The organism is Allobosea sp. 2KB_26 (assembly GCF_052115715.1).
Lineage (GTDB): Bacteria > Pseudomonadota > Alphaproteobacteria > Rhizobiales > Beijerinckiaceae > Allobosea.
Map to the genome: position 1 here is coordinate 952,883 of NZ_JBFRHE010000001.1, position 115,343 is coordinate 1,068,225.

Annotated in this window: 93 protein-coding genes, 1 tRNA gene and 1 pseudogene (2 of these 95 running past the window's edge); 41 read left to right on the plus strand and 54 right to left on the minus strand. The window is 64.9% G+C overall.

Annotated features, from left to right (window positions below; translation table 11 throughout):
- Nucleotides 1-561: the 3' portion of a rhomboid family intramembrane serine protease gene (locus tag AB4099_RS04685; RefSeq protein WP_441477195.1), read on the plus strand. Its footprint begins 162 nt before the window's first position; the window shows 561 of its 723 coding nt (coding positions 163-723); the start codon falls outside the window, past its left edge; it ends in the stop codon at nt 559-561.
- 327 nt (nt 562-888) lie between these two features.
- Here the strand turns inward: AB4099_RS04685 and AB4099_RS04690 are convergent, their stop codons facing one another.
- Nucleotides 889-1,824 carry an alpha/beta fold hydrolase gene (locus tag AB4099_RS04690; RefSeq protein ID WP_441477196.1) on the minus strand — a complete coding sequence of 312 codons (936 nt, stop codon included), beginning with the start codon at nt 1,822-1,824 and terminating at the stop codon, nt 889-891.
- A gap of 398 nt (nt 1,825-2,222) precedes the next feature.
- On the opposite strand from AB4099_RS04690, the gene AB4099_RS04695 reads away from it, so the two are divergent.
- The 4 genes from AB4099_RS04695 (at nt 2,223) to AB4099_RS04710 (ending at nt 7,077) form a co-directional block, all read left to right on the plus strand.
- A complete protein-coding gene (locus tag AB4099_RS04695) occupies nt 2,223-3,599 on the plus strand; it encodes a serine hydrolase domain-containing protein (protein WP_441477197.1) in 1,377 nt (458 codons plus the stop codon).
- A 651-nt stretch (nt 3,600-4,250) separates the two neighbouring features.
- The gene (locus tag AB4099_RS04700) at nt 4,251-5,054 is read left to right on the plus strand and encodes a hypothetical protein (RefSeq protein ID WP_441477198.1); all 804 of its coding nucleotides are present in this window, start codon (nt 4,251-4,253) and stop codon (nt 5,052-5,054) included.
- 102 nt (nt 5,055-5,156) lie between these two features.
- Nucleotides 5,157-6,692, plus strand: coding sequence for a serine hydrolase (locus tag AB4099_RS04705; protein WP_441477199.1), 1,536 nt, complete (start codon nt 5,157-5,159; stop codon nt 6,690-6,692).
- A gap of 37 nt (nt 6,693-6,729) precedes the next feature.
- On the plus strand, nt 6,730-7,077 hold the full coding sequence (locus AB4099_RS04710) for a hypothetical protein (protein WP_113513055.1): 348 nt from the start codon (nt 6,730-6,732) through the stop codon (nt 7,075-7,077).
- 338 nt (nt 7,078-7,415) lie between these two features.
- Here the strand turns inward: AB4099_RS04710 and AB4099_RS04715 are convergent, their stop codons facing one another.
- From AB4099_RS04715 to AB4099_RS04735, 5 genes are all read right to left on the minus strand, one after another.
- The gene (locus AB4099_RS04715; RefSeq protein ID WP_441477200.1) at nt 7,416-10,292 is read right to left on the minus strand and encodes a hypothetical protein; all 2,877 of its coding nucleotides are present in this window, start codon (nt 10,290-10,292) and stop codon (nt 7,416-7,418) included.
- 229 nt (nt 10,293-10,521) lie between these two features.
- The gene (locus AB4099_RS04720; RefSeq protein ID WP_441477201.1) at nt 10,522-12,150 is read right to left on the minus strand and encodes a GMC oxidoreductase; all 1,629 of its coding nucleotides are present in this window, start codon (nt 12,148-12,150) and stop codon (nt 10,522-10,524) included.
- Complete coding sequence (locus AB4099_RS04725) at nt 12,137-12,505, minus strand: hypothetical protein (RefSeq protein ID WP_441477202.1); 369 nt, start codon at nt 12,503-12,505, stop codon at nt 12,137-12,139. Before AB4099_RS04725 ends, AB4099_RS04720 begins: the two co-directional genes overlap by 14 nt.
- The gene (locus tag AB4099_RS04730) at nt 12,502-13,875 is read right to left on the minus strand and encodes a sugar porter family MFS transporter (RefSeq protein ID WP_113513051.1); all 1,374 of its coding nucleotides are present in this window, start codon (nt 13,873-13,875) and stop codon (nt 12,502-12,504) included. Before AB4099_RS04730 ends, AB4099_RS04725 begins: the two co-directional genes overlap by 4 nt.
- A gap of 34 nt (nt 13,876-13,909) precedes the next feature.
- The gene (locus AB4099_RS04735; RefSeq protein ID WP_441477203.1) at nt 13,910-15,247 is read right to left on the minus strand and encodes a DegT/DnrJ/EryC1/StrS family aminotransferase; all 1,338 of its coding nucleotides are present in this window, start codon (nt 15,245-15,247) and stop codon (nt 13,910-13,912) included.
- A gap of 192 nt (nt 15,248-15,439) precedes the next feature.
- Between AB4099_RS04735 and AB4099_RS04740 the strand changes: the two genes are divergently transcribed.
- The gene (locus AB4099_RS04740) at nt 15,440-16,741 is read left to right on the plus strand and encodes a sugar porter family MFS transporter (RefSeq protein WP_113513050.1); all 1,302 of its coding nucleotides are present in this window, start codon (nt 15,440-15,442) and stop codon (nt 16,739-16,741) included.
- A 216-nt stretch (nt 16,742-16,957) separates the two neighbouring features.
- On the opposite strand, the gene AB4099_RS04745 is transcribed toward AB4099_RS04740, so the two are convergent.
- Both AB4099_RS04745 and AB4099_RS04750 read right to left on the minus strand, forming a co-directional pair.
- Nucleotides 16,958-17,395, minus strand: a complete 438-nt coding sequence (locus AB4099_RS04745; RefSeq protein WP_113513048.1) for a universal stress protein — start codon at nt 17,393-17,395, stop codon at nt 16,958-16,960.
- A 95-nt stretch (nt 17,396-17,490) separates the two neighbouring features.
- Nucleotides 17,491-20,277: a UPF0182 family membrane protein gene (locus AB4099_RS04750; RefSeq protein WP_441477204.1), complete on the minus strand. Its 2,787-nt coding sequence runs from the start codon at nt 20,275-20,277 to the stop codon at nt 17,491-17,493.
- Nucleotides 20,278-20,575: 298 nt separating this feature from the next.
- Between AB4099_RS04750 and AB4099_RS04755 the strand changes: the two genes are divergently transcribed.
- Nucleotides 20,576-21,976 (plus strand): NfeD family protein, encoded by a 1,401-nt coding sequence (locus AB4099_RS04755; RefSeq protein WP_441477668.1) that lies wholly within the window; start codon nt 20,576-20,578, stop codon nt 21,974-21,976.
- Entirely contained in the window at nt 21,973-22,737 is a 765-nt protein-coding gene (locus tag AB4099_RS04760) for a slipin family protein (RefSeq protein ID WP_113513044.1), read from the plus strand. The genes AB4099_RS04755 and AB4099_RS04760 overlap by 4 nt, the downstream gene beginning before the upstream one ends.
- A gap of 598 nt (nt 22,738-23,335) precedes the next feature.
- Here the strand turns inward: AB4099_RS04760 and AB4099_RS04765 are convergent.
- From AB4099_RS04765 to AB4099_RS04780, 4 genes are all read right to left on the minus strand, one after another.
- Nucleotides 23,336-24,046 (minus strand): 2'-5' RNA ligase family protein, encoded by a 711-nt coding sequence (locus AB4099_RS04765; protein WP_441477205.1) that lies wholly within the window; start codon nt 24,044-24,046, stop codon nt 23,336-23,338.
- Nucleotides 24,047-24,091: 45 nt separating this feature from the next.
- Nucleotides 24,092-24,526 (minus strand): GCG_CRPN prefix-to-repeats domain-containing protein, encoded by a 435-nt coding sequence (locus AB4099_RS04770; RefSeq protein ID WP_441477206.1) that lies wholly within the window; start codon nt 24,524-24,526, stop codon nt 24,092-24,094.
- 142 nt (nt 24,527-24,668) lie between these two features.
- Complete coding sequence (locus AB4099_RS04775; protein ID WP_441477207.1) at nt 24,669-27,053, minus strand: arylsulfatase; 2,385 nt, start codon at nt 27,051-27,053, stop codon at nt 24,669-24,671.
- Nucleotides 27,054-28,101: 1,048 nt separating this feature from the next.
- The gene (locus AB4099_RS04780) at nt 28,102-29,124 is read right to left on the minus strand and encodes a helix-turn-helix domain-containing protein (protein ID WP_162768033.1); all 1,023 of its coding nucleotides are present in this window, start codon (nt 29,122-29,124) and stop codon (nt 28,102-28,104) included.
- 510 nt (nt 29,125-29,634) lie between these two features.
- Here AB4099_RS04780 and AB4099_RS04785 point away from each other — a divergent pair.
- A pseudogene (locus tag AB4099_RS04785) lies at nt 29,635-29,802 on the plus strand (tyrosine-type recombinase/integrase); the annotation flags it as partial.
- A 74-nt stretch (nt 29,803-29,876) separates the two neighbouring features.
- On the opposite strand, the gene AB4099_RS04790 reads toward AB4099_RS04785, so the two are convergent.
- Both AB4099_RS04790 and AB4099_RS04795 read right to left on the minus strand, forming a co-directional pair.
- A tRNA-Glu gene (locus tag AB4099_RS04790) sits at nt 29,877-29,952 on the minus strand.
- A 135-nt stretch (nt 29,953-30,087) separates the two neighbouring features.
- Entirely contained in the window at nt 30,088-31,197 is a 1,110-nt protein-coding gene (locus AB4099_RS04795) for an alkene reductase (RefSeq protein ID WP_441477208.1), read from the minus strand.
- A 194-nt stretch (nt 31,198-31,391) separates the two neighbouring features.
- Here AB4099_RS04795 and AB4099_RS04800 point away from each other — a divergent pair, with 194 nt between their 5' ends.
- From AB4099_RS04800 to AB4099_RS04825, 6 genes are all read left to right on the plus strand, one after another.
- Nucleotides 31,392-32,201: a ComF family protein gene (locus tag AB4099_RS04800; RefSeq protein ID WP_441477209.1), complete on the plus strand. Its 810-nt coding sequence runs from the start codon at nt 31,392-31,394 to the stop codon at nt 32,199-32,201.
- A 62-nt stretch (nt 32,202-32,263) separates the two neighbouring features.
- Complete coding sequence (grxC, locus tag AB4099_RS04805) at nt 32,264-32,521, plus strand: glutaredoxin 3 (RefSeq protein WP_113512981.1); 258 nt, start codon at nt 32,264-32,266, stop codon at nt 32,519-32,521.
- A 101-nt stretch (nt 32,522-32,622) separates the two neighbouring features.
- Nucleotides 32,623-33,102: a DUF1178 family protein gene (locus AB4099_RS04810; RefSeq protein WP_441477210.1), complete on the plus strand. Its 480-nt coding sequence runs from the start codon at nt 32,623-32,625 to the stop codon at nt 33,100-33,102.
- 229 nt (nt 33,103-33,331) lie between these two features.
- Entirely contained in the window at nt 33,332-33,682 is a 351-nt protein-coding gene (locus AB4099_RS04815) for a MarR family winged helix-turn-helix transcriptional regulator (RefSeq protein ID WP_441477211.1), read from the plus strand.
- 45 nt (nt 33,683-33,727) lie between these two features.
- Nucleotides 33,728-35,047, plus strand: coding sequence for an MFS transporter (locus AB4099_RS04820; RefSeq protein WP_441477212.1), 1,320 nt, complete (start codon nt 33,728-33,730; stop codon nt 35,045-35,047).
- A gap of 72 nt (nt 35,048-35,119) precedes the next feature.
- Entirely contained in the window at nt 35,120-35,347 is a 228-nt protein-coding gene (locus tag AB4099_RS04825; protein ID WP_441477213.1) for a hypothetical protein, read from the plus strand.
- 3 nt (nt 35,348-35,350) lie between these two features.
- Here the strand turns inward: AB4099_RS04825 and AB4099_RS04830 are convergent, their stop codons facing one another.
- Both AB4099_RS04830 and AB4099_RS04835 read right to left on the minus strand, forming a co-directional pair.
- Nucleotides 35,351-36,064 carry an RraA family protein gene (locus AB4099_RS04830; RefSeq protein ID WP_441477214.1) on the minus strand — a complete coding sequence of 238 codons (714 nt, stop codon included), beginning with the start codon at nt 36,062-36,064 and terminating at the stop codon, nt 35,351-35,353.
- Nucleotides 36,065-36,188: 124 nt separating this feature from the next.
- A complete protein-coding gene (locus AB4099_RS04835) occupies nt 36,189-37,430 on the minus strand; it encodes an aminotransferase-like domain-containing protein (RefSeq protein WP_441477215.1) in 1,242 nt (413 codons plus the stop codon).
- 155 nt (nt 37,431-37,585) lie between these two features.
- Between AB4099_RS04835 and AB4099_RS04840 the strand changes: the two genes are divergently transcribed.
- The gene (locus AB4099_RS04840; RefSeq protein WP_441477216.1) at nt 37,586-38,110 is read left to right on the plus strand and encodes an Lrp/AsnC family transcriptional regulator; all 525 of its coding nucleotides are present in this window, start codon (nt 37,586-37,588) and stop codon (nt 38,108-38,110) included.
- Nucleotides 38,111-38,223: 113 nt separating this feature from the next.
- Complete coding sequence (locus AB4099_RS04845; RefSeq protein ID WP_113512970.1) at nt 38,224-40,215, plus strand: methylmalonyl-CoA mutase family protein; 1,992 nt, start codon at nt 38,224-38,226, stop codon at nt 40,213-40,215.
- Nucleotides 40,216-40,352: 137 nt separating this feature from the next.
- Here AB4099_RS04845 and AB4099_RS04850 read toward each other — a convergent pair whose 3' ends face one another.
- Together AB4099_RS04850 and AB4099_RS04855 are read right to left on the minus strand one after the other, a co-directional pair.
- Nucleotides 40,353-40,973 (minus strand): DnaJ domain-containing protein, encoded by a 621-nt coding sequence (locus tag AB4099_RS04850; protein ID WP_113512968.1) that lies wholly within the window; start codon nt 40,971-40,973, stop codon nt 40,353-40,355.
- Nucleotides 40,974-41,149: 176 nt separating this feature from the next.
- Nucleotides 41,150-42,787: a M14 family metallopeptidase gene (locus AB4099_RS04855; RefSeq protein WP_441477217.1), complete on the minus strand. Its 1,638-nt coding sequence runs from the start codon at nt 42,785-42,787 to the stop codon at nt 41,150-41,152.
- A gap of 116 nt (nt 42,788-42,903) precedes the next feature.
- Between AB4099_RS04855 and AB4099_RS04860 the strand changes: the two genes are divergently transcribed.
- Nucleotides 42,904-43,176, plus strand: coding sequence for a BolA family protein (locus tag AB4099_RS04860; protein ID WP_069879266.1), 273 nt, complete (start codon nt 42,904-42,906; stop codon nt 43,174-43,176).
- 5 nt (nt 43,177-43,181) lie between these two features.
- Here AB4099_RS04860 and AB4099_RS04865 read toward each other — a convergent pair whose 3' ends face one another.
- The 7 genes from AB4099_RS04865 to AB4099_RS04895 all read right to left on the minus strand — a co-directional run bounded on the left by AB4099_RS04865 (nt 43,182) and on the right by AB4099_RS04895 (nt 48,525).
- Nucleotides 43,182-44,378, minus strand: coding sequence for an MFS transporter (locus tag AB4099_RS04865; protein ID WP_441477218.1), 1,197 nt, complete (start codon nt 44,376-44,378; stop codon nt 43,182-43,184).
- A 9-nt stretch (nt 44,379-44,387) separates the two neighbouring features.
- The gene (locus AB4099_RS04870) at nt 44,388-45,557 is read right to left on the minus strand and encodes an acetyl-CoA acetyltransferase (protein WP_441477219.1); all 1,170 of its coding nucleotides are present in this window, start codon (nt 45,555-45,557) and stop codon (nt 44,388-44,390) included.
- A gap of 273 nt (nt 45,558-45,830) precedes the next feature.
- Nucleotides 45,831-46,346 carry a DUF1801 domain-containing protein gene (locus tag AB4099_RS04875; RefSeq protein ID WP_441477220.1) on the minus strand — a complete coding sequence of 172 codons (516 nt, stop codon included), beginning with the start codon at nt 46,344-46,346 and terminating at the stop codon, nt 45,831-45,833.
- 5 nt (nt 46,347-46,351) lie between these two features.
- A complete protein-coding gene (locus AB4099_RS04880; RefSeq protein ID WP_069879263.1) occupies nt 46,352-46,582 on the minus strand; it encodes a hypothetical protein in 231 nt (76 codons plus the stop codon).
- Between the two features lie 48 nt (nt 46,583-46,630).
- A complete protein-coding gene (locus tag AB4099_RS04885) occupies nt 46,631-47,041 on the minus strand; it encodes an SRPBCC family protein (RefSeq protein ID WP_441477221.1) in 411 nt (136 codons plus the stop codon).
- Nucleotides 47,038-47,361 (minus strand): ArsR/SmtB family transcription factor, encoded by a 324-nt coding sequence (locus AB4099_RS04890; RefSeq protein ID WP_113512955.1) that lies wholly within the window; start codon nt 47,359-47,361, stop codon nt 47,038-47,040. Before AB4099_RS04890 ends, AB4099_RS04885 begins: the two co-directional genes overlap by 4 nt.
- A gap of 261 nt (nt 47,362-47,622) precedes the next feature.
- On the minus strand, nt 47,623-48,525 hold the full coding sequence (locus tag AB4099_RS04895; RefSeq protein WP_441477222.1) for an EamA family transporter: 903 nt from the start codon (nt 48,523-48,525) through the stop codon (nt 47,623-47,625).
- 187 nt (nt 48,526-48,712) lie between these two features.
- Between AB4099_RS04895 and AB4099_RS04900 the strand changes: the two genes are divergently transcribed.
- Genes AB4099_RS04900 through AB4099_RS04910 form a run of 3 tightly spaced genes read left to right on the plus strand, consistent with a single transcriptional unit; the run spans nt 48,713 to nt 52,348 of the window.
- A complete protein-coding gene (locus AB4099_RS04900; protein ID WP_162768327.1) occupies nt 48,713-50,296 on the plus strand; it encodes a D-alanyl-D-alanine carboxypeptidase family protein in 1,584 nt (527 codons plus the stop codon).
- Nucleotides 50,297-50,306: 10 nt separating this feature from the next.
- The gene (locus AB4099_RS04905; RefSeq protein WP_441477223.1) at nt 50,307-51,224 is read left to right on the plus strand and encodes a DMT family transporter; all 918 of its coding nucleotides are present in this window, start codon (nt 50,307-50,309) and stop codon (nt 51,222-51,224) included.
- Nucleotides 51,224-52,348: a CobW family GTP-binding protein gene (locus tag AB4099_RS04910; RefSeq protein ID WP_441477224.1), complete on the plus strand. Its 1,125-nt coding sequence runs from the start codon at nt 51,224-51,226 to the stop codon at nt 52,346-52,348. Before AB4099_RS04905 ends, AB4099_RS04910 begins: the two co-directional genes overlap by 1 nt.
- Here AB4099_RS04910 and AB4099_RS04915 read toward each other — a convergent pair.
- The 5 genes from AB4099_RS04915 to AB4099_RS04935 all read right to left on the minus strand — a co-directional run bounded on the left by AB4099_RS04915 (nt 52,317) and on the right by AB4099_RS04935 (nt 57,338).
- Nucleotides 52,317-53,933: an acyl-CoA synthetase gene (locus AB4099_RS04915; protein ID WP_441477225.1), complete on the minus strand. Its 1,617-nt coding sequence runs from the start codon at nt 53,931-53,933 to the stop codon at nt 52,317-52,319. The two genes, AB4099_RS04910 and AB4099_RS04915, sit on opposite strands and share 32 nt — an antisense overlap.
- A 95-nt stretch (nt 53,934-54,028) precedes the next feature.
- Nucleotides 54,029-54,799: an ABC transporter permease gene (locus AB4099_RS04920; protein WP_441477226.1), complete on the minus strand. Its 771-nt coding sequence runs from the start codon at nt 54,797-54,799 to the stop codon at nt 54,029-54,031.
- A complete protein-coding gene (locus AB4099_RS04925) occupies nt 54,796-55,584 on the minus strand; it encodes an ABC transporter ATP-binding protein (RefSeq protein WP_441477669.1) in 789 nt (262 codons plus the stop codon). Before AB4099_RS04925 ends, AB4099_RS04920 begins: the two co-directional genes overlap by 4 nt.
- Before the next feature lie 25 nt (nt 55,585-55,609).
- Entirely contained in the window at nt 55,610-56,668 is a 1,059-nt protein-coding gene (locus AB4099_RS04930) for an ABC transporter substrate-binding protein (protein WP_441477227.1), read from the minus strand.
- A 193-nt stretch (nt 56,669-56,861) separates the two neighbouring features.
- Nucleotides 56,862-57,338: an Lrp/AsnC ligand binding domain-containing protein gene (locus AB4099_RS04935; protein WP_113517365.1), complete on the minus strand. Its 477-nt coding sequence runs from the start codon at nt 57,336-57,338 to the stop codon at nt 56,862-56,864.
- Nucleotides 57,339-57,445: 107 nt separating this feature from the next.
- On the opposite strand from AB4099_RS04935, the gene putA reads away from it, so the two are divergent.
- Together putA and AB4099_RS04945 are read left to right on the plus strand one after the other, a co-directional pair.
- Nucleotides 57,446-60,565 (plus strand): bifunctional proline dehydrogenase/L-glutamate gamma-semialdehyde dehydrogenase PutA, encoded by a 3,120-nt coding sequence (gene putA, locus AB4099_RS04940; protein ID WP_441477228.1) that lies wholly within the window; start codon nt 57,446-57,448, stop codon nt 60,563-60,565.
- A gap of 14 nt (nt 60,566-60,579) precedes the next feature.
- Entirely contained in the window at nt 60,580-61,077 is a 498-nt protein-coding gene (locus AB4099_RS04945) for an RNA pyrophosphohydrolase (protein ID WP_441477229.1), read from the plus strand.
- 83 nt (nt 61,078-61,160) lie between these two features.
- Here AB4099_RS04945 and AB4099_RS04950 read toward each other — a convergent pair whose 3' ends face one another.
- The 6 genes from AB4099_RS04950 to AB4099_RS04975 form a co-directional block, all read right to left on the minus strand.
- Nucleotides 61,161-61,574 (minus strand): F0F1 ATP synthase subunit epsilon, encoded by a 414-nt coding sequence (locus AB4099_RS04950; RefSeq protein WP_113517307.1) that lies wholly within the window; start codon nt 61,572-61,574, stop codon nt 61,161-61,163.
- A gap of 143 nt (nt 61,575-61,717) precedes the next feature.
- Nucleotides 61,718-63,187, minus strand: a complete 1,470-nt coding sequence (gene atpD / locus AB4099_RS04955) for a F0F1 ATP synthase subunit beta (protein ID WP_113517308.1) — start codon at nt 63,185-63,187, stop codon at nt 61,718-61,720.
- A 73-nt stretch (nt 63,188-63,260) separates the two neighbouring features.
- Nucleotides 63,261-64,130, minus strand: coding sequence for a F0F1 ATP synthase subunit gamma (locus tag AB4099_RS04960; protein ID WP_441477230.1), 870 nt, complete (start codon nt 64,128-64,130; stop codon nt 63,261-63,263).
- A gap of 43 nt (nt 64,131-64,173) precedes the next feature.
- A complete protein-coding gene (gene atpA / locus AB4099_RS04965) occupies nt 64,174-65,703 on the minus strand; it encodes a F0F1 ATP synthase subunit alpha (protein WP_113517310.1) in 1,530 nt (509 codons plus the stop codon).
- Complete coding sequence (locus AB4099_RS04970) at nt 65,703-66,275, minus strand: F0F1 ATP synthase subunit delta (protein WP_113517311.1); 573 nt, start codon at nt 66,273-66,275, stop codon at nt 65,703-65,705. Before AB4099_RS04970 ends, atpA begins: the two co-directional genes overlap by 1 nt.
- Before the next feature lie 211 nt (nt 66,276-66,486).
- Nucleotides 66,487-68,673: a primosomal protein N' gene (locus AB4099_RS04975; protein ID WP_441477231.1), complete on the minus strand. Its 2,187-nt coding sequence runs from the start codon at nt 68,671-68,673 to the stop codon at nt 66,487-66,489.
- 77 nt (nt 68,674-68,750) lie between these two features.
- Between AB4099_RS04975 and AB4099_RS04980 the strand changes: the two genes are divergently transcribed.
- Entirely contained in the window at nt 68,751-69,677 is a 927-nt protein-coding gene (locus tag AB4099_RS04980) for a tyrosine recombinase XerC (protein ID WP_113517313.1), read from the plus strand.
- 79 nt (nt 69,678-69,756) lie between these two features.
- A complete protein-coding gene (locus AB4099_RS04985) occupies nt 69,757-70,332 on the plus strand; it encodes a DUF4337 domain-containing protein (RefSeq protein WP_441477232.1) in 576 nt (191 codons plus the stop codon).
- 4 nt (nt 70,333-70,336) lie between these two features.
- Here the strand turns inward: AB4099_RS04985 and AB4099_RS04990 are convergent, their stop codons facing one another.
- The 5 genes from AB4099_RS04990 to AB4099_RS05010 form a co-directional block, all read right to left on the minus strand.
- A complete protein-coding gene (locus tag AB4099_RS04990) occupies nt 70,337-71,731 on the minus strand; it encodes an amidase (RefSeq protein ID WP_441477233.1) in 1,395 nt (464 codons plus the stop codon).
- 20 nt (nt 71,732-71,751) lie between these two features.
- Nucleotides 71,752-72,612, minus strand: coding sequence for an ABC transporter permease (locus tag AB4099_RS04995; protein ID WP_441477234.1), 861 nt, complete (start codon nt 72,610-72,612; stop codon nt 71,752-71,754).
- Nucleotides 72,609-73,556, minus strand: coding sequence for an ABC transporter permease (locus AB4099_RS05000; protein WP_113517316.1), 948 nt, complete (start codon nt 73,554-73,556; stop codon nt 72,609-72,611). Before AB4099_RS05000 ends, AB4099_RS04995 begins: the two co-directional genes overlap by 4 nt.
- A 3-nt stretch (nt 73,557-73,559) precedes the next feature.
- Nucleotides 73,560-75,050 (minus strand): ABC transporter substrate-binding protein, encoded by a 1,491-nt coding sequence (locus tag AB4099_RS05005; RefSeq protein ID WP_441477235.1) that lies wholly within the window; start codon nt 75,048-75,050, stop codon nt 73,560-73,562.
- Nucleotides 75,051-75,147: 97 nt separating this feature from the next.
- Nucleotides 75,148-75,888 (minus strand): GntR family transcriptional regulator, encoded by a 741-nt coding sequence (locus AB4099_RS05010; RefSeq protein ID WP_113517317.1) that lies wholly within the window; start codon nt 75,886-75,888, stop codon nt 75,148-75,150.
- Nucleotides 75,889-76,054: 166 nt separating this feature from the next.
- Between AB4099_RS05010 and uxaC the strand changes: the two genes are divergently transcribed.
- The 9 genes from uxaC (at nt 76,055) to AB4099_RS05055 (ending at nt 84,900) form a co-directional block, all read left to right on the plus strand.
- On the plus strand, nt 76,055-77,458 hold the full coding sequence (gene uxaC, locus AB4099_RS05015) for a glucuronate isomerase (RefSeq protein ID WP_441477236.1): 1,404 nt from the start codon (nt 76,055-76,057) through the stop codon (nt 77,456-77,458).
- On the plus strand, nt 77,455-78,306 hold the full coding sequence (kduI, locus tag AB4099_RS05020; RefSeq protein ID WP_441477237.1) for a 5-dehydro-4-deoxy-D-glucuronate isomerase: 852 nt from the start codon (nt 77,455-77,457) through the stop codon (nt 78,304-78,306). The genes uxaC and kduI overlap by 4 nt, the downstream gene beginning before the upstream one ends.
- Nucleotides 78,306-79,070, plus strand: a complete 765-nt coding sequence (kduD, locus tag AB4099_RS05025; RefSeq protein ID WP_113517319.1) for a 2-dehydro-3-deoxy-D-gluconate 5-dehydrogenase KduD — start codon at nt 78,306-78,308, stop codon at nt 79,068-79,070. Before kduI ends, kduD begins: the two co-directional genes overlap by 1 nt.
- A complete protein-coding gene (locus AB4099_RS05030) occupies nt 79,067-79,408 on the plus strand; it encodes a cupin domain-containing protein (protein WP_113517320.1) in 342 nt (113 codons plus the stop codon). Before kduD ends, AB4099_RS05030 begins: the two co-directional genes overlap by 4 nt.
- A gap of 95 nt (nt 79,409-79,503) precedes the next feature.
- On the plus strand, nt 79,504-80,487 hold the full coding sequence (locus AB4099_RS05035; protein ID WP_113517321.1) for a TRAP transporter substrate-binding protein: 984 nt from the start codon (nt 79,504-79,506) through the stop codon (nt 80,485-80,487).
- Nucleotides 80,488-80,660: 173 nt separating this feature from the next.
- Nucleotides 80,661-81,194 carry a TRAP transporter small permease gene (locus AB4099_RS05040; RefSeq protein ID WP_113517322.1) on the plus strand — a complete coding sequence of 178 codons (534 nt, stop codon included), beginning with the start codon at nt 80,661-80,663 and terminating at the stop codon, nt 81,192-81,194.
- Between the two features lie 3 nt (nt 81,195-81,197).
- On the plus strand, nt 81,198-82,478 hold the full coding sequence (locus AB4099_RS05045; protein ID WP_113517323.1) for a TRAP transporter large permease: 1,281 nt from the start codon (nt 81,198-81,200) through the stop codon (nt 82,476-82,478).
- Nucleotides 82,475-83,947 carry a mannitol dehydrogenase family protein gene (locus tag AB4099_RS05050; protein ID WP_441477238.1) on the plus strand — a complete coding sequence of 491 codons (1,473 nt, stop codon included), beginning with the start codon at nt 82,475-82,477 and terminating at the stop codon, nt 83,945-83,947. The genes AB4099_RS05045 and AB4099_RS05050 overlap by 4 nt, the downstream gene beginning before the upstream one ends.
- Nucleotides 83,948-84,063: 116 nt before the next feature.
- Nucleotides 84,064-84,900 (plus strand): transporter substrate-binding domain-containing protein, encoded by an 837-nt coding sequence (locus AB4099_RS05055; protein WP_441477239.1) that lies wholly within the window; start codon nt 84,064-84,066, stop codon nt 84,898-84,900.
- Nucleotides 84,901-85,023: 123 nt separating this feature from the next.
- On the opposite strand, the gene AB4099_RS05060 is transcribed toward AB4099_RS05055, so the two are convergent.
- On the minus strand, nt 85,024-86,196 hold the full coding sequence (locus tag AB4099_RS05060) for an amidohydrolase (protein WP_113517326.1): 1,173 nt from the start codon (nt 86,194-86,196) through the stop codon (nt 85,024-85,026).
- 208 nt (nt 86,197-86,404) lie between these two features.
- On the opposite strand from AB4099_RS05060, the gene AB4099_RS05065 reads away from it, so the two are divergent.
- On the plus strand, nt 86,405-88,111 hold the full coding sequence (locus tag AB4099_RS05065; RefSeq protein ID WP_441477240.1) for a lysine--tRNA ligase: 1,707 nt from the start codon (nt 86,405-86,407) through the stop codon (nt 88,109-88,111).
- Nucleotides 88,108-88,803, plus strand: coding sequence for a nitroreductase (locus AB4099_RS05070; protein WP_113517328.1), 696 nt, complete (start codon nt 88,108-88,110; stop codon nt 88,801-88,803). Before AB4099_RS05065 ends, AB4099_RS05070 begins: the two co-directional genes overlap by 4 nt.
- A 9-nt stretch (nt 88,804-88,812) precedes the next feature.
- On the opposite strand, the gene AB4099_RS05075 is transcribed toward AB4099_RS05070, so the two are convergent.
- From AB4099_RS05075 to AB4099_RS05100, 6 genes are all read right to left on the minus strand, one after another.
- Entirely contained in the window at nt 88,813-89,868 is a 1,056-nt protein-coding gene (locus AB4099_RS05075) for a DUF808 domain-containing protein (protein WP_441477241.1), read from the minus strand.
- An 89-nt stretch (nt 89,869-89,957) separates the two neighbouring features.
- On the minus strand, nt 89,958-91,112 hold the full coding sequence (locus tag AB4099_RS05080) for an acyl-CoA dehydrogenase family protein (RefSeq protein WP_441477242.1): 1,155 nt from the start codon (nt 91,110-91,112) through the stop codon (nt 89,958-89,960).
- 133 nt (nt 91,113-91,245) lie between these two features.
- Nucleotides 91,246-92,445 (minus strand): acyl-CoA dehydrogenase family protein, encoded by a 1,200-nt coding sequence (locus AB4099_RS05085; protein WP_441477243.1) that lies wholly within the window; start codon nt 92,443-92,445, stop codon nt 91,246-91,248.
- A gap of 5 nt (nt 92,446-92,450) precedes the next feature.
- Nucleotides 92,451-93,638 (minus strand): acetyl-CoA C-acyltransferase, encoded by a 1,188-nt coding sequence (locus tag AB4099_RS05090; protein WP_441477244.1) that lies wholly within the window; start codon nt 93,636-93,638, stop codon nt 92,451-92,453.
- Between the two features lie 15 nt (nt 93,639-93,653).
- On the minus strand, nt 93,654-95,339 hold the full coding sequence (locus AB4099_RS05095) for an AMP-binding protein (RefSeq protein WP_441477245.1): 1,686 nt from the start codon (nt 95,337-95,339) through the stop codon (nt 93,654-93,656).
- Nucleotides 95,336-97,417: a 3-hydroxyacyl-CoA dehydrogenase NAD-binding domain-containing protein gene (locus AB4099_RS05100; RefSeq protein WP_441477246.1), complete on the minus strand. Its 2,082-nt coding sequence runs from the start codon at nt 97,415-97,417 to the stop codon at nt 95,336-95,338. Before AB4099_RS05100 ends, AB4099_RS05095 begins: the two co-directional genes overlap by 4 nt.
- Nucleotides 97,418-97,718: 301 nt before the next feature.
- Between AB4099_RS05100 and AB4099_RS05105 the strand changes: the two genes are divergently transcribed.
- The 3 genes from AB4099_RS05105 to AB4099_RS05115 are packed head-to-tail and all read left to right on the plus strand — an operon-like array spanning nt 97,719 to nt 100,481.
- Nucleotides 97,719-98,465, plus strand: a complete 747-nt coding sequence (locus AB4099_RS05105; protein ID WP_441477247.1) for an enoyl-CoA hydratase-related protein — start codon at nt 97,719-97,721, stop codon at nt 98,463-98,465.
- Nucleotides 98,466-98,469: 4 nt separating this feature from the next.
- Nucleotides 98,470-99,282, plus strand: coding sequence for an IclR family transcriptional regulator (locus AB4099_RS05110; RefSeq protein ID WP_441477248.1), 813 nt, complete (start codon nt 98,470-98,472; stop codon nt 99,280-99,282).
- Nucleotides 99,279-100,481, plus strand: coding sequence for a CaiB/BaiF CoA transferase family protein (locus AB4099_RS05115; protein ID WP_113517336.1), 1,203 nt, complete (start codon nt 99,279-99,281; stop codon nt 100,479-100,481). Before AB4099_RS05110 ends, AB4099_RS05115 begins: the two co-directional genes overlap by 4 nt.
- 18 nt (nt 100,482-100,499) lie before the next feature.
- On the opposite strand, the gene AB4099_RS05120 is transcribed toward AB4099_RS05115, so the two are convergent.
- The 5 genes from AB4099_RS05120 to AB4099_RS05140 form a co-directional block, all read right to left on the minus strand.
- Entirely contained in the window at nt 100,500-102,002 is a 1,503-nt protein-coding gene (locus AB4099_RS05120; RefSeq protein ID WP_113517337.1) for a tripartite tricarboxylate transporter permease, read from the minus strand.
- A 4-nt stretch (nt 102,003-102,006) separates the two neighbouring features.
- Nucleotides 102,007-102,498: a tripartite tricarboxylate transporter TctB family protein gene (locus AB4099_RS05125; protein WP_441477249.1), complete on the minus strand. Its 492-nt coding sequence runs from the start codon at nt 102,496-102,498 to the stop codon at nt 102,007-102,009.
- A 141-nt stretch (nt 102,499-102,639) separates the two neighbouring features.
- The gene (locus tag AB4099_RS05130) at nt 102,640-103,635 is read right to left on the minus strand and encodes a tripartite tricarboxylate transporter substrate binding protein (RefSeq protein WP_113517339.1); all 996 of its coding nucleotides are present in this window, start codon (nt 103,633-103,635) and stop codon (nt 102,640-102,642) included.
- Between the two features lie 129 nt (nt 103,636-103,764).
- Nucleotides 103,765-105,216 (minus strand): trypsin-like peptidase domain-containing protein, encoded by a 1,452-nt coding sequence (locus AB4099_RS05135; protein ID WP_441477250.1) that lies wholly within the window; start codon nt 105,214-105,216, stop codon nt 103,765-103,767.
- Nucleotides 105,217-105,253: 37 nt separating this feature from the next.
- A complete protein-coding gene (locus AB4099_RS05140; RefSeq protein WP_113517341.1) occupies nt 105,254-106,285 on the minus strand; it encodes an LLM class flavin-dependent oxidoreductase in 1,032 nt (343 codons plus the stop codon).
- Nucleotides 106,286-106,582: 297 nt separating this feature from the next.
- On the opposite strand from AB4099_RS05140, the gene AB4099_RS05145 reads away from it, so the two are divergent.
- Nucleotides 106,583-111,829, plus strand: coding sequence for an alpha-2-macroglobulin (locus AB4099_RS05145; RefSeq protein WP_441477670.1), 5,247 nt, complete (start codon nt 106,583-106,585; stop codon nt 111,827-111,829).
- A gap of 131 nt (nt 111,830-111,960) precedes the next feature.
- Nucleotides 111,961-113,991, plus strand: coding sequence for a penicillin-binding protein 1C (gene pbpC, locus AB4099_RS05150; protein ID WP_441477671.1), 2,031 nt, complete (start codon nt 111,961-111,963; stop codon nt 113,989-113,991).
- A gap of 75 nt (nt 113,992-114,066) precedes the next feature.
- Here the strand turns inward: pbpC and AB4099_RS05155 are convergent, their stop codons facing one another.
- On the minus strand, nt 114,067-115,343 hold the final stretch of the coding sequence (locus tag AB4099_RS05155; protein ID WP_441477251.1) for an efflux RND transporter permease subunit. Its footprint extends 1,807 nt past the window's final position; 1,277 of the gene's 3,084 nt are visible here — the last part of the coding sequence; the start codon falls outside the window, past its right edge — the gene reads right to left on this strand; it ends in the stop codon at nt 114,067-114,069.

Below are 115,343 nucleotides of genomic sequence, written 5' to 3' on the forward strand. Positions count from 1 at the left end.
CCTTGGCGCCATGTGCATACCTTGGTCACCGCCAGCCTTTTGCACGGCGATATGTTCCACCTGGCGGGCAATTGTCTGTTTCTGTGGGTGTTTGGCAGATCACTGGAGCGCTTGTTCGGTTGGTGGCGTTTCGCCCTGGTATTCCCGTTTTTGGGTGTCATGGGATTTGTCGTGCATTGGTTATTGTCGCCAGCCTCTCGCGTTCCCGTCATTGGGGCTTCGGGCGCGGTCTCGGCCTTGTTGGGCGCCTATCTCGTGCTTTTCCCGTATGCGCGGATGCGCACGATCATTGTCTACCTGCCGTTCTGGAAGCGGATCGCCGTGCCGGCCTGGGCTTTTCTGGGCTACTGGGCCGGGCTGCAGGTTGCGTCCCTGGCACTAGGCATGGGCGAGGATGACGGCACAGCCTATGCCGTGCATGTTGGCGCACTCGCCCTCGGCATGATGATCGCCGCGATTTGGAAGACATCCTACCCGGCAGCAGAAGAAGAGCTTGAAGCCTTCGTGGATACGTCTTTCGCGGCGGCCCCGCCCCCTGCTCGGACGTCCCGACTTTGCTGATGGGCGACGTCGAAACCTTACGGACGCAGGACCGCGTCGCCGACCGCAGCGCGTCAAGCGCGGGGGATGCAGATATCTCTGAGGACGCTGGATGCCCAGGAGGCAGTGGAAGCGTTTGACACGCTGATGCTCTCCTCGCAGCGCGGGGCTTCCAACACGATGCCTATCTTCTCCTCCGCCGAGAACGGTCGACGCTTCGCGCGTCGGCGACAGACAGTATCCAAGCAACCACGATGCTCCAGACATGGTTTCCGACAGGCTGGCCGGGCCGACCAGTTAGCCAGGACGCATCGCATAGACGCCCCGCCGGAGACCGAGCGGCTGGTGTTACGGCAACATGCTGGCCCTGCCGTCACGCGCGGCGGCGACAACGTCGCGGATGGCATCGATCACGAGTTGCGGCCGGTCCTTGTGGATCTCGTGGCCGCTGTCGGTGTTCGTGACATGCCTGGCGCCCGGCACGAGTGCAGCGAGCCTTGCCTGCGCCTGCTTTTGCGCCCTGTCGGTGACGTAGCCGAAATCCCAAGGAATGCCGGCGGGCAGTCGGCCATCGGCGATAAGCCCCGGGACGAGTGGTCCCCAGGGGTGATCCGCGCTCAGCACGGTCAAAGGCATCCGCCGGAGCGGCGCTGCAGCGAGCAGCTGATCGAAGCTGAGATTCGCATCGGCACGCTCGATCGCCGGATAGACTTTGAGGGCTTCAGTCAGGTCGCCATCGAGCAGCACGCGTTGGATCGCCCATTCACGAGGGGCCTGCGCTGCCCGAAGCCCCTCTGACAAGGCATCGACGAGCACCATCCCATTCACCTCGTCGGGATAGGTCATCGCATAGAGCCGGCTGACGAGGCCGCCATAGGAATGCCCGACGACCACGAAAGGCGTCGCGATGCCGGCAGCGGTCACCAGCGCATGCAGATCGGCGACCGCCGCCCGCGCGGTGACCGGCTGCGAGACCGGGTCGGTGCGGCTCGGCGCTTCGCCGACCGGAGTTCCCGGCCGGTCGTAGGCGCAGACCCGCGTGGACCCCGCCACTGCGGAAAAGACGTTCACCTTGCCTGGCTCGGACTGGGTCCAATCAGCGGCGGAGGCTCCCGCGCCTGCCACGATGACGACGGCAGGAGCCCCCATGCCACGACATTCGAGGTACATATTGCGACTGCCGTCGATGTTGACCACGCCTGAGACATCGCCGCTCTCCGCAAGCGCTGAGACTGATGAGGCGACCAGACCAAGCACGAGGATCAGGGAGCACTGAGGCGACATTGGGTGGGCTCTCCGGCGCGGCATTCGGCATCCCCGACTGGATCAGCGAGCTCACGCGGCGAATGCCCGGCCACGAGGTTAGGCAGCGACGGCTTGCGACGCAAACGATGGCCTTGCTAAGCAGAACGTCGGCTTCGCCTCACTGGCTGCATTCCAGGCAGCCTCGCCGAGCGTGTCGAGATCGACCTCGACATGCACGCAGGCCGGCCGATTTGGCCGGTGCGCCGAGGACGTTTCAAGAGGCAGATCAGGTCGGCTTCGTGCAGTCAGAGCCCATCCCAACTCTCGGCACCTCCACCGGATCGGTCTGGTTCCGATCGCTGCAGGGGCAAGGCCGCTCGGGCGCAGGAACAGGCGGCGATCCCGGACGCGCGGTCATCAAGTTGGGATGTACGGTCATGGTGCCCGGCAACGATTTCCCCTTAGTTTCAATCGAAGTTTCCCCTTGTCCCACGCCCGTAGCGACTGCGGCATGCCCCAAAGCTCGCCATCGTCAGCTCCGCGATATCCATTCGGCGATGATCCTGGCGACGTCCTCCTCGCGACCATTGTCTTCGCAACTCTCAGCTTTGGGGCGCCAAATGTTCTTTGCAGCCAGGCTCGCTGTCATATTCATGGGCTGCGTCGGCGCATCATGGCCAAGCGCGCAGGCACAGGAACTCGACCTGGGGCGCCTGGAAGAGATCCGCTCAATCGCTTCTGAGCAGTTCGAAAAGCACCACCTGAATTCGCTTCTCTTGCAGGTGCGCATCGACGGTAAGGACGTGACGAGCCTCGCGCTCGGCGAGGCGATGACCGGCGTGCCGGCGAAGATAGATGGGCGTTTCCGCAACGGGGCCGTGGCCCTCACATATATTGCGGCGCTTGCCTTGAGACTCGCGGAGGAAGGTATCGTCGATCTCGACATGCCCATCTCGCGCTGGCTTCCTGATCTGCCCGCCTCAGGCCAGGCGACCATCCGCATGCTGGCGAACATGACGGCCGGCTATCCCGATCATGTCGCCAATGACGAAAAATTCGTGAAGCCTTTCATCGCGGATCCCTTCAGGACGTGGACGCCGCAGGATCTCATCGCGGTAAGCCTGTCCAAGTCGAGGCGCTTTGCCCCCGGAGAAAACTGGGACTATTCCCATAGCGGGTATGTCATTCTCGGGCAGGTTCTCGAGGTCGCCACGGGCAAGCCGATGCATCGCCTGATGGACGAGTACATCCTGACACCACTCAAACTTGGCGGCACCTTCGGATTCGACAACGCGACGATCCCAGAACCCGCCATCCACGCCTTCACGGCAGAGCGCGGCGTGTGGGAGGACGCGACCTACTGGAATCCGTCATGGACGTTGCCTGCCGGTGCGATCCAGGTCACGACGATTGACGACATGGCCCGCAGCTTCGACACGATCGTCGGAAGCGTTGGCTTTCTCTCCGCGCAATCGCTGAAGCAGATGATAGAGCCACGCTTGGTCGGCTTTGGCGTACCGCTCGAAGGCTGCCCAACCTGCCATAGCCTGACAAAGCGCTTCAACTATGGGCTCGGCGCCATGCTGCGCGGCGACTGGGTGTTTCAAACCCCACTTTTCGGTGGCTACGCTTCTGCCGTCGGCACTTTACCGCAGGAACGCTCGAAAATCGGGCGCATAACCATCGCCGTGGCGGCCACCTTCACCCGCGACTCCGTCGCGGATTGGAATGAACGCGCTCCCAATCTTGCCGATGCGACGGTCTCTCTCATCGCCGCCAAACTGGCTCCCGAACACCCTGTTCCATTTCTCTAGGTTCCGACTGCGCTGAAAGCGTGGGCTGAAGCCACAAGGGGAGTGGATGTCCTGAAGGCCGCATCGCCGTGCCCGCGGGATGGCCGTCATCCTCCAAGCCATATTGGCTCGCCCCCGACCAATCAGTCCGCTCCGATCATTGTAGACGGCAAGTTCGAGCGGGAGCGAGGGCGGTCGGCGGCCTTGGACGGATGGTCATCAAGTTGAGATGCACGGTCATGGTGCTCGCCCGCGATTTCAACTTAGCTTCACTCATAGATCCACCGTTTCCAAGGACCGCGGCGGCCGGGCTCCTAACGGGCAGCGCACAGGCGTCGCCTTCTTAGAGCTTGGTCGCCAGTTTCGGCCTGTCGTCCAGAGCAACCGTTGGGGAGCGCGGTGAAGCAATTCAGACTGGATGGCAGCGCGACACGGCCGGCGGACATGGATCGCCAGCCACCGATTGTCTCAGCCTCGCGTCACCTCGCCCTGAAGCTGAGGCTGACGTCACTGGCGCTTGGCTGCTCGACCCACAAGGAACTCTGCGCGCGCTTTGCGGCCAGCAATCGGACGACGCTGTTCGTGCCCCAGAACGCCTATAAATGGCTCAGCGGCAAGGCCGTGCCCCGCGCATCCAGCGTTTATGAGGATTGGGCGCGGGTGCTCGGCGGCATGCTGACCGCTCCGTTCCTCGCCTCGTCCTCCTTCGATGAGTTTCAGGACGCGATCAGCACCCACTTCGCCGTGCCGGAAACCGCGCTCTCGGCGCTGCGGAGCGAGGCAGGCCTACGGTCGGGCTCGCCCCCCGCCCCGACCGTAGTCGAATCGTCGGTAGCCGGGCGACGTGGGCTGCACCCCGGCGAGCATTGGCTGGAGGGCGTCTATCTCGCGATCTCACCGGCCTGGTCTCGCGTCGAGGCGGGCCGGCTGATCATCGGGACAGTGGCAATCCACGCGGATACCATGCAGCGCCTGCAGATCAGCTACAGCGAAAACCTGTTCAACCGTCAGGTCCGCATGAGCGGGCAATTGCTGAGCGATGGCCGTACCGCACAGAGTGCCCTCGCCTGCTCCTACACGCAGCGGCTGTTCCTTCTGGCGCTGAACCTGCCCACCCTGCCGGCCAATCTCATCGGCGGCATTCTCAGCGGCGCGGCAGTGCATGATCCCGACGCTCGTGCCGCCGCCTGCCGCATCCTGCTTCTGAGGGCGCATGGCGGCCAGGCCGAGGATCTGGTCGCACGCACGGGCTATCTCGATGCGGACGGGGCACTGGTCGAGAGTGAATTGGCCGCGCTCGGCTATCGCCGCGATGCCGCAACGGTCGCACTAGGTTCCGGCATCGTTGATTTCCTGAATGCGCCTTCGTCCTCCGGCCTTTGTGAAGCGAAACTTAAAGATTTGGCACCACTTGAGCGGATCATTGATCGAATACCATCCTCTGAATTCTTACAAAAATCAGCATCATGGCATTAGATTCAAACCACCAAATCGCTGCATCTCAGCCCCCCGTGGCATTTATGCCAAATATTGACGCCAAATGCCGTGTCAATGCACTTTGCTCGAAAGTGGATAACCATGAAACACTGCGGTAGTCTTGTCGCTGCGGCGCTCTTCACGCTCGCTGCCGTTCATCCTTCCAAGGCGGAAATCACAGGCGAAAGGCTTCAGGCGCTCCTGCCCGGCCTCGAGAAACAGGCTGCTACCGGGATGAAGGAGTTCTCGGTTCCTGGCATGGCCATCGGCATCGTCTTCGACGACCGGCTCATCTACAGCAAGGGCTTCGGCGTCAAGACGATCGACAAGGCCGACCGCGTCACGCCCGACACCATTTTCCAGATCGGCTCGACGACCAAGGCGTTCCTCACGACGTCGCTCGCCCAGGCGGTGGATGCCGGCCGGCTGAAATGGGCCGATCCCGTCATCGATCATATACCCACCTTCCAACTGGCCGATCCATGGATCTCGCGCGATTTCCGTATCCTCGACCTCGCCGCGCAGCGCTCCGGCCTCACCCCTTACGTCAATGACGACCTGACCCTTCTCGGCTTTGACAAGCAGACGCTGATCCAGTCTCTGCGCGTAGCGCCGCAGACGGGCATCTTCCGCTCGCAGTTCGGCTATCTCAACATCCCGCACATGGTCGCCGGCGAGGTGCTGGCGAAGGTGAACGGCTCGCCAAGCTGGTACGAATCGGTGAAGCGGACGCTGCTTGATCCGCTTGGCATGTCATCGACGACGGCCACCCTGGAAGCCATCACGCAAACCGCCGACCATGCCACCGGCCACAGATTTGCCGAGCGCCCGGTCGCAATCCCGTTCCACGCTGCCTTCCCCTATGCGTACGGCCCCGCTGGCGCCTTCAACTCCAATGTCAAGGATATGGCCCAATGGCTGCGCCTGCAGCTCGGGCGTGGGCATTTCGGAGAGAAGGCCCTGGTCTCCGAGGAGAACCTCGATGTCACCTGGACACCCCGCGTCGCGATGAGCGAGCGCGTCAGCTATGCCGTCGGCTGGGTCGTCAACGCCACGCCAAACGGGCGCGTGATTTGGCATAATGGCGGAACCCCGGGCTTCGGCGCCCATGCCGGCTTCCTGCCAGATGGCAGGACCGGCATCGTGATCCTGACCAATCTCGGCAATGCGGCCATGGCGGATGCGCTCGCGCAATGGTTTTACGACCGGGTTCTCGGCAATCCTGAGGTCGACAACATCGCACTCGCCGCCGCCGCCATGCGGACAAACCGTGAGCTGCAGCGCAAACAGGCGGCCGCCTTCATCCCAGGGCCGCTTGCTCCCTCTGCCGGCGCACTTGTCGGGAGCTATGTTTCTCCGGTTCTCGGCACGGCGACGGTCGCCGCCGTCGACGGAAAACTGCAGATGACTCTCGAAAAGACCGAGGCGGTCGCTCTGCTCGTGTCCAGCAAGGATGACCCGAACCTGTTTTCCGCGCGCCTCATGGCGACGGCTGGCTATGAGCCGATCGTGGCCATCGCAGGCGATATTCCCTTCACCCAGATCCGGTTCGAGCGCGACAGTTCCGGCAGCATCGCCGAACTCCGCTGGCTGTCTCCGGAACTGCCGCATGTCTTCACACGCCAGCCTGGCCAATAGGCCTGAACCCTTCCGCGCCATTCCAAGGACGAGCCCCATGAGCCCCCTCTCCCACAAGCTGGCCCGGACTTCATTGGTCCTTGCCCTGAGCATGGCTGCCGCTGCGGCTTACGCGGCCCCGCTCACTGCTCCCTCTCAGGCCATGAGCGAGCAGCGGCATATCGTGCCAGCCGGCGACATGTTTCGCGGGATCATCGATTTCCTGGGCGATCAGGACAATTACGTTCACGACGATCACTACGACTGGCAGCGTTACCGGGACACGACGTCCCGGAAGGAGCGCATCCGCGATTACTATCAAATGCAGCAGGAGGCGCAGAAGGACTACTGGCGTCACCAGAAGGAGGCGCAAAAGCAGATGATCAAGCAGCAGCGTGGCTGGTAAGACCTGACGACCGCTCCATCATCCGGGGAGCGGCATTGAGCTTACGCCGCCTCGCGTTGGACCGATCCCGCGCGAGGCGGCGATGATGCCGAACCAGGGCCGTGGTTCCAGGGCAGGCCGGACGCCTGAGCCCATCGACAGTCCAACCCGCCGCGCCGGAAGCCTTGGTCTTGAAGTGCGAAGACGTTCGGCTTCGTGCCGCGTGCCCCCCCAGAACCCGACGTCCGGGTTTGCGGACAGCAAAGTCAACTGTGCCATTCTCGCCCTGACCGATAGTGGGGTAACCAACTCCGCGGCGAGAGACCCCGCTGGCGCACGCCGCAGCCGATCCGCTTCATTCAATCTTGCCGCTGAGCACCGCCCGCAATGGTAACGGCCCCTGTCGTCACCGTGCGTAGCTTCCAGCCCTCGGATCGGGACCCCGCGAGGTTGAGACGCCCGGCCATGAAATGCAGCCGCTTCGTATCCTCGCTCTTCGAGGTGCAGAAGCGGTCCTGAAGATAGAACGGCGGCATCGCCTGGTAGAAGAGCGTCGCCTCGATGGCAGCTGGCTTACCGTCGATCTCCGGCAGGGCGATGCGATAGAGCGTCGCGTCGCCGCCACCCTCCCGATAGTCGGGATCGTCACCGACCTGCACAGATCCGGCCTCGTCAGCCAGTTCCGGGCCGGCGCCGAGGGAGGCCGCGAGCTTCACCCGGTCATCGCGCCCGAGATAGCCCCTCGGCAGCAGGCGATTGTCCTTCACATTCGAGCAGATCGACAGAAAGCTCGTGGTCAACTGCCCCGCGGGCTGGGAGCCGATGCCACACTGGGCCGGCCCGGACAGCGGGGGGCTCGAAACCAGCTCCTGATAGATCTGGACCTGATCTTGCCGGGTGATCACCTCCCGATGCGGCTGATGCGCGAGCGGATCGAGTCTGGCCGAGCAATCGGCATTCCACCAGACTTCGCCGACGACGGGCGCGCCCATCCCGTCGGTGATGACGCCGAGTGCGTCAGTGCGCCCCGAAGCCCAGATCGCCTTGCCGCCGGCGTCGAGCACCTTGAACGCGATGAAGGCGCGCCGGAAGCCGACGCCGCTCGGGAATTTGTGCCCAGTTTTGTTGGTGACACGTACCGACGCCTCCAGCGCCGATTCAGTCATCCTGATGCTTTCGACGGCGATCGCGGCGGTGCGTTCCGCAGCCTGATGGTCGATCGCCTTCTCGGTGAAGAGCAGTGGATCGACGCCTTTCTTCGTCAGCATCGGATCCTGCGTCCGGATTCCCATCAGCTCCGGGAACTGCTGCGCCATCTTGATCAGGAACGAGTTCAAACCGACCAGCACATGGCTGGCGAAGCCGGAGCGCACCGGCAGGTCGATCTCCTCGGGCGGCAAATTATGCTCCGCCTGCGGGAAGTTTGAATATTCCTGGATGCTGGCGATCTTGCTGCGATAGGGGTGCCCGTCCGCATCGCGGCTGGGCATGTGGCAGCCCTGGCAGGTTTCGGGGCTTTTGCCGGCGCCGAATGGCAGCGCCCCGTCGGGCGAGTGGCCGGTGCGGAAGTCGCTGAACGCCCATTCCGCATAGGTCGTCTGCTCGTAGGTGTGTCCGATGACCTTGCCCTTGTCGAGCACAGGCAGGTGAACGGTGTGGCAGCTGCCACAAACCTCTGAGCTCTTGATGGCGGGGTTTTGCACCGGCGTCATGCCGAGTGCATTCTCCATCGGCTTCGCCTTGGGGCCCTCGAATGGCCCCTTCATCTCCGTCATCGCGCCCATCAGGAAGCTGCCGGTGAAGGTCCTGGCGAAGCCGGTATTCTCGGGATTGAGCCGTTCCTGGCGCTCCTCGACGCAACTGTTCTGCGGCTGCGCCTTGACCCGGCTCCGTTCGGCCTCGCTCAGCGCCATGGCGTGACAGGTTGTGCAGGAGACGCCGTCGCGGGCGAGCGCACCGTGCCGGGCCTCCAGGCCGGAATGACCGGCGGGCCAGGGCGTGGCGGCGACGGCGGCACGCGAGAACGAGGAGCAGCCCTTGCCCCTTGCTCTCTCGTCGATCTTAAACTGTCGCTGCCCCATCACACCGTGGCAGCCGAGGCAGGTGTCCTGCACCAGCTCGGCGGCTTCGGGATGGAAGGTCTCCGTCTCGCTTGCGAGCTGGGCGAAGAAGACCGGGTCGCGTCCAGCCAGGCCCATGGGCGACGAGCTCCAGGTGCCATAGGGCGAAAGATTGAGGAAGCGGCCGTCCGGCCCCGGCAGCGTCATGTCGAAATGCAACCCGGTCGACCCGGCATCGTGGCAGCCGAGGCACTGGTCCGAGGTCAGGAACTGCTGCTGGGCCTCGCGCCGGTTCGCACTGGCCCAGACCACGTCATAGGTCTGGGATGGCATCCGCATCACCTTGTCTGCGGTCGGATGCGCAAACGGGATGCCATAGAAAGTGGTGAACTCGGGCGCAGGGCTTTCGCGGGCCGGAGCGCCGAGCAGCGTGATGTCGTCGGATTCCTGCACGATGCGCAGGTGGTTGAGCATCGCGGACAAATCGTCATGAGCTTGGGCGGAACGGTCGGTGAAGGCATTCTGGCTCAGGAAGACCAGCGGGCGCCCGGGCTCGCCCTTGATGTTCTTCAGGTCCGCGAAGGTCGAATTGGCCTTGGCGCTGGCATGGCAGTTCACGCAGTACTGACCGAAACCCATGTTCGGGTAGCCGTTGCCGGGCCCCGCCGGCCAATCGGGCTTCCAGTCGCTCCATCCGAACCAGCCCCAGAACCAGCCGTCATGTGAGGCCTTCGCGTCGCGCACCATCACGGCCGCACCGCTCGTCGGCAGCAGCCGCAGCGGATCGACATCGCGGCACAAAGCAGCAGGCGCCGGGAACATCTCCTTGATCATCATCGCCCCGTCAGGCACGGGGGGCTCCGCTGTCCCCTCATGGGCCTGCGTCCGGTTGGCCTTCAGCCAGCCGAACATTTCCGGCGAGTACCAGATGACCACCGGTGCATGGGTGCCATGGTAATTGCCACTGGTCTTGTCGTTGCGCAGGGTCGCGGTGAACGGCCCGGTATCGCGAACCATCTTGTCGACGCGCCAGCCGACGGCGAGGTTGCGGTGGCAGAAGGCGCCGAGATAGCGGCCGAGCTTTTCCTGGTAGACATCGAGAGGAAAGGCGCCGGGCCTTCGGATATCCCGGTCGAGCGCGGCGCAAAGGGCAGCGTCGGCCGGCACAAGCGGCATCGGGCGTTCAGCGGGACACTGGGACGCGAACGCAAGTCCTGGCACCAGGGCCAGCAAGACAAATAGCGCGATCGTGCGGAGCATGAATCAACCCGGGCGACATTCCGTTTGAGGCTGCGCACAAGATGAGCAGAGCGCAAGCGCATCCCTCCTACTCACCGCGCAGCCTCATTCTGATCGGAGGAGCAGCGGCTCCTGTCCCCGATTTCTCTCGCCACGACCTCGCGCGTCACGCCGCGACCGATTGCTGCTTCGCGACCTCTACGAGATGGCCGGCCAGCCTGTCGGCCAGCGCCATGATCGTCAGCGTCAAGTGTTTGTCGGGGAGTTCAGGAATGACCCCGCCATCGCAGATATAGAGGTTGTCGATGTCATGGCTCTTCAGGTCGGCATCGACAACGCCGTGTCGCGGATCCTGCGCAATCGCCGTGGTGCCGGCATAATGGATGCCGGTGCCACTGTTGTCGCGGCTGGCGTAGATCATCGTGGCGGAGGCCCGCCGCAGCACGCGCCTGCCCCAGACCGTCATTGCGTCCATCATCTGATGGCTCGCCGCGGGAATCGTGAAATCGACCTCGACCTGCCGGACGCCATAGGCATCGACGCTCCGGCCCGGACGCACCCGGTTTCCGGTCGTCGCCTCGCCCTGGCAGAACAGGCCGAGCGTGACGTAGCTGTGGAACATCATCCGCGCGAGCCGTTCCTTCAGGAAGGGCGGAAAGCCGCGCATCGCGGTCAGATAATGCGGCACGTCAGGCGCGCTGTGGATGGCATGGCCGATGAAGGGGAAAGGCACGCCATTCGCAAGCTTGCCTTGCGACAGCAGGATCAGCAGATCGCCATAGCCAAGGTCGTAATCGCGGCGCTTGCCCCAGAGCTTCAGCAGGGAGGTGGAAAGCACGACCTTGGGATTGTCCTGCAGTCCTGCCCCGACCCGCCCATGCCGGTTACCGAGGCCGGCGGGATCGGCGTCGTCGGCCGAATTGAACAGGATGCGCGGCGTCTCGAGCGCTCCGGCGGCCAACACGACGATGCCGGCACGCAGAAGCCGCCGCTTGCCGGTCGCCAGGTCGAGATACTCGACCCCCTCGATCCGCCGGCTGCTGTCGTCGCGGAGCAAGCGAACCACTTTTGCCTGGGTCCGCAGCTCGTAGTTCGGCAGGTCGATGATCTGAGGCAGCAGCCGCGTCGAGAATTTATAGACCGCGCCGACAGGGCAGCCCGAGGTACACATCCCCGTCGAAATGCAGGATGTCGGGGTTCCAGCCCGGGTGTTGATCGCCTTGCGGTTCGGGATGGCATGGGAATGCGCGTCGTTCAGCGACTTGACCGCGTCGACGACCAGCCGGTCGGCAGGGCGCAGCGGCTTTGGTGGCAGATAGTCGCCATCCGGCAGATCCGGCAGCCCCTCCTTCGTGCCGCAGACGGCGATCAGGCGCTCGACGGCGCCATAATGCGGGGCGAGATCGGCATAGGAGAACGGCCAGGATTTGAAGTCGTCCGCCGAAAACCGGACGCTGACACCGTTCCAGAGATTCTGTAGCCCGTTGACGGCCAGGACCTGGAAGTGCCGAAACCCCTCCTTCGGCCGTGCCGTCGAACCAATCTTGCCATCGGCGAAGAGCGGGTGGACGAAGAGGCTGTCATGCGGATCGCTGGGCCAGGTCGTGCTCGGATCGATGCCGAAATCCTTGGTCACGCCAGGTGGAAGTGTCGTCCTGAAATGGTCCTCCGGCAGCATTGCGCCATGCTCGAGCGAGATGGTGCGCAAGCCGGATTTGGCGAGCTTGTGGGCGAGAATACCGCCGCCGGCCCCGGTGCCGACCACCACGATATCGCAGAATTCAGCCTCGGTCACGCAGGCCTCCCACGGGCCATTCCCCGACTGAGCGCAAGAAATCCGGCGAGGCGAAGCGGATATACTCGAGGAAGCCGAAGAGCGCGGTCCGGTCAGGACCGAGATCGGCGCGGCGCAAGCGCCCTGTCTGCGCGAAATCGGCGCGCTGCTCGACCGCCGCGAGCGCCGTGCCGATCTGCCGATTGGCTCGCGCAATCCGCGTGATGTCGGTCAGGAGCGGAAGCAGGACCGCGCGATACGGACTGAGCCCGATCAGTGCGGCTACCAACCGCTCCGCATCTTGGGAGGCAGCCTCCCCGGCAGCATCAGCGTGCTCCGACGGCTGCCTGTCGAGAATCGGCGGCATGAGGCTCATGCCGTCACGGTCCGAACCGGGGTCGCATCGAGCGTCCGGAACGGCCGCCCCGATTCCAGATGCCGTTCGATCTCTTCAAGCGAGACACCATTGGTCTCCGGGACCAGCAGATAGGTGAAGACCAACCCGGCCGCGCAAACCAGCGCATAGACTGCGAAAACCCCGCCGAGGCCGAAGCTGCTGACGAGCATGGGGAAGGAGAACACGACGAGAAAGTTGAAGGCCCAGTTGGCGAGCGAGGCCACGCTCATGCCGAGGCTGCGCACCTTGAGCGGGAAGATCTCGGACATCATGACCCAGGGCAGCGGACCGATGCTGGCTGCGAAGGCCGCGACATAGAGCACGAGGCCGATCGTCGCGAGGATATCCAGCGCCTCCGCGTCGGTCGCCGCCGCGATGGCGATCATGCCGAGGCTGAGGGCCGTTCCGGCAAAGCCGATGAAAAGCAGCCGACGCCGTCCGATCCGGTCGATCAGATACATTCCGACAAAGGTCATCGCGACATTGACGATGCCGATCCCGACCGTCGCCAGGATCTGGGTCGAGGTCGAGTTGAAACCCGACTCCTTGAAGACCGTCGGCGCATAATAGATCACGGCATTGATGCCGCTGAGCTGCTGCAGAAAGAACAATCCCATCCCGACCACGAGCGCCGGGCGAACCGAGGGGCTGAGCAAATCCGCCCAGGTGCCGGGCCTGGTCCGCTGCTGCACCGCCTGCCGGATGCTCGCCAGTTCGGCATCGACCGCGTGATCCTGCGGCGCAAGGTCGCGAATCCGCGCGATCGCCAGACGAGCCTCTTCGGTGCGGCCCTTGAGGGCGAGCCAGCGCGGCGTGTCGCCCATGCGATACATGCCGATCAGCAGAGCGAGCGCAGGCAGGACCCCCATCAGGAACATCAGCCGCCAGGACTCCGCGAATGCGAAGTCGACGACATAGGCACCGAGAATGCCCAGCGTGATCGCCAGCTGATAGATCGAGACGAGCATGCCGCGCTTCTCGGCGGGCGCGCTCTCGGAGATGTAGAGCGGCGCCACCATCGCGGCGATACCGACCGCCAGACCGAGCAGCAGACGCGACGCAGTCAGCATCCAGACCGCGCCAGCCGCGGCTGAGAAGAGCGCCCCCGCAGCAAACAGCACCGCGGCGACCAGCAGCAGGGCACGGCGGCCGTAGGTTTCGGTAGTGCGCCCCGCCAGCAACGCCCCGCCCAGTGCCCCGAGCGGGACGGCGGCCGTCATCAGCCCCTCGTCGAACGGACTGATCGCGAATTCGCCGCGCAGAAGATGCAGCGCGCCGGCGATGACACCCTCGTCGAAGCCGAACAGGAATCCGGCAATGCCTGCGATGGCGGCTATGAAATAGATCATCGTCTCGGCCTTGGTTGATCTGGGTTGGAGCACATCAAGCCAGCAGGCCGTTCGCCACCTTGCGGAATGCGGTGACGATGTCGCTTTCGTCGGCTTCGGTCAGCGTCGAACCGATGGCGAGCAAGGCGCCGCGTGCATGGAAATCGTCGCATCGCGGCAACGCCCCAACGCCATAATCATAGGCTTCGCCGAAGGCATTGGCTGGATGTGTCCAAGGGAAGCCATCCCGGCTATTGGACCGGCGCTGGACCAGGCTCGGAATGTTGAAATACCAGTGCATGCCCCATTCCTGCATGGTGATGCAGGCAAGGCTGCCGGGCGGCCCGGCGATGCCTTCGGCGCGCAGCGCATCGACGAAGCGTCGCGCCAGGTCGGCATCGGGCAGCAGCATCAGCAGGAACGGACCGGTATCTCCGGCGGGGTCCGGGATATGGCGGAAGCTGATGCCACGCAGATCCGCCAGCTGTTGGCGAATGCGCCATTTCGAGGACCGCATCGCGCCGGTGATGCGCGACAATTTGCGCATCTGCGCCAGCGCCATCGCGCCCGCGAGCTCCGACATGCGTGCGCCCATGCCCCAGAGCTGGCAGGCCTCGTCGGAGGCGTCGAGCCGACCCTTCTCGTTTCGGGGATAGCCGAGGTCGTGCAGTGCCGCGATACGCCGGAACAGCGCATCATCCTCGGCGACGATCATCCCGCCATCGCCAGAGGTCATGTTCTTGTTTAGCTGGAAGCTGAAGATGCCGATATCGCCGAAACGTCCGACTGCACGTCCGCCGACATGCGCGCCGGCCGCCTGGGCGCAATCCTCGACCAGACCCAGGCCATGTGCGCGGCAGATCTCCGCGATCTCAGTGATGCGGCCGGGCGCCCCGCTCATATGCACGCACAGCACGGCCCGGCTATGAGGCCCGATCTTGCGCCGGAGATCCTCGGGATCGATGCAGAAGGTCTCGTCGATATCGACCAGGCGGGGAATGGCGCCGACCCGCACCACAGCCGAAAGGCAGCTCACCCAGAGATAGCCCGGCACGAAGACCTCGTCGCCCGGACCGACCCCGAGCGCCGACAGTGCAATCGTCAGCGCGGCCGTCCCCGACGAGACCCCGAGCGCATGACGATGTCCGAAGGCTTCACACCATTCACGTTCCAGCGTCTCGACCATATGCTGCGGGTCGGGCCCGTAGAAGCGGAATGGGCTGCGCGCACGCACAACACGATCGACCAGTTCGCGCTCTTCTTCACCGATCCAGTGCACCCCCGGCAGCTCCCAGGGCAGCGGCTCGCGCCGGACCGGAACACCACCGTCAATGGCGAGCCGATTGGCCCGCTCCTGACCAATCCGCGATCCTGTCTCGGCCAGATCGGTCATGCGTATCTCCTGTCAGCGGCTCGTCGGCTTGGGGCGGCCAGATCATCAAATCCGGGAAGATGTTGATCTAGCCAACGTACCGCTTGTAGCATGAAACAGAAGAGCAAATCCGGCCCCTAATTCTGGAAATAATTCGAAATGATTAGAAATATTTGGATTTACAGATTACGAGATCCAATATTTTTGATTTTGATGCTCATCTTTGCCAGCGGAACTGCCTTCGGTTTCGGAATAGCATCTGTTTCTGGCGTTCTGGATCTTATAAAGATAGAATTTGAACTTTCCGAACGTGGGGAACAACTCGTCGTGGGGATCCTGGTACTCGGCTGCTTTGTCGGCGCCGCCATGGCTGGCCCCATCTCGGCCCGCTGGGGCAGAAGACGGACGCTCATGCTGGCAGCTGCGCTCGGCGGGCTTGGCTATACGCTGATCCTGGCCAGGTTCGGGCTCGGCGGATTGCTGGCCGGGCGCAGCCTTGCCGGGCTGTGCATCGGCCTGCTTTCAATGGTGGTCCCGATGTACGCGGCCGAGACGACGCCGGCGCACCGGCGCGGCGCGGTGGTCTCGATGTTCCAGCTCGCGATCACGCTTGGCATTCTCAGTGCCTATGGCGTCACGCTCGCCTTCGCGGCAAGCGTGCCCTGGGCGATCCTGCTCGGCGCCGGCATCCTCCCCATTGGCCTTTGCCTGTTGGCGATCCTTCTGCTGCCCGAAAGCCCGCGCTGGCTGGCGGCGCGGGGCAACCACGCAGCGGTGCTGAAGGCGGCGCGAACGCTCGGCCTCGCCGATGAATGGCAGGAGACGCGGCCGACCCTCTCCCATGCCGGCGCGAGCAGCGGCGCCCTGCTCCGGCGCGGCAGCACTGTCGCTGTGCTTCTGCTGTGCAGCGCACTCTTCGTGCTGCAGAACCTGAGCGGCATCGACGGCATCCTCTACTACGCCCCGCGCATCTTCCAGGAACTCGGCTTCTCAGCCGGAACCGCCGCACTGGCCGCGACCTTCGGCCTCGGCCTGGTCAATGTCCTCGCCACGATCGCGGCCATCGCCATGGTCGATCGCCTGGGCCGCAGGCCGCTGCTGATCTTCGGCTCGGGTGCGATGGCGATCGGGCTCGCCGCGGTCATCGTCGCCTCCCAGCTCGACTGGCCCTGGGTCGGCCTCGCGGGGCTCGCAGTCTTCATCGGGGCCTTCGCGCTGAGCCTCGGCCCGCTGCCCTATGTGCTGATGTCGGAGCTGTTTCCGACAGCCATCCGCGAATCTGGCATCGCCATGGCCTCGGCGACGAGCTGGCTCTTCAACGCCTTGATCGCCTTCACCTTCCTGTCGCTTGTGGCAGCGATCGGCCTCTCTGGCGCGATCGCGCTGTTCCTCGTGGTCTGCCTGCTCTCGCTCGGTTTCTGCCTGGCCTTCACCCCGGAGACGCGCGGTATCCGGCTCGAAGAGATCGAAGCGGCCGTGCTGGCTGGACGCCCCTTGCGGCGCATCGGTGGCTGAGGCGGCGGCGAACCGATCAAGCACGCCCTGCGCATCCATACGCTCGGACGAATGCACGCCCGCAATTCGCGGGTGACAGCCCCACCTACCATAACCGGCCCCATCCTTCTGACAGGGCCCGCCACTTACCCCCGCTGTCCGAGTGCGATGACGACGCTCGCTAAGACAAGCAGTTGAGAGGAGACCCGACGCGGTTCTCGACGGCGATCCGAGCGCTCAGCGATAAACCAGGACGGGAATCTTGGAATGCGTCAGAACCTTTACCGTCTCGCTGCCGAGCACAATCGCAGCGATGCCGCGGCGGCCGTGCGATGCCATGGCGATCAGGTCGCAGCCTCGCGCAACGGCGGTGTCGATAATCGCCTGATAGGGGTGCTCGCTCTCGACCTGAATGGCGTCGCAATGAATGTCCGCGGCCGCAGCCTTCTCTTGGGCGGCAGTGAGATACTGCTGCGCACGCGCTTCGGTGAGCTCTTGGTAGTCCTCCAGCGTCGCAATCACCATGCCGGGTTCAGAGGCGAAGATGTGAAAGGGCTCCGTTACAGCGAGCAATGTCAGTCGGGCCCCAAGGGACTTGGCAAGCTGCGTGGCCTGTTCGACGGCCGCGGCGGACAAGGGTGAACCGTCAGTGGGAACCAGAATGTGTTGATACATGGCGTCCTCCCCCCAGCAGCTAGGTGCGCGGCCTCCACGTTCGCAATGTCCACGTCTCCGGGCCGAAGGCCACGCAAAACAGCGAATTCGAGGCTCTAATGGCCGGCGGGATCTCGGTTCATTTCCTCCAAGAGCTCGCGCATTGCATCGAACTGGGTACCGAAGCCTTTCCAATCTCCGGACTTCAATCGCTCCATTGCTTGATTGTAGCGATCAAGCGCCTCGCGTGCTTGACTCGCCGCTGGCCTTGTCCCGGGCATCCCCTCTGTCGCGCTTGAAGCTGCCGCCGCAGCACCGGGCTCTATGAACAGCGCTGACAAAGCCTCGGCGAGCGTTTCCTTCATCACCACATGTTCACCGTAGGCCGCGATCACACGTTTCAGCTCCGGCAGATGTCCGTGCTCCGCTCGCAAATAAAGCGGCGATACATAAAGGATCGAGTTCTCGATCGGGATTACGAGCAAGTTCGCACCGCGGATCACCCGCGAACCCATCTGGTTCCACAACGTGATTTGTTGGGAGATCTCGGTACTCTGATTGATCCGCGCTTCGATCTGGAACGGCCCGTAGACAAGCTTCTCCTTGGGAAATTCGTAAACGATCAGCTTGCCATAGCCGGGACCATCGCAGCGCGCCGCGAGCCACGCGATCATGTTGTCGCGGCGGCTGGGCACCATCGGGAGCATGAGGAAAAACTCAGCATGCGTTTCTCCAGGCAGCCGCATGATGATGTAATAGGGCGTCATCATTGCAGTGCCGCCGCCCCCCGGTTGCAGGGGGAATTGCCAAAGATCTTCCCGGTTATAGAAAACGTCGGCCGCCTCCATGTGGTAGGTTTGATAGAGCCGCGCCTGAACCAGGAACAGGTCCTCCGGATATCGAATATGCTTCTGCAGGTCTGAAGGCATGGCCGCGAACGGTTTGAACAGGCCCGGAAAGATGCGTTGGTAGGTTGCGGCGATGGGATCGCCGGGATCCATAAGGTAGAAGTCGACGGTCCCGTTATAAGCATCGACGACAGCCTTCACCGAATTGCGGATGTAATTGAGATCGCTATCTTGCGAGGGCTGCGCATAGGGAAAATAGGAGCTCGTCGTGTAGGCATCCTGCATCCAGAGCATCCGCCCATTGCTGATGACCAGATAGGGGTCATGATCGAGCCGGAGAAACGGAGCAATCGTTCGCACCCGTTCCTGGATATTGCGGCGGATCATGATCCGGCTGTCGGCAGTGATATAGCTTGAGAGAAGCAGGTTCGGGTCGTTGAAGTAATAGGCGAACAGCATTCTACTCGCCATCGCTCCGATCGGAACGCCACCGGTGCCGTCATAGGCCGCATAGACATTGTCTTTGCCCTTCGGATAATCGAACTCAGGTGTGCTTCCCTTGACAATGACGTAGCTGTCGCTCTCTTCGCCGTAGTAGATGCGCGGTTCAAGGATTTTGGGACCCCCATCTGCGACGGGTGGGATATCCCGCAAATAGAGGACGGGTAGTCCTTCGGAACTCTTTCGGGTGACCGGGCTCATCACCGCGCCATTGCCGTGAGTAAACAGCACGTGGCGGTTGACCCATGTCTGGGCATTCGGCGGCAGCAAGGAGGGCCGTAGCTCGCGAGCCGAGAGCATTACGCTTTGATAGGAACCATCGAGCCAGTAGCGATCGACGTCAGGATCATGGAATTTGTAGTAGGTGCGAATCTCCTGCAACTGCGCGTAGGTATCCGACAAGGGCAGCTGGTCCCACAGCCTGATATTTTCGATTGTCGCCTTGTTGGCCGCTAGCGTGTCGAGAGAAAGCATCTGTTCGGCGGCAAACGGCTTGGCTGCGATCTGATCCAGATTGTAGGCCTGCCGGGTGAGCGCGATGTTGCGTTCGATATACGGTTTCTCCAGCTGCAACTCGCTTGGTCTGACGAAGTACTGCTGGAACAGCACAGGAGCTGCACCCGACAGCACGAAAGAGCCCATGGCGACGAGTATGAACGCTGCGGCAGGAAGCCGGTAAGTCCGCACCCAGAGGTTTGCCCACGCGGCGAACGCCGCAATGATCGAAAGCCCGATCAATAGCCACAGACCCGGTAGCCCCACATGGACATCGGTGTAACTGGCGCCGACGACCACGCCGTTATCGCCATAGAGCAGCAGATAGCGGTCGAGACCATAGGACCAAGCCTTCACCGCGAAGAGAAGACCGAGCACCGCCGAGCCGTGAGCAATCACTGTCGGCGATATTGACCGGTGCTGCACGTCGTATTCGATGTCGCCGTGCACCCAGTAGATCGTTCCGGCGAAAAGCGCGCTCAAAACAAGCGTGAGCAACATCCAGTTCTTGATGAGGAAATAGGCAGGCAGTGAGAAGAGATAGAAGCCGATGTCCTTGTTGTAGAGCGGGTCGTCTGCGCCATATGGCACCTGATAGAGAAACCGCAGGAAAATGCCCCAATTGCCGGCTTCCGCCGCGGCGACGAGCAGCGCGAGCAAACCAGCACCGCCTGCAACAACCCGGGGCCAGGACAGTCGATTGCGCGCGAGCGCGAGCAGATCGGGCAGCAGCACGGTGCCCGGGGATTGCCACGTGAGGCCGGCGACAGCCTGTATCCGCGGTGGCCGGGCAAAACGCACGGCCAGCCATCCGTTGAGCCAAAGAACGATGGTAGTCGCCGTCCAGACAGAAAAAAAGACGACAGCTTCAGCTTCGATTGTTGTCCAAAAGACCTGCAGATAACCGATCGAGGAAAACCACAGCCAATCGACCAGCCAGTCACTCGCGAGCCCGAGCAGGACTAGGCAAACCCCGACGGCGACCGCCGCAATGATGAGCCTGACCACGGCGTTCTGCCGTGGCGCCTTCCGTCCGGGTCCGGCGATCCCGATCGTCATGGTCCAATTATAGCGGAAATGACGGACGCCTGCCGCTTGCTTCGTGATCGGGATCGCGCGTCAAGGCGACGCGACGCCGATGCTCAAAACTCTGTCGCCGGGACCGCGGAACGAGTGAAGCTGTTTCGAACTCTTGGGGGCAGACCGGATCAGCCGATCGCGTCCTCGCGACGCCGCCTGTCATCTCCAGCGGCTCTCGCGTCCGCTATCGGCCGGCGAACTGCGGATTGGCAATCGCGATCATATTGAGGTCGCCGGGGATATCCCCCATATCATTTTGATTGAGGGAGTCCTTGCTGTGCAGACGGTACAGGCGACCCTTGTCGCGGCGATTGCAGCCGCCGCTTTGGCCTTCTCTCCCCTTTCCGCCGCGACGGGGGAGAACAGCAGAGCTGCATTGATCATTTCCGTCGACGGCGCGATCGGACCGGCGACGGCCGGTTACGTCAAGGACGCTCTGGCCAAGGCAAGCGAGCGACGCGCCGAAGTTGTCATTCTGCGTCTGAACACACCGGGCGGCCTCGCGACCAGCATGCGCGAGATCATCGCAGATGTGCTGGCCTCGTCCATTCCTGTCGTCGGTTACGTCTCTCCTTCCGGCGCCCACGCGGCCAGCGCGGGCACCTATATCCTCTATGCGACGCACATCGCAGCAATGGCGCCGGGCACCAATCTCGGCGCGGCGACGCCGGTGCAGATCGGCAGTCCGGTACCCGGCCTGCCGAGCAAACCCACCGACAAGGACGGCAAGGACAAGAAAGATAGCGCCCAGCAAACAGCGCCGACGGACGCGATGACGGCGAAGATGACGAACGATGCCGTCGCCTCAATCCGCAGTCTGGCCGAGTTGCGCGGACGCAACGCCGATTGGGCCGAGAAGGCTGTCCGCGAGGCCGCCAGCCTATCCGCCAGCGCCGCGTTGCAGGCGAATGTCATCGATCTCATCGCGCGCAATCCGACTGAGCTGCTCAAGCAAATCGATGGTCGCGTCGTGGAAATTGCCGGCGGCGAAACCCGGCATCTGGCAACGAAGGATGCAACGATCGGGGCGCTCGATCCCGGATGGATCTCGCAATTTCTGTCGGTCATCACCGACCCCAACGTCGCCTTCATTCTTCTGCTGGTCGGCGTCTACGGCCTGATTTTCGAGTTCGCGTCTCCCGGAGCCATCGCCCCCGGAGTGGTCGGTACGATTTGTCTGCTGCTGGGTCTCTATGCCCTCAACATGCTGCCGATCAACTATGCCGGCCTCGCGCTGATGCTGCTGGGGATTGCACTCTTTACGATCGAGGCCTTCACTCCGACCGTGGTCGTCGGCACCGGTGGGGTCATCGCCTTCGTGCTCGGAGCGATGATGCTCTTCAAAGTCGAAGCACCGGGGTATCGCTTGTCATGGTGGGGCATTGGCATCGCGGCGGCGATGTTTATTGCTCTGATTGTCGTCATACTCAGTTCGCTTAGGCGAGCCCGCAAAGGTCCTGCACGTGTCGGCGCACAAGCCATGCGCGGCCTGTCCGCCGAGGTCCTCGACTGGGCTGACAGAGAAGGCCACGTCTTCACACAGGGTGAGCGCTGGCAAGCGCGCAGCGCGGAAGCCTTCAGACCAGGAGAGATGGTCGAGGTGGCCAGCATCATGGATCTGACGCTGACGGTACGTCGCCGGCCGGGACTGACCGCCGGCGAAGGAGGTGCGCGGTGATGCTCGATTATTTGATCTATGCACTGCTCGCGATCGCCGTGATCGTATTTTTCTCCTCGGCCATTCGCATCCTGCGGGAATATGAGCGCGGTATCGTCTTCACGCTCGGACGCTTCTCCGGCGTGAAAGGTCCGGGCCTCATCATTCTGATTCCGTTCGTCCAGCAGATGGTGAAAGTCGACCTCAGGGTGATGGTTCAGGACGTGCCGCCGCAGGACGTGATTTCCCGCGATAACGTCTCCGTCAAGGTAAACGCCGTTCTATACTTCCGCATCATCGATCCCGAGCGCGCGATCATCAAAGTCGGAAATTTTATGACTGCGACCAGCCAGCTGGCGCAGACCACACTGCGCTCGGTGCTCGGAAAGCATGAACTGGACGAGATGCTCGCGGAGCGGGACAGACTCAACGCCGACATCCAAGAGATTCTCGATCAGCAAACCGACGCCTGGGGCATCAAGGTCACCAACATCGAGATCAAGGATATCGATCTCAATGAAAACATGGTGCGCGCCATCGCCAAGCAGGCCGAGGCGGAACGACTTCGGCGCGCGAAGGTGATCAACGCGTTGGGCGAGCAGCAAGCCGCCGAAAAACTAGTCGAGGCTGGCCGGATACTTGCCCATGAGCCGCAGGCGATGCAGCTACGCTACTTCGCGGCGCTTCACGACATCGCAGGCGAGCGATCCTCGACCATAGTCTTTCCTGTACCGACGGATCTTCTCAACCATCTCACTCCGCAGCGGAGTGAAACAACGTGACCTTGGTCATTGTTGGAGAACGGCCGCATTCGGGAAGAAGCTGAGTCTGCCGATTGGCTGGACTGTCGAAACGGCCTCCGGCGAACCCGGGGCGGTTCACTTGTCCTGAACGGTCGCCTGCCGCAGCGCCAACGGGGTGGGTTGACCGGGAGCGAGGTCGCCGCGAAATGAAGACTGCGTCCGCGGACCTCGTGCCGCAACCGATGACCTTCTTCGCTTCGCCGAGAGCGGTTAGTTTCACCTGTAGCGCGGCGCGGGCGGAGCTTTGGGAGAGTGCGACCTGATGCGTCGCGCTCTCGGGTTACCAGCCCGTGATCAAGTCAGATCCTTGCGATAGACGACGAAGCCTGAGCACAGGGCAACGTCGTTGAAGAGCTTGCTTGCCGGCTTGCTTTCATGAAACCGTCTATAGACGCGTTTGGCACCGACCCGGCCCGCACTCTGATAGACGTCGGCGATCAGCGTCCGACGTCTTTGCCCGCGCAGCTTGGCTCGTGAACAGGTCCTCAGACAGCGAAGTTCGAGGCTGACGTCTGAGTTGGAAGCCAGTTGATAAAGTCTGAGATTTGGTGCTCGCGAGACAGTGGGACCGTTTCCATCATTTCAGCTGCCACGCCTGCAGTTTCTTTCGAGCCGTTCCGAAATTGCCGAGCTGATAAACCGACAACGCGGCGGACGAGAATGTGAACGTATCGAACGGTTCGGCGACCATCTTCTTTAAATAATCCGGCGAGGCGACGCCGACCGTGACGTGTGGCACGAGTTTTTTGCCGCTTGAGGCCGGCACGTAGCGAGCCACGTAGTCAATCGTTGGCTGGCTGATTTCGCGGTCGTCGGTAGTGATGAAGAACGCAGCAGCAGTTCCCTTCTCGACGGTAAAGGGGGCAATTGCATCGATCAGTTTCTGTTGGAACCTGATAAGTTGGTCAGTCGGCTCGATTAGGATCACGGCCACACCGGTCTTATCCCATACGACGAAGTCGTACTTGAACGCCTTCAGCGTCAATCCGGCCGGTTTCTCGACGGCAAGGACATCGCCGACCGCAGCGTAGACTTTGTCGAGGGCTGCCGTCTGGACGAACCGCTGTAGCATCGTGATGTGCGGGCGGTGCGTTGCATCTAAAGCGTAGCCCTTTGGGAAAACCTCGCGTAGGCGGGCATTGGCCGCCTCCGCGTGTTTGATCATTGTTGCGTCCGGTTCCAGGGCAATGTCGATGGCCGTGACAGGATTTTCCTGCGCCGCCCCTGGGCCAGCCAGCAATCCCAAGCCTGTTACGAGCGCGGCCATGAAGTTCAGATATTTATGCATTTTACTTCCTGCGCTTCAGACCGATGTACTCGAGCGTGGCACGACCTAACGGATCACAATCGGCCGTCGATCAATGACGACGGGGCGCGGGCGAACGACCGTGCGAGGAGCGACCACAACGGGCCGGGGAGCAACGACCACCGGGCGAGGAGCGACAACCACGGGGCGCGGCGCAACGACGACGCCCCCGCCACCCCGGACACAGCCGCCGAGCGGTCCACGATAGTAGCCGACACCGCATCCGCCCGCGACCTTTGTGACGTCGTAAGCCCCTGCCTGTGAAAGGGCGGATGACATCTGCATGGCCTGCGCCCCGAACGATGTCAGGGCGAAGAACGTGACGCCCATGGAGGCCAGAACCATCTTTATGAGCATTTTTGTCGCTTCCTGTCCTTTGAATATATGGGCGCTCAATTCCGTTTGGGCCGGAGCCAGCGGCGCCGAAGGTGCAGCGGCAAAAACAAAAGCAAGTCGTCTCATCATCGAATTTCCCGTTCGTAAGTCAGCAGCGGCTTCGGCCAGAATGTGCCTCCGCCCGGCTCTGGAGAGTGGAGTTTCCGCGCTGTCGGAACTTGAAAGGAGGCGACGAACATCGTGTTCGCCGCCTCCAGCCGGTCGGCGCTCAGTCCAGATATTCGACCTTCAGATGTCGGATCGTGCCATTGAAGGCGAAGGGCTTGCGGTCGAAATACGCAAGCGAGACGGGGGAATAGCTGTCCCGGCCGACGTCAAAGGCGTCATTGGCGGTGAAGGTCAGCGCCGCCGAGCGTGGAACACGCCCCTTGCTGACCTCTTTGCCGTCCACCCGGATGAGGATGTCGAGAGGCGCCGGGCGGACGGCGCTGGCCTTGCGTGTTTCGACCTCGATCTTGACCTTACCGGTCGGGAGCGGGGCGGACGTTTCCAGCCGTGTCCGTTCGATCTCGAACAGGTTGTACTCGTAGTGGAGCGTCCCGTTCTCGACCCACAGGGCGACACCGCCCGAGATGGCGCCGAGCGCGTAGAGCACGCCCTTCGAATCAGGCTGCAAATCCGCATCGATGGTGACGAGGTTGCTGCGTGATCCGAGACGCGGTGCGGTGAACTCGGGAACGCCAACGACCTCCTGCGTGAAGCTGAACGACTTGGCGGGATTGGACGGTGCGTCCTCCGGGTGGAAGATCGCGGACCATAGCCCGCCGCCCACCGGATCGACCTTGTTGTCTTTCGCGCTCACCTCGAACGCCTTCTTCAGCTCCTTGAGCTTGCCGGGATTGGCGGCGGCGACGTCCTTCGCCTGCGAGAAATCCTTGTTGAGATCGTAGAGTTCCCAGACATCGTCCTTCGGCGACCATTTCATGATCGAGGGATCGACGCCCGTTTGCCAGGGCACGCGCGGCCCGAATGCCGAAGCGATCCACCCGTCCTTGTAGTAGGAGCGACTGCCCATGACCTCGAAATACTGCTCCTTCTTGCGGTCCGGCTCTGTCGGGGACGCGAAGGAGTAGGTCATGCTGGTGCCGTCGAGCTGATCCTGACTGATGCCGTCGACGCGCTTCGGCGGCGTGATGCGCAGGATGTCGTAGATCGTCGGCACGATATCGTTGACGTGATGGAATTGCGGACGCGGCGTCTTGTCCGCCTTGATCCTGCTTGGCCAGGACACCGCGAGCGGCGTGCGCGTTCCGCCGAAATGCGCGGCGATCAGCTTTGTCGACCGATGGGGCGTGGAGCCGGCCCAGGCCCAGCCGGCATGGTACATGTTGTCGACCTTGGGCGACCCGAGCACGTCCAGGCCGCCGAGCTCGTTCATGGTACGGATATGGTCCTTGACCTCGGAAGGAATGCCATTCTGCGCCAGGAGTTCGCTGATGGTGCCGTTCTGGCCTTCCGCACTCGAACCGTTATCGCCCCAGATGTAGAAGACGAGCGTGTTGTCGCGGATGCCGAGCTCGTCCAGGGCATCGATCAACCGGCCAGCCTGCGCATCGGCGTGTTCGGTGTATCCGGCGAACACCTCCATCAGCCGACGCTGGAATGGCCGTTCGTCCTCGGGAATATCGGCCCATGCGGCAAGGGTCTTCGGCCGCGGCGTCAGCTCGGTGTCTTTCGGGATCCAGCCGAGTTCCTTCTGGCGGGCGAAGACGCGCTCGCGCATGACGTCCCAGCCTTCGTCGAACTTACCCTTATATTTGTCCGCCCATTCCTTGAAGATGTGATGCGGACCATGGGAGGCGCCGGGGGCCCAATACATGAAGAAGGGCCGATCCGGCGTCAGCGCGCGGACCTGCTTCATCCATGAGACAGCCTTGTCGGTCATGTCTTCGGTGAAGTGATATTCCTTCTTCCCTTCGGATGGATTCACCCGGACCGTGTTTTCGACGACCGCAGGCTCCCATTGCGAGGATTCGCCGGCAAGGAAGCCGTAGAAGTAGTCGAAGCCGATCCCCTGACCTGCCGGCCAGTTCGTATAGGGGCCGACGGCCGTGGTCTCGTTGGCGGGCGTATTGTGCCATTTTCCGAAGGCGCTCGTCGCGTAGCCATAGTAGCCAAGGACCTTCGCTGCGGTCGCCGATGTGCGCGGGATCCGGCCGGAATAGCCATCCCAGTCATTCGCCAGTTCGGCGATCTGGCCGTAGCCGACGCGATGGTGATTGCGCCCGGTTAGCAGCGACGCTCGGGTGGGTGAGCACATCGCGGCATTGTGGAAGCGATTATAGGTAATCCCGTCGCCGGCAACGCGGCTCAACGTGCGTGTATCGATCACGCCGCCAAAGGTGCTCGGAAGCGCCGGGCCGACGTCGTCGAGCATGATCACGACGATGTTCGGCGCGTTGGCCGGGAGATGCGACCTCGCCGGCAGGGGGCTGTAGGTCGATTCCGCGATCGTCGGACCGGCTTTGCTCCCCGAGGGAGTTGGCGGAAACGGCAACGAGTCCTGAGCTATCACGGGCGATCCCAACATCAGGAGCGTCGTGCTTACGCCCAACCAGCGCGCTCTGAATGGGTGACTAAGAGGCCGTTTCATTCAATTCTCCGTTCCGAACGACACATCTGAACCCGACATGGCTTGTCGACGTATCGATCGCCTCGGCAGCGCAATCTGGCATCGCGCTTGCCCGCGTCGCAGTCGCTGCATTCACGTCCGCTTTCGCGGCCTTGCGATCGGCGAGGAAGGCCGGATCGGTCTGCAGCGAGCTCGTACAAGCAAGCCGACATCAAAGCTGATGGCGAAATCGCGCGCCGTTGCGCCTGACATTGTTGCCTGTCCCCTGCCAGCCGTGCCTGCGCCTGCGCGAGTGCTCCGGCTCGCTGCCGCACAGGCTCGCGCCCCCGATCAGCGGGCGAATTCCGTTGCGAGCATTTCGTGCATGGGCAGCTTGCCCGTCTTGCCATTTCGCGCCAGTCGCAACCGGCTATGCTCCGTCACCGCCGATCACGAATCCCCTCGGGATTCGGCCTTGCAAAAAGCAACGATCCGGTGATCGCCGGCGCTTGTCCCGTGGGAAACGGCTCCATGATCGCTGGAAGCGAACTCAGCGCTGAATCAAGCCGGGGCAACCGTCATGCCTCGGAAATGATGCTGATAAATTGCTCCTTATCCAAATTCCGACCGCTGACGACTGCAATTGAGGTGCGGCCTTGCAGCAGACTTGGTTCGGCAAGCAAGGCAGCTAGCGCTCCGCCTCGCAGCGTTCCGGCATCCGGCTCACGCGTGCGATCCCTTCGGACTGGGCGCAGGCGGAACAAGCAAGCCCGCCGCGGCAAGTCACCTGAAGAACACAATCGGCCTGGCCAAGTCTGTAACGGCCCTGCACGGCGCCGAACGCCGGCGCGACCTGGAGCCCATCAAGGAAGTCGATCCCCTCGACAGGCCGCCGCCGCGCTTCCGGCTCTGGGACTTGGACCGCTGCGTCGCGCTCCTACGCCGTCATTTTATCGACGATCGGGCCGGCACGAACCTGCGCTGAATTCGCGCGCCGCGATCCGCTGGAAGGAATCGGCTTCGCGTGGCAGCGATCCGATGCGCTTTCCGCACCAGCCGGCGATCGGTGGCTCGGGGATGCAGAGGACGGTCACGCCATTTTTTCCAGAATGTCGCGAAGACCGTTTATTCTCTGCCTTGGCAAACCCTGCGGGTTAAGGCCGCTCATTGAATGCATAGATCGGGTGGCTCGAACCTCTGACGGGCTCATCCCGAATTCCTTTTTGAACGCTCGGGTGAAACCTGAGGGGTCTGCAAACCCCATTTCCTCGCCAATGGCTGCGATCGGGCGGAGATTGGTGCCCCTTGATAGCTCGGAATAACATTTCTTGAGACGCCGCCGCTGGATATAGTTTTTTACCCCGCCTTCGGCTTCCAGCAGGCGATAAAGCTGGGAACGCGACATACCTGCTTCTCGACACAGGAAGTCAGGACCAAAAGCGAGCCTATGGAGATTTTGATCGATTATTTTTCGAACGCCATCCTTGCGCACAACTGCGATCGGTGTGGCCGCCTGGGCAGCACTGTCTTTTGACGGAGCAATACAGGCAAGCACCATCCCCCGGACTGCGGATTGTAGAGCCGGCGTATTCGCTCCGGAACAAGCCCGTGCATTCCTCGCCAACAACACCAGGAAGTCCCCTAGTAGTTGGCCCATCGCTCCTGGAATCGCTCTTCCATCCATCCCGTCCAGGACGGCCGCGAGCTCCGGAAAGCTATCTCGTGGGAGATAAAGCTGAACCCGCTCATCGTCGTCTCTGACGCTCGTGAGCGTCCGCCCCAGCGAGGAAACGTAAGGTACTCCGGCAGGAACATCGATAGCACGATGACCGCCCACCTCTCCCGCCGTTCGCTTTCTGCCGACCGCGATGTTCCAATGGTCGATCGGATTTTGGCGAATGAGGCCAGCGCTTCTAATGGCTTGCAACCTGGGCGCTTGAACCCGGCTTAAGCCAAACCCGCCGAAGTTCCAGGTTTCACAGATAGCCACAAATCCTGCTTCGGGCTCGTCAATGACCGCATTGAAAACAGTTCCGAACCATCCGCGCCAAGCGTCGAACTGCTTATTCGGAGAAATTTCTTCTGTAGAGAATGATGCATGGACAACAGTCATCCAATTTCCGTCCATAACTAACAAATTATTCTAGGAAATAATTATCAGACCTTCCTATATCCCTACGTTAATCGTGTCAGTAAATCAACACTATGGTCGAATTTATAGGATGCTAACGCCTTGGGATAGAAGATATCTTCAACAGGCAGCTCTCCGAGGAAGAATGCCGAATTGCGCACCGCCATAAAGTGAGCTCCCGGTCACCCGCAAACGCGACCGCGTGATCGTCGAGCGCGGCGGGCGGAAGATGATCGTCCGCGACAACGGCAGCAAGTTCACCAGCGATGCCAAACGATGCTGATCGTCACGTTGCACCAGGCTTCACGCGCACACGCCGCGCTACGAATCTTACTTGGGAACGATCCAGAAACGAGATCCGTTGCGGCTGCGCAGTTCAGCGAAGATGATCTCACCACTGTCCAGGCGCGCAATGTCGACGTCACAGATGGGTACAGCGCTCAGGGTTCTTAGTCCACGAACGTCCGGTGAAAACCCACGGTCGCACCCCACGGGCTGCGCAAGGCCATCTCCGCACGGCTGGCAGAAAGCCAGGCCACTGCCCACGAACTCATGTCCATTACAGCACATCGGACGCTTGAGGAGGTGGAGCGATACACCCGCGCAGCAAGCAAGCCGCAGATGGCCGATTCAGCGATGAAGAAGCTTCAGGCTCGCTGACAATTGTCCCACCGAAAACGGAAGTGGGACAAGAGAAGGAAAAAAGCCTTTAAAACAGGCTCATTTGGCCGCAATGGCGCTCCCTAGGGGACTCGAACCCCTGTTTTCGCCGTGAGAGGGCGACGTCCTAGACCGCTAGACGAAGGGAGCAGCGCGGCACGGGCGGTGTTTAGTCGGGCTTCCGCGCCGCTGCAACTGTTTTCGTGCACAAATCTTGGGATAAAACGAATGAGGGCGGACGATGCGCTCGCCCGCCCTCATGGTTTCATGCGTCGCAGCCCCCGATCAGGCCGCTTTTTCCGCCAGCGAAGGGTAGTCCGTATAGCCCGCGGCGTCGCCGCCATAGAAGGTCGCGACATCCGGGGTATTGAGCGGCGCGTCCTGCTGCAGCCGCTTGACCAGGTCGGGATTGGATATGAACAACCGGCCGAAGGCGATCAGATCGGCCCGGTCCTCGGCCAGCGTCTCGATTGCGAGTTCGCGGGTGAAGCCGTTATTGGCGATATAGGCGCCCTTGAAGGCCTTGCGCAGCGCCAGATAATCGAAGGGCAGATAGTCGCGGGCCTCGCGCGTCGCGCCTTCGACGACATGGATGAAGGCGACCCCGGTCTCGTTGAGCCGCTCGATGAGATAACCGAACAGCGCCTGCGGGTCGCTGTCACGCGCATCATTGGCGGGACTCACCGGCGAAATGCGGATGCCGATGCGCCCCTTGGGGAACACCGTTGCCACGGCCTCGATCACCTCGAGGACGAGCCGCACGCGATTCTCCAGCGAACCACCATAGGCGTCGCTGCGCTTGTTGGAGCCGTCACGCAGGAACTGGTCGAGCAGATAGCCATGCGCACCATGAAGCTCGATGCCGTCGAAACCGGCCGCCTTGGCGTTCTCCGCCGCCCGGACATAATCGGCGATGATGCCTGGGATCTCGTCAGCCGCGAGCTCGCGCGGCTCGGAGACCGGGGTAAAGCCGCTTTCGATATAGGTCTTGGTATTGGCCGGGATGGCGGAGGGCGCGACCGGCGCCTGCTGGCCGGGCTGCAGCGAGACATGGCTGACGCGCCCGACATGCCAGAGCTGGGTGATGATCTTGCCCCCGGCCGCATGGACCGCGTCTGTCACGTGCCTCCAGCCGGCGATCTGCTGGTCGCTGTAGATGCCCGGCGTCCAGACATAGCCCTGGCCCTGCCGCGAGATCTGCGTGCCTTCGGTGACGATCAGCCCGGCGCTGGCGCGCTGGCGGTAATATTCGACATTCAAGGCATTCGGGGCATCGCTGCCCCGCGTCGCGCGGTTGCGCGTCAGCGGCGCCATGACGATGCGGTTCCTGAGTTCGATCTCGCCGAGACGGAACGGAGAGAACAGGGAGGCAGCATGATCAGCGGACTGGCTCATCGGATGGTTCCTCTTGGCTCGCGGCCCTTGCCATGAAGCGATTGAAAACCGCATGGCGCGACAAGTCACCCCGCCTCGCCATGCGCTGGACGCAAGAGGAGATAGGACTTGCTTGCGGAATTGGCAGGGCCACAAATGCTGGCAAGGAATGAAAGCAATGCAGCCGCTCATTCCGGGCCGGGATCGATACGGACATGGTCGCGCAGGGCACTGACGAGAGAAAATCCTTCTCCTTGACCGGCACCGGCTATCGCTGGCTGAGCGCTGTCGGGGCCGCCTCCCGGCTTGGCTTGCGCAGCGCGATCAGCCTCGTCTATCCGCCGTCCTGCGTTGCCTGCAAGGGAGCGACAGCCGAGGCACAGGGCCTTTGCCCGGCTTGCTGGAGCGGAATTGGCTTCATCGAGCGGCCCTATTGCGAACGCCTCGGCACGCCCTTCGCCATCGATCTCGGCGATGGAGTCGTCTCGCCTGCGGCGATCGCCGAGCCGCCGGCCTTTGCCCGCGCGCGTGCCGTCTGTCGTTTCGACGGTACAGCGCGCGAACTGGTTCACCGCCTGAAATACGGCGACCGCCTCGAGCTCGCGATCACGCTCGGCCGGATGATGACGCAGGCTGGCCGCGAAATCCTCATCGAGGCCGATTGTGTCGTTCCGGTGCCGCTGCACCGCACGCGCCTCTGGCGCCGTCGCTTCAACCAGGCCGCGGCACTCGCCCAGGTCGTCGCGCGCCTAAGCGGCATCGCCCTCGCCCCCGACGCGCTCACCCGCGTCAAGCGGACGAAACAGCAGATCGGCCTGACGCGCCCCCAACGTGTCGAGAACCTGCAGGGCGCCTTCAAGGTCCTGCCGTCGATGAGAGCCACGATCGCGGGCCGCCGCATCCTGCTCATCGACGATGTCCTGACCACCGGCTCGACCGCCAATGCCGCCGCACGAGCCCTGTTGCGCGCCGGCGCCAGCGACGTCGATGTCCTTACCTTCGCGCGGGTGGTGACGGATGGCTGATGGCACACTACATGATGTGCCAGGACAGTATCATATGTCAGGACAGTAGCGCCGGAACCGCCATGCCGCAGATCACGCTCTACACCACCAGCTGGTGCCCCTACTGCACCGCCGCCAAGTCGCTCCTGAAGAAGAAGGGCGCGGCTTTTGAGGAGATTGATGTCGACGGCAAGCCGGAACTGCGCCGCGCCATGAGCGAGCGGGCCGGCGGCCGCAGCTCCGTACCGCAGATCTTCATCGGCAACCGCCATGTCGGCGGCTCCGACGACCTGCATGCGCTCGATGCCCGCGGCGAGCTGGATACGCTGCTCGCGGCATGAGGCCGCATCATGAGGAATGACAGGGTTGCCGGATGTCCGCGCCAGGTGACGCGGCGACGGTCCGGGCGTATCGCGGCAGCCAGCCGCTTCATGAGTCAACGATGATCCGCTATTCCCTTCTTTGCGACAGCGCCCATGAGTTCGAAAGCTGGTTCGCGAGCTCCGCCAGCTTCGAGGAGCAGTCGCGCCGCGGCCTCGTCTCCTGCCCGGTCTGCAACAGCAGCAAGGTCGAGCGCGCCATCATGTCGCCGAACGTGACGCGGACAGATCGCGGACCGCGCGTTGAGGCGCCTGGCTCGGATGCGCCCCCCGCCCCGGCAACGCCGGCACCTGCGCCCGTCGCGCTGATGGGCGAGAAGGAGATCGCCTTCCGTGAGATGCTCACGGCCTTGCACAAGCACGTCACCGAGACCGCCGAACATGTCGGCCCCCGCTTTGCCGAGGAAGCCCTCAAGATCCATCACGGCGAAGCCGATGAGCGCGCGATCTATGGCGAAGCAACGCCCGACGATGCCCGTCTGCTGCATGAGGAAGGCGTCGAGTTCATGCCGCTGCCGCGGCTGCCAGGCGGTCGAAACTAGTTTTTTCCCACCAGTCACCCGGCACGCCCAGGCCATCCACGCGCTCGTCGCTCATTGGTCCAAGGCGGGATGCTCCCCCTGTGATGTGAACATCCCGGAGGGCACCTTCGGGATCCACCGCAGCGCGTGCCCATTCCAGCACCCCTTGCAAATTCACGATTGCGGGCATATACCCGCACATATGCTCAGCCCCTGCATCTGCACGACCCTGCGTTCGGCCTCTCGCCGCATGGCTGCCTTCTACGACGAGGCCATTGCGCCGGTCGGGGTCAATATTGCGCAGTTCAGCCTGATGCGAACAATCGCACGCTCCGCCCCTGTCACCTTGACCGAACTCGGCCGGTTGACCGAGCTCGACCGCTCGACGATCGGCCGCAATGTCCGTGTGCTCGAGAAGATGAAGCTCGTCGTGCTCGGCCGCGGCAAAGACCAGCGCGAGGCCACGGTCTCGCTCTCCGATGCGGGCCGCAAGGTCCTTGAAGACGGCGCTCCACTGTGGGACGCAGCGCAGAAGGCGCTGGATGACCGCCTCGGGGCGGAGGCCATGCAGAACCTGCGCACGGCACTCGATTCGCTTTGATATCTCGCTCAAATGCGGGCATATACCCGTAAATAGGAGACTGGCATGCTCACTGACGCTCTCGCTCCGCCGGCCCCGACCGGGGTTGCGGCCCTCTTCGCCCGGCGCGGCGTGCATTACGGCTGGGTCGTTGCCGCCGTGACCTTCCTCACCATGCTGGTCACCGCCGGAGCGGTAGGTGCACCAGGCGTGCTGATCGGCCCCCTGCAAAAGGAGTTCGGCTGGGCGACCTCAGAGATTTCCTCCGCTCTGGCGATCCGGCTTGCCTTGTTCGGCCTGATGGGGCCCTTCGCTGCCGCCTTCATGAACCGCTTCGGCCTGCGGCCCGTCGTCGGAGTCGCCCTGACTTTCATCGCCGCCAGCGTGCTCGGCTCCTTCGTGATGACCCAGCTCTGGCACCTGATGCTGCTCTGGGGCATCGTCCTCGGCCTCGGCACCGGCATGACCGCGATGGTGCTCGGCGCCACCGTGGCGACGCGCTGGTTCTCGCAGCGGCGTGGCCTGGTGGTCGGGCTACTGACGGCCAGCACTGCCACGGGGCAACTCGTCTTCCTGCCCTTGCTGGCGGAGCTGACCGAGCGCGTCGGCTGGCGCTTCGCCATGGTTTTCGTACTGGCCATGATCGTGGTCGCAGCCCTGGCCGTGCTCCTCTTGATGCGCGACCGGCCGTCCGATGTCGGGCTCGCTCCCTATGGCGAGAGCAGGATCGTGCCCGCCCCGGCAGAACCGACCAGCCTGCTGACCATGCTGGCCTCTCCGCTCGTCGCGCTGCGCGAAGCGGTACGCACCCAGACTTTCTGGGTGCTGTTCGGCACCTTCTTCATCTGCGGCGCGAGCACCAACGGCCTGGTGCAAACACATTTCATCGCGCTCTGCGGCGATTACGGCATGGCTGCGGTGGCGGCGGCCGGCGTGCTCGCCGTGATCGGCATCTTCGATTTCGCCGGAACCGTCGGCTCGGGCTGGCTCTCCGATCGCTATGACAGCCGCCGGCTGCTGTTCTGGTATTACGGACTGCGCGGCCTCTCGCTGCTCTACCTGCCTTTCACCGATTTCTCGTTCTACGGCCTGTCCCTGTTTGCTATCTTCTACGGCCTGGATTGGGTCGCGACCGTGCCACCGACCGTGAAGATCGCGGCGGACCGCTTCGGCGACAAGACCAATCTGGTCTTCGGCTGGATCTTTGCCGGGCACCAGCTCGGTGCAGCCTTTGCCGCCTATGGCGCCGGCTTCAGCCGGACGGTCTATGAGAGCTATCTCCCGGCTTTCTTCATTGCCGGGGCCTTGTGCCTATTTGCCGCCGCCTTTGCCATCACGCTGCGCAGGAGCGAGCCCCCGCAGGCGAGTGCGACGGCAGCGGCCTGAGGCGTTGTCGCCAGGACTGCTATCTGGCCTTCATGATTGCCGACAGGGAAAAGCCGGCAAGAAGACGGGGCGATGGCCGCAGATGCCGATCTCGCAATCGTCGCGGCCGGCATTGTCGGCCTCGCTCACGCGCTGGCCTCGCCCCGGCGCGGGTGGAAGGTCATCGACCGCGACGCGCAAGCCAATGGTGCCTCGGACCGCAATTTCGGTTCATCATCGTCACCGGCCAGCAGGCCGGCGCGACCTGGACACGAGCGGCGCTCCGCAGGCCTGCGCGGCCCCACCGGCGCCGCTCCGTAACTCTCAGAGCGGCTCGATGGCAGGAACCTTGAAGACCTCGACCGTCGACTTGCCGCTCGCCAGGACCTTCTCCCACTCCCCTTCGGCGCGAACGCGTGCGAGGCAGGGCTCCAGTTTCGCCTCGGCCAGCGCATGTGGCACAAAAACCAGCCCGTCATCATCGCCGATGACGAGATCGTTCGGTTGTACCGCCACACCGCCGAACACGATCGGGCCGTTGACGATGCCCCGTTCCATCGAGGAGGGGCCGCGTGGCATCACCCAGCGCGAGAACATGATGAAGTCCGGCCATTGCGAGACCGGCCCGACATCCCGTACCGCCCCGTCGACGACGACCCCGGCAATGCCCTTGAGGCGCGCGGCACCGCCGAGCAGATCACCGATCATCGCCGCATCACGCCGTCCGCCTGCCGCGACCACCACCACATCGCCGGGGCCGGCGATCGCGATTGCATGATGCACCGGCCCGTAATCGGCGGGCTCGCACCAGGCCGTCACGGCCGAGCCGGTCAGCCGCGTGCCGGGCGCGAAGGGCCGGATCGGCCGGATGCGCGGATCGGCATGGCCGACACCGCCGAGCTGGTCGGCAATGACCGAGCTCGGGACAGCGCGCCAGGCGTCGATCAGGCCATCGGGAAGGCGCGAATAGCGTGGGTTGTCGAGGCGGGTCGGCATGGCGATGGCCTTTTCTGGCAGCGGTTCAGAAACACGATCCATGTCCGTCATCCCGGCGGCCAGAGGAAGACCTGGAAGCCATTCCGGAACATGGTAGGAAGAGGCTCAGGATGGTTCCCGGTTCGTCGCTGCACTCCGTCAGGGCTGACGATGAGAAGACGCAAACTCAGGCTGCCCGGGAGCGCCTGGCAAGATAGCGCTGAACAGCCCGCTCGAGCCGGCGCACGCCCTCGCCAAGAACCTCTGGCGAGGAGCGCGTGAAGTTGATCCGCATCGCGCTGTTGAGCGCCCCAACGGGATCGAACACGCTGCTCGGCACGAAGGCAACCTTGTCCTCGAGCGCGCAGCTATAGAGTTCGTTGGTGTCGATCTCGCTGGACTTCGCCCGCATCCAGACGAACATGCCGCCGGGCGGGATATCCCACTCGAACCATTCGCCGAGATGGTGGGAAGCCGCGGCACACAGCGCGTCGCGCCGCTCGCGATAGGCCGCGACGATGCGCGGAATATGCTCGACCTCAAAGCCGCTTTCGAGCAGTTCGAGCGCAACCGCCTGGGTGAACATGCTGCTGCTGATATCGGTCGACTGCTTGGCGAGCGCCAATGTCGCGATCATCCCGGCTTCGGCCACGATCCAGCCGACGCGTAGGCCAGGCACGAGGCTCTTGGACAGCGTTCCCAGATAGATCACCGGGCCATCATAGGCTCCATCCGGATAGCGCGCGGCATGGGCGGCGAGAATGCTGGGCCCGGCCTCGCCATCAAGCTGCAGCGGCAGATAGGGATCGTCCTCGACCAGCCAGGTGCCGGCCTCGAGAACCTTGTCGAGCAAGGCCGCACGCTCGGCCTGGCTGACGAGTACGCCGGTCGGATTGGAATAGTTCGGCACGGTATAGACGAACTTGGCCTGGCGCAGCGCCGCATCGAAGCCGGGCCGCTGCAGACTCCAGTCCAGCCGCTCATAGCGCGGGTGGCGCGGTCGCCAGGCATCGAGCGCGCCGAGATAGGTCGGGAACTGATTGACGATCAGGTCGCCCGGATCGATCAGCGCCTTGCCGATCAGGTCGAGCCCCTGCATCGCTCCTGTCGTCAGCAGCACGTTCTCCGGTCCGAACCGCCTTCCCGTGCTGGCCGTGACGCGCTCGGCGATGGCTTGGCGCAGCGCCGGCAGCCCCTCGACCGAGCCGTATTCGAGCGCGACGGCGCCCCAGCGCTTCAGTGCCCGGTCGCTTGCGGCAGCGATCGCATCCACCGGGTAGAGCTCGGCCGCCGGCAGTCCGCCGGCAAGGCTGATGATATCCGCCCGCCCGCCGATGGCCATGAACTGCTGGGTGATGCTGTTGCCCGATTTGAACCACTGCGAGAGCGCCGGACGCGCAGCCGGCAGCTGGGCTTTCGATATCGCCATGACGCTTGAACCACCTTCTCGTTGGCCGGGCAGCCAAGGCCCTTTGAGCGATTATAGCAGTCGCGAGGCGAGGGAATCCGTGCAATGTTCCGAGCTATTGGATAAGCCTTGCGATTAATCACCATTCTTTCGTCATTCTGAAGTGAGAATCACTCATGATCGAATTGGACCGGATCGACCGCCGGATCCTGGCCGCACTTCAGGATAACGGGCGCATTTCCACTCTCGAACTCGCCGAAAGAGTCGGCCTGTCGCCGACGCCGTGCAGCCGCCGCATCAAGCGGCTCGAAGATGCCGGCGTCATCGAGGGCTACGCGGCGCAGATCAGTCCGACGGCGCTCGGCTTCGGCATCTGCGTGATGGTGAGCGTAAAACTGGCCAAACAGAGCCCGGATGCGGCAAGTCAGTTCATGACGGCGATCCAGGGCCAGCCCGAGATCACGGAATGCCTGCTGGTCACCGGCAATGTCGACTATCTCTTGCGCGTCTGGGTCAGGGATATCGAAGCGCTCCGCACCTTCATCAGCGCTGCATTGCAGGCGATTCCCTGTGTCGCGGAGACCTCGACCATGGTGATCCTCGACACGCAGAAATCCAACCAGCTCCTCGAGATCGCTGGCCCTGCACCAGGCAGGAAACCACGGTTCAACCAGCCCAGGCATCAGACCGTTATCGCATAGTAGAGGCTCATCCGAAGGTCGGAGACGACTTGCGCGGCCCTCTGGCGTTATCTTCGCCGCAGTGCAACATTGAGATTGCATTGGGTCCAGGGTGGAACGGCAAGGGAGCGGCGATGAACGCGATCGGCCCAATCGGCGACAAGCCGGCGCAGCGTGAGAAGCCCTGGATTTTCCGCACCTATGCGGGCCATTCGGACGCGGCCGAGTCGAACAAGCTCTATCGCACCAACCTCGCCAAGGGGCAGACCGGCCTGTCCGTCGCCTTCGATCTGCCGACCCAGACCGGCTACGATCCCGACCATGTGCTGTCACGGGGCGAGGTCGGCAAGGTTGGCGTGCCGATCAGCCATCTCGGCGACATGCGGGCACTGTTCGACCAGATCCCGCTGGCGCAGATGAACACCTCGATGACGATCAACGCGACCGCAGCCTGGCTGCTCTCGCTTTACGTCGCCGTCGCCGATGAGCAGGGCGCGCCGCGCGCGACGCTGCAAGGCACGACCCAGAACGATCTCGTCAAGGAATACCTGTCGCGCGGCACCTATGTGTTCCCCCCGCGCCCTTCGATGCAGCTGACCACCGACATCGTCGTGTTCACGGCACGCGAGCTGCCGAAATGGAACCCGACGAACGTTTGCTCCTATCATTTGCAGGAAGCGGGCGCCTCGCCGGTGCAGGAACTCTCCTATGCGCTGGCGACCGCGATCGCGCTGCTCGACTCGATTCGGGCCCAGCCGGAGGTCAGCGAGGCGGAATTTCCGGGAATCGTCGGGCGCATTTCGTTCTTCGTCAATGCCGGCATGCGTTTCATCACCGAGCTCTGCAAGATGCGGGCTTTCGTCGATCTCTGGGACGAGATCACGCTGAAGCGCTATGGCGTGCAGGAGGAGGCGATGCGCCGCTTCCGCTACGGCGTGCAGGTCAATTCTCTCGGCCTGACCGAGCCGCAGGCCGAGAACAATGTCTACCGTATCCTGATCGAGATGCTGGCGGTGACGCTCTCGAAGAAGGCACGCGCGCGGGCCGTCCAGCTTCCGGCCTGGAACGAGGCCCTTGGACTGCCCCGCCCCTTCGACCAGCAATGGTCCCTGCGCATGCAACAGGTCCTGGCCTACGAGACCGACCTGCTCGAATTCGGTGACATCTTTGACGGCTCGGCTGCGATCGACGCCAAGGTCGAGGAATTGAAGGCCGCTGCTCTCGACGAACTTGCGAAGATCGATGCCATGGGTGGCGCGCTGGCCGCAGTCGAGTCCGGCTACATGAAACAGGCCCTGGTCGAGAATGGTGCACGTCGCATCGAAGCGATCGAGCGGGGCGAGCAGATCGTCGTCGGTGTCAATAAATTCACCACCAGCGAGCCCTCACCGCTCTCGGCCGGAGAGGGCAATGTCGTCACCGTGCCGGATTCCGTCGAGATGGAAGCGATCGGCCGGCTCAAGGCCTGGCGTTCGGCCCGCGACGCCAAGGCAGCCCAGGCTGCGCTCGCTGAGCTCTCGGCAGCCGCCAGGGAAGTCCGAAACGTCATGCCGGCTTCGATCGCCTGCGCCAAGGCCGGCGTCACCACTGGCGAATGGGCCCAGGCCCTGCGAGAGATTTTTGGCGAGTATCGCGCCCCGACCGGCGTCGACACCGGCAAGCGCGGCGACGATCCCGGTCTTGCGACCGTCAAGGCCGCGGTCGCGCGTGCAACCGAGAAACTCGGCCGCCCGCCGCGCTTCCTCGTCGGCAAGCCCGGCCTCGACGGTCATTCCAACGGCGCCGAGCAGATCGCGGTCCGCGCCCGCGATGCCGGCATGGCGGTGAACTATGGCGGCATTCGCCAGACCCCGGAGGAGATCGTCACGCAGGCGCAGGAGACCAAGGCCGACATCATCGGCCTCTCGATCCTCTCCGGTTCGCATCTGCCATTGGTGCGCGATGTCACGGCCCGGCTGCGCGTCGCCGGCATGACGATCCCGGTCGTGGTCGGCGGCATCATCCCGCCCGATGACGAGAATGCGCTGCGCAACATGGGCGTGGCGGCGGTCTATACGCCGAAGGATTTCGCTTTGGACGGTATCATCGCGGATGTCGCCGGGCTTGCGGCGAAAACGCAGAAATGAAAGCGCAAGAATAGAGAATCAGGCGCGTCATGGGCAAACGCGCCGGGGTTCAGCTGGGGCGAGCCGGAGCGAGCTGGCGCACCGGCGGCGCAGCAGGTTGCGTCACACAGCCATCCCGGAGGGCCCGATAAGTGGTCTCAGACCAGACCCGTGGTCTTCAACTGCTGGTACGCCTTGAGGATTTCTTGCAGCGTGCCTTCGCGCGAGCGGTCGCCACCATTGGCGTCGGGATGGAAGCGCTTCACCAGTTCCTTGTAGCGCGCCTTGATCGCGACGGAATCGGCCGTGTCGTCCAACCCAAGCGCATCCAGTGCCTTGCGCGCCACGGCGCCGACGCGGGGCTCCGGCTTTGCCGCCTGCTGCTCCCTGCGCGTGCCAAAGATGTTGAAACCGTCCTGCACCTCGGGCCCCGCATCGCCGGCAGCCGCCGCGCGTCCGCGCTGCGACATGCGTGCCGCCTTGGAATTGACGCCGAGTTTCCAGGTTGGCCGGTGGCCGATCTCTTCCTGCTTCTGATAGGCGGCGAGCGCCTCGTCATTCATGCCGGAGAAGTAGTTATAGGTCGCGTTATAGGCCTTCACATGTTCGAGGCAGAACTGGAAGAACTGGCCTTCCCGCCCCCTGCCCTTCGGCGCGCGGAATTCACCAGCGCGCTGGCAACCGGAATGGTCGCAGCGCACAGCCACAGTCTCGACCACTTCTTCCGCCTCGGAAGGGCCGATCCTGATCCGGTCGAAAAGGCGAGAATTGAAATTCATGGTCTCTCGGTTATGCGGGCGGAAAGCCAAACGGACAAGCTCTGCACGACAGGCGCTGCCAGGCGCCTGCGGCGGATGCATTCGAAACGCTGCAGAGATCGGCCCCGATCGCGTCAGAATCCCAGCAATCCGGGTGGCCGTCAATGCGTCCTAGATAATGACGCGCTGCGCCAGTCTCAACGGCTGCATGCGGGATCACCGCCCGAAGCCAATATCGGCCTGGCCCCGCGCGGCACGCGGTAGATCGGAGCCTCGCCCGAATCCGCCGCGACCTCGACCAGGCCGACGCCGACATGAGAGCCCGGAGAATCCGGCTCGAATGAGGCGGCGATGACATTCGCTCCCGATTGCGTCATCGGCACGAAGACAGCGGTCGCCGGAACGTCCAGCCGGCGCGACCTGAGCTCGACCTTCACCGCCTGGTCCGGATTGATGTTCTCGCGGTCGGCCTTCTTCACCGTCCCCTTCTGCTCGACGACGAAGGCCTCGACATCGAGCGAAACCGGCCCGCCCAAGGCGCAAACGGCGATGCCCTTCAGCTTCAGGGCTTCAACCGCAGGCTGGCCCGAGGCCAGCACGATATAGCCATCGGGCCGCACCCGGCGCCCGGTGACCGTGACCTGGCGCGAGTCGCGGAAATCGACTTCCGTCGGCATGTCGGCGGCCGTGTCGGGATTGACCAGCGGGATCGCCATCTTGACGGTGGCGATGCGGTGGCCGACGACCAGTTCACCTTCGTTCTTCGCCAGTTCGCCGCGCGCAGCCGCGACCGCCTGCAGCACGGCCTTGTCATTGGCGGCGACCGTATCGAGAACCGACCGGGAAATGACGTAATGCGTCGCGATGCGCCGCTCCAGATTCTCGAGTTTGAGGCCGACGCCGCGCGTCTCGATCAGGAAGGAGACCGCGCCCGAAAGTCCAAACAGGTTGCGCGCGATGCCGGGCGCATTGCCGCCCATCGAGACGACCTTGTCGTCCTTGTTGTAGCCCGTCGTGAAATACCAGAAGGAGGAGAGCCCTTTCTCGGCCATCGCCTTGTCCATCGCAGGCTTGACCAGCTCGGACGCGAGCTTCGTCGTCTGCTGTGGCACGGCCGGATTGGTCGCGTACAGGATCATCGCATCGGCGGCATTGAGCCCGCCGAACTTCTCGAGCCAGCGATTGGCGACTGAGAACTCATGCACGTCGACGATGACGTCGGGCGGCAGCTCGGCGAGCTTGGCATGCAGCGCCTTCGTCTCCGGCAAGGTCAGCAGCAGATGATCGCGGTTGAGATCGAAGCCGTTGGCACCAGTGCGCTTGTCTGCCGCCGCCCCGTCAGGGTTGGTGCGCGGCACGATCACCACCACCAGCTTGTCGAGCACGGCCTTGAGGTCGGTCGTGGCCAGATCATTGGCGAGTGCGAGCATCGCTTCACCACCGGCCGGCTCGTTGCCGTGCTGCTGGCCGACGAACCAGACGATCGGCCGCCCCAGCGCCCTGAGCGCCGCCGGATCCCTGGCGCCTTCCTTGGAGAAGATCAGATAGGGCAGATCACGCCCCTGCTGCGACGTGCCAAGCGAACCGAGCACGACCTGGGCCGGCGCCTTGGCGGCGAGATCAGCAACGAAGGCGTCGAGCTCGGCCTGCGTGGTCAGCCCGGGCGTGCTGCGTGTCAGCGACGGCGTCGCCAGCGGGATCGGCACGGATTTGTAGCGGGCAAGCACGGCCTCGCTCTGCCTGTAGTCGGCGACCTTGCCTTCCTCCTGCGCCAGAGCGGGAGCGGTTCCGAGCAGCGCCAGCAGCCCAAGCGCGAACGCCGTTCTCGTCTTCATCCCAACCTCCAGCGAAATGCCGCATTCACCTGACACCAGGCGGCGACTATGAAACGGCGACGGAGACCGGACAAGCAATCCGCGATTGCTGACGGCACAGCGGAACGAGGCGACTGATGACCAGCATGGCGGAACGCATCACCAGCAAGCTCGAGTCGGCACTGGCGCCAGAACATCTGCGTGTCATCGATGAATCGCATCAGCACCAGGGCCATGGTGGCTGGCGCGAGGGCGGCGAGACGCATTTTCGCGTCGAGCTCGTCTCCTCCGCCTTTGCCGGCAAGAGCCGACTGGAGCGTCATCGTCTGGTCAACGCGGCTTTGGCCCAGGAACTGGCCGACCGGGTGCATGCGCTGGCGATTGTCGCCAAGGCGCCGGGCGAGGCCTGAGCCGATCAGCTCTTGACCGGCCGCTCCGGCATGAAGGCGTAGATCGCGCTCGGGACGAGAAGCAGCGCGGCAAAGCCCCAATGGAGATGGGCAAAGGTGGTCGCGGCGTCGAGCCCGGCCTGACGCTGCTCGGCAATGAACCAGCCCGAGCCCGACTGGATCGCCGCCGCGCCCGCAATGAACAGGAAATTGACGAAGGTCATGCCACGCCCGATCAGGTGCTCGGGAAAGAACAGCCGCGCATGCGCCATCAGCACCGCATAGGTGAACCCCGTCGCGCCGATGAGCGCGAACAGGCCGATGGCCAGCGCCGAATGCGCATCCCCCCAGAGCGCCAGGGCGATGAAGCAGAGCGCAGTCAGCACCGTCCCCCACAGGACCAGCGGCTTGCCGCGGCCGAGCCGCTGTTCTAGGCCGCCATAGAGGAAGGCGCCCGCGATCATCGTCAGCGCCATCGACGTTGCGACATGGCCGCCGGCGATCGCATCGAAACCGTGCACGCCGCTCATAAAGGGCGCAATCCAGAGACCGCGGGCCGTCGCGATGATCGCGTAACCGGTCAAGGTGATCGGCGCGAGCAGCCAGAGCGGACGGAGCGCGAGAATGCTCTGCAGCCCTTTGAGCAGGCCTTCGTGACCGCCTGAAGCCGCCTTGGCCCTGGGCGGATCACGAACCAGCGCGGCGGCGACCACGGTCGCGGCCAGGAAGCAGCCGGCCACGACCAGCATCGACGGGCGCCAGCCGAAGCGGGCGGCCGCGACTGCCAGTGGCCCGGCGCCGACGAGATTGCCGATCGAGCCGAGGCCGATAAAGACCGAGGTCAGGAAACCGAAGCGCTTGGGATCTTGCGTCCATGCGAACAGGAACAGCGCCGACATGAAGATCGGGGAACAGCCGAGCCCGATCATCGCCATGCCGAGCGTGCCGGTAACGGCGTGCGTCGCTGTCGCGAAGAGAAAGGCGCCGGCCGAGCCGATTGCCATCGTCACGGCCACGGTCCGGCGCGGTCCCAGCCGGTCGAGCGCCCAGCCGACCGGGAACTGCGCCAGGGCGAAGGTTATGAACCAGGCCGCACCCAGAAATCCCAGCTCGCGTGGCCCGATCCCCAGATCCGTCATCACCGGGTTGGCGATGACACTGAGGAAGGAACGGTAGAAGATCGAGAGGATATAGGCCGGCAGCAGCGCCAGAAAGATCGTCACGTCAGACGGTCACTTGATCCGCTCGAGCACCGAGACATAGTTGGCGACTGCAGCCCCACCCATGTTGAAGATACCGCCCAGGCGCGCGTCCTGGACCTGCATGCCTTCGGGCGCCTCGCCGGTGAGCTGCATGGCGCTGAGCACATGCATCGAGACGCCGGTCGCACCGATCGGGTGGCCCTTGGCCTTCAGGCCGCCGGAGACATTGACCGGCAGCTTGCCGTCCTTCTGCGTCCAGCCTTCCTTGATGGCGCGGGCGCCCTCACCTTCCCTCGTCAGGCCCATCGCCTCGTATTCGATCAGTTCGGCGACGGTGAAGCAGTCATGCGTCTCGACGAAGGAGAGATCGTCCAGCGTCACGCCGGCAACGGCGAGCGCCTTCCTCCAGGCTTCGGCACAGCCGTCGAACTTGAGGATGTCGCGCTTCGACATCGGCAGGAAGTCCTGGACATGGGCCATGCCGCGGAAGCCTACGGCCCGGCGCATCTCCATCGCAGTCGCCTGATCGGCCAGCACGAGCGCGGCAGCGCCGTCCGAGACCAGCGAACAATCGGTACGCTTCAGCGGCCCGGCGACATAGGGGTTCTTCTCGCTCTCCTCGCGGCAGAAGGCGAAGCCGAGATCCTTGCGCATCTGCGCATAGGGGTTCGCGACACCATTCTTGTGGTTCTTGGCCGCGATCATGGCGAGCGCATCCGACTGATCGCCATGGCGCTGGAAATAGGCGGCGGCAATCTTGCCGAACACGCCGGCGAAGCCACCGGGTGTCTCACCATCTTCCGGCAGATAGGAGGCCTTGAGCAGGAATTTGCCGATATCGGCCGAAGGTGTCTTGGTCATCTGCTCGACGCCGACGACAAGCACGATCTTGGCATCGCCGGCCTTGATGGCGCGCACGCCCTGGTGCACGGCAGCCGAGCCGGTGGCGCAGGCATTCTCGACCCGCGTCGTCGGCTTGAAGCGCAACGCCGGGTCCGCCTGCAGCACGAGCGAGGCGGTGAAATCCTGCGCGGAGAAGCCGGCATTGTAGTGGCCGAGAACGATCTCATCGACCTGTTCGGCGGTAATGCCCGCATCGACCAGCGCGTCCGTCGCCACGCGGACGATCAGGCTCTCGATGGTTTCGGCATCCTGCTTGCCGAATGGCGTGTGGGCCCAGCCGACGATTGCAGCGCTCATGACGACCTCTCAGAGTAATGTGCAGTTACACTTATCTGCGCCCGGTCACCGTATCGTTCAAGCCGGAGACAGCGCAATCCGGCCGTGCGCAGAAAGGGGGGCTGATCACGAAGCCCGCTCGTAGCGATATAGCGCGTCGCTGCTCATGAGGGGAGAGGACGGGCTTGCTTTGGCAGCACGCACCGGCCCTCTGCGTGGAGCCGGGGGCCGTGCCAAGGCTTGTCTGGTCGATGACGCCGCGTTCGCCTGTGCCGGGCACGTCCAACCGACGGCCTACATTTTCTCGCCGGGCAGCTGGCTGGCTTGTATCACCCAAGCGGCGAACTGCGCCTCGTCGAGTTCGCCCTCATGGATATCGAGATAGCGCACGTCCTTCTGCTTTGATGCGCCAGGCGGAACCGGCCTCAGCGATGCCCCGCGGAAGAACGCCACTTTCACGTATTTGGTCATGCAATGAAAGCCGAGGAACCAGCCTTGGTCCTGGTCTGCGACTCCATAGAAGGGCGAATTCCATTTGACCGCCTTGCGCACGGCGGGAACGGTACGTTCGATGATGGCATCGAGGCGGCGTCCGACATCGCTCTTCCAGCCTGGCATGGCCGCGATATAGGCCTGCACGGGGGCATCACCATAACCCTTGGCAATCTGGGGATTGCCACCCGAGAGGAGGACGACCTCGCCCGGCTGCGCCTTCGGCGCCGATTTGCGCGGCTTGACCCGCTTCTCGGCAATCGGCTCGGCGGCCTCGTTCTCCGTGACCTGCTCCGGCTTCCTGGACATCCCTGCCATCATTTTCACCGCTGTCTGGCGGTGCGTCGCCCGCCGCCCCATGTGGCGACATAGGGCAGCACGAACATGTAGAGACCGGTCGGTAGAAGCACGAAGAGCGGGAACAGCGGCAGGAAATACACCCACTCGGCGGGCTGCTTCCCAAGGCCCAAAGCGATGAAGATCGCGATGACGACCACCGTAAAGATAATCGACATCCAGCGGTGGATCTGCCGAATCCAGTCGTTCCAGTTCATTGGGACCTCCTCTGAAGGCATGGTGCAGCGGATCGGGCAACGCAGACGTCAAACCGTCCGCGCCATGACCTCTTCCAGGTTTCCGAAGAACCGCTGCCAGCCAGCCTGCGCTCCCCTGTAATAGGGCTGCTGGTCCGGCCTGAATCCCGTCTGCTCCATCCGCAGGAAGGTCCCAGTGCTTGTGGGGGTGAGCGTCCAGGTGACAACGCTCTCGAGATCCTTGGTATTCCACGTGTAGGTCAGCGTTTTATTCGGCTCGATCGCCTGTATTTGACACTGAACGACACCCCAGTCCGCGCTGAGATCGAACCGGTGGCCCACATCGGGCTTGAAGTTGTTCTTCATCAGCCACTCCTCGATGAGATGTGGTTGCGTGAGAGCACGCCAGAGCTTTTCCGGCGGATGGGCTATCTCCCGCTCGACAACGACCGAGAGCGTTTCGGTCGACGTTTCGTTCATTGGTCCATCCTCTTCAGCAGGTCTTCGAGGTCATCGAATTTACTTTGCCAGAACCCGGCCATTTGGTTCGTCCAGTCGATCAGCGGGCCGAGGGCGCCGATTTGCGCGCTATAATGCGTCTGGCGACCTTCGTGGCGATCCCGCACCAACCCGGCCTGCTTCAGAATGCCGAGATGCTTTGAGACGGCCGGTTGCGAGATTCCGGCTTGAGCCGTCAATGCCCCGACCGTCTGCTCTCCTTCGCGACACAGCCGTTCGAAAATGCCCCGCCGCGTCGGATCGGCGAGCGTTCTGAAGAGCGCGTCGTGAGTGTTCAGCATCGGAACCCATAACTCGTTGGCTATCGATCAAACTCATAACCGCTGGGATATGTGTAGGTCAAGCATGTTGCTGCCGCAGCGCCATGATGATCCCGGTCAGAGGAACCATTGGACATGCCGCACGGAGGAGCGGCTACGCCACCGTAGTGGCTGCCATCGATCAGTCAGCACATATCGGCGCTGGGTCGAACCCGTCAGGCGCCCAAGATCGGCCGTGTCCGCACCATGATCGCCCAAGGACGCGGGCGCAACGGCGACCCGCTAGATCGCCAGCATCAGGAGCAGGCCGACGCCAAAGACGATCATTGCCATTCCCAGCAGTTCACGCCGCGTCGTACCTTCCGAGAACATCTTGCGCGAGGCGATCTGCGCAAGCGGCACCTCGATCAGGGCCAGGGTCCGGACATTCGCCGCCGTCGTCAGCGAGAAGCCGATGAACCAGAATTGCGAAGCGGCCGCGCCAAGGAAACCTGCCGTCAGCGACCGGCGCCAGTTCTTCAGGCTCAGGACGAGAGCCTTGCGGTTCGCGACCAGCATGTAGAGCGTCAGGATCAGCGTCTGCAGGCCCAACCCCAGGGCCAGGGTCGTCGTCGCCCGGATCAGGAAATCGCCATCGGGCAGCGACTGGATCGCACCACGATAGCCGATGGCAGACAGCGCGAAACAGGCCCCTGAGCCGATGCCGAGCAGCGCCGGGCGCAGGCCCGCCCGGCTCAGCTTCTCGCCCGGTTTCCAGGAAACGAGCACGACTCCGGCCGTTGCGATCACGATCGCTGCGAATTTCGCCGGGCTCAGCGCATCACCGAGCAACAGCGCTCCGAAGATCGCCACCTGGACCGGCTCCGTCTTGGTATAGGCGGTGGTCACCGCGAAGGAGCGCTCTCTCATCGCGGCCAGCATCAGGGCCGTGGCCGCGATCTGGGTCAGCGCGCCCCAGCCCGTGATGCCCAGTGTCCCAAGGCTGATCTGCGGCGGCAGGCGCCCCAGGCCGAGGCAGACGAGGAGCAAAAACAGCAATGCGAAGGGCAGACCGAACAGGAAGCGCACCTGCGTCGCGCCGACGACGCCGATCACGTCCGTCAGCGAGCGCTGGGTGAGGTTGCGCGCCGTCTGCAGCAGCGACGCGACGATCGTTGCCGGGATCCAGAAGAGGGTAAAGCTCACGCGGGCATCCCATGAAAATGTGACCAAGGCTTTACGGCTGCCCGACATGACTAGGCAAATCGCTCCGCTGGGGGTAGGTATGCGTCCATGGGCGGGCCGATCGGTCGCGCCGTCTCGAAAATGCCGCACGTGTCGCGTTGAACCCTGCGCCTTCAACCCTCGTCCAGACAGGTTCAAGACCCGCCCGATGAACGTTCCCCGTCTCGCTGTCCTCGCCCTTGCCCTGTCCGTCAGCGCTCCGGCCCTCGCCGGCACGAGTCTGGTGGTCGACGCGTCCAGCGGCGCTGTTCTCTCCAGCGAGAATGCCAGCCAGGCCTGGCACCCGGCCTCGACCACCAAGATGATGACGGCCTATCTCGCGCTCAAGGCGGTGCGGGCCGGCAAGCTCGGGCTTGAAACGGCGATCCCCGCCTCGAAGCGGGCCGCGAGCCAGCCGCGCGTCAAGGTCTATATCCGTGCCGGGCAGGAGATCACGCTCGACAACGCCCTGCGCATCATGATGGTGAAATCGGCCAACGACATCGCCTATGTCATCGCCGAGGGCGTCGGCGGCGATGTCGAGACCTTCGTCGGGATGATGAATGCCGAAGCCCAGCGCCTCGGCATGAATGACACGGTCTTCACCAATCCGAATGGCTGGCATGATCCGAACCAGCAGGTCAGCGCCCGCGACCTCGCGGTTCTCGCCATGGCACTCATGCGTGAATTCCCGGACTATTCCGATTACTGGAACACCGGCTCGGTTCAGCTCGGCAAGCAGGTACTGCAGAACACGAACGGCCTCGTCGGGCGCTATTCCGGCATCTCCGGCATGAAGACCGGTTTCGTCTGCGCCTCGGGCTTCAACGTCGTGGCGACGGCCACGCGCGGCGGCCGTACGCTCATCGCAGTCGTGCTGGGTGCGCTGTCCGCCTCCGAGCGCACCGTCAAGGCGGCGCAGCTGCTCGATGACGGCTTCTCGAAATGGGGAGGCTCCGGCTATACCCTCGCCAGCCTGCCCTCCGGCAATGGTGGACACGCCTCCAATATCTGCGACGAGGTTCGCCGCAGAGGCGGCGGCGTCGCGTTGGCGGACGATTCCGACGTGTCCGGCCCCATCGCCGCCAATGCCGCATCCGGCAGCGGCAATGACAACGCCATGAGCGAGCGCTTCGGCGGACCGCAGCCGCAGGCTCGCGCCACAGGCGCCTTGCTGATGCGCACGCCCTCCGGCCGGATTACGCTCGGACCGCGCGCGCCGATGACACCGGTTCAGGTCTCCTTCGGCCGCACGCCGGGGTCTGCTTCGGCCCCGATCGCCGCGAATGTCACGGCGCGGCCCGACACGCAGGTCGCTCGCGATCGCGCGCCGGTCATTACGCCAGGAGCCCCTGTTACCGCTGGAGTAGCGTCCGGCCCCGCGACACGCACGGCCTCGAGCAATGGCGCCATTCCGCGCGGGACGACGGCCTTCGCTCCGAGCAGCGAGGATGTCCAGCCTTCATCGAATGAATTCCAGAGCGGCCCGATGAAGCTGCAGGGCGCGATCCGGCCTGGCGCGGCTGCGGCATCAACCCTGCGCCCAAGCTCCGCCGCAGGCATCAAACAGGCTGCCCGCCCGCCGGCAAGACCGGCCCCAGCCAAGCCCGACGCGGCAGCCAAGACCAAACCGGAAGCGGCGGCCAAGGCCAAGGCCAAGCCGGGCCAGAGCGAACCCAAGGCTCAGCCGGCCCGCACGGGCGCAGCGAAGCCCCCTGTCAAGCCGAAGGCCAAGGTGAACGACGACGCCTGAGTCCTGAAGGGTGCGCGCCGAGACCGCCCGCACCGCCGGTCGACACGGCATCGCCCTGGCGTTTGCCTCGGCTGCCGCCTATGGCAGCAACATCGTCTCGGCCCAGCTCGCGGGCCAGGCCGGCCTGAGCGGGCCGCTGCTGGTTTTCTACCGGGTTTTCATCATGCTCGCGCTGGTGGCCGGAGTCGCCTGGCTTCTGCGGGCGAACTTCAGGGTTCCGCGGGACCAATACCGGGCGCTGCTGGCCTTCGGCCTGACCAGCGCTCTCGTCGGCTCGGCTTACCTGTCCTCGGTCGCCTTCCTGCCCGTGACCGTCGCCGCCGTCATTTTCTACACCTACCCGGTCATCATCGTCCTGGCCGAGCCGCTGCTGACGCCTGCGCGCTTCAGCCTCGACCGACTTGCGGTGGCGCTGACCGCCTTTCTCGGTGTCGGCATGGTCGTCGGCCCCGATCTGCATGGGCTCGATCCGCGCGGGCTTGCGCTCGCGCTCGCAGCCAGCCTCGCGGCCGCGGCACAGTTTTTCGCGGGCTCCGCCTGCGCCGCGACGCCGCTCGCGCCAAAACTGTTCTGGTCCCATCTGCTCATCCTGCCGGTGACAGCGGGCATTCTCGCTTTCGTTGGCGGCTTTGCCCTTCCGAGCGCGCTGGCCTTGGCACCGTTGGCCGTCGCCATCACCATTGGCGGCTATCTCGTCGGCTTCCTGTTCCAGGTGATGGCATTGGCCCGTGTCGCGCCAGGCCCCGCTGCGCTCACCTTCTGTGCCGAGCCGGTCTTTGCCGTCGGGATCGCCGCCGTGATGCTCGGCGAGCGGGTCGGCGCGCTGCAATATGCGGGCGGCGCCCTTGTCGTCGTCGCGATCCTGGCTAATGTAATATTGGAACAAAATCGGGCGCGACGCGTGCCTGCCCTCAGCCTTGATCGATGATGCCCGACATGACCGGTAGCGACCAGAGACCCATCCCGATCCCGCTGACCTTGCTCACCGGTTTCCTTGGAGCCGGCAAGACGACCCTGCTCAACCGGCTGCTCAAGGACCCGGCGTTTGCCGATACCCTCGTGATCGTCAACGAGTTCGGCGAGATCGGACTCGACCATCTGTTGATCGAGGGTGTCGAGGAGAACATGGTTCTACTCGCCTCCGGCTGCCTCTGCTGCACCATCCGCGATGACCTCATCGTCACGCTGGAAGACTTCTTGCGCCGCCGCGACAACCATCGCATCGCGCCGTTCAAACGCGTCGTGATCGAGACCACCGGCCTTGCCGACCCGGCGCCGATCCTCAACGTGCTGATCAATCACCCCTATCTCGCCATGCGCTTCAGGCTCGACGGTGTCGTCACGCTGGTCGATGCCGTCAATGGCATGGCAACGCTCGACGCCCATGAGGAGGCACGCAAGCAGGTGGTCGCAGCTGACCGGATCGTGCTGACCAAGGCGGATCTGGTCGCGGATAGTCAGGCGGTCGAGGTGCTGCGACGGCGACTGCTGGCGCTCAATCCCGGGATTGGCCTACTCGCGCCGGATGCTCCAGCTGCGGACTTGATCAGCGCCGGCCTCTACGACCTTGCCGACAGGCCGCACGCTCTGCGGGACTGGCTTGCCGTCGAGGCTCTGGCGACCGGGTCTGGCAACCATCACCATCACGACCATCATGCCCATGGGCACGCCCATGACCATCATCATCATGATGTGAACAGGCATGACGAGAGCATCCGCGCCTTCTCCCTCTCGGCCGATGCTCCGATCAACCTGGCGACCTTCGAGCTGTTCTGGACCTTGTTGCGTTCGACCCATGGGGCGAAGCTCCTGCGGCTGAAAGGGCTCGTCGCCATAGCCGAGCACCCCGGCCGGCCGCTGCTGGTCCATGCGGTCCAGCAGATCCTGCATCCCCCGATCTTGCTCGACAGCTGGCCTGATGCAGACCAACGCTCGCGCCTGGTCCTCATCGTCAAGGACCTCGACGAGGCGATGGTGCAGCGCCTCTGGGCCGCCTTCCTTGGTCAGGCTTCGGCGGCGCTCACGCCTCCGCGCGCAACAGCCGCCGGATGATCTTGCCTGTCGTCGTCAGCGGCAATTCCTCGCGAAAGGCGATCTCGCGCGGATATTCATGTGCCGAGAGTCGCTCGCGCACGAAGCGCTGAAGCTCACCGGCCAGATCCTGCGAGGGCGCAAAGCCGGCATTCGGCACGACGAAGGCCTTGACGATCTCTGTCCGGAGCTCGTCCGGCTTGCCGACGACCGCAGCCAGCGAAACCGCGGGATGCTTCAGCAGGCAGTCTTCGATCTCTCCCGGCCCGATCCGATACCCCGATGAGGTGATGACATCGTCGTCGCGGCCGACGAAGTGGACATAACCATCGGCATCCCGCACCGCCTGGTCGCCGGTGGTCATCCAGTCGCCGATAAATTTGTCGACCGTCGCCTCCGGTCGGCGCCAATAGCCGAGGAACATCACCGGGTTCGGCCGGCGGATGGCAATCTGCCCTTCCTCGTCCGGCGCGCATTCCGAGCCATCGGGCCGGATGATCGCGACCTCATGGCCGGGCGTCGGCTTGCCGATGAAGCCGGGCCGGCTGACCCCGATCGTCGCGCAGGACGACAGCACGAGATTGCACTCGGTCTGGCCATAGGCCTCGTTGATCGTCAGCCCCAGCGCCTCGCGCCCCCAGTTCAGCGTCTCGGCTCCAAGCGTTTCGCCGGCTGCCGCGACTGTGCGCAGTTTCAGGTCAAAGCGGTCGCGCGGCTTGCCCACGCTGCGCAGCATCCGGAGCGCCGTCGGCGGGATGAAGGCATTGCGGATACCGAGATCGGCCATCAGCCGAAAGGCGTCTTCGGGGTCGAAACGGGTATGGGCGCGCGCCACGACCGGAACGCCGAAATGCAGCGCCGGCAGCAGCATATTGAGCAGACCGCCGGCCCAGGCCCAGTCGGCCGGCGTCCAGGCGAGGTCGCCGGGCATCGGCAGGAACTCGTGCACCATCTGCACACCGGGCAGATGCCCCGGCAGGACCCTGTGGCCATGCAGCGCGCCCTTCGGGTTGCCCGTGGTGCCGGAGGTATAGATCATCAGGGCCGGATCGTCGGGCCCGGTGTCCGCAACTGAGAAATCCTCGCTCGCATCCGCCAGCAGCTGCCCCCAGTCCTCAGCACCCGCCCCGGCGCCATCCGTGGACACCATCAGGTCGAGATCGGGCAGCGGCTCGGCAATCTGCCGAACCTTCATCAGGCCCGCAGCATTGGAGATGAGCGCGCTCGCGCCGGAATCGCGAAGGCGATAGGCCAGCGCATCGACCCCGAAGAGCGCGGCCAGCGGCACCGCGATGGCGCCCAACTTATAGGCGGCGAGATGCGCGGTGAGCACGGCCTCTCCCTGCGGCAGCAGGATCGCGACCCGATCTCCGACGCCGACGCCGCGCGTCGACAGCGCAGTTGCCAGTCGGTTCGATTGCGCCCGCAGACGGCCGAAACTGACCGGCGTTACCGTCCAGTCCGGGGAAACCTCGAGAATGGCGGGGCGATCGGGTTCCAGTGCAGCCCAGCGATCGCAGACATCGACAGCAATGTTGTAGCGCTCGGGAATCCGCCACTGGAAGGTCTCGCGCAGGCGGCCGTAATCGCGCAAATCGGGAAGCATGAAAGATGGAGGTCCGGCGTTGATGGCGCGGCACGATAGGCAGCGCTCGCCGCGCTGTCACCTTGGCGCTAGGTCAGGCCCGCTCTGCGCTCCGCTCAGCCATTCGCCATCTGCGAGCGTCGGGCCCAGCCTGTCATACGACTCTCGACAAGGTCGACGATGGCGACGAGCAGAACGCCGAGGACCGCAAGCACGATCAGCGCCGCAAAGATCAGGGGCACGTTGAAATCCGCCGAGGCCCGCGTGATCAGGTTGCCGATGCCGAGATTGGACGCGTTCTGCTCGCCGATCACCGAGCCGACATAGGCGAGTGTGATCGAGACCTTCAGGGCCCCGAAGAAAAACGGCAGCGCGCGCGGAATCCCGACCTTGGTCATGATGTCGTAGCGGCTGGCGCCCAGCGCCTTCAGCACATCCTCGGTCTCGGGCTCGATCGTGGCCAGGCCGGTCGCGACATTGACCACGATCGGAAAGAACGAGATCACGAAGGCGGTCAGCACCGGCGGCTGCCAGCCGACACCGAACCAGATCACCAGGATCGGCACGACCGCGACTTTGGGGATCGAGTTGAAGCCGACGAGCAGCGGGTTCAGGCCCGCATAGATCAGCCGTGACGAACCGACGAGGAGGCCGAGCGCCAGGCCGAACACGATCGAGAGCGCAAATCCGGCCGTGGTCATCCAGAGCGTGTGAAAGGCATTGGTGTAGAGCGGCTTCTGATACTGCACCAACGCAGCCCAGATCGCGGAGGGTGGCGGCAGGATGAAGGAGGAAATCGCAAAGGCGCGGCAGGCGATCTCCCAGACCGCGAAGAAGCCGAGCGTGAACAGATAGGGCGCGAGCCTCAGCCAGAGCGAGCGCTTCATGCCGCCTCCCGCGCCGTGCGGATATGGCCGCGCAGCTCATGCACGACCGACGCGAATTCGGGCGTATAAGTGATGTCGAGATCGCGCGGGCGCGGGAAGTCGATCTCGCGCTCGGCGATGATCCGCCCCGGCCGCGCCGACATGCAGAACACCCGGTCGGCCAGGAAAACGGCCTCGCGCAGATCATGCGTCACCAGGATCACGGTGATGCCACGCTCGGCATGAAGATCACGGATCACGCACCAGAGCTCCTCGCGCGTGAAGGCATCGAGCGCCCCGAAGGGCTCGTCCAGCATCAGGAGCTTCGGCTCATGGATCAGCGAACGGCAGAGCGAGGCGCGCTGCTGCATGCCGCCGGACAGCTGCCAGGGGAATTTCTGGCCCATGCCCTCGAGTCCGACCTTGGTGAGCAGGGCCTCGGCCCGCGCGACATAATCCGACTTGTTGGCGCGCAAGCGTGAGCGATACGGCTCGACGATCTCCAGCGGCAGCAACAGGTTCCGCAATGTCGTGCGCCAAGGCAGCATCACCGGATTCTGGAAGGCCATGCCAGTGATCTTGATCGGCTGCGTCACCTCCTGCCCGGCGACGATCACCGTGCCGCGCCGTGGCCGCTGCAGGCCGGTCGCGAGCTTCATCATAGTGGACTTGCCGCAGCCGGAGGGGCCGACGATCGCCGCGAACTCGCCCTCCCGGATCTTCAGCGAAAGACCGTCCACGGCGGGAGTGCTTTCGCCTCCGCCATAGACATGGGTGACTTCGTGGAGTTCGACGAAGGCGCTCAAGCGCGAGCCTGCGAGGTCGAGCGCATCAAAACTTCCGCTCGGCCGCCGGCGGCAGGTAGCTGTCATCGAAGGCTGCCCCGGCCTTCGCCTTGTCCTTGAACGTGAAGGTCAGCCCGATCTGGTCGAGCGCCCTCTCCCAGCGCGCCTTGTCGATGCCGCCAAAGCCATCAGCCTTGACCGCCGGGGTCATGACGTTCTGGGCGATCGTCATCTTGAGGCGCTCGACCTCGACCTCGAGCTTCGCGACATCGTTGCGCTGGATCACGAGCTTGCCGCCAAGTTCGGGGTCGGCAACCGTGTCGCGAACGCCCTTGGTGATCGCCCTGAGCAGGCCGCGCACGGCCTCGGGCTTTTCAGCCGCGAATTTCGGAGAGACCATCACGACATTGCCGTAGAGCTCGACGCCGTAATCCGACATCAGCAGGGTGACGATGTCGTCGACGGGAACGCCGCGTGATTTCAGGTTGATGTAGGAGGAGTTCGCGAAGCCGAACACCGCGTCGACCTCGCCCGAGGCCAGCATCGGCTCACGCACGGGGAAGCCGACATTCTCCATCCGCATCTTGCTGTCGTCGAGCTTGTTGACGGTCTTGAAGATCGGCCATTGCGCAAAGGCCGCGTCGGCCGCCGGCGCACCGAACTTCTTGCCCTCGAGGCTCTTCACGTCGGTGCTGATGCCGCGGCTCTTGCGGCCAACGATCGAGAAGGGCGGCCGGTCATAGACCATCATCACCGCCTTCAGATCGACGCTGGGGTTCTCGTCGCGAAACCGGATCAGCGAATTCACATCGCCAAAGCCGGCATCGTAGGTGCCGGACGCCACGCGCGGGATCGCCTCGCGCGAGCCGTTGCCCGTGTCGATCGTGACGTCGAGGCCCTCGGCTTTGAAATAGCCCTTCTCCTGCGCCATCAGGAACAGCGCAGCCGGGCCCTCGAAGCGCCAGTCGAGCGTGAAGCGAACTGCGGTCTGAGCGAAGGCGCTGCCCGCACCGGTCAGGCAGGCTGCGGCGAGCCCCAGGGCGCCCAGCGCACGGCTCATCCCACGCCGGGAGAGCATCGTGGGGCGGAACGGGTTCGTCGACATCGGCAACTCCGGATCATCGCATGCAGGCGGGTCGGGAAGACCCGTTTGAACGGAACGCGGCCAGCAAATCCCATGCCGTCGCGCCCTATGCTCAAACTGGCCGAATACAAAACAAGGTCAAGCGCATAGCGCCGAAAATGCATGCACTGCGCCTAAAATATAACGCGACGTCACCAGGCCCGGCCGCGATCGGCTAGAGCGGCAGCGCTCCGTCGGTCTTGACCTCTTCCATCACGGCATAGGTCCGCGTCTCGCGTACTGCCGGCAGCGCCAGCAGCACTTCGCCAAGGAAACGGCGATAGGCGTTCATATCGGCGACCCGCGTCTTCACGAGATAGTCGAAACCGCCGGCAACCATGTGGCATTCCAGCACTTCGGGCGCCCGCTTCACCGCGGTTGCAAAGCGCTCGAAGGCGTCGGGCGTCGTCTTGTCGAGATAGACCTCGACGAAGACCAGCAGATGCAGCCCGAGTTTCAGCGGATCGAGCGTCGCGCGATAGCCCGTGATGTAGCCGTCACGCGAGAGGCGCTTCAGTCGCTCACCTGTCGCAGTCGGCGACAAGCCAACCTTTTCAGCCAGTTCGACGCCCGCGATGCGCCCGTCGGACTGCAGCATGGCGAGGATACGCCGGTCGGTTCGATCGAGCACGGGATTATTCTCTGAAAACATCAAAAGATTCGAAGATAGATAAAGCCATAGACGGAAAATGACCATTGATATCCGGCCACGCAAGCGCGATCCTTTAAATCATCCCGTCATTCATTCGGAATCGCCCCATGGCCGCTCCTGCCCCCCGTCCGGTCGCCCCAACCGCTCTCTACGCCTTCCGTGCGCCCTATGCCGAAGACGACGCGACGATTGCGGCGCGGCTGCTTGCCGGAGCCAGGCGCGAGCCGGCAGCCAAGGCGAGGATCGACCAGCGCGCGACCGGGCTTATCGAGGCGATCCGGACCCGCAAGGTCGGCCTGGGTGGCATCGAGGAACTCCTGCGCGAGTACTCGCTCTCGACCAAGGAGGGCCTTGCGCTGATGGTGCTGGCAGAAGCGCTGCTGCGCGTGCCGGATTCCACGACCGCCGACCAGTTGATCGAGGACAAGCTCGGCCAGGGTGATTTCGCCCATCACGAATCCAAGTCGGACGCATTCCTGATCTCGGCTTCGTCCTGGGCCCTTGGCATCACGGCCCGCATCATCCAGCCGGGCGAAACGCCGACTAGCATCATCGGCAATTTGTCGAAGCGCCTCGGCCTGCCAGCCGTCCGCACCGCCACCCGCCAGGCGATGCGTGTGATGGGCAATCATTTCGTGCTCGGCCAAACCATCGAGGAGGCTCTGAAGCGCGCTCGCTCGGGCACCGGCAAGCTCTATCGCTATTCCTTCGACATGCTCGGCGAAGGCGCCCGTACCCAGGCCGATGCCGACCGCTACTTCGCCTCCTACGCCGCCGCCATCGACGCGATCGGTCGCTCGGCCGGCAACGAACCTCTGCCGAACCGGCCGGGCATCTCGGTCAAGCTCTCCGCCCTGCATCCGCGCTATGAGGCCACCAGCCATGAGCGCGTACTGAGCGAACTCGTGCCCAAGGTCATCAAGCTGGCCCAGCAGGCCAAGAGCTACGACCTGAACTTCACGATCGACGCCGAGGAAGCCGACAGGCTGGAGCTCTCGCTCGACGTCATCGACGCGGTGACGGCCGATCCGTCGCTCGCCGGCTGGGACGGCTTCGGCCTCGCGATCCAGGCCTACCAGAAGCGCGCCTCGGCGGTGATCGACCATATCGCGGCCCTGGCCGAGCGCCACAACCGCCGCATGATGGTACGCCTGGTCAAGGGCGCCTACTGGGATACCGAGCTGAAGCGCGCCCAGGAGCGCGGCCTCTCGGACTACCCCGTGTTCAGCCGCAAGGCGATGACCGACCTCAATTACGAGGCCTGTGCCGCGCAACTGCTCGCCCTGCGACCGCGCATCATCCCGCAATTTGCCACCCACAACGCGCTGACTGTCGCAGCGGTCGCCGAGATGGCGGGCGGTTCCCAGGGCTTCGAGTTCCAGCGACTGCACGGCATGGGCGAGGCGCTCTACGAGCGGCTGCTCCAGGAGGATTCCGGCTTCGCCTGCCGGACCTACGCGCCGGTCGGCGGCCATCAGGACCTGCTCGCCTATCTCGTGCGCCGCCTGCTCGAGAACGGTGCGAACTCGTCCTTCGTCAGCGTGTCCGGCGACCCTGACGTGCCGGTCGCACAGTTGCTCGTACCGCCTGCCGACATCATCGGCACTTCGGCAGCGGCTCGCCATCGCCGTATTCCCCTCCCCGCCGACATGTTTGGCGCCTCGCGCAAGAACTCGGCCGGTGTCGAACTCGGTCATGAGGCAAGCCTCGCCGCGCTCCAGTCGGAGATCGCCAAAGCTGCTGCGAAGCCATTCCCCGAAGCGACGGTGATCATCGACGGCAAACCGGCCGGAGGTGTCTCCCGCCCGGTCCTGTCCCCGATCGACGCCCGACAGGTCGGGACCGTCCTGGAAGCCGACGATGCCCTGGCCGATCGCGCCATCCAGGCAGCCCAGGCCGGCTTCACCCGCTGGAGCCGCACCCCGGCCCGGACTCGCGCCGCCGCCCTGCGCAAGGCCGCGGACCTGATGGAGGAACGCCGCGGTCTGCTGCTCGCACTGCTCCAGGCCGAAGCCGGCAAGACGCTTGACGACGCCATTTCCGAGGTGCGCGAGGCCGTCGATTTCTGCCGTTACTACGCGGCCGAAGCCGAAGCGCATTTCGCCACGCCGCAGGTGCTGCCCGGCCCGACCGGCGAGGAAAACCGGCTTATCCTGCGCGGACGCGGACCGTTCGTCTGCATCGCGCCTTGGAACTTCCCGCTGGCGATCTTCTCGGGCCAGGTCGTGGCCGCGTTGGTCGCCGGCAATAGCGTCGTCGCCAAGCCCGCCCCGCAGACGCCGCTCATCGCCGCGGTAACCGTCCGCTTGCTCCATGATGCCGGCATTCCAGCGTCCGCCCTCCATCTCGTGCCGGGTGACGGCAAGGTCGGCGCCCGGCTGGTCGCTCATCCCGCCGTCGCCGGCGTCGCCTTTACCGGCTCGACCGCAACGGCACGTGCCATCAACCGCACGCTTGCCGCCAAGGATGGGCCGATCGTCCCGTTGATTGCAGAGACCGGCGGCCTCAACGCCATGATCGTCGACGCGACCGCCTTGCCCGAGCAGGTCGCCGACGACGTCGTGATGTCGGCCTTCCGCTCGGCCGGGCAGCGCTGCTCGGCACTGCGCCTCCTGGTGGTGCAGGAGGACGTTGCCGACAAGATCCTCGAGATGATCGTCGGTGCCGGCAAGGAGCTGAAACTCGGCGATCCGCGCGCGATCGACGTCCATGTCGGTCCTGTGATCGACGCTGCCGCGCGGAGCCGGCTCGACAATCATGTCGCAGCGATGCGCAGCCAGGGCCGGGTCGAATGGGCCGGCGACACACCGGCGCTCGGCGGCACCTTCGTCGCGCCGCATATCGTCAAGCTCGACGGCATCTCCGACCTCACCCAGGAGCATTTCGGCCCGATCCTGCATGTCGTGCGCTGGAAGGCCGGGGAGCTCGACAAGGTCATCGAGCAGGTCGAGGCCACCGGGTATGGGCTGACGCTCGGCGTGCATTCGCGCATCGAGACGACGGTAGAGCGGGTCGCCGAGCGGCTCTCCACCGGCAATGTCTACGTCAACCGCAACATCATCGGCGCCGTCGTCGGCGTGCAGCCCTTTGGGGGTCACGGCCTGTCCGGGACCGGCCCCAAGGCTGGCGGCCCGCACTATCTCGCCCGCTTTGCGACCGAACAGACGGTTACGGTCAACACAGCGGCAGCCGGCGGCAATGCCAGCTTGATCGCGATGGGAGAGTGAGCGAAGCAGGGCCGATGGACAAACCCTATCGGCCCAATGTCGGCATCGCTCTCTTCAATGCTCAGGGGCTCGTCTTTGCCGGGCGCTCATGGAGCGACGGCCCGGAGATCGTCTACCCCGGGCATGACTGGCAGATGCCGCAGGGCGGCATCGATCAGTCCGAGGATATCGTGGCAGCGGCGCGTCGTGAGCTGGCCGAGGAAACCGGCATCAGCGAGGCCACGGTACTCGGCGTGACCGCGGAGTGGTGGCGCTATGACTTCCCGCCCTATGACGGGCCACCGCACCGGCTCGATCGCTTCGCGGGGCAGGAGCAGCGCTGGGTCGCGCTCCGCTTTACCGGCAACGAGGCCGCGATCGATATCGGCCGCCCGAACGGGGATTCGCCGCCCGAATTCACCGAATGGGCCTGGCTGCCGCTGGCCGCGATGCCCGCACGCGTGACCCCGTTCAAGCGCAGGACCTACGAGCGCGTGGCCGCGGCCTTCGGGCATTTCGCCAGACCGGCGTGATCTCGGGACGCAGCACGCAAGAAAAAAGGGCCGCTCACGCGGCCCTTATGTCATCTCGCTGCCGAGCGGCAGGACACGCGATCTCACGCAGCCTTGCGCTGCTGAAACACGCCCTTGAACTCCTGGAGCTGGATCAACAGCTCCTGCAGGCGGCGCTGTTCATCCTCGTTCGGGGCAGCCGCGAGGCGGGTCTCAGCCGTCAGGATTTCCGCGTCGAGAACATCGTTGTCGACGTCCTCGATAAAGCGGGCCTGCTCGGCCAGGATCGTCAGCGCGGTCTGGTTGACCTCGACAATACCGCCGCCGACGAAGAACTCCTTGCCATTGCCGGGGCCGGTCTGAGCCAGGACGATACCCGGCTTCAGCGCGGCAACGATCGGCACATGGCCGGCGAGAATTGTCATCTCGCCCTCGACCGACGGCACGATGACACTGACGACTTCGCCCGAGAACAAGATGTTCTCCGGCGAGACGAGTTCGAACTTGAAGGTGGCCATCAAGGCTCTCCCGCTGCTTCAGTCATCCCGGCCGGAGCGCAGCGTGGAGCCGGGATCCAGGCAAGGGCCTGTGTCGTCGATGCTTGGGCGAGGCCCCCCGAGATTGGCTCAACGCCACCCGGGACGGCCGTTGCCCCAGCGGATTACGCCGCTTCGGCAGCCAGGCGCTGGGCCTTCTCGACTGCCTCGTCGATCGAGCCGACCATGTAGAAGGCCGCCTCCGGGAGGTGGTCGTACTTGCCCTCGACCAGGCCCTTGAAGCCCTTGATCGTGTCTTCGAGCGCGACAAGCTTGCCGGGCGATCCGGTGAAGACTTCGGCAACGAAGAAGGGCTGCGACAGGAAGCGCTCGATCTTGCGGGCGCGGGCGACCGAGATCTTGTCCTCTTCCGAGAGCTCGTCCATGCCGAGGATCGCGATGATGTCCTGCAGGGCCTTGTAGCGTTGGAGGATCTGCTGGACCTGACGGGCGATGTTGTAGTGCTCCTCGCCGACGATAGCGGCGGACAGCATGCGCGAGGTCGAGTCAAGCGGATCGACCGCCGGGTAGATGCCCTTTTCCGCGATCGAACGCGACAGCACGGTCGTGGCGTCCAAGTGGGCGAAGGAGGTCGCCGGAGCCGGGTCGGTCAGATCGTCCGCCGGCACGTAGATCGCCTGCACCGAGGTGATCGAGCCCTTGTTGGTGGTGGTGATGCGCTCCTGCAGGTTGCCCATGTCGGTCGCCAGCGTCGGCTGGTAGCCCACCGCGGACGGAATGCGGCCGAGCAGCGCGGACACTTCCGAGCCGGCCTGCGTGAAGCGGAAGATGTTGTCGACGAAGAACAGCACGTCCTGGCCACGGTCGCGGAAATCCTCGGCGACGGTCAGGCCGGAAAGTGCGACGCGCATGCGGGCGCCCGGGGGCTCGTTCATCTGGCCGTAGACGAGGGCGCATTTGGAGCCTTCGCCGCCGCCCTTCTTGTTCACGCCCGATTCGATCATCTCGTGATAGAGATCGTTGCCCTCGCGGGTACGCTCGCCGACGCCAGCGAACACCGAGTAGCCGCCGTGAGCCTTCGCGACGTTGTTGATCAGCTCCATGATCAGAACGGTCTTGCCGACGCCGGCGCCGCCGAACAGGCCGATCTTGCCGCCCTTGGCGTAGGGAGCCAGCAGGTCGACGACCTTGATGCCCGTGACCAGGATCTGGGCTTCCGTGGCCTGCTCGGCATAGCTCGGGGCCGGCTGGTGAATGCCACGTGTGGTGGAGGTCTTGATCGGGCCGGCCTCGTCGACCGGCTCGCCGATGACGTTCATGATGCGGCCAAGGCACTCATCGCCGACCGGAACCGCGATCGGCGCGCCGGTGTCGCTGACCTCCTGGCCCCGGACGAGACCCTCGCTCGAATCCATCGCGATGCAGCGCACGGTGTTCTCGCCTAGGTGCTGCGCGACCTCCAGAACCAGGCGATTGCCGAGGTTCGTGGTCTCGAGCGCGTTCAGGATCGCCGGCAGTTCGCCATCGAACTGCACGTCGACGACGGCGCCGATGACCTGAGCGACGCGGCCCGTACCGGTGTTGGCGGACTTCTCGGTCTTGGTCTTGGTGGTCTTGGTTGCGGCTTTGGCCATGGTCGAACCTCGATGAGCGTTCAGCTTTACGGACAAGCCTGCGGGCTTAAGCGCCGCGCAGGCCCTTCAGGCGTTAGAGCGCTTCCGCGCCGGAGATGATTTCGATCAATTCCTTGGTGATCATCGCCTGACGCGAGCGGTTGTAGAGCTGCGTCTGCTTCTTGATCATCTCGCCGGCGTTACGCGTGGCGGAATCCATCGCCGACATCCGCGCGCCCTGTTCGGAAGCGGCATTCTCGAGCAGCGCCCGCAGCACCTGAACGGTCAGGTTGCGCGGCAGCAGCACGTCGAGAATTTCGCCTTCGTCAGGCTCATACTCGTAAACTGAGTCGCTGGTCTGCGTGCCGGCCGGAATCTCGGCAGGAATGATGCGCTGAGCCGTCGGGATCTGCGAGATGACCGATCTGAACTTCGAGAAGAACAGTGTCGCCACGTCGAACTCGCCGGCGTCGAAGCGGGCGAGCACGTTTTGCGCGATCGTCTCGGCATTGACGTAGCCGACCTGCTTGAAGCTGCGCAGGTCGATCAGCTCGATGATATCCCGCTCGAACTGGCGGCGCAGGATGTCATAGCCCTTCTTGCCGACGCAGATGATCTTGACCGTCTTGCCTTCAGCCTTCAGCGCCAGCGCCTTGTCGCGCGCCAGACGCGCGATCGAGGAGTTGAACGCGCCGCACAGGCCGCGCTCGGCTGTGCAGACGACGAACAGATGGACCTTGTCGGAACCCGTCCCGGCAATCAGCCTTGGTGCGCCGTCACCGGCGACGCCGGCAGCCAGGCTGGCCAGCACCGTCTCCATACGCTCGGCATAGGGACGTGCCGCTTCCGCCGCGCTCTGGGCGCGGCGCAGCTTGGCGGCCGCGACCATCTGCATGGCCTTGGTGATCTTCTGCGTCGCCTTCACTGAGGCGATACGATTTCGCAGATCCTTCAATGAAGGCATCGACGATCCTCATATTGCCGGGGTGTTTAGACCCCGGTCGACCTCAAGCGAACGACTTGGCGTAATCAGCGACGATCTCTTTCAGCTTCGCGGCATTCGCGTCCGAAAGATCCTTGGTGTCGCGGATTTCGTTGAGCAGGGCGACATGCTTGCCACGCACCAGCGCGAGCAGGCCGTCCTCGAAAGCGCGAACCTTGTTGACCGGCAGCGGGTCGAGATAGCCGTTGACGCCGGCATAGATCACGACCGTCTGCTCTTCCATCTTCAGCGGCGAGAACTGGCCCTGCTTCAGGAGCTCGGTCAGGCGGGCGCCGCGGTTGAGCAGGCGCTGCGTGACGGCGTCGAGATCCGAGCCGAACTGCGCGAAGGCGGCCATCTCGCGGTACTGCGCGAGCTCGCCCTTGATCTTGCCGGCGACCTTCTTGGTTGCCTTGGTCTGGGCTGCCGAGCCGACGCGCGACACCGAGAGGCCGACGTTCACGGCCGGGCGGATGCCCTGGTAGAACAGGTCGGTCTCAAGGAAGATCTGGCCGTCGGTGATCGAGATCACGTTGGTCGGAATGTAGGCCGACACGTCGTTGGCCTGGGTTTCGATGACCGGCAGTGCGGTCAGCGAGCCGTTGCCGGCCTCGTCGCCCATCTTGGCGGCGCGCTCGAGCAAGCGGGAGTGAAGGTAGAACACGTCGCCCGGATAGGCTTCGCGGCCCGGCGGGCGGCGCAGCAGGAGCGACATCTGGCGGTAAGCGACGGCCTGCTTCGACAGATCGTCATAGATGATGACGGCATGCATGCCGTTGTCGCGGAAATACTCGCCCATGGCGCAGCCGGCGAAGGGAGCCAGGAACTGCATCGGGGCCGGATCGGAAGCGGTAGCCGCCACGACGATCGAGTACTCCAGCGCGCCGCGCTCCTCGAGCACCTTCACGAATTGCGCAACGGTGGAGCGCTTCTGACCGATGGCGACATAGACGCAGTAGAGCTTCTGGCTCTCGTCGTTGCCTTCGTTCAGGGCCTTCTGGTTCAGGATCGTGTCGAGCGCGACGGCGGTCTTGCCGGTCTGGCGGTCGCCGATGATCAGCTCGCGCTGGCCGCGGCCGATCGGGATCAGGGCGTCAATCGCCTTGAGGCCGGTCGCCATCGGCTCATGCACCGACTTGCGCGGAATGATGCCAGGTGCCTTCACGTCGACGCGCGAACGGGCCTTGGCCTTGATCGGGCCCTTTCCGTCGATCGGGTTGCCGAGCGCGTCGACGACGCGGCCGAGCAGCTCCTTGCCGACCGGAACGTCGACGATCGCGCCGGTGCGCTTGACCGTCTGGCCTTCCTTGATCTCGCGATCGGAGCCGAAAATGACGACGCCGACATTGTCGCTCTCGAGATTGAGCGCCATGCCGCGCACACCGCTCTCGAACTCGACCATCTCACCGGCCTGAACCTTGTCGAGGCCGTAGACGCGGGCGATGCCGTCACCGACGGAGAGAACCTGACCGACTTCGGTGACGGAGGCTTCCGACCCGAAATTGCTGATCTGAGCCTTCAGGATCGCGGAGATTTCAGCGGGGCGGATTTCCATCAGCCGACCTCTTTCATGGCAAGACGAATTGAATTGAGTTTGGTTTTCAGCGAGGCGTCGACCATCCGCGAGCCCATCTTGACGACGAGACCGCCAATGATGGCCGGATCGACCTTGATAGCGACGGCAACGTCCTTGCCGGCCACATCCTTGAGCGCAGCGCGGATCTCGTCGAGGCGCTTGGCCGACGGCTCCTCGGCGACCGTGACTTCGGCGCTGACGATGCCTTTGGCTTCGGCGACGAGCGCACGATAACCCCGGATCATGCCCGGCAGCGCGAACAGGCGGCGCTTGCTGGCGACGAAACCGATGAACTTGGCGGCAATGCCGCCGATGCCCGCCTTGGCGAGCAGGGCCGTGACCGCCGAGACCTGCTCCTCGGCCGTGAAGACCGGGCTGCTGATCAGGCGCCTCAGATCGTCGCTCTCGGCGATCATCGCGCCGAAGGTGTCGAGATCGGTCGAGACGGCGTCGATCGCACCGGCTTCTGTAGCCAGTTCGAACAACGCCGTGGCATAGCGCCCGGCTACGCCCGACACCAATGTCTGATCCTGCGATCCGCCTTCAGCCACGCTCACATCTCTCGTTCAATGGACTGCACCGGCGACCTTCGTGATGAAGGTGGAGTGCATCGTCCTGGCGCTGCGATGTTTCAGACAGACGAAAGCCGCGCGAGTGCGCACCTTGCGTCCGAAATGTGGCGGTGCACTAACATGAGGCTTTGGGGGGCGCAATCCGTAGATCGCGATCAACTGGGCCGTTTTCCGCAGTCGTGCCCTGCACTCACAGGAAGCTTTGCGGGTCGACGTCGACCTGAACCCGCACAGAACCCTTCGCTCGCGGCGCGCTCTTCAGCCAGTCGCGCAGATAATCCTGCAGATTGACCTCCCGGGCCGTTTTCACGATCAAACGCATGCGATGCCGCCCGCGCAGTACGGCTAGAGGCGCTTCGGCGGGCCCCAGGACGACGACTCCGTCCGGTGGCGCTGCGCAGCGTGCCAGCGCGCGAGCATGATTTTCGGCCTCGGCCTGGCTGTTGGCGGAGACGATCAATCCGGCAAGACGCCCAAAGGGCGGCAGGCCCGCGGCCTCTCGGGACACCGCCTCTGCGGCATAAAACCGCTCCGGGTCGCCCGAGACCAGCGCCTTCAGCACCGGGTGGCTTGGATCATGGGTCTGAAGCAGGGCCCGGCCCGGCTTCTCACCCCGGCCCGCCCGCCCCGTCACCTGCCGCAAGACCTGGAAGGTTCGCTCGGCCGCGCGGGGATCGCCAGAGGTCAGCCCGAGATCGGCATCGACGACGCCGACCAGTGTCATCCCCGGAAAATTATGCCCCTTGGCGACGAGCTGCGTGCCAATGACGATGTCGAACTCGCCCTCCGCCACCGCCATCAGTTCCTGCTTCAGCCGCTCGGTACCGCCGGGAAAATCACTGGAGAGCACGATCGAGCGCGCATCGGGGAACAGCGTCGCGACTTCTTCCGCAAGCCGTTCGACGCCGGGGCCGCAGGCCGCGAGGCTTTCCGGCGCATGACACGCCGGGCACTCATGCGGCCGGCGTTCGACATGGCCGCAATGATGACAGACCAACGCCCGGCGAAAGCGGTGATCGACCAGCCAGGCCGAGCAGTTCGGGCACTGGAACCGGTGGCCGCAATCACGGCAGAGCGTCAGCGGCGCATAGCCGCGGCGGTTCAGGAAGAGCAACGACTGCTCCTTCGCCTCCAGGTTGGCGGTAATGGCGTTGACGAGAGCGCCGGAAATCCAGCGTCCCCGTTCTGGCTTGTCGCGTTTGAGGTCAACCAGATCGAGCGTCGGCAACTCCCGCCCGCCGAAACGTTCCGGCAGTTTCAGATAGGCATAGCGCCCGCGCTCGGCATTGACCCGGGTTTCGAGCGAAGGCGTCGCAGAGGTGAGGATGACCGGGGCCTTCTCGATCATGCCGCGCACCACGGCCATGTCGCGGGCGTGATAGCTGACGCCGTCCTCCTGCTTGTAGGCAGCCTCGTGCTCTTCATCGACGACGATCAGCCCGAGATCGCGGTAAGGCAGGAACAGGGCCGAGCGCGCGCCCGCCACCACTCTCGCTTCGCCGCTCGCGATCGCCGCCTGCAGCCGCTCGCGCCGCCGGCCCGAGACCGCCGAATGCCAGAGCCCGGGCCGCACGCCGAACCGGGCCTCGAAGCGGTCGATGAACTGCGCCGTCAACGCGATTTCCGGCATCAGGATCAGGCTCTGTCGACCGAGCCGGATCGCCTCCGCCACAGCCTCGAAATAGACCTCCGTCTTGCCCGATCCCGTGACGCCCTCGAGCAGGGTCACGCCGGGGCCCGCCGCCTTGACGGACGCAACCAGTGCCGTCGCCGCCTCTGCCTGTCCCGCCGACAGGGCCGGTCGCGCGTGATCCGGATCGGGAATCTCGACGACCTCTCCGCGCGGCAGTGCTTCGATGGCGAAGGTCCCCGCATCGACGAGCGAATCGATCACCGCGCCACTCACCGAGGCCGTCTCGGCCAGCGCCGATTTCGCGATCAGAAGGCCGCCTTCGGCCGCCGCAATCGCTCGCGCCCGTGCCGGCGTCATGCGCTGGGGCGGCGGCCCGACGAGTCGGACGCCCATCTTCGGTCGTTCCGGCGTGTCATCGGGCGGTCGCCGCAGCGCAAGCGCCAGCACCGAACCTTTGGCCGCAAGCGTGTACCAGGCGACCCAGTCGACCAGCTTCATCAGGGCCGGATCGAGCGGCGGCATGTCTATTTTGGCACTGACGCGCTTCAGATTGCCGCCGCGCCCCGAGCCCAGGCTCCAGACGACGCCAACAGTCTCGCGCGGCCCCAGCGGAACCTGCACGATATCGCCGGGTTTGAGGACGAGTCCCTCCGGAACCGCATAGCTATAGGCCTGATCGAGCGCGAGCGGGATCAGCACGTCGACCGTGCCACCTGTTTCGATGCCTGTCTCAACCTCGCTCATGCGCCCGTGTCTAGCATCGATTCGGTCCCTGTTAAGGCAGGGGCGTCATGCTCGATTGAAGACCACACGGGACGCCGATGACCGATTTCGAGACCCTGCGCCAGAACTGGCTCGTCCATCTCGCGAGCGAGCGCCGTCTTTCGCCCAAGACGCTCGAGGCCTATGGCCGCGACCTTGCGCAATTCTCCGCCTTTCTCGACGGCCATTTTGGCGGCAAGCCGACCCTCGCGGATCTGGCAGCGCTGAAACCGCTCGACCTGCGCGCCTTTCTCGGGCAGCGCCGGCGGGACGGTGTCGGCAACCGCACGCTGATGCGCCAGCTTGCCTCGCTGCGCTCCTTTGCCCGCTTCGGAGAACGCACCGGCAAGCTTACCGCCTCGGCCTTTGCCGCGACGCGTGGGCCCCGCATTGGAAAATCGCTGCCGCGCCCACTTGATGCCAAGGCCGCGAGGGCCGTGACGCAAGCGGATATCCGCGCCGGCGAGGACCGTGAAACCTGGATCCTGGCACGAGACGCAGCCGTGCTCGCCCTGCTCTATGGCTGCGGCCTGCGCATCTCCGAGGCGCTTGGGTTGTCGCGTGCGCAGGCGCCAAGGAGCGCATCGGATACGCTGACCGTGATCGGAAAGGGCCAGAAGACCCGCATGGTGCCTGTTCTGCCGGTCGTGGTCACCGCGATCGAGGAGTATCTCTCGCTCTGCCCCTGGCGATTGCCGCCGGAGGGCCCGCTCTTCCTCGGCGCCAAGGGTGGACCGCTCTCGCCCCGCATCATCCAGCTCGCGGTCGAGGGCCTGCGCGGCGCGCTCGGCCTGCCCTCGTCTGCGACCCCGCATAGCCTGCGCCATTCCTTCGCGACCCATCTGCTTGGTCGCGGCGGCGATTTAAGGGCCATCCAGGAGCTGCTCGGGCACGCATCTCTCTCGACCACGCAGATCTATACCCGCATCGATTCGGCCCGTCTGATGGCGGCTTATGATGCGGCCCATCCCCGCGCCCAACGATAAGAGCTCAAGGCGAGCGAGCCCCCTTGATTCCGCCGCGGAACCCGGCCATTGCGCGCCGTCTCCGGGGAACCAGAATCACATGTCTTCGCCTGCAGCCGACGTCACCGAAACCGCGACAAGCGGCAGCAACAAACGAATCGCCTTGCTCATCGCGATGCTCGCCCTGATGCTGGCCTTCTCCGAAATCGGCGGCAAGAACGCCGAACAGGAATCGATTGCCAAGAACATAGAGGCCTCGAACTTCTGGTCATTCTTCCAGGCCAAGACGATCCGCGGCACGACGCTGCGCACGGCCGTCGAGGCAATGGAAGTCGATCTTGCAGCCGCAACGGAGCCGGCCACCCGCGAGCGCATGCAGAAGCGCATCGACGGCTGGAAGCAAACCATTGCCCGCTACGATTCCGAGCCCGAGACCAATGAAGGGCGCAAGGAGCTGGTCCTGCGCGCCAAGACGGCCGAGGCCATGCGCGATATCGCAGCGGCCCGTGACGACAAATACGACATCGTCTCAGGCCTGCTCCAGATCGCGATCGTGATTTCCTCGGCCGCGATCATCACCGGCGTGACGATGCTGGCCGTGACGGGCGCCGGCCTTGGCCTGCTCAGCTTCGCCCTGATGCTGGTGGCGCAGTTCGCACCGACCGCGCTGTTCTAGCTCTTCACCCGGCCTGAGGGGGCGACGGCCATGCCACTTCGCTGCCACGCAGCATTTCCCAGGCCCGCGCCATTCTCAGCACGCCGAGATCATCGAAGCGCTGCCCGGTGATCTGCAAGCCGATCGGCAACCCCTCGGGAGTAAGCCCGGCATGGACCGAGACCGCCGGCTGATCGGACATATTGGCCGAGACCGTAAACGCGATGTGCTCGAAAGGCCGCTCGGGGTCGTGGATGGGCGAGGCCAGCTCTGCCGCATAGGCCGGCACGGGCGAAACCGGCGACAGCACGAAATCGAACGGTGCGCAGGCGTTCAACGCCGCATCGCGCATCGCCAGCATCTGGCTCATCCCGCGATAAACCCTTTCGCCGCTCAAGTTCCGGCCGCCCTCGGCCCAAGCGTAGATGTAGGGCAGCACCCGTCCCTGCCTGGCATCCGACAACCCGCCGATATCGACCCAGGCTCGCTGCCGCCAGAAATCATCCAGCCCATCCAGCATTTCGCGGGTCAGAAAGGGTGCAACCGGCTCGACGGTCGCGCCGGCCGCCGCGAAGGCCCTGGCCGCCGCCTCGATCGCAGCCCGGGTCCGCGGCTCGACGGCAAGCCCGACCCCGGCATCGAGCTGGAGTCCCAGGCGCAAGCCCCTGACGTCAAACTGCAGCGCCAGCCAGTCGATCTCCTGCGGCGGCAGGCTCATGCCGTCGCGCCTGTCCGGCCGGGATAGTTCCCGCATCATCAGCGCCGCATCCGCGACCGAGCGGGTCATCGGCCCGGCGACGCGGCCGTAATAGGTCGGGTCGATCGGCACGCGGCCAAAGCTGGGCTTGAGGCCGACCAGCCCGCACCAGCCGGCCGGCAGGCGGATCGAGCCTCCGATATCGGTGCCGATATGAAGCGGACCGTAGCCCGCAGCTCCCGCCGCGCCCGCGCCCGCCGAGGAGCCACCGGGATTCTTGGTCAGGTCCCAGGGGTTGCAGGCGAGATCATGAAAGCTCGACAGTCCCGAGGAGAGCATGCCGTAATCCGGCATCGTCGTCTTGGCGAGGATGACACAGCCGGCCTCCCTCAACCGCGCCGCCGGCGGTGCGTCCGCGGCCGCCGGTTCGAGATCGCGCGCGGCCGTGCCGAGCGGCACCGGCACGCCCTTGGTCGCGATGTTCTCCTTGATCGTCCCGGGCACCCCGTCGAGAGCCAGCGCCTCCCCCTTCCGCCAGCGCGCCTCGGAGGCCCTTGCCATCGCCCGCGCAACGTCGGGCTCATAGGCGTAGAGCGCCTTGAGCCGCGGCTCCCATGCGGCAATCCGTGCGATCACCGCCTCGGTCACCTCGACCGGCGAGAATGTCCGTGCGGCATAGCCGGCGAGAAGCTCCGTGGCGCTCAGATCGGCAAGATCGGTCATCGTCTCATCCTCATCATCACTCAGCGGCTTCGACGGAGGCGGGGGTCGATGGCATCGCGCAGACCGTCACCGAGCAGATTGAAGCCGAGCACCGCGATGGCAATCGCAGCCCCGGGAAAGATCGCCAACCAGGGCTGCACCGCCATGAAGGTCTGTGCCTCGTTCAGCATACGCCCCCAGGACGGGTTCGGCGGTTGCGTGCCGAGCCCGAGATAGGACAGCCCCGCCTCCGCCAGGATCGCCAGAGCGAACTGGATCGTCGCTTGGACGACGATGACGCCAGCGACATTCGGCAGGACATGGCGGACGCTGATCTGCACATTGTCGAGCCCGGCGGCCCGCGCCGCCTGGATATAATCCCGCGTCCAGACCTGGATCGCCACACCACGCGCTAAACGCGCAAAATAGGGCAGGTTCAGGATGCCGATCGCCACGATCGCGTTGAGCATGCCCGGCCCGGCGATCGCCGTGATCATGATCGCGGTCAGCACCGCTGGAAAGGCGTGGGTGAAGTCGGCCGTGCGCATGATCAGGTTGTCGAGGAACCCGTCGCGCCGGATCGCGGCCAGCAGCCCGAGCGTCGTGCCGAGCACGAGACCGAATCCGACTGCGCCGAGCCCTACCGCCAGCGAGTTGCGGGCGCCCACCATGATCATCGAGAAGACGTCGCGACCGAATTGGTCGGTCCCGAACCAGTTCGTCGCCGAAGGTGGCTTCAGGCGATTGAGGATCATCATCTGCGTGGGCGGATAGGGCGTCCAGACATAGGACAGCAGCGCCCCCGCAACGATGACCCCGGTCAGCGCGAAGCCGATCAGGAAGGAGGGGCCCGTCCACCAGCGCTTCGCCGGGACCGGGGCCGACGCGCCGGCCCGCGTCACGACGCCTCCCTCAGGCGCGGGTCGATGAGCCCATAGACGAGCTCGACCGCAAAATTCACCAGGATGGCGAGACCGGCGAACAGCATTACCAGATCCTTCACCACGATCAGGTCGTGCTGGGTGATCGACTGGAAGACGAGGCGCCCGAGTCCCGGCAGCGCAAACACATTCTCGATGATGATGGCGCCGGCGATCAGCACCGAGAATTGCAGCCCCATGATGGTAACGACCGGAATCAAGGCATTGCGCAGCGCATGCCTGACGACCGTGACCGGTTCGGCCAGCCCCTTGGCGCGAGCGGTACGGACGAAGTCCTCCTGCAGCGTGTCGAGCATCGAGGAGCGCGTCACCCTGGCCAGGATCGCCGCCTGCGGCAAGGCAAGCGCGAAGGCCGGCAGCAGCAGCGCCTTCACGGCAGCAGCCGGCCCGGCCTGCCAGCCCGGGAAGCCGCCGGCCGGAAACCAGCCGAGCCCGATCGCGAAGAGCAGCACGAGCAAAAGGCCGAACCAGAAATTCGGAACAGCGAGCCCGAGCTGCGCGAAGATCATCACGGCCGCATCGGTCGGCCGGTTATGATTGGCCGCAGCGAGCAGGCCGAGCGGAACGCCGATCGATGTGGCCAGTATGATCGCCGCCAGCGCCAAAGGCAGTGTCACCGCCATCCGCTCGCCGATCAGTTGCGCGACCGGCACGCGGTAGGTGTAGCTCAGGCCGAGATCGCCGGTCAGGATACCGGAGATCCAGGCGAGGAAACGGACCGGCGCGGGCTTGTCGAGCCCCATCTCCAGGCGCAGGGCCGCCAGCGCCTCGGGAGCCGCATTGAGACCAAGCGTCACGGCGGCCGGATCACCCGGCAGGACCTCGAGCGCGACGAAGATCACCAGCGCTGCACCAAGCAGCGTGGCGACAAGCGCCACGCATCGGCGCGCCAGGAACGACAGCACGACCTAGCGCCAGCGCACCTCGGCGAGCGGCGTGATCGGGAGCGGCCAATCGGTCCACATCCCGTCCAGCCCGGCCGCCGTCACGGTGATCTTCGGCAGGATGAAAAGGAAGCCGTTGACCGCATCGCGCGCCAGGATGCGCTGAGCTTGCCTGTACATCTCATTGCGCTGGCCCTCGTCGAGGGTGACGTCGATCTTCGCCATCAGCGCCTTGAACTCGGGATTCTTGTACTGGAAATAATAGTCGTCCCGGGCATAGATATTGATGTCGAGTGGTTCGGTATGGGCGATCACACTCAGGTCGAAATCCTTGCCGCGGAAGACGCGCTCCAGCCATTGCGGGAATTCGAGCGGCTCGATCGAGGCGTTGATGCCGATCTGCGCCAGCAATGCGGCGATGATCTCGCCGGAACGCCGGGCATAGGTCGGCGGCGGCAGTTTCAGCGTGCAGGAGAAACCGTTCGGGAAGCCGGCTGCGGCGAGTAGCGCCTTGGCCTTCGGGATATCGACCGGGTAGGTGGCGGTCAGGTCGATATAGGCCGGGTGCAGCGGCGAGAAATGGCTGCCGATCAGGTCGACGTCGAAGCCGTAGACCCCGAGCGCGATCGTCTTGCGGTCGAGCACATGGGCAATCGCCTGACGCACGCGCAGATCGTTGAACGGCGCCTTGGCATTGTTGATGGCGAGGATGACTTCACCCTCCGTCTTGCCGAAGCTGACCTTGAGCTTGGGATCGGCCTTGAGCTGCGGCACGGCTTCAGGGGCCGACAGATTGGTCTGCGCGTGGACATCCCCGGCCCGCAGCGCGGCGACCTGCGCCTGCGGATCGGCAATGAAACGGAAGGTCGCCTTGGCGAGCGTCGGCTTCTCCCCCCAATAGCCGTCGAAGCGTTCGAGCTCGAGCCTGTCGCCACGATTCCAGCGCACGAACTTGAACGGGCCGGTGCCGATCGGATTGGTCTTGTTGTTGGCGGCGCTCGCTGGCGCGACGATCACCGCATCGCCCCATGCGAGCCCATAGAGGAAAGTCGCCGTCGGCTGTTTCAGCCTGATGACCACGGTCCCCGGATCCGGCGTCGTGATCTCCGTGATCGGCGTGAACAGCTGGCGCTGGGCGTTGGTCGATTCCGGCGCCACGGCCCGCTCAAACGAGAACCTGACCTGTTCGGAGCTGAATGGGGTACCGTCATGGAATGTCGCGCCCCTCCGCAGCTTGAAGCTGTAGGTGACATTGTCGGGCGCGATCTCCCAGCTTTCGGCGAGGCAGGGCACGATCTTGCCGGTCCGGTCCATCTTGACCAGACCTTCGAAGATGTTCTGCAAGGTGACCTCGCGGATCGCCTGCGCCGCGCCCGAGGTCGGGTCGAGCGTCGGCGGTTCCAACGTCATCGCAATGATGACGCTGTCCTTGGCTTGCGCCAGAGCAACGAGGGGCAACTGGGCCGCGAGCGCGGCTGCGCCTGCTCCGGCAAGAAGGTCACGCCGCGTCGTCATCAGCCACTCCCATGCATGTCGCGGCGCAAGATGGCGCGGGAGATGGGCCCGGCGCAAGACGGCTCTTCCGTTTCGTCCACGCGACAGATCGATCGCGTCAGACGAAGTAATCCGGGTGCTTTGCCTGAAGATGCACGAGATCGGGCAGGAGCGTGCCGAGATGTGTGCGCATCGCCGCAGCCGCCTCGGTGGTGCGGCCCTTGCGGATGGCATCGACGATCGACAGGTGCTCGCGGATCACCATCGCCATGCGCCCAGGCACAGGCAGGGTCATGCGCCGGCAGCGGTCGATCTGGCTTTTCGCCGCCTGTGCGATTTTCCAGATACCCGGATACCCGGCGGCATCGGCCAGCGTCTCGTGAAACGCCTCGTCCGCGAGATGGAAATTCTCCTGGTCGCCGATGTCAAAGGCTTCGTGCAGGCGCGCGATCGTGGCATCAAGACGGGTAATGGCCTCCGGCGTCGCGATGCGGGCAAGCAGTTCCACGGTCGCACATTCCAGTGCCTGCCGGATGAAGACCGCTTCGGGAATAGCCCCCGTCGGGATGCGCGCAACGAAGGTCCCCGCCTGCGGGAAAATCTCGACCAGCCCCTCTTCCTTGAGACGGATCAGCGCTTCGCGGACCGGGGTACGACTGACACCGAAGCGCGCTGTGAGCTCCTTCTCGGAGAGCGGCACGCCGGGCCTCAGCTCCATGGCGAGAATGGCGCGTCGGAGATCGTCCTGAACCAGCGAAGCGGCCGTCGAGCGCCCGGCCGGTGCCACGGCCCGCCCCAGCGGGCGTCGCTCGCGTCGATGATCCGCGCCATGGCCGCGGCCGCCTGCGAACTCGCTCATCGTCCGGTCCCAGCCACCTACGTCTCCCGAACGCTCCGGGCCGAGCCTGAAAGCGTCATCGCCCTCAGGCACTACCACAATCGCCTTTGACATACTAGTATATTAGTATATTGATCCACTATGCTTCTCGCCCGTATAGTTGCGGGCCTATCGGGACAGATTGCTGATGTTGCTGCACGATGATCGCCTGTTTCCTGCCGATCCGGTGACGCGAGGCATCGCGCGCCGTCTCTATGCCGGGATCCGCGATCTCCCGATCATCTCGCCACATGGCCATACCGACCCGCGCTGGTTCGCCGAGGACAAGCCGTTTCCGGATCCGGCGACGCTGCTGGTCAAGCCAGACCACTACATCTTCCGGATGCTCTACTCGCAAGGGGTTCGACTCGAGCAGCTCGGCATCGCCCGTAAGGATGATGGCCCGGTCGAGACCGATCCGCGCGCGATCTGGCGGCTTTTCGCCAGCCATTGGCGGCTGTTCCGTGGCACGCCGACGCGGCTCTGGTTCGAGCATGCCCTATCCGGCGTCTTCGGCATCAATGAGCGCCTGAGCCCGGAGAATGCCGATCGCATCTACGACCGCATCGCCGAGAAGCTGGAGCAGCCGGAGTTTCGTCCGCGCGCGCTGTTCGAGCGCTTCAAGATCGAGGCCATCGCGACCACCGAAGGCGCACTCGATGACCTGAAATGGCACGACATGATCCGGGAATCAGGCTGGGGCGGCAAGGTCATCACAGCCTATCGCCCAGACAGTGTCGTCGATCCCGAATTCGAGGGCTTCAAGGACAATCTCGCACAGTTCGGCGAGTTGACCGGTGAAGATGTCACCAGCTGGACCGGCTATCTCGCGGCCCACCGCGCTCGCCGGGCCTATTTCAAGCAGCGCGGCGCAACCTCCTCGGACCATGGCCACGCCACCGCGCGCACCGCAAACCTCTCGCAGGCCGAAAGCGAAAAACTCTTCGCCAAGATCCTGAAGGGCAAATTCTCGGCCGAGGATGCCGACCTGTTCCGCGGTCAGATGCTCACCGAGATGGCGAAGATGAGCCTCGACGACGGCTTCGTCCTGCAGATCCACCCCGGCTCCGTCCGCAACCATAACCCGACGCTGTTCGAAACCTTCGGCCGCGATATGGGCTGCGACATCCCCCGCGGCGTGGATTACGTCTCTGCACTGAAGCCGCTGCTCGATGCGGTGGGCAATGAACCCAACCTGACGGTCATCGCCTTCACCCTCGACGAGACCGTCTATTCCCGCGAACTCGCGCCGCTCGCTGGACATTATCCCGCTTTGAAGCTCGGACCCGGCTGGTGGTTTCTCGATGCGCCGGAAGCCATGCTGCGCTTCCGTGAACTCACGACGGAGACGGCCGGCTTCTACAACACCGTCGGCTTCAACGACGACACACGCGCTTATCTCTCGATTCCGGCCCGTCACGACGTCGCTCGCCGCTGCGACTGCACCTACCTCGCCAAGCTCGTTGCCGAGCATCGCCTCGGCGAGGACGAGGCAGCGGAAGTCGCCTACGACCTCGCCTATCGCCTGGCCAAGGAGGCCTATCGCCTGTGACCAGCGCAGCGAGCTCGATCGACGAACGCCAGGCCGCGCATCCCCGCGATGTGAAGCGCTACGACACCGAGGCGCTGCGCCAGGATTTCCTGGTCGAGCGCATCTTCGTGCCGGGCGAGCTGACCCGGACCTACAGTCATTACGACCGCATGATCGTCGGCGGCGCGACCCCGGTGAGCCAGCCGCTGACGCTCGATCCCTTCGCCCCGACCGGTACGCCCTTCTTCCTGGCGCGCCGCGAACTCGGCGTGATCAATATCGGTGGCGCGGGCACTGTCACCGTCGACGGCAAGACGTTCGAGCTGCCGAACCTCGACGCGCTCTATGTCGGACTGGGCGCGAAGGAGGTCAGCTTCTCCAGCGCCGACCCGGCCAACCCCGCCAAGTTCTATCTGACCAGCCCCCCCGCCCATCGCGAGGCACCCCATCAGCTCATCCGCCAGTCTGATGCCAACACGCTGCATCTGGGCTCGGCCGAGACCTCGAACAAGCGCACCATCCGGCAATACATCATGCCGAACACCACGGGTACCAACCAGCTCGTCATGGGCATGACGGCGCTCGATCCCGGCTCGGTCTGGAACTCCATGCCCTGCCACACCCATACGCGGCGGATGGAAGCCTATCTCTATTTCAACCTCGATCCAGCCCATCGCGTCTTCCATTTCATGGGCGAGCCGACCGAAACCCGGCATCTGCTCGTTGCCAACGAGCAAGCCGTGATCTCGCCGAACTGGTCGATCCATTGCGGCTGCGGCACCTCGAACTACGCCTTCGTCTGGGCCATGGCCGGCGACAACGTCGAGTTCACCGACATGGACGCCGCGCCCGTCGAGATGCTGCGCTGATGACTGCGCGTGCGCCCTTCGATCTCGTCGGGCGCACGGCGCTCGTCACCGGCGCCAATACCGGCATCGGCCAGGGCATTGCGCTGGCGCTGGCCGAGGCCGGAGCCACGGTCGTCGCCGCCGGCCGCTCGTCCATGGCCGAGACAGTGGCAAAGATCACCAATGCCGGCGGACGCTGCCTGCCGCTCGTCGTCGATCTGCAGCAATCCGGGATCGCAGCCGAAATCGTCGCCAGAGCCACCGAAGCCGCCGGCCCGCTCGATATCCTCGTCAACAATGCCGGCATCATCCGCCGCGCCGATGCCCTCGACTTCAGCGAGAACGACTGGGACGAGGTCATGAACGTGAACCTCAAGGCGAGCTTCTTCCTGTCCCAGGCCTTTGCGAAGGCAGCCCTCGCGGGCAGACGGACCGGGCGCATCATCAACATCGCCTCGCTGCTCTCCTTCCAGGGCGGCATCCGCGTCGCCTCCTATACCGCGAGCAAAAGCGGGCTTGCCGGCCTGACCCGGCTGCTGGCCTGCGAATGGGCGGGCAAGGGCATCAATGTGAACGCGATCGCGCCCGGCTATATCGAGAGCAACAACACGCAGGCCCTGCGCGAGGATGCCGATCGCAACGCCGCCATCCTCGCCCGCATCCCGGCTGGCCGCTGGGGCAAGCCCTCGGATATCGGCGGCGCCGCCGTCTTCCTCGCGAGCGACGCAGCGGCTTACGTGCATGGTGCAATCATTCCCGTCGATGGAGGCTGGCTGGCGCGATGAGCGAGCGTCTCAACTCCTTCTTCCAGCATGAGCGCGACTTCGCCTGGGAGGCGACCGAGCCGGGCGTGAAACGCAAGATCATGGCCTATGGGCCGGACCTGATGATCGTTCGCGTCGTCTTCGAAGTCGGAGCCATTGGCAAGGCGCACCAGCACCCGCATCGCCAGGCATCCTATGTCGAGAGCGGTGTCTTCGACGTCACGATTGACGGCAGAACCAGCAGGCTAACGGCCGGCGACAGCTTCTTCGTGCCCGAGAACCTCGTCCATGGCGTCGTCGCCATCGAGGCCGGGCAGCTGATCGATTCCTTCACGCCGATGCGGAGGGAATTTCTCTAGGGCCGAAGCCGGCATAGGGCGGCACGGCTCCCGAACACGGGGCAAGAACGACCGGGAAAATCCGGCGGATTGATTCAAACGGGAGGAATCTGAACATGCTTATGAGACGGACAGTCGCCGCGCTCGTCGGCGCGGCTTTCATGGCAGCGACCGCCGGCGCGGCTCAAGCGCAGAACGTCACCCTGCGCTCCACCGACATCCACCCTGACGGCTATCCGACCATCGAAGCGGTCAAATACATGGGCCAGCTGCTGGATCAGCGGACCAATGGACGCATCAAGATCAACGTCTTCCACTCCGCCCAGCTCGGCCAGGAGAAGGACACGATCGATCAGACGCGCTTCGGCGTCATCGACCTGAACCGCATCAACATGGCGCCGTTCAACAACCTGATTCCGGCGACCAACATACCCTCGCTGCCCTTCATCTTCCGCTCGGTCGATCACATGCGGAAGGTCATGGACGGGCCGATCGGCGACAACCTGCTCAAGGACTTTGAGAAGCACGACCTGATCGGCCTCGCCTTCTACGATTCCGGTTCGCGCTCCTTCTATAACGGCAAGCGCCCGATCGGATCGCCAGCCGACATGAAGGGCATGAAGATTCGCGTCCAGCAGTCCGACATGTTCGTGGCGCTGGTCTCGGCGCTTGGAGCCAATGCCACCCCGATGCCGTTCGGTGAGGTCTACTCGGCCCTGCAGACCGGCGTCATCGACGGCGCCGAGAACAACTGGCCGTCCTACGAATCGACCCGCCACTTCGAGGTCTCCAAGTTCTATTCGATGACCGAGCACTCGCTCTCGCCGGAGGTGCTGGTGATGTCGAAGCGCAGCTTCGACAAATTCAATGCGGCCGACCAGGCGCTGATCAAGACCGCGGCCAAGGAATCCGTGGCCAAGATGCGCGAGCTCTGGGATGCGCGCGAAAAGGAGTCGGAAGCCAAGGTCAAGGCTGGCGGGGCTCAGATCAACACGGTCGAGAAGCAGCCCTTCGTCGACGCGATGAAGCCGGTCTACGACAAGTTCGTCACCGATCCGAAGCTCAAGGACATGGTGGCAGCCATCCAGGCGGTGAAGTGAAGACCGGCGCGGCCCCTCCGGCTGCGCCCAGTCCCTTGCGTCTCCTTTTTGGCCTTCCCCGGGTGGGGCGGTTCTGACGATCCGGCTTCGCAGGCGGTCTTCACCGCTGGCGAATCCGGAACAGGCCGGCACCACCCGGGAAAAAGCGCCTCACATGGCGCCGGAGCGACCTGATGCTTCCCCTTGCACAAATCCTGACCCGGTTGGGCGCCAGGCTCTGCCTCATAGCCCTGTTCATCGCCGGGGCAGGTCTCGTCGCCATGACCGTGATCGTCGCATGGGGCGTTTTCGGGCGTTATGTGCTGAACGACACGCCGATCTGGGTCGAGGCCAGCGCCCTCTTCCTGATGTCCTGGTTCATCCTGCTCGGCGCCGCGGTCGGCGTGCGCGAGAGCGACCATCTCGGCTTCGAAGTCGGCCTCGCCATGTCGCCGCCGCCGCTGCGCAACGCGCTGATCATCCTGACCGAACTGCTCGTCATTGCCTTCGGCCTCGCCATGCTCGTCTATGGCGCACAGCTCGCGATCGGAACCTGGAGCGACCGCCTGCCGATCATCGGCATCTCGCGCGGCTGGGATTATGTCCCGATCGCGGTTGGCGGCGGGCTGATCGCCCTCTTCTCCCTAGAAAAGCTCATGCTCTTTCTCACGAAAGCGAAATCGGCCCCGCTCGGCTTCACGCATTTCGGCAGCGCACAGGAAGTCTGAGCGATGGAACTCTGGATCCTCTTCGGCACCTTCTCGCTGCTTCTCCTGATCGGCGTGCCCGTCGCCTTCTGCCTGGGCATGTCGTCGATCGCCACCGTCGTCTACATGGGCCTGCCGCCCGTCGTCGTCTTCCAGCAGATGAATTCCGGCATGAACGCCTTTGCCATGATGGCGATCCCGTTCTTCATCTATGCTGGCGACCTGATGATCCGCGGCGGTATCGCCGAGCGGCTGATCCAGATGGCCTCGAGTCTCGTTGGTCACCTGCGCGGGGGACTGGGGCAGGTGAACGTCGTCACCTGCACGCTGTTCGGCGGCATTTCGGGTTCGGCCGTCGCGGACGCGTCCGCTGTCGGCGGCCTGATGATCCCGCAAATGGTCAAGCGCGGCTACGACGCGGACTATGCCGTCAACGTCACGGCCAATGCGGCGATCATCGCGCTGCTGATCCCGCCTTCGCACAACATGATCATCTATTCGCTCTCGGCGGGCGGAAACATCTCGATCGCCGATCTCTTCACCGCCGGCATCATTCCCGGCCTGATGCTCTGTGCCGCGCTGATGGTGGCGGCCTGGGCCGTCGCGGTCCGGCGCGGCTATCCGCGTGAAGCGTTCCCGGGATTTGCTGCGGTGGGCCGCTACATGGTGCTGGCGCTGCCCGGCATCCTGCTGATCTTCATCATCTTCGGCGGTGTGCGTTCCGGCGTCTTCACCGCGACGGAATCCTCTTGCGTGGCAGTCGTCTACGCCGTCCTCGTCACCATCTTCGTCTATCGCCAGCTCACCTGGACGGCCTTCGTCGAAGCGACCCTCGGCGCGGTCCGCACCACGGCCATGGTGCTGCTGGTGATCGGCACGGCCGGCGCCTTCGGCTGGCTGATGGCCTTCCTGCAGGTGCCGCAGGCAACGATCGGCGCGATGAAGGCGGTCTCGGACAACCCGCTCGTCATCCTGCTGATGATCAATCTCATCCTGCTGGTCCTCGGCACGTTCATGGACATGGCGCCGATGATCATCATCTGCACACCGATCTTTCTGCCGGTGGTGAAAGCCTTTGGCGTCGACCCCGTGCATTTCGGCGTCATCCTGATCCTGAACGCCGGCATCGGCCTGAACACACCGCCGGTCGGCTCGGTGCAGTTCGTCGCCTGCGCCATCGGGCGCGTCTCGATCGGGGAATCGATGCGGACGATCTGGCCCTTCTACGGCGCCAGCGTTGCCGTGCTGCTGCTGGTGACCTATGTCCCTGCAATCTCCCTCTGGCTGCCAAGAGTGTTCCATTGACCAGACTGTCGCCGCAAACCCTTGCCAGCCTGCCCAAGACCGTCCGTCGCCCGTCCTATGACCGAGCAGCGCTGACGCCCGGCATCGTGCATCTCGGGCTCGGCGCCTTCGCCCGCGCCCATCTCTGCGAGTTTACGGATGATGCGCTCGAGCGTGCTTTCGGCGCCTGGGGCATCATCGGCGCCAGCCTGCAGCGCCCGGACCAGCGCGACCGGCTGAAGCCGCAGGGCGGTCTCTACAGCTTCCTGAAGCGGGCGCCCGAAGGCCCGCAGATGCGCATCATCGGCTCGGTGCTCGATGTGCTTGTCGCCCCCGAAAACCCTGCCGCTCTCGTCGCGCGCCTCGCTGCCGCCGAAACGCGCATCGTCTCGCTGACCGTGACCGAGAAGGGCTATTGCCACGACCCGGCCACCGGCCGCCTGCGGCAGGATCATCCCGACATCCTTCACGATCTGGAACATCCCGATGCCCCGCGCTCAGCCATTGGCTTGATCGTGGCAGCGCTGAGACTGCGAAAGGCCGAGGGGCTCGCTCCCTTTACCGCGCTGAGCTGCGACAACCTTCCGCATAACGGCAAGGTCCTGCGCGGCCTGGTGCGCGATTTCGCGGCTCTGCAGGACGACACGCTTGCAGCCTGGATCGAAGCGAACGGCGCCTTCCCGGCGACGATGGTCGACCGCATCGTGCCCGCCACCACCGACGCCGATATCGCGGAGGCCGCCGGCCTGCTCGGTATCGAGGACGCCGCTCCGGTGATCGGAGAACCCTTCCGGCAATGGGCGGTCGAGGATCGTTTTGCCAGTGGCAGGCCCGCCTGGGACGAAGTCGGCGCCCAGATGGTCTCCGAAGTCGCGCCCTTCGAGTTCATGAAGCTGCGCATGCTCAACGGCGCTCATTCCAGCCTCGCCTATCTCGGCTATCTCTCTGGGCACGAGACCGTGGCCGAGGCGAGCGGCGATCCTGTGCTCGCCCGCTTCCTGCAGGGGCTCTGGGCCGAGATCATCCCGACCGTGCCTGCCCCACAGGGCGTCGATCTCTCCGACTATGCCAGCGCGCTGCTCACCCGCTTCCGCAACCCGGCCATCCGCCACCGCACCTGGCAGATCGCTATGGACGGCTCGCAGAAGCTGCCGCAGCGCCTGCTCGGCACGATCCGCGAACGGCTCAAGGCCGGTGCGCCGATCGATCACCTTGCGCTCGGCGTCGCAGCCTGGATGCGTTACGTCACCGGCACCGACGAGACGGGCGCAGCGATCGAAGTCCGCGACCCGCTGGCGGGCGAATTCGCCCGCATCGCGACGCAGGCGGGCCGGAATGCGCGGGCGCTGAGCAGCGGGCTTCTCGGTATCGAAGCGGTCTTCGGCAGCGATCTGCCGCGCGAGACGGCCTTCACCCAGGCGGTCGCCCGGCAGCTTGAAAACCTGTTCTCGAAGGGCGCGAAGGCAACAGCGGCAGCGATGGCGGCCTGAGGCCGAAGTCCGGGAAGCGACCGCGCATGTGGAACCCTCTCCTGCTGGGTCAGGGTTCCACATGCGAAAAAGCGAAACCGCTTGATCAGGCTCCTCCCCTGTCGCCAGATGCGGCCATGAAGCGGCTCGCCCTCCTTGCCTCCACATTCTGCCTTGGCCTTCTGCTGGTCGGCACAGCCGCGGCGCAATCTCCCGCGACCGTCCCTAATTTCTGGGATGGCAAGATCAGGCTCGATCGGCCGGAGCCCGGCCCCCCGCGCGTGGTTCGCTTCCTGACCGACGACGACTACCCGCCGCTGCATTTCACGGCCCCAGACGGCACGCTGACCGGCTTCTCGGTCGAGCTCGCCCGTGCGATCTGCGAGACAATGCTGTGGACCTGCACGGTTCAGGCCCGCCGCTTCGACACGCTGCTCGACTCCCTGGCCGAGGGGCGTGGCGACGTCCTGGCGGCAGCGATGGCGCTGACGCCGCAGATCCGCAGCCGCTTTAGCGCCAGCCATCTCTATTTCCGCTCCCCTGCCCGCTTCGTCACCACCCGCGGCAGTGCGCAGTCGGAACTCGACAGCCGCGAGTTGCAGGGCAAGCGGATCGCCGTCATCAGCGGCTCGGCCCATCAGGCCTTCCTCGAGCGGCTGATGCCCTTTGCCCAGCGCCGCGAAGCCCCCAGCCTGCCGGCAGCGATTGCTGCATTGCGCAGCGGCGAGGTTGAATATGTCTTCGGAGACGGCGTCGCGCTTGCGCTTACGCTCGCTGGCAGCAATGGCGGCGAGCTCGCCTTCAGCGGCGGCCCCTTCCTGGAAAGCCGCTATTTTGGCGAGGGTGTCAGCTTTCTCACGCGCAAGGATGACCCGACACTGATACGCGCGATCGACTATGCGCTCCAATCGCTCTGGGACGACGGCACCTATGCGCGGCTCTATCTGCGGTTCTTTCCGGTGAGCCCGTTCTGACGAGGCGCTAACCCGGACTCTCCGCAAGCCCCTCGGGCAACTGCCTGTTCCGAAGCGCTTCGCCGATCTCGTACGCCAGAGGGCGTCGGGGGAGGCTGCTCCGAGGCCCGCCTCCCCCTGTTTTCATCGCGCGGGGCTCGTGTTGGAAAGCTCGCCCTCGAGCGCCAACCGGGCCGCACTTGCCATCCAGCCGGCTGCGGCGGGCAGGATATCGTCGTTGAAGTTGTAGCGCTCGTTGTGGAGCTCGCCACCGTCGGTGACCGGGCCATTGCCGATCCAGACATAGGCGCCCGGCCTGTCCGCCAGGAAATGGCAGAAATCCTCGCTCGCGGTGCTCGGCGGCACGTCGCGCCGAACCGTCAGGCCAGCCTGCTTGGCTGCCGCGACCGAGATCTCCTCCTCCAGTTCGGTATTCGCCGTGGCGCGACCGCCCGTGATGATCTCGATCTCCGCCCGCATCTCGAAGGCCTCGGCCGTGCTGTTGGCAATGCGCTTGAGGCTCCCGATCACGCGATCGCGCACGGCCGGCCGATAGGTCCGGAAGGTGCCGTCGATGGTGACGGTAGATGGAATCTGGTTCGGCGCCTGGCCACCATGCACCATGCCGACCGAGACGACCGCGCTGTCGAGCGGATCGACATTGCGGGCGACGATCGTCTGCAGCGCCACGATCAGATGGCTCATCGCAACGATCGGATCGCGCGTCAGGTCGGGCTTGGCGGCATGGCCGGCCGTGCCGTGCAAGGTGATCCGGAACCGGCCTGGCTCCGCCATGACCGGTCCGCGATGAACCGCCACGGTGCCGGCTTCGAGTCCGGGCCAGTTATGGAAGCCAAAGACGCGCTCCATCGGGAAGCGCTCGAACAGCCCGTCGGCGATCATCGCCCGGGCGCCGGCGCCATTCTCCTCCGAAGGCTGGAACAGCAGATGGACCGTTCCGCTCCAGCTTTCGTCGCGCGCCAGCAGGGCGGCGGCTCCGAGCAGAGAGGTCGTGTGGCCATCGTGACCACAGGCGTGCATCACGCCTTTGTTCGTGGAGGCATAGGGCAGGTCATTTGCCTCGAGGATCGGCAAGGCGTCCATATCGGCCCGCAATCCGACGCTGCGGTCCGAGTTGCCGCGCTTCAGCGTCGCGACGACGCCGTGGCCGCCAACATCGGCGGTGAAGGGGATGCCGAGTTCGGTCAGCTTCTCCTGAACGAAGGCGGCGGTCGCGCTCTCCTTCAGCGAGAGTTCGGGATGGGCGTGGAGATGTCGTCGCCACGTCTTGAGCGTTTCGAGGAGAGCGTGATCCATGAGGTATCCGGTACAGAGCCAATCGCGGAGCGGAGCCTATACGCATGCGCCGCAAGAGCAATTCGACCGGACGCGACCCGGGCAGGCAATGAATGCGGTGCAGGGCAGGCAACGGCCCAGGACAGCCGCCGCCGATTGACGCCGCCCGTTCTCATCTGTCAAAGCCGGAGCTTCCGAAAACCCAGAGACAGACGAGGACCCGCCGCAAATGTCCGCTTTCGATCCCACGCTCGTGGATGCCGCCCAGCGTTCGGCCGCCTGGCCGTTCGAGGAAGCACGCAAGCTCGTGGCCCGGATCGAGAAATCGGGCAAGAAGGAGGTGCTCTTCGAAACCGGATACGGCCCTTCGGGCCTGCCGCATATCGGCACCTTTGGCGAGGTCGCGCGCACCTCGATGGTGCGCCACGCCTTCCGCGTCCTGACCGACGACAGGGTGCCGACGCGGCTGATCGCCTTCTCCGACGATCTCGACGGCCTGCGCAAGGTGCCGGACAACGTCCCGAACAAGGAGTTGCTGGCGAAGCATCTCGGACGGCCCCTGACCGAGGTCCCGGATCCGTTCGGCACGCATGACTCCTTCGGCCGGCACAACAATGCCCGCCTGCGCGCCTTCCTCGACCAGTTCGGCTTCGACTACGAGTTCAAGTCCTCGACCGACAGCTATCGGGCGGGCGAGTTCGACGCGACCCTGCTCAAGCTGCTGGCGCGCTACGACGCGGTGATGAAAATCATGCTGCCGACGCTGCGCGAGGAGCGCGCCGCAACCTATTCGCCCTTCCTGCCGATCCATCCCAGGACCCGCATCGTCATGCAGGTGCCGATCGAGGCGCGCGATGTCGAGAAGGGGACCATCACCTGGACCGACCCGGAGAGCGGCGAGCGTTTCGAGACCCCGGTCACCGGCGGCCATGTCAAGCTGCAATGGAAGCCGGATTGGGCGATGCGCTGGGTCGCGCTCGGCATCGACTACGAAATGGCGGGCAAGGACCTGATCGATTCCGTCAAGGTCTCATCGGCGATCACGCGCGCGCTCGATGCGACGCCGCCGGAGGGCTTCAACTACGAACTCTTCCTCGATGAGCAGGGACAGAAGATCTCGAAGTCGAAGGGCAACGGTCTGACCATCGAGCAATGGCTCTCCTATGGCTCACAGGAGAGCCTGGCGCTGTTCATGTACTCACGTCCGCGCGAGGCCAAGAAGCTGCACTTCGACGTCATCCCGCGCGCGGCTGACGAATATCTGCAGTTCCTCGGCGGCTATGAGCGGCAGGACTGGAAGAACCGCCTCGGCAATCCCGTCTGGCATATCCATAACGGCACCCCGCCGGCGCCGGAGGTGATCGCCTCGGGCGAAGGCGATAACGCCGCCAAGACGCAGGTCACCTTCGGCCTGCTGATGAACCTCGTCGCCGTCGCCAACGCCGAAGACAAGGATGTGCTCTGGGGCTTCCTGCGCCGCTATGCGCCAGGCGCCTCGCCTGCGACCCATCCGCGCCTCGACGCGCTGGTCGGTTACGCGATCCGCTATTTCCAGGATTTCGTGAAGCCTGCCAAGCAATATCGCCCGGCGACGCTGGAGGAGCGGCAGGCCCTGGAGGATCTCTCCGTCAGGCTCGGCGAACTCTCGGCTGCAGGCGTCACCGATGCCGGTACGATCCAGGGCGCGGTCTACGATATCGGCCGGCGCGATCCCTACAAGACCGTGCAGAAGGACGGCTCGGCCGGCGTCTCGCTCGCCTGGTTCAACACGCTCTACGAGATCCTTCTCGGTGAGCCCAAGGGCCCGCGCTTCGGCTCGTTTGCCGCGATCTACGGCATCGAGAACACCCGTGCCCTGATCGCTAAGGCGCTCGCCGGCGACCTGCTCGCCGAGCACAACGCCTTCCTGAAGGCGCGTGAGGCCGCGCGGGGATGAACAAACGCACCGCGCTTGCGCCGGATGTGGTCGAACAGGCCATCCGCAGCCGCCGCGCGGTGCGTGCCTTTCTGCCGGATCCGGTCGATCCTGCGCTGGTGCGGCGCCTGCTGGAACTCGCCGCCCAGGCGCCGAGCGGGACCAATATGCAGCCGTGGAAGGCGCGCGTGCTCGGCCCGAAGAGCCGGGCACGGCTGGAAGCAGGGTTGCTCGCAGCGCTGGACGATCCCGACTTCAAGCCGGCAGAGGAATACCGCTACTACCCACAGACCTTCACCGAGCCCTATCAGGCGCGCCGCCGCAAGGTCGGCTGGGACCTCTATGGCCTTCTCGGCGTCACCAGGGGCGACCATGAGGGCATGAAGCGGCAGACGGCCTATAACCTGCGCTTCTTCGGCGCACCCGTCGCGCTGATGGTGACGATCGACCGCGACCTCGAGATCGGCTCCTGGCTCGATCTCGGCATGTTCATCCAGAATTTGCTGATCGCTGCCCAGGCGCATGGCCTCGATACCTGCCCACAGGCGATATTTGCCCGCTTTCATCCGGTCGTGCGCCATACGTTGGCGGTCCCCGAGAGCGAGGTCGTCGTCTGCGGTATCGCAATAGGCCATGCCGACCCTGACGCAGCTGCGAACCGACTCGTGCCGGAACGAGAGCCGGTCGAGAACTTCACGACCTGGCTCGATTGAAGGCAGAGGTTAGACCGTCTTCGGCGCATTCTTCCGGAACAGCTTCAGCACCGGCGCAGCGCCGAAGTGAACGCCGATCATCGTTGCCAAGCCTGCGGCCAGTCCGACGACCGCTGATAGCGCCGCCGTCACGACCCATTCGACAACCGCGCCCAGGCCGGGGACGGGGCGGGCCGATGCCATGGCAGCATCGTGAATGAGATGCCCCACCGCACTGAGGCCATAGCCCTCGAAACCGTGGATCAGGATGCCGCCGCCGACCCAGAGCATGGCAACGGTCCCGACAGCGCTGAGGACCGAGAGGAGCACCGGCATGCTCACCACCAGCCCGCGCCCGAATGCCTTTGACAGAGGCCGCAGCAGGCGATCGGCGAGGTTGGGCTCGGCTCCCGTGGGTAACGTGCCACGCCCCAGGTGAAACAGGCTGGAGACGGGGTGATCGTTCTTCGCCAGCGCGACGCCGGCATCGTCCGCCTTCACGATCAGCGCAACGATGCCGTAGACGAAGGCAGTCATCCCGATGCCGACGACGGCCAGAACCAGCGCCTGCGTCCAGAATGAGGATTGAGACACGCTCGCGAGCGTGATCGCCATGATCTCCGCCGAGAGGATGAAGTCGGTCTTCACCGCGCCGCTGATCTTCTGGTTTTCGAGCTGCGAAGCGTCGATCCCCGCCGAAGCGTCCTCGCCTTCGATATCCGCGCCATGAGCCCCGACCAGTTCCAGGACCTTCTCGGCTCCCTCGAAGCAGAGATAGAGGCTGCCCAGCATCAGCAGCGGCGTGATCGCCCAGGGTGCAATCAGTGCCAGCAGGAGCGCCGCCGGTAGCAGGAATACCAGCTTGTTCCGCAGCGAGCCGAGCGCGATCCGCCCGATGATCGGCAGCTCCCGATCGGCGCTGAACCCAACGGCATAGCGTGGCGTCACTGCCGTATCGTCGATGACGATGCCGGCAGCCTTGGCGCTCGCCTTCGCCGCCTGGCCCGCAGCATCATCGAGAGACGCCGCGGCGACCTTTGCAAGCGCCGCGATATCGTCGAGCAGGGCGACAAGGCCGGAACTCAAGATCTCACCTCCGGGACGCGCGCTGGTCCAGGCCAGTCAACGACGCGGCCCCGAAGATGACAAGGCGAGCCTCCGTTCGGCAACTCGCCTTAGGATGCAGAGACCAGTCCGCCGGCTTGCCCGACCCGCCGCAGATGATGGGAGGTATCCCCGAACAGGCTCTCGATCATGGTCAGGCGCTTGAAATAATGCGCGCCGAGATATTCCATCGTCATGCCGATGCCGCCATGGAGCTGCACCGCCTCCTGCCCGACCAGCCGGCAGGAGCGGTTGATCTGGACCTTCACGGCCGACAACGCGGCCGTTCGTTCGGCCGCATCGGGATGGCCGACCATCATCGCGGCATAGAGCGCCATCGAGCGGGCTTGTTCGAGCGCCATCAGCATGTCGACGGCGCGATGCTGCAGCACCTGGAACTGGCCGATCGCGACGCCGAACTGCTGGCGCGTCTTGAGATAGTCGACGGTCAGGCCGTGCAGCGCATCCATGATGCCGACAGCCTCGGCGGCCAGCGCAGCAATGGCGTGGTCAGCAACGCGCTCGAGGATCGGCAGCCCTGCGCCGAGCGATCCCAGCAGGGTCTCCTCGCCGAGCACGACGCCGGAGAATGCGATCTCCGCAGCTCGTCCCCCGTCCTGTGTCGGATAGCCACGGGTTCTCACGCCGGGCGCCGCCGCATCGACGAGGAAGAGGCTGATACCGGTCTCGTCGCGCCGCCCACCATCTGTCCTGGCGCTCACCACGATCCGGTGCGCGCTGTCCCCATTGATCACGACGCTCTTGGCGCCATCGAGCACGAACCCTGTCTCCGTTCGCCGCGCGCTCGTCGCCACGTCGTACAGATCGTAGCGCGATTGGTTCTCGGTGAAGGCCAGCGCCAGACGTAGGGAACCGTCGACGATGCCCGGAATGATCCGCGCCTTCTGTTCGGCCGAACCGCTGAACCGGACTGCGCCGCCGCCCAGCACAACGCTCGCTAGATAGGGCTCAAGCGCCAGTCCCTTGCCCAGCGCCTCCATCACCACCATGGTCTCGACAGGACCGCCGCCGAAACCGCCCTCCTCCTCGGAGAATGGAATGCCGGTGAGGCCGAGTTCCGCGAACTGCGCCCAGCCCTTCTCGGAGAAGCCGAGCGGCTCCTTCGCCAAGGCCTGCCGCGCATCGAGCGAGCCATAGACCGCGCCCATCAGCCGCTCGACGCTGTCCTTGAGCTGGGCCTGTTCGGAGGAGAGGTCGAAATCCATCGGGTTTCATCCAGCCTGGCGGGGCGCTCGCCACCGCGTCATGCTCGCCCTCGTGGCGAGCGCCTGCGTCCTGCAACGCGCAAAGGGGAAAGACGGTGATGGCCAGGACGAGGCAGGGCGCCAAGCCTCATCGTCAAAGCCCCAGCACTGCCTTGGCGATGATGTTCTTCTGGATTTCGTTCGAGCCGCCATAGATCGAGACCTTGCGGTTGTTGAAATAGCTCGCTGCAGCGGCATCGGCCCAGTCATGCTCGAAGGGCCAGTCATTGCTGAGGTCGCCCGTCCGCAGCGGCGCGGCAAGCGCGAATGGCCCGGCCACCTCCAGCAGCAGTTCCGTCGTCGCCTGCTGCAATTGCGAGCCCTTGATCTTGAGGATCGACGAGGCAGGATCGGGTTTGTTGGGATCGCGCCTGCCCTGTGCTGCAACCACCCGCATCTGGGTGATTTCCAGCGCCTTCAGTTCGATCTCGACCAGCGCAAACCGTTCGCGGAAATCGGCGTCATCCCACAGCACACCGTCGCCGGCCGGCATCTCCTTCGCCAGCCGCTTGATCCGGGCAAGACGTTCCTTGGAGAGGCCGATCCGGGCGATGCCGACACGCTCGTTGGCAAGCAGGAACTTGGCATAGTCCGAGCCTCTGTTCTCCTCGCCGACGAGGTTTTCGACGGGAACGCGGACATCGTCGAAGAAGATCTCGTTGACCTCGTGCCGGCCCTCGAGCGTGATGATCGGGCGCACGGTGATGCCGGGCGTCTTCATGTCGATCAGGATGAACGAGATGCCCGCCTGCTTCTTCGCCGCGGGGTCGGTGCGCACGAGGCAGAAGATCCAGTCGGCGTGCTGCCCGAGCGTGGTCCAGGCCTTCTGGCCGTTGACGATGTAATGCTCGCCGTCGCGGACCGCCCGCGTCTTCAGCGAGGCGAGATCCGAGCCCGCGCCGGGCTCGGAGAAGCCCTGGCACCACCATTCGTCGAGATTGGCGATGCGCGCGAGATGCTTCTCCTTCTGGCTCTGGGAGCCGAAGGCCGCGATCACCGGCCCGACCATGTAGCAGTTGAACTGCTGCGGCAGCGGCACGGCGGCGAGCAGCATCTCCTCTGTGAAGATATAGCGCTGAATGGGGCTCCAATCCTGTCCGCCCCATTCCCTGGGCCAATGCGGCACGGCCCAGCCGCGCGCGTTCATGATCCGCTGCGAGGTGACATAGTCCTCCCGCGCCAGCCCGAGCCCCTCGGAGACCTTCCTGCGGATCGAAGCCGGGATCTCCGTGCGGAAGAACTGCCTCACCTCGTCTCGGAAGGCGATTTCCTCGGGCGTGAAGCGCAGGTCCATGATGGCTAGCCCTGGTTGATCTCGAACAGCCCTGCGCACCCCATGCCACCGGCGACGCACATGGTGACGACGGCATAGCGCACCTTGCGGCGGCGCCCCTCCAGCAATGCATGGCCGACCAGCCGTGCCCCGCTCATCCCGAAGGGATGGCCGACCGAGATCGCGCCGCCATTGACGTTGACCTTCTCGGGGTCGATGCCGAGCTCATCGCGGCAATAGATCGACTGGGAGGCGAAGGCCTCGTTGAGTTCCCAGAGATCGATATCCGAGACCTTCAGTCCATTGCGCTCGAGCAGGCGCGGCACGGCGAAGACCGGGCCGATGCCCATCTCATCCGGCTCACAGCCAGCCGATGCGAAGCCACGGAAGATGCCGAGCGGCGACAGGCCCCGTCGTGCAGCCTCCTTCGCCGACATCACGACGCTCGCAGCCGCACCGTCCGACAGCTGGCTGGCATTGCCGGCGGTGATGAACTTGTCCTCGCCGCGCACCGGCTTCAGCTTCGCGAGCCCCTCCAAGGTGGTGTCTGGCCGATTGCCCTCGTCCTTGGCGAGCGTGACCTGCTCGTTCCGCGTTTCGCCGCTCGCCTTGTCGGTGACCGACATCACCGCGCTCATCGGCACGATCTCGTCGTCGAACAGCCGGCGCTGCTGGGCCGCGGCCGTGCGGCGCTGGCTTTCCAGCGAGAACAGATCCTGCGCCTCACGCGAGATGCCATAGCGCTCCGCGACATTGTCGGCGGTCTCGATCATCGTCGTGTAGATCTCGGGCTTGTGCTTCATCAGCCAGTCGTTCTGGGTGAGCTCGCGCCGCACCACCGGTTGCACCAGGCTGATCGACTCGACGCCGCCGCCGATCGCGACCGGCACGCCATCCATGACGATGCGCCGTGCCGCATGCGCGATCGCCTCGAGGCCCGAAGCGCAGAAGCGGCTGACGGTGACGCCGGCGGACGCAACCGGGATACCGGCGACAAGCGCGGCGTGACGGGCGACATTGCCGCCGGTCGCAGCCTCCGGATAGCCGCAGCCGAGCACGATCTCCTCGATCGCTGCCGGCTCGATCCCGACCTTCTCATAGGCAGCCTTGATCGCGTGCGCCGCAAGATCGGCACCACGTGTCTGGTTGAAGGCGCCGCGATAGGCCTTGCCGATCGGCGTACGGGCGGTGGAGACGATGACGGCTTCAGTCATGGATTTTCTCAGGTCCTATGCGGCGGATTCGGGAGAAGCGGGCCTGGCCCGCTTCTCTTGTTCTTCGGCAATCAACACTTTCGCCAGCAGCTTCCCGGCAGCGCTGCGTGGCAGGCCGTTGCGAAATTCCAGCGCGCGAGGCATCTCGTGGCGGCCGAGGCGATCCTTCAGGAAGAGCAGCAATTCGTCGAGCGTAAAGACAGGCATACCGGCCTTGAGCACGACGAAGGCCTTTGCCGCCTGGCCGCGATAATCGTCGTCGATGCCGATCACCAGCACTTCCTGCACGGCGGGATGCTCGTAGATCGCATTCTCGATCGCCACCGGATAGACGTTGAAGCCGCTCGAAATGATCATGTTCTTGCGCCGGTCGACGATCTGGAACAGCCCATCTGCGCCCATCCGGCCGAGATCCCCGGTCAGGAACCAGCCCTCGTGGAAGGCATCGCGCGTCGCCTCCGCATCGTTCCAGTAGCCCTTGAAGACATTGGGACCACGAATGGCGATCTCACCGATTTCGTCGGGCGGGCAATCGGCACGCCCGGCATCGAGCGAGACTATCTTCATCTCGAGGCCTGGCAGCGGCACGCCGATCACTCCGGGCCGGGGCTGCGCCTGTTTCGGCAGGCGCGAGCCGGCGGGTGCGGTTTCGGTCATGCCCCAGCCATTGTTCAGCCTGACACCCAATATGCCTTCGAGTCGGATCTGGACCTCGAAAGGCAGAGGCGCCCCGCCCGAGACACAGGAGCGCAGCGAGGAAAAGTCGACCGTCTCGACGCCTTTGCGATTGAGCAGGGCAAACCACATCGTCGGCACGGCGGAGAACATGGTCGCCCGGCGGAGCGAGATATCCTCGATCAGGGTTTCGACATCGAAGCGCTGGCGCAGCAGGATGCGATTGCCGTCTCGCAAATGGCGCAGCAGGATCGTGGTCAGTGCATAGATGTGGAACAGCGGCAGCACCGCGATCGCAGTTTGCGCTCCGGCTTCGAGCGGTTCGCCATCCGTCCAGAGCCGGTAGATATTCACCGCCGAGACAAGATTGCCATGGGTCAGCATCGCTGCTTTCGGCAATCCGGTGGTGCCGCCGGTGAACTGCAGCAGCGCCACATCGTCCGGCAAGAGCATCGGCCAGCTTGCCGGGAGTGGCGCCGTCATCAGGCCGTCGAGCCAGACGAAATCGCCACCGGCCGGCAGATCCAGCGGCTCGGCCTCCCCCGGCCCCCAGCGCATATCGTCGCCGACCAGCACGCGTTCGGCAAATCCCGCCGCATGCAGAGATTGCACCTGCGGCAGGAAACCCGGAAGATTCGTGGTGATCAGGCAGACCGGCTGCGTTGCCTCGAGCTTGTGCTCGATCTCCCGCAAGGCATCGAGCGCGCTCAGGTGTACGACGGTCGCGCCGCAGCGCGCGACCGCGAAGAACGCAATGGGATGCCAGGGCGTATTAGGGAGGAACAGCGCCACCCGATCGCCCGGCCTGACACCATCGGCGATCAATCCTGCAGCGAGTCGGGTGGCCAGCCTGTCGAGTTCGCCATAGCTCAGCTCGCCCTCACGGAACCCGATCGCCACCGCATCCGGGCGCGCCGCAACGGCCGGTACGAGCAGGTCCGGCACCGTGCCGGTTTCCACTGCCGCGTCCCAGTCGCAGGCCTGCGGAAAGCGCTCCTGCCAGATCGGGCGCCGCGTCCGGCTCACGCCGCCCCGACCTTCAATTCCGCAAAGCTCTTGCCCTCGGCCGCAAGCTTGCGCAGCAGCGGTGCCGGCTCGAGCGCGGGATCGCCGCTCTCCACGGCGAGCACTTCCAGCCGCTTCACGATCACGTCGAGCCCGACCGAGTCGGCCCAGTGCATCGGGCCACCGCGCCAAGCCGGCCAGTTATAGCCGTTGATCCAGATCGTATCGATATCGCCCGGCCGCGCAGCGATGCCCGCCGCGAGGATCTTCGCGCCTTCATTGACCATCGGATCGAGCAGGCGCGCCAGGATTTCGTCGGATTTCATCGCCCGGCGCTCGACGCCCTGCTCCTTGGAAACCTGCGCGATCAACGTCTCGACCTCCGGGTCGCGCTGCCCGGCACGCGCTCCCTCCGGATAGAGGTAGTAACCACGCCCCGTCTTCTGACCGAACCAGCCGCGTTCGCAGATCGCGTCCGCAACCGCTGCGGTCTTGCCGCGGGACTTGCGCGTGCGCCAGCCGATATCGTTGCCCGCGAGATCCGACATCGCGAAGGGGCCCATCTTGAAGCCGAACCCGGTCAGCGCCGCATCGACCTCATGCGGCAGCGCACCGGAGATCAGCAGCCGCTCGGCGGCCCGCGTGCGCTGTTCCAGCATGCGGTTGCCAACGAAGCCGAAGCAGTTCCCGACCACGACCGGCACCTTGCCGAGCCTGCGCCCGAGCGAGATCGCAGAGGCCACCGCATCATCCGCGACGCCGGCGGGCCGCACGATCTCGAGCAGCTTCATGACATTGGCCGGACTGAAGAAATGCATCCCGATCACATCCTGCGGCCGCTTCGTCGCCATGGCGATGGTCGCGAGGTCGAGATAGGAGGTGTTCGAGGCCAGGATTGCGCCCTGCTTCGCAATCCGATCGAGCGCGCCGAAAATCTCCTGCTTGACGCCCATCTCCTCGAAGGCCGCCTCGATCACGATATCCGCCTGGGCTGCGGCTTCGAGCCCGAGCTGCGGCGTGATCAGCCCCATTCGCTGGTCACGCGCCGCTTCCGTCAGTGAGCCGCGCTTGACCGAGAAGCCGTAGGTGTCGCGGATGCGGGCATAGCCCTTGTCGAGCTGCTCCTGTGTCGTCTCGATCACGGTCACCGGGATGCCGGCATTGGCGAAGCACATCGCAATGCCGCCGCCCATCGTGCCTGCGCCGATCACGGCCGCCTGCTTGATCGGGCGCGCTGCCTTGCCCTCGTCGATGCCCGGAACCTTGGCCGCCTCGCGCTCGGCGAAGAAAGCGTATCGCAAGGCCCTGGAGCGATCATCGGCAACCAGCGTGAGGAACAGCGCACGCTCGGCCGCAAGCCCCTCGCCGAATGGCAGGGTGAAGACGCCGCGCACGGCCTCGATCAGCGCCAGCGCATTCGGCATGTCGCCGGACTTGGCTGCCGCGTCCTGGGCCAGAGCCTCGAACGCCTCGCGGTCGGATGATGTGAGCCTGTCCGCTCGCTCGCCGGTCTTCACGGGCGCCCCCTTGGCCGCCAGCTCCTGCGCCAGCGCGACGGCTGCAGCAACGAGGTCGCCCTCGACGACACGGTCGACGAGGCCAAGTGCAGCGGCCTTCTCCGCAGAGATCGGCTCTCCGCCGAGCATCATCGGAAAAGCCTTTGCCGCACCGATCACGCGCGGCAGGCGTTGCGTACCGCCGGCGCCCGGAATGATGCCGAGCTTGATCTCGGGCAGGCCGAGCTTTGCGACGGGTGCGGCCACACGGCCATGGCAGGCGAGTGCAAGCTCCAGCCCACCGCCGAGCGCGACGCCCTGGATCGCAGCCACAACTGGCTTCGCAGAGCCTTCGATGATCGCAAGCACGGCAGGCAGCGTCGGCTCGACCGGCGGTCGGCCGAACTCGCTGATATCGGCACCGGCGATGAAGGCCCGCCCGGCAGCCGCGATCACGATGGCCTCGACCGCCGGATCGGCAGCCGCGCGCGAATGCGCATCGACGAGAGCGGCCCGCAGACTGGCGCTCAAGGCATTCACCGGAGGATTGTCGATGGTCGCGATCGCCACCGAGCCGCGCTGCGACAGCCGGACGGTCTCCATGGGCATGTTCCTCACGATTTTATTCTGCATCGCAGAATTAAGTGCTGCAATTCATAGATTAGAGAGGTGACCGGCAGCTTCTTGTCAAGAATGCATGAAGCAGCGTCGATCGAGCGACAGAGTGAAAACTGCATCGCAGAATGCGCGCCTGCAACTTGACCGCCACAGAAGCAGCATGTCATGCCTTGAAGCCATCGACGCTAGGCGGCTCGTTACCGCGAATCCAGCATTGCCGTGCGGCCTTCCGACAGGCGGAACAGCGCTGCTGGAATCGCGCGAAGATGACAAGGACAGGCAGGGAATGACCGCGACCGTTCTGACTCAAAACCCCTCTCCCGGCGTCCTGCAGATCACCATCAACCGGCCCGACCGGCGCAACGCGCTCGACCGCGCCACCTATGCTGGATTGATCGCCGCCATCACCGCCGGCGAAGCCGATGAGAATGTCTGCGCGCTGGTCCTCACTGGCGCGGCGGGGTGCTTCACCAGCGGCAACGACATCAAGGATTTCGCGGCCGCGTCTGGCGACGGTGCCCGCATCGCGATCGATTTCCTGACGACGATCTCGACAGCGAAGAAGCCGATCATCGCCGCGGTCGAGGGCTTTGCCGTCGGCATCGGCACCACGATGCTGTTGCATTGCGATCTCGCCTTCGCCGGACGCAGCGCCAGCTTCCGCCTGCCCTTCGTCACGCTCGGGCTCTGCCCGGAAGGCGGATCGAGCCATCTCCTGCCGATGATTGCCGGCAGCAAGCGCGCCGCGGAACTGCTGATGCTGGGTGAGGCCTTCCCCCCGGAGACGGCAGCCGAAGCGGGCCTCGTCAATGCCGTGGTGGCGGAAGGCGAAGCGCTCTCGATCGCGCTCGACAAGGCACGTGCACTCGCTGCCCTGCCGCCGCAATCGGTCGCCCTGACAAAGATGCTGCTGAAGCGCGGCAACGCTGCCGCCGTGGCCGAAACGATCGCCCTCGAAGCCAGGCATTTCGGCGAGCGCCTGGTCTCGGCCGAGGCACAGGCCGCCTTCGCCGCGTTCCTGATGAAACGCTGAGGCCATGGCGGCACAGTTGTCGGATCTCCCCGAACGCGGCGAACGTGCCGGCCCGAAGGAGGACCGGCATTTCGTCACCGCCCTGGCGCGCGGGCTCGATGTTCTCGCTTGCTTCAAGCGCAACGAGGATGCGCTCGCCAACTCGGAAATCGCAGCACGCTGCGGACTTGCCCGCTCCACTGTTTCGCGGCTGACCTATACGCTGACCAAGCTCGGCTATCTCCATCATGTCCCGCATAGCGGAGCATACCGGCTCGGCACCGCGCTGATCGCGCTCGGCGCGACCGCGCTTGCCGGGCTCGATGTCCGCCAGATCGCCCGGCCCGGCATGCAGGAACTCGCCGATTTCGCCAAGGCCTCGGTCGGCCTCGGCGTCCGCGACCGGCTGAGCATGCGCTATATCGAGTGCTGCCGGGGCGAGGTCGCGATCGCGCTCAACATCGATACCGGCTCGCGCATCTCGATGGCGCGTAGTGCCATGGGCAGGGCTTATCTCGCCGCCTGCGACGCAGCCGAGCGCCAGACCATCATGGACGACTTCCGCTCCGTCGACGACACTGCCTGGCCAAGCCTGCGCGAGGGCATTGAACAGGCGCTCGAGGAGTATCGGCTGACAGGTTGCGTCCGCTCCTTCGGCGACTGGCAACCGACGGTGAGCGCGATCGCAGTGGCCTTCCACCCCGGCGGAGGTCTGCCGCCGATGACGATCAATTGCGGCGCGCCGACCGTCATCCTCGATCCCGGGTTTCTGCTCGAGGACGTCCGGCCGCGCCTGATCGCGCTGGCAGCCAGCCTTGAAGGAGTGATGGGTTCGTGACCGCTTCCGACCTCCCCCTCGCCGGCATTCGCGTGCTCGATCTCTCGCGCATCCTCGCCGGCCCCTGGTGCGGGCAGGTCCTCGCCGATCTCGGCGCCGATGTCATCAAGGTCGAACATCCCCAGCGCGGCGACGATACGCGCGACTGGGGCATGCGGCTTGGAGAGCGCAACACCTGCTATTTCAACAGCGTCAACCGCAACAAGCGTTCGATCGGCATCGATCTCGGCCAGCCCGAGGGCCTCGCCATCATCCTCGAGCTCGCGCGCAAGAGCGATGTGCTGATCCAGAATTTCAAGACCGGCGGCGCCGACAAGCTCGGCCTTGGCTATGCCGCGCTCAGCGCCGAGAACCCCGGCCTGATCTACTGCTCCATTGCCGGCTACGGCTCCGTTGGACCCGAGGCCGCACGCCCCGGCTACGATCTCGTGATCCAGGGCGAATCCGGCCTCATGGCCATGAACGGCAATGACGACCAGCCACCGCTGAAATTCGGTGTCGCGATCGCCGATCTCTTCACCGGCCAATATGCGGCGCAGGCCGTGCTCGCGGCTCTCGTCCAGCGCGGACGTACCGGCAAGGGCAGGCATGTCGAGATGGCGCTGTTCGATTGCGGTCTCTCGGTCACCTCCTATTACGGGCTGGAGGCCCTGGCGCTCGGCGAGGATCCGCCGCGCTACGGAAACGCCCATCCCTCGATCGTGCCCTATGGCGTCTTCGATGCGGCAGACGGCGCCCTCGTCCTCACCGTCGGGAACAATGCTCAGTATGATCGCTTCTGCCGCACGGTAATCGACCGGATCGATCTCGCTGAGAACCCGCGCTACGCCACCAACCTCCAGCGCACCATCCACCGTTCCGAACTGCTCCCGCTCATCGAGGCGGAACTGCGAGCCCGCCCGCGCGCCGAACTGCTCGCGAAACTGGCGGCGAACGGCATCCCCTGCGGCGAGGTGCTCGGTCTCAACCGCGCCTTGCGTTCGGAACGGGCCGGCCAAGCCGGCATGCTGGTGGAGGATGGCGACAATGCCGGCGCACCCGCCGTGCTCGCTCCGCCCTATCGGCTCGACGGCGAACGGCTGCCGGTGCGCCATATGCCGCCAGCACTGGGCCATGACACCTGGGCAGTCCTTGAGGAAGAACTCGGCCTGCCGGCCGAGCGCCTGGACGCGTTGAAGGCGCTAAACGTGATCGGCTGAGGCCGCCTCCCGCGGCACCTACGCGGCAACGGCCCGCCTCGCCCGCAGCTTCTCCAGGGACCACATGAAGACGGGCCAAAGCAGTGCCGCGATCGTCATCGAAGACAGCACCATCGAGACCGGGCGGCTGAAGAAGGGCAGGATGGAACCGTCCGACTTGATCAACGAGGTGACGAAGCTCTGCTCCACCATCGTGCCCATGACGATGCCGAGCACCATGGCTGCGACGGGATAGCCGTTCTTCTCCATCACAAAACCGAGCAGGCCGAAGATCGCGACACACCAGACCGCGAACAGGTTGTTGCCCGCCGTGGAGAAGGCGCCGACCGCGCAGAAGATCATGATCACCGGCATCACCGCCGAGCGAGGAGCCCCGACGACCCGGCTCGCCAGCCTGATCATGATGATACCGAACGGGATCATGATGATGTTGCCGAGTATGAAGATGATATAGAGCGCATACATGCTCGACGCCTGCTCGGTGAACAGCGTCGGGCCCGGATTGAGCCCCTTCATGTAAAGCACGCCGATGGCGATCGCGGTGATCGTATCGCCGGGAATGCCGAAGAGCAGCGCCGGAACCCAACCCGAAGCGAGCGAGGCGTTGTTGCTCGCACCGGCCTCGATCAGCCCCTCGGGATGGCCGGTCCCGAATTTCTCCGGGGTCTTTGAAAAGCGTTTCGACATGGCATAGCTGACCCAGGCAGCCATGTCGGCACCAGCACCGGGCAGAACGCCGATGATGATGCCGACGATGTTTCCGCGTGTCTGCTGCTTCGGATATTTCTTGGTCAGCTCGATCTGTCCCTTGAGGATGCTGCCGAGCCGGCGATGCTCCAGCTTCGGCGGCTCGCGCTCGGTCAGGGCGCGCATCACCTCGGCAAGCGCGAAGACGCCGACCAGCGCCGGTATCGGCTCGATGCCGCCAAGAAGGTCGGTCGAGCCGAAGGTGAAGCGCGGGACGCCGCCAGGATTGTCGATACCGATGCAGGTGATCAGCAGGCCAAGCAGCATCGCCGCGATCGCCTTGATCGGCGAGGAGCGGGCGACCAGCGTCGAGCACATCAACCCCAGCATGGCGAGCCAGAAATTCTCGTAGGTCGAGAAGGACAGCGCGAACTCGGCCAGCAACGGTGCGATCAGCATCAGCGACAGCGTGCCGGCAATGCCACCGAGCGCCGAGAACCACAGGCAGATGCCGAGCGCCGTCTCGGCTTGGCCCTTGCGGGTCATGGCATAGGCTTCGTCGGTGTAGGCCGCGGAAGCCGGCGTCCCGGGAATGCGCAGCAGGCAGCCCGGAATGTCGCCGGAGAAGATCGCCATCGCCGATGCGGTGATGATGGTGGCAATGGCAGCGATCGGCGAAAGATAGAAGGTGATCGGCACCAGCAGCGCCGTCGCCATCGTCGCCGAGAGCCCCGGCAATGCGCCCACGGTCAGGCCATAAAAGGCCGAAGCGACGATCGCGATCATCACATCGGTCTGGAAGACGAGTCCGAAGGCCTGGATGACGGTATTCATCGGCTCACCACGGGAAAGGCAGAAGGCCGCCGGGCAAGGGCACGCGCAGCAGCTTCAGGAAAATCAAGTTGATGACGAAAGGCGCGATCAACGCCAATGGCACCGCGAGCTTCGGCCGCGCCCCGAAGGCGAGGCTCGCAATCACAACCATGATTCCCGCCGTCGGCAGGAAGCCCAATGCCTCGGAAGCAAGTGCATAGAAGGCGAGCAGGGCCGGCGGCAGCAATGCAAGCCAGTTCCGCCAGGCCGGCAGGGGCTCGTGCAGGTCCGGCGCACTATGGCTCGCGACATCCGCCTCGGCCACTTCTTCGAAATGTCGCCCGATACCGAAGACGATCAGCGTGCCGCAGAGGACCAGGGCAGCCCCGACGGCCATTGGAAAGGCGGAGGGGCCGACCTGCTGGCCAGGGACCGGCGGAAGCGTGGATCCGTAGATGAAGGCAGTGGCGCCGAGCGCCACCATCACGCCCCCGGTTATCTTGTCGGATAGAAGCATCGCAAAACGTCCGCTGATCCGTGCCGGGGCGGCGCCATGAGCGCGACCGCATCTCCCGCACTCATTTCAGGCACAGTCTGAAAGATCGAGAAGCGGCGGAAGGATGAAGCTGCCTCACCCTTCCGCCAACCGTTTTCCGCCTCAGGCCTTGGCCAGGCCCGCCGCCTTCATGGCGGACGCCATGGCCTTGTCACCTTCGGCCATGAACGAAGCGAAGCCTGCCGGGTCGGCGAACTTCATGCCGAAGCCCCGGGCGTTCATGAAGTCCTTGTACTCCTTGGAGTCGAAGGCCTTCTTCAGCGCGGCGGCGAGCTTGCCCTGGATATCGGCCGGCAGCCCCTTGGGCGCGCCGATGCCACGCCAGGCGCCGACCGAGTAATTGACGCCGAGTGTCTCGTTCAGCGTCGGAACGTCCTTGAACTGCGGATTGCGCTCGGTCGCCATGATGGCGAGCGACTTCGCCTTGCCGGCATCGATCATGGCCCGGGCTTCGGGCACCGAGCAGGTGACAATGTCGATGCCGCCGGCCGCGAGATCCTGCATGCCGGGTGCTGCGCCATTCGACGGCACCCAGGCGACATGATCGGGCTTCAGCCCCATCGCCACCAGCCAGCCGACCAGCGCGAGGTGCCAGATGCCGCCCTGGCCTGTTCCCGAGGCCTTGAGCTTGCCGGGAGGCGCAGCCTTGATGGCTTCGGCAAGAGCCTTGATGTCCTTGTGCGGGCTCGAGGCGCTGACCTGCACGCCTGGCGGATCCTCGTTCATCAGCGCCAGCGCGGTATAGCTTGCCGGCGTGAGATCGGTGAGCCCCTGATGATGCATCATCGAGATCTCGACCGTCAGCATGCCGATATTGTAGCCGTCGGGAGCCGCCGTCGCGATCGCCGAATGGCCGACGACGCCCGAGCCGCCGGTGCGGTTGACGACGTTGCAGGGCTGGCCGAGATCCTTCTCCAGGAGCGAGGCAACGATGCGCGCCGTCGCGTCCGTGCCGCCACCTGCACCCCAGGGGCAGATCATCGTCAGAGGGCGACTTGGCCATTGCGCCTGTGCGATCGCCGGCTTGACGATCAGACCTGCCGCACCCGCGGCTGCCGCACCCTTCAAAAGCTTACGTCTGCTGATGCTGTCGGTCATTCCCGTGTTCCCTCCGCTTAATCGATTTAGTTTGCGGGATGCTTCTCCGCGGATGCGGGGCTCCCTTGTCAGTCCGACGCTATCTGAGCCGATTGTCGTAGCGGAAACAACTGCTCTTTGAAGGTGGGTTCACAGCCCGCATGCGACGGGCAATGCGGCCTTTCCGACCTTCTCGACCACTGCCCCGGTGCTGATCTCCGGCCCGGACGTCGCGGTCTGAAGCGTGATGCCCGCCTTGCCCAGCAACGCCTGCATGGCAGCCCCGGCGGCAACCGCATAGGCGCGCTGTGGCGCGACACCTGCAATCAGCACCTTGTCCGAGGGGTTGGCCGTTACCACCCCGGCAAGCCGACCCTGGCGGTCGAAGACCGGGCTGCCGGCCTGGCCTGGTTGCAACGGCGCGAACACGGCCTCGCCGGCGCCGAGGCGCACGGATTGTCCGGGCAGGGCCATCGCGGTGCGCTGCCCGCCGGAATCGCCGAATGCCATCAGCACGACGCTCTCCTGCGCCCCCAGCGCCTCGCTCCGAAGACCTGGAGGAGTACCCGCTGCGGCGCCGTCGACCTCCAACACAGCAAGGCCGCTCGCATCGTCCTTGATGCGCAGCCGCGCCGGCCGACCGGAAACCTTCAGCGATTTGCAGGGGTCGATTGCCGCCGTCGCCGTCAGGACGAGCTTATCCGAGACAGCGAGGCCGACACCAAAGCGTTCCGTCGGCCTTGTCCCGACCACGACCGGAGATGCCGCACCTGGCGTCGCCGCGCTCGCGGCTGCAGGACCCGTCATCGCAGGCGCAGGCCCGGTCGGAAAGGGTTCGAAGCTGCTGGCAATGGCGATGACGAGCTTGTCGACGCTCGGAGCGAGAGCCTTGTCGTAGCCGATCGAGAAGCCGCGCAGGCCGCCCGGCCCTGCCGACAGGCGCCGGTAGAAGCGCCCCGTCGAGGTTTCGCCGGTGACCACGAAGAAATCGGGCCGCAGCAGCTTGTAGGTGATTTTCCGTCCGGGAACGCCTGTGCTTGTAGCCTTCTCGAACAGCGCCTCCAGCGTGTCGCCTGCCGGTGCGGTGCTCGTGTCGAGTGTCACCCTTCCGTCCTCGCTCTGCCAGCGGCCACCGCCGATCGCAGTCGCCTCGCGGCGCGGCAGCAGCTTGGTCGGAATGCCGATGCGTATGCCGGTGCGTTCGTCGGTGATGACGCGGAAGCCCGCGGCCTCGCGGGCCGCCCCCGCCGCCTGCGCCAACGCCCGGCGCTCGACGGGCGTCAGGATGCCGTCCGGTGCGCCGCGTGAGCCGGCCTTCAGCGCGTTGATGCCACGAAAGGTCAGCGGCCCGTAGGAGCCGCTCACCGCGCCGTTGAAATGTCCCGCCCAGATCAGGTCGTTCTGGATCGCCTTGCGTTCGACCTCGGGCAAGGCGTCGAAGGCAGCCTGCGCCGCGGCAAGTTGCGGATTCCCCGCAGGTTGCGGCTGGGCTTGCGCGAGCACCGGCGAGAACAGCAACCCGGCAGCGACGAGCAGCCCCCTTGTCCCAAGCGAAGACCTCAACCCCGTCGCCATCACGCGCTCCCCTGCAATCGGCAGCATTGAAGCGTCATTGCCGGCGCATCCGCAACTGGTCTCGTCAGGAGAGCATCTCGCGGACCAGCGGCACGACCCGGCGCCCATAGAGCTCGATGCAGCGCATGAGCCTGTCATGGCCAAGAGGCCCGGCGCTGTATTTCATCTGGAAGCGCGCCGCATCGAGCGCCCGGACCGTCGCGGCGATCTTGCGCGCAACCGTCTCCGGCGACCCGACATAGAGCGAGCCGAAGTCGATTTCCTGATCGAACTCGGCGCGGTTCATCGGCGGCCAGCCACGCTCGCCGCCGATCCGGTCGCGCATCCGCTTATAGTCCGTGAAGAACTCCTCGCGCGCCCGCTCGTCCGTCTCGGCCACATAGCCCGGCGAATGCACCCCGACCGGCGGCACCGGCTTCCCCAGTTGCGCGAAGGCGCGGTGATAGAGATCGACATAGGGCCGGAAGCGCGTCGGATCGCCGCCAATGATCGCGAGCATCAGCGGCAGGCCGTAGCGGGCGGCGCGAACGACGGATTCGGGGCTCCCACCAACCCCGATCCAGGTCTTCAGCACCCCGGTTTCCAGCGTGGGAAATACGCGCTGGCTCTTGAGCGGCGGCCGCGTCGTGCCGGACCAGGTCACCGCCTCCTGACTGATCAGTGCCGCAAAGATTTCGAGCTTCTCCTCGAACAGGGTTTCGTAATCGCGCAGCTCGTAACCGAACAGCGGGAAGGACTCGGTGAAGGAGCCACGGCCAAGAATGACCTCCGCTCGTCCGCCGGATGCCGCGTTGAGCGTCGAGAAGCGCTGAAACACCCGGATCGGGTCGTCCGAGCTCAGCACCGTGACGGCCGAGCCGAGGTGGATCCGCTCTGTCCGCCCGGCAATCGCCGCAAGCACGACCTCAGGTGAGGAAATGGCGAAATCAGCGCGATGATGCTCGCCGACACCGAAGAAATCGATTCCGACCTGATCGGCCAGAACGGCCTCGTCGATCAGGTTGCGAATGACCTCCGCATGCGGCAGCGGCTGTCCGTCCGCCCCGGCGGTGACATCGCCAAACGTGTCCAGTCCCAGTTCGAGAGGCTGTGTCATGCACATGTCCGTTCAGGCTTGCTACTGTCCAGGGAGATCGTGCCGAGGTCAGCCTCGGCACGACGCATCCGCAGCAATTGAGGCGCAGGAGACGTGCTTTCAAGGAGGCCGTCATGCGCACCGGTTCAGAGCCTCAGGCGGCAGATGCGCGGCCGGCTCCGCCGTTGCTGCAAGACGGTACCGCCAGCTTTCACGTTGCACTGCCGAGCACGGATGCTAGCCTTTGGTCATACCGTGCCGTCCTCACAGTGGCGCGGCATCGATGACGACAGGCCGGACCGGCCGAAGGGACTGATCATGACCTTGCTCTCCCGGCTCGCGCTGATCCTCGGTCTTGCCCTCGCCGCCACGCCGGCGCTCGCCCAGAAGGCCTATATCCGCAACGATCTCCAGGCCGACGGGCAAAGGCTCGAGGAACGCCTGAAGCGTGACGTCTCGGCCAACACGCGCCCCGCTGCGGTCGCGCTACGCGACGGCGAAGCCGCACTCTCGCGCGGCGATGCCCGCGCCGCCTTGCCCCAGGCCAATGCCGCGGTCGTCGCCGATCCGCAGAACTCCGCCGGCTGGCGCCTGATGGCACGCGCCGCCAATGCGATCGAGCCGCGTGACTATCGCGAGCGCTGGGAACTGCGCGAACGTGCGATCAGTGCCGCCTACCTCGCCTATCAGCGCGCAACCTCCCGTCCGGACGAAGCAGCCGCGCTCGCCGTGCTCGCCCGCACCTTCGAGCGCAACGAACTCTGGCGCCCGGCCCTGACCACCTATCGTCTCAGCCTCGATCTCCAGGACAATGCGCAGCTGCGCACCGCCTATGAAAGCCTGCGCGAGAAGCGCGGCTTCCGCCTGCTCTCCAACAAGGTCGATGCCGATGCGGCGAGCCCGCGCGCCTGCTTCGAATTCTCCGAGCCGCTCGCCCGCGGGCGTGTCGATTTCGCGCCCTATGTCGCTATTTCCGGCGGCAAGGGTGATTTCGCTGTCAGCGCCGAGGAGCGCCAGATCTGCGTCGATGGCCTGCGCCACGGCGAACGCTATGCTTTCGTCATTCGCCAGGGCGTGCCTTCCGCACTCCCCGACGAGAAGTTGCTGAAATCCGCCGATTACGAGGTCTATGTCCGCGACCGCACGCCGTCAGTGCGCTTCACCGGCAAGAACTATGTGCTGCCGCGCACCGGTCAGCAGGGCATCCCGGTCGTCTCCGTCAATGCCGACAAGCTCGACCTCGAGGTCATGCGCATCGGCGACCGCAACCTGATCAACTCCGTCCATTCCGACGATTTCCTCAGCCAGCTCGGCAGCTACAACGCGGGCCAGATCGCGTCCGACAAGGGCCAGCGCGTCTGGGCCGGCGCGATGGACGTCAAGTCCGAGCTCAACAAGGATGTGATCACCGCCTTCCCGGTGCTGGAAGCGGTCGGGCAGCTCAAGCCCGGCGTCTACGTGATGTTTGCCAAGCCGACGGGCGGTCAGGCAGTGCAGCCTTCGGGCGACGGCGACTATGACGACGGCTCGACCCGCGCGACACAATGGTTCGTCGTCTCCGATCTCGGCCTGACATCCTTCTCCGGCCCTGATGGCGTGCATGTGCTGGCGCGCTCGCTCGCGAACGCCGCGCCGATCCCGAATGCGGAGCTGCGCCTCATCGCCCGCAACAACGAGGTCCTCGCTACCGCCCGTACCGATGCGAAGGGTTATGCCCGCTTCGATGCCGGCCTTGCCAAGGGCCAGGGTGGTAATGCGCCGGGCCTCGTCACCGCCCTGCTCGGCGAGGACTATGGTTTCCTCGATCTCAAGCAGACCGCCTTCGATCTCTCGGATCGCGGCGTGAAGGGCCGCGTCGCTCCGGCCGGCCTCGACGCCTATCTCTATACCGAGCGTGGCGTCTATCGCTCCGGCGAGACCGTCTACCTCACCAGCCTGCTGCGGGATTCCGCCGGCGCTGCCGTCACCGGCCTGCCGCTGACGCTGGTGGTGAAGCGACCGGACGGTGTCGAGTACCGCCGCCGTCAGGTCGAGGATCAGGGTGCCGGCGGGCGGGCTCATTCCATCCCGCTGATCTCCGGCGCACAGACCGGCACCTGGCGCGTCCAGGCCTATGCCGACCCGAAGGGCACAGCCATCGGCGAGGTTTCCTTCCTCGTCGAGGATTACGTCCCCGAGCGCCTCGAGCTGACGCTCGCGCCGAAATCTCCCGTGCTCCAGGCCGGCGAACCGGCCGAGATCGATGTCACTGCGCGCTATCTTTACGGCGCGCCGGGCTCCGAGCTCGACGTCAACGGTTCGACCACGATCCGCGCCGCCGCGAAATCCGCCATCCCTGGCTTCGCCGAGTTTCAGGTCGGCCTCACCGACGAGGCCTTCGAGTCGATCCAGAGCGACCTGGAGGAGAGCGCCACCACCGACGCCGCAGGCAAGGCCACGATCTCGGCCGGCGTGCAGCAGCCCGAGACCAACCGTCCGCTCGAGGTCGAGATCACCTTGCGCGTCGGTGAGCCGGGCGGCCGCGCCATCGCCCGCTCCGTCACCTTGCCGATCGTGCCGAAGGGCGCCGCCATCGGCGTGAAGCCGCTGTTCAGGGATGGCGAGCTCGGCAACGGCCAGACGGCGAGTTTCGACGTCATCATGGCCAATGGCGACGGCCGCCGCCTCGCCAGGCCGGGCGTGAAATGGACGCTGTCCAAGGTCAATCGCAACTATCAGTGGTTCTTCCAGGATGGTCGTTGGAACTATGAGGGAGTGAAGACGACGCGCCGCGTCGCCGATGGCGAGGTCGCCGTCAGTGAGACGGCCGCAGCCCGCATCGCTGCCCCGGTTCAATGGGGCAATTACCGGCTCGACGTCGCCTCCGATGGCTCAGACGCAACCGAGACAAGCGTCTCCTTCACCGTCGGCTATGAGAGCGACAAGACCGCCGACACGCCCGATGTGCTGGAGGTCGCGCTCGACAAGCCGTCCTATGCGATTGGCGAGACCATGCAGGTCAGGCTCTCGCCGCGCTTCGCGGGCAAGGCGACGCTCGCCGTCGTCGGCGACAAGCTGAACGAGATCCAGACGATCGACATCGCTCCCGGCGGCAGCACGGCCTCGATCCCGGTCAAGGCTGAATGGGGTGCGAGTGCCTATCTCGTCGCGCTGGCCCACCGCCCGATGGACACCGCCGCCCAGCGCCTGCCCGGGCGCGCCATCGGCCTGTCCTGGTTCTCGATCGGCAAGGAACAACGCACGCTCCAGGTCGACCTCGGAGCGCCCAATCTGGTGCGCCCGCTCTCGACGCTGTCCCTGCCGGTCAAGGTCAGCGGGGCACGCGCCGGCGAAGAGGCCTTCGTCACGGTTGCGGCGGTCGATGTCGGTATCCTCAACCTCACCCGCTTCGAAAGCCCCGATGCAAGCAAGTACTTCTTCGGCCAGCGCCAGATCGGCCACGAACTCCGTGACCTGTACGGCTATCTGATCGACGGCATGCAGGGCGTGCGCGGCACCATCCGCTCGGGTGGTGATGCAGCGCCTGCATTGCAGGGCGAGGCGCCGACGCAGGAGCCGCTCGCGCGCTATTCCGGGGTGGTCAAGCTCGGTCAGGACGGTACCGCGAAGATCGATTTCGAGCTGCCCGCCTTCAACGGTTCGGTCCGCGTCATGGCTGTTGCCTGGTCGCAAGGCCGCACCGGCCAGGCCAGCACCGACGTCATCGTGCGCGACCAGATCGTCGCCCAGGCGACGCTGCCGCGCTTCCTCGCGATCGGGGACCAGTCGCGCTTCCATCTCCAGATCGACAATGTCGAGGGACCCGCGGGCCCCTATCTCGTCGACCTCGACGTGAAGGGCCCCGTCCTCGTTGCGGCCGATGCGACGCGGCGCACGCTGACCCTCGCGGCCGGCGCCAAGGGTCAGATGACGATCCCGGTCACGGCGGCGGGTCTCGGCCGCGCCGAGTTCGATGTCCGGATCAGCGGCCCGAACGGCGTCGGTACCGTGCAGAACCTCGCGGTGCGCGTGCAGCCCTCGGCCAACACGATCGCGCGCCGCATCGTCCGGCCGATCCCCAGCAATGGCGGTTCGATCACCCTGTCGTCGGATCTCCTCACCGATCTTGTGCCGCGCTCCGGCCAGGTCTCGGTCTCCGTCTCGCCGCTGGCTGCGCTTGACGTGCCAGCGATCCTGAAGGCACTCGACCGCTACCCCTATGGCTGCACCGAGCAGACCGTCAGCCGCGCCCTGCCGCTGCTGCATGTCAACCGGCTGGCCAGCCTCGAGCAGCTCGCGCTCGATGCCAATGCCGATGAGCGCGTCAACGGCGCGATCGAGCGCGTGCTCGCCCGCCAGGGCGGCAATGGCTCCTTCGGGCTCTGGGGTGTCGGCGGCGAAGACCTCTGGCTCGATGCCTTCGTCACGGACTTCCTGACCCGCGCCCGGGAACGCCAGTTCAACGTCCCGCAGATCGCCTTCAATCTCGCGCTCGACCGGCTGCGCAATCAGGTCGTCAACACCAGCGAGATCAACAAGGAGGAAGCCGCCGGCATCGCCTATGCGCTCTATGTGCTCGCCCGCAACGGCCGGCCGGTGATGGGCGACCTGCGCTATCTCGCCGACAACAAGCTGGGCGAGTTCGCCTCGCCGCTGGCCCGCGCCCAGATTGGGGCGGCGCTCGCGCTGCTCGGCGATCGCGGTCGCGGTCGCGCCGCTTTCACCAGCGCGCTGGCTGGCCTCCAGGAGGCGCGTGACGACGGCCTGTCGCGGCCCGATTACGGTTCGCGTCTGCGCGACGGCACCGCGGTCCTGACCTTGATCGCCGAAACCAATGGCGAGCGTGCCGACATCGCCCGCGCCTCCTCGATCGTCGAGAGCGCCCGCGGCTCCGCCCGCTACACCTCGACACAGGAGAACATGTGGATGGTGCTGGCGGCACAGGCCATGGCCAAGGAGGCCGAGGGCATGGCGCTGACTGTCGACGGCACAGAGCGCAAGGGCGCCTTCTACCGCACCCTTTCGGACGAGGCGCTGGAAGCAAAGCCGCTCACCATCGCCAATCCCGGCGCCGCCTCTGCGCAGGCCGTGATCACGGTTGCCGGGATTCCGACCGCAGCCGAGCCCGCCCTGAACCAGGGCTTTGCGCTGGAGCGGAGCTACTACACCATGAAGGGCGAGAAGGCTGATCCGGCGCGCCTGCGCCAGAACGAGCGCTATGTCGTCGTGCTGGCGGTGACCGAGCCCTCGGTCCGCTACGGGCGGCTGCTGCTGGTCGATCCGCTGCCTGCCGGGCTCGAGATCGAGAATGCCAATCTCACCGAGGGGGCCTCCACGCAGGGGTTGAGCTGGCTGAAGCAGGAGGTCACGCCGGTCCACACCGAAGCCCGCGACGATCGCTATGTCGCAGCCTTCGAACGGCCTGGCTCCTCCAACCAGCCGCTCTCCTTCACGGTCGCCTATATCGCGCGCGCCGTCTCGCCCGGCCGCTATGTCGCGCCCGCAGCCGCCATTGAGGACATGTATCGTCCCGACCGCTTCGGCCGTACCGCCTTCGGCACGGTCGACATCACCTCGGCCAGGTAGGAGCGCGAAGGCTCGTGATCGCGCAGGACGAGCAGAACGGTGTCGCATCTCCCTCCACGTCGCAGGGCGGGAGGGATCGACGTCGCTGGCTGAAACCCGTTGCGTTGGTATCGGCGCTCGGGCTCGCGCTCATGGGTTTGGCTGCCGGCTCCATCGTCCACTACGCCTCTACTCTCCCCCCGCTCGACATCTCGGCCGCGCATGACCGCTCGACCGTGGTGCTCGATCGCGAGGGCAAGCTGCTGCGCCCCTTCCTCACCGCTGACGGTCGCTGGAAGCTTCCGGTCGGCGTCGAGGATGTCGACCCGCGCTATCTCGCGATGCTGAAGGCTTTCGAGGACAGGCGCTTCGACAGCCATTCCGGGATCGACCCGGTCGCGATGCTGCGTGCTGCCGGGCAGATGCTGAGCAATGGCCGCGTCGTCTCCGGCGGCTCGACACTGACCATGCAGGTCGCGCGCCTGCTCGAGCCGCGCGAGGAGCGTTCGCTTGCCGCCAAGCTGCGCCAGGCCGTGCGTGCGATTGAGCTGGAACGCCGCTTCAGCAAGGACCAGATTCTCGATCTCTACCTGGCGCTCGCGCCCTTCGGCGGCAATCTCGAAGGCCTGCGTGCGGCGAGCTTTGCCTATTTCGGCCGCGAACCGAAACGCCTTTCGACTGCGGAAGCCGCCCTGCTCGTCGCCCTGCCGCAAGCGCCGGAGCAACGCCGTCCAGACCGCTTCCCCGAGAGCGCCCGCAAGGCGCGCGACCGGGTGCTCGCCCGCATCGAGGCAGCAGGCCTTGTGACACAGTCCGAAGTCGCTGCCGCGCGTGATGAGCCTGTTCCGACCGCACGAAGAGCCTTTCCCAATCTGGCGCCGCATGTCGCCGAGCAGGCCGTGGCCGAGGCACCGGCCATTCGCCGTCACTACCTCACCATCGATGCAAGGCTGCAGGCCAATCTCGAGCAGCTTGCCCGCGAACGCAGCCTCGGCCTCGCCCCGCAGGTCTCGATTGCCGTTCTCGCCGTCGACAACGAGACTGGTGAGATCCGTGCTTCGGTCGGCGGCGTCGATTATTTCGCGGCCGAGCGCGCCGGCTCGCTCGACCTCACCCGTGCCCTGCGCTCGCCGGGTTCGGCCCTGAAGCCCTTCATCTATGCGCTCGCCTTCGATAATGGCCTCGCCCATCCCGAGACCATGCTGGAGGATCGGCCGGCGCGTTACGGGCTCTATGTGCCGGAGAATTTCGATCTCGGCTTCCAGGGCATGGTCAGCGCGCGCAAGGCATTGCAGCTTTCGCTGAACGTCCCGACCGTGGAATTGCTCTCGTCACTCGGTCCGCAGCGCTTCCTCTCGCGACTGCGCGATTCCGGCATCGCAATCGCAATGCCGAAGGAGGGCGGTGCGCCGGGCCTCGCGGTCGGCCTTGGCGGTCTCGGCATCACACTGTCCGACCTGACGCGGCTCTATGTCGGCCTCGCCCGCGGCGGCGAGATGCTGCCGCTCAAGGTCAAGGCCAGCGATCAGCCTGCCGGAGAGGCGCCCCGTCTCATCGATCCGGTCGCGGCCTGGTATGTCGCCGACACCCTGCTCGGCGCTCCGCCGCCGCTCAATGCCGCGCCGGGGCGCATCGCCTACAAGACCGGCACATCCTATGGCTATCGCGATGCCTGGGCCGTCGGCTTCGACCGCAAGCACACGATCGGCGTCTGGGTCGGCCGCGCCGATAACGGGGCCGTGCCGGGGCTCATCGGACGCGTCGTCGCGGCGCCGATCCTGTTCGATGCGTTTGCCCGGCTCGGCCATGATCCGCGACCATTCCCGCAGCCGCCGAACGCCATCATATCCTCGACATCGAACCTGCCGCCACCGCTGCGCCATCTCCGGCAGGATGTGCCGAAGACACTGAGCGCACTGGCCCGGCCCGGTCTCACGCTGGCCTTCCCGCCGGAAGGCGCGCGCATCGATCTCGCGGCGTCGGCCGTCGACGGGCAGGCGCTGCTCAACCTCAAGGTCGCTGGGGGCGCCCCGCCCTATACCTGGCTGGTCGACGGAGCGCCGGTGACCGCGCCGACCCGTCGCCGCGAGACCGCCTGGCAGCCCGGCGGCAAGGGCTTTGTCCGGATATCGGTGATCGACGGCGCAGGAGCGAGCGAGAGCGTCTCGGTCAGGCTGCAATAGCGCAACGCCTCAGCACCAGCGGAGTGAAGCAATCCAGGCGTCAGGGCCGCGGCATGGATCGCTTTTTCGTAGAGTTCACTCCGCCGGCTGGACCTGCGCCTGGCCATGCGCCTTGTCCTCGCCGTGCACGGGCCGATGCGCCCGCGCCAGATAGCTATAGGCGACCGGCACCACATAGAGCGTCAGCAAGGTGCCGAACGTCATGCCGCCGACGATGACCCAACCGATCTGAGAACGGCTTTCAGCGCCGGCACCATGGGCGAGCGCCAGCGGCACCGCCCCAAGCACCATCGCGCCCGTCGTCATCAGGATCGGCCGCAGGCGCAGTTCCGCGGCCTCGACCAGCGCATCGACGAGTTCCTTGCCCTCCTCGCGCAACTGGTTGGTGAACTCGAGGATCAGGATGCCGTGCTTGGTGATCAGGCCGACGAGCGTGATCAGGCCGATCTGGCTGTAGACATTGAGCGTGCCGCCGCTGAAATACAGAGCCGCCAGCGCGCCCGTAATCGAGAGCGGCACCGAGACCATGATCACCACCGGGTCGATGAAGCTCTCGAACTGCGCCGCCAGCACCAGATAGATGAAGCCGAGCGCCAAGAGGAACACGACCGCAATCGACGAGCCCGCCTGCTTAAACTCGCGGCTCTGGCCGGAATAGTCGATCTGCACCGACTTCGGCAGCACCTTGGCGGCCGCCTGCTCCAGGACGGCCAGTCCATCGCCGAGCGAATAGCCCGGTGCCGGCACCGCCGTGATCGTCGCGGAGCGCAGCTGGTTGAAGCGGATCAGCTCCTTGGGCGCGACGTTCTCCTCGATGCTGACAAGGCTGGAGAGCTGCACCACCGTGCCGTTGCGACCACGCAGATAGATCGACTGCAGCGCCTGAGGCGTGTTGCGATCCTCCCCGGCGACCTGCAGCATCACGTCATACTGCTCGCCGTTCATGTTGAAGCGCGTCACCTGCCGTCCACCGAGCAAGGTCTCCATCGTCCGGCCGATGATATCGACGCCGACGCCAAGATCGCTGGCGCGCTGCCGGTCGATCGAAACCTTGATCTGCGGCTTGTCCAGGATGAGATTGGATTCGAGATTGGTCAGCACCGGCGAGGCGGACGCCTCCGCGATGACCGCATCGACATAATTCTTGATCTCGGCATAGGAATCCGAAGAGCGCAGCACGAACTCGATCGGCTTGCTGTTGGCGCCGCCGCCACCAAGCGAGGGCGGGTTGACCGCGAAGAGGCGGATACCCGGAATCTGCGACAGCCCGCGATTGATCTCGGCAACGAGATCCTGCTGCTTGCGCTGGCGTTCTTCCCAGGGCTTCAGCCGCGCGAATGCGATGGCGCGCG

What these genes read in the sequence shown, in the direction of transcription:
- AB4099_RS04690 (WP_441477196.1), bottom strand. Translation starts at nt 1,824, where the DNA reads ATGTCGCCTCAGTGCTCCCTGATCCTCGTGCTTGGTCTGGTCGCCTCA.
- AB4099_RS04695 (WP_441477197.1), top strand. Translation starts at nt 2,223, where the DNA reads ATGGTGCCCGGCAACGATTTCCCCTTAGTTTCAATCGAAGTTTCCCCT.
- AB4099_RS04700 (WP_441477198.1), top strand. Translation starts at nt 4,251, where the DNA reads ATGCTGACCGCTCCGTTCCTCGCCTCGTCCTCCTTCGATGAGTTTCAG.
- AB4099_RS04705 (WP_441477199.1), top strand. Translation starts at nt 5,157, where the DNA reads ATGAAACACTGCGGTAGTCTTGTCGCTGCGGCGCTCTTCACGCTCGCT.
- AB4099_RS04710 (WP_113513055.1), top strand. Translation starts at nt 6,730, where the DNA reads ATGAGCCCCCTCTCCCACAAGCTGGCCCGGACTTCATTGGTCCTTGCC.
- AB4099_RS04715 (WP_441477200.1), bottom strand. Translation starts at nt 10,292, where the DNA reads ATGCCGCTTGTGCCGGCCGACGCTGCCCTTTGCGCCGCGCTCGACCGG.
- AB4099_RS04725 (WP_441477202.1), bottom strand. Translation starts at nt 12,505, where the DNA reads ATGAGCCTCATGCCGCCGATTCTCGACAGGCAGCCGTCGGAGCACGCT.
- AB4099_RS04730 (WP_113513051.1), bottom strand. Translation starts at nt 13,875, where the DNA reads ATGATCTATTTCATAGCCGCCATCGCAGGCATTGCCGGATTCCTGTTC.
- AB4099_RS04735 (WP_441477203.1), bottom strand. Translation starts at nt 15,247, where the DNA reads ATGACCGATCTGGCCGAGACAGGATCGCGGATTGGTCAGGAGCGGGCC.
- AB4099_RS04740 (WP_113513050.1), top strand. Translation starts at nt 15,440, where the DNA reads ATGCTCATCTTTGCCAGCGGAACTGCCTTCGGTTTCGGAATAGCATCT.
- AB4099_RS04745 (WP_113513048.1), bottom strand. Translation starts at nt 17,395, where the DNA reads ATGTATCAACACATTCTGGTTCCCACTGACGGTTCACCCTTGTCCGCC.
- AB4099_RS04750 (WP_441477204.1), bottom strand. Translation starts at nt 20,277, where the DNA reads ATGACGATCGGGATCGCCGGACCCGGACGGAAGGCGCCACGGCAGAAC.
- AB4099_RS04765 (WP_441477205.1), bottom strand. Translation starts at nt 24,046, where the DNA reads ATGCATAAATATCTGAACTTCATGGCCGCGCTCGTAACAGGCTTGGGA.
- AB4099_RS04770 (WP_441477206.1), bottom strand. Translation starts at nt 24,526, where the DNA reads ATGAGACGACTTGCTTTTGTTTTTGCCGCTGCACCTTCGGCGCCGCTG.
- AB4099_RS04775 (WP_441477207.1), bottom strand. Translation starts at nt 27,053, where the DNA reads ATGAAACGGCCTCTTAGTCACCCATTCAGAGCGCGCTGGTTGGGCGTA.
- AB4099_RS04780 (WP_162768033.1), bottom strand. Translation starts at nt 29,124, where the DNA reads ATGACTGTTGTCCATGCATCATTCTCTACAGAAGAAATTTCTCCGAAT.
- AB4099_RS04795 (WP_441477208.1), bottom strand. Translation starts at nt 31,197, where the DNA reads ATGAGCCAGTCCGCTGATCATGCTGCCTCCCTGTTCTCTCCGTTCCGT.
- AB4099_RS04800 (WP_441477209.1), top strand. Translation starts at nt 31,392, where the DNA reads ATGGTCGCGCAGGGCACTGACGAGAGAAAATCCTTCTCCTTGACCGGC.
- grxC (WP_113512981.1), top strand. Translation starts at nt 32,264, where the DNA reads ATGCCGCAGATCACGCTCTACACCACCAGCTGGTGCCCCTACTGCACC.
- AB4099_RS04810 (WP_441477210.1), top strand. Translation starts at nt 32,623, where the DNA reads ATGATCCGCTATTCCCTTCTTTGCGACAGCGCCCATGAGTTCGAAAGC.
- AB4099_RS04815 (WP_441477211.1), top strand. Translation starts at nt 33,332, where the DNA reads ATGGCTGCCTTCTACGACGAGGCCATTGCGCCGGTCGGGGTCAATATT.
- AB4099_RS04820 (WP_441477212.1), top strand. Translation starts at nt 33,728, where the DNA reads ATGCTCACTGACGCTCTCGCTCCGCCGGCCCCGACCGGGGTTGCGGCC.
- AB4099_RS04825 (WP_441477213.1), top strand. Translation starts at nt 35,120, where the DNA reads ATGGCCGCAGATGCCGATCTCGCAATCGTCGCGGCCGGCATTGTCGGC.
- AB4099_RS04830 (WP_441477214.1), bottom strand. Translation starts at nt 36,064, where the DNA reads ATGGATCGTGTTTCTGAACCGCTGCCAGAAAAGGCCATCGCCATGCCG.
- AB4099_RS04835 (WP_441477215.1), bottom strand. Translation starts at nt 37,430, where the DNA reads ATGGCGATATCGAAAGCCCAGCTGCCGGCTGCGCGTCCGGCGCTCTCG.
- AB4099_RS04840 (WP_441477216.1), top strand. Translation starts at nt 37,586, where the DNA reads ATGATCGAATTGGACCGGATCGACCGCCGGATCCTGGCCGCACTTCAG.
- AB4099_RS04845 (WP_113512970.1), top strand. Translation starts at nt 38,224, where the DNA reads ATGAACGCGATCGGCCCAATCGGCGACAAGCCGGCGCAGCGTGAGAAG.
- AB4099_RS04850 (WP_113512968.1), bottom strand. Translation starts at nt 40,973, where the DNA reads ATGAATTTCAATTCTCGCCTTTTCGACCGGATCAGGATCGGCCCTTCC.
- AB4099_RS04855 (WP_441477217.1), bottom strand. Translation starts at nt 42,787, where the DNA reads ATGAAGACGAGAACGGCGTTCGCGCTTGGGCTGCTGGCGCTGCTCGGA.
- AB4099_RS04860 (WP_069879266.1), top strand. Translation starts at nt 42,904, where the DNA reads ATGACCAGCATGGCGGAACGCATCACCAGCAAGCTCGAGTCGGCACTG.
- AB4099_RS04870 (WP_441477219.1), bottom strand. Translation starts at nt 45,557, where the DNA reads ATGAGCGCTGCAATCGTCGGCTGGGCCCACACGCCATTCGGCAAGCAG.
- AB4099_RS04875 (WP_441477220.1), bottom strand. Translation starts at nt 46,346, where the DNA reads ATGGCAGGGATGTCCAGGAAGCCGGAGCAGGTCACGGAGAACGAGGCC.
- AB4099_RS04880 (WP_069879263.1), bottom strand. Translation starts at nt 46,582, where the DNA reads ATGAACTGGAACGACTGGATTCGGCAGATCCACCGCTGGATGTCGATT.
- AB4099_RS04885 (WP_441477221.1), bottom strand. Translation starts at nt 47,041, where the DNA reads ATGAACGAAACGTCGACCGAAACGCTCTCGGTCGTTGTCGAGCGGGAG.
- AB4099_RS04890 (WP_113512955.1), bottom strand. Translation starts at nt 47,361, where the DNA reads ATGCTGAACACTCACGACGCGCTCTTCAGAACGCTCGCCGATCCGACG.
- AB4099_RS04900 (WP_162768327.1), top strand. Translation starts at nt 48,713, where the DNA reads ATGAACGTTCCCCGTCTCGCTGTCCTCGCCCTTGCCCTGTCCGTCAGC.
- AB4099_RS04910 (WP_441477224.1), top strand. Translation starts at nt 51,224, where the DNA reads ATGCCCGACATGACCGGTAGCGACCAGAGACCCATCCCGATCCCGCTG.
- AB4099_RS04915 (WP_441477225.1), bottom strand. Translation starts at nt 53,933, where the DNA reads ATGCTTCCCGATTTGCGCGATTACGGCCGCCTGCGCGAGACCTTCCAG.
- AB4099_RS04920 (WP_441477226.1), bottom strand. Translation starts at nt 54,799, where the DNA reads ATGAAGCGCTCGCTCTGGCTGAGGCTCGCGCCCTATCTGTTCACGCTC.
- AB4099_RS04930 (WP_441477227.1), bottom strand. Translation starts at nt 56,668, where the DNA reads ATGTCGACGAACCCGTTCCGCCCCACGATGCTCTCCCGGCGTGGGATG.
- AB4099_RS04935 (WP_113517365.1), bottom strand. Translation starts at nt 57,338, where the DNA reads ATGTTTTCAGAGAATAATCCCGTGCTCGATCGAACCGACCGGCGTATC.
- putA (WP_441477228.1), top strand. Translation starts at nt 57,446, where the DNA reads ATGGCCGCTCCTGCCCCCCGTCCGGTCGCCCCAACCGCTCTCTACGCC.
- AB4099_RS04945 (WP_441477229.1), top strand. Translation starts at nt 60,580, where the DNA reads ATGGACAAACCCTATCGGCCCAATGTCGGCATCGCTCTCTTCAATGCT.
- AB4099_RS04950 (WP_113517307.1), bottom strand. Translation starts at nt 61,574, where the DNA reads ATGGCCACCTTCAAGTTCGAACTCGTCTCGCCGGAGAACATCTTGTTC.
- atpD (WP_113517308.1), bottom strand. Translation starts at nt 63,187, where the DNA reads ATGGCCAAAGCCGCAACCAAGACCACCAAGACCAAGACCGAGAAGTCC.
- AB4099_RS04960 (WP_441477230.1), bottom strand. Translation starts at nt 64,130, where the DNA reads ATGCCTTCATTGAAGGATCTGCGAAATCGTATCGCCTCAGTGAAGGCG.
- atpA (WP_113517310.1), bottom strand. Translation starts at nt 65,703, where the DNA reads ATGGAAATCCGCCCCGCTGAAATCTCCGCGATCCTGAAGGCTCAGATC.
- AB4099_RS04975 (WP_441477231.1), bottom strand. Translation starts at nt 68,673, where the DNA reads ATGAGCGAGGTTGAGACAGGCATCGAAACAGGTGGCACGGTCGACGTG.
- AB4099_RS04980 (WP_113517313.1), top strand. Translation starts at nt 68,751, where the DNA reads ATGACCGATTTCGAGACCCTGCGCCAGAACTGGCTCGTCCATCTCGCG.
- AB4099_RS04985 (WP_441477232.1), top strand. Translation starts at nt 69,757, where the DNA reads ATGTCTTCGCCTGCAGCCGACGTCACCGAAACCGCGACAAGCGGCAGC.
- AB4099_RS04990 (WP_441477233.1), bottom strand. Translation starts at nt 71,731, where the DNA reads ATGACCGATCTTGCCGATCTGAGCGCCACGGAGCTTCTCGCCGGCTAT.
- AB4099_RS05005 (WP_441477235.1), bottom strand. Translation starts at nt 75,050, where the DNA reads ATGACGACGCGGCGTGACCTTCTTGCCGGAGCAGGCGCAGCCGCGCTC.
- AB4099_RS05010 (WP_113517317.1), bottom strand. Translation starts at nt 75,888, where the DNA reads ATGAGCGAGTTCGCAGGCGGCCGCGGCCATGGCGCGGATCATCGACGC.
- uxaC (WP_441477236.1), top strand. Translation starts at nt 76,055, where the DNA reads ATGTTGCTGCACGATGATCGCCTGTTTCCTGCCGATCCGGTGACGCGA.
- kduD (WP_113517319.1), top strand. Translation starts at nt 78,306, where the DNA reads ATGACTGCGCGTGCGCCCTTCGATCTCGTCGGGCGCACGGCGCTCGTC.
- AB4099_RS05030 (WP_113517320.1), top strand. Translation starts at nt 79,067, where the DNA reads ATGAGCGAGCGTCTCAACTCCTTCTTCCAGCATGAGCGCGACTTCGCC.
- AB4099_RS05035 (WP_113517321.1), top strand. Translation starts at nt 79,504, where the DNA reads ATGCTTATGAGACGGACAGTCGCCGCGCTCGTCGGCGCGGCTTTCATG.
- AB4099_RS05040 (WP_113517322.1), top strand. Translation starts at nt 80,661, where the DNA reads ATGCTTCCCCTTGCACAAATCCTGACCCGGTTGGGCGCCAGGCTCTGC.
- AB4099_RS05045 (WP_113517323.1), top strand. Translation starts at nt 81,198, where the DNA reads ATGGAACTCTGGATCCTCTTCGGCACCTTCTCGCTGCTTCTCCTGATC.
- AB4099_RS05055 (WP_441477239.1), top strand. Translation starts at nt 84,064, where the DNA reads ATGAAGCGGCTCGCCCTCCTTGCCTCCACATTCTGCCTTGGCCTTCTG.
- AB4099_RS05060 (WP_113517326.1), bottom strand. Translation starts at nt 86,196, where the DNA reads ATGGATCACGCTCTCCTCGAAACGCTCAAGACGTGGCGACGACATCTC.
- AB4099_RS05065 (WP_441477240.1), top strand. Translation starts at nt 86,405, where the DNA reads ATGTCCGCTTTCGATCCCACGCTCGTGGATGCCGCCCAGCGTTCGGCC.
- AB4099_RS05070 (WP_113517328.1), top strand. Translation starts at nt 88,108, where the DNA reads ATGAACAAACGCACCGCGCTTGCGCCGGATGTGGTCGAACAGGCCATC.
- AB4099_RS05080 (WP_441477242.1), bottom strand. Translation starts at nt 91,112, where the DNA reads ATGGATTTCGACCTCTCCTCCGAACAGGCCCAGCTCAAGGACAGCGTC.
- AB4099_RS05085 (WP_441477243.1), bottom strand. Translation starts at nt 92,445, where the DNA reads ATGGACCTGCGCTTCACGCCCGAGGAAATCGCCTTCCGAGACGAGGTG.
- AB4099_RS05090 (WP_441477244.1), bottom strand. Translation starts at nt 93,638, where the DNA reads ATGACTGAAGCCGTCATCGTCTCCACCGCCCGTACGCCGATCGGCAAG.
- AB4099_RS05100 (WP_441477246.1), bottom strand. Translation starts at nt 97,417, where the DNA reads ATGGAGACCGTCCGGCTGTCGCAGCGCGGCTCGGTGGCGATCGCGACC.
- AB4099_RS05105 (WP_441477247.1), top strand. Translation starts at nt 97,719, where the DNA reads ATGACCGCGACCGTTCTGACTCAAAACCCCTCTCCCGGCGTCCTGCAG.
- AB4099_RS05110 (WP_441477248.1), top strand. Translation starts at nt 98,470, where the DNA reads ATGGCGGCACAGTTGTCGGATCTCCCCGAACGCGGCGAACGTGCCGGC.
- AB4099_RS05120 (WP_113517337.1), bottom strand. Translation starts at nt 102,002, where the DNA reads ATGAATACCGTCATCCAGGCCTTCGGACTCGTCTTCCAGACCGATGTG.
- AB4099_RS05125 (WP_441477249.1), bottom strand. Translation starts at nt 102,498, where the DNA reads ATGCTTCTATCCGACAAGATAACCGGGGGCGTGATGGTGGCGCTCGGC.
- AB4099_RS05130 (WP_113517339.1), bottom strand. Translation starts at nt 103,635, where the DNA reads ATGACCGACAGCATCAGCAGACGTAAGCTTTTGAAGGGTGCGGCAGCC.
- AB4099_RS05135 (WP_441477250.1), bottom strand. Translation starts at nt 105,216, where the DNA reads ATGCTGCCGATTGCAGGGGAGCGCGTGATGGCGACGGGGTTGAGGTCT.
- AB4099_RS05140 (WP_113517341.1), bottom strand. Translation starts at nt 106,285, where the DNA reads ATGACACAGCCTCTCGAACTGGGACTGGACACGTTTGGCGATGTCACC.
- AB4099_RS05145 (WP_441477670.1), top strand. Translation starts at nt 106,583, where the DNA reads ATGACCTTGCTCTCCCGGCTCGCGCTGATCCTCGGTCTTGCCCTCGCC.
- pbpC (WP_441477671.1), top strand. Translation starts at nt 111,961, where the DNA reads ATGGGTTTGGCTGCCGGCTCCATCGTCCACTACGCCTCTACTCTCCCC.